The organism is Streptomyces sp. NPDC057438 (assembly GCF_042802995.1).
Taxonomy (GTDB): domain Bacteria; phylum Actinomycetota; class Actinomycetes; order Streptomycetales; family Streptomycetaceae; genus Streptomyces.
In genome coordinates, this window is sequence record NZ_JBHVDD010000002.1 from 1 (window position 1) to 115,037 (window position 115,037).

101 protein-coding genes, 1 tRNA gene, 1 pseudogene and 1 riboswitch (1 of these 104 running past the window's edge) are annotated in these 115,037 nt (G+C 71.2%); of the genes and pseudogenes, 52 read left to right on the plus strand and 51 right to left on the minus strand.

What is annotated here, in order from left to right; genetic code table 11:
• Window positions 1–89: 89 nt before the first annotated feature.
• The 16 genes from ACFU5F_RS01735 to ACFU5F_RS01810 all read right to left on the minus strand — a co-directional run bounded on the left by ACFU5F_RS01735 (window position 90) and on the right by ACFU5F_RS01810 (window position 20,083).
• On the minus strand, window positions 90–1,382 hold the full coding sequence (locus tag ACFU5F_RS01735; RefSeq protein WP_383880451.1) for an MraY family glycosyltransferase: 1,293 nt from the start codon (window positions 1,380–1,382) through the stop codon (window positions 90–92).
• Between the two features lie 129 nt (window positions 1,383–1,511).
• Window positions 1,512–2,750, minus strand: coding sequence for a serine hydroxymethyltransferase (gene glyA, locus ACFU5F_RS01740; RefSeq protein WP_383881014.1), 1,239 nt, complete (start codon window positions 2,748–2,750; stop codon window positions 1,512–1,514).
• A 132-nt stretch (window positions 2,751–2,882) separates the two neighbouring features.
• Complete coding sequence (locus ACFU5F_RS01745) at window positions 2,883–3,554, minus strand: protein-tyrosine-phosphatase (RefSeq protein ID WP_383880453.1); 672 nt, start codon at window positions 3,552–3,554, stop codon at window positions 2,883–2,885.
• Complete coding sequence (locus tag ACFU5F_RS01750; RefSeq protein WP_275456084.1) at window positions 3,551–4,198, minus strand: L-threonylcarbamoyladenylate synthase; 648 nt, start codon at window positions 4,196–4,198, stop codon at window positions 3,551–3,553. The genes ACFU5F_RS01745 and ACFU5F_RS01750 overlap by 4 nt, the downstream gene beginning before the upstream one ends.
• A gap of 71 nt (window positions 4,199–4,269) precedes the next feature.
• Window positions 4,270–5,115: a peptide chain release factor N(5)-glutamine methyltransferase gene (prmC, locus tag ACFU5F_RS01755; RefSeq protein WP_059083616.1), complete on the minus strand. Its 846-nt coding sequence runs from the start codon at window positions 5,113–5,115 to the stop codon at window positions 4,270–4,272.
• Between the two features lie 39 nt (window positions 5,116–5,154).
• Entirely contained in the window at window positions 5,155–6,231 is a 1,077-nt protein-coding gene (gene prfA, locus ACFU5F_RS01760) for a peptide chain release factor 1 (protein WP_383880457.1), read from the minus strand.
• A 138-nt stretch (window positions 6,232–6,369) separates the two neighbouring features.
• Entirely contained in the window at window positions 6,370–6,588 is a 219-nt protein-coding gene (gene rpmE, locus ACFU5F_RS01765) for a 50S ribosomal protein L31 (RefSeq protein WP_079311057.1), read from the minus strand.
• A gap of 176 nt (window positions 6,589–6,764) precedes the next feature.
• Window positions 6,765–7,901, minus strand: a complete 1,137-nt coding sequence (locus ACFU5F_RS01770; RefSeq protein WP_383880461.1) for an LCP family protein — start codon at window positions 7,899–7,901, stop codon at window positions 6,765–6,767.
• Window positions 7,902–8,113: 212 nt separating this feature from the next.
• Window positions 8,114–9,823: a trypsin-like serine protease gene (locus ACFU5F_RS01775; RefSeq protein WP_383881017.1), complete on the minus strand. Its 1,710-nt coding sequence runs from the start codon at window positions 9,821–9,823 to the stop codon at window positions 8,114–8,116.
• A gap of 172 nt (window positions 9,824–9,995) precedes the next feature.
• Window positions 9,996–12,026, minus strand: coding sequence for a transcription termination factor Rho (rho, locus tag ACFU5F_RS01780; protein WP_383880463.1), 2,031 nt, complete (start codon window positions 12,024–12,026; stop codon window positions 9,996–9,998).
• Between the two features lie 408 nt (window positions 12,027–12,434).
• Window positions 12,435–13,388, minus strand: coding sequence for a homoserine kinase (gene thrB, locus ACFU5F_RS01785; protein ID WP_383880466.1), 954 nt, complete (start codon window positions 13,386–13,388; stop codon window positions 12,435–12,437).
• Window positions 13,389–13,712: 324 nt separating this feature from the next.
• Window positions 13,713–14,771, minus strand: a complete 1,059-nt coding sequence (gene thrC / locus ACFU5F_RS01790) for a threonine synthase (RefSeq protein ID WP_383880469.1) — start codon at window positions 14,769–14,771, stop codon at window positions 13,713–13,715.
• A gap of 6 nt (window positions 14,772–14,777) precedes the next feature.
• Window positions 14,778–16,076, minus strand: coding sequence for a homoserine dehydrogenase (locus ACFU5F_RS01795; protein WP_383881020.1), 1,299 nt, complete (start codon window positions 16,074–16,076; stop codon window positions 14,778–14,780).
• Window positions 16,077–16,502: 426 nt separating this feature from the next.
• The gene (gene lysA / locus ACFU5F_RS01800) at window positions 16,503–17,894 is read right to left on the minus strand and encodes a diaminopimelate decarboxylase (protein ID WP_383880472.1); all 1,392 of its coding nucleotides are present in this window, start codon (window positions 17,892–17,894) and stop codon (window positions 16,503–16,505) included.
• Window positions 17,895–18,077: 183 nt separating this feature from the next.
• Window positions 18,078–19,226: an ArgS-related anticodon-binding protein NrtL gene (gene nrtL / locus ACFU5F_RS01805; RefSeq protein ID WP_383880475.1), complete on the minus strand. Its 1,149-nt coding sequence runs from the start codon at window positions 19,224–19,226 to the stop codon at window positions 18,078–18,080.
• A gap of 341 nt (window positions 19,227–19,567) precedes the next feature.
• Window positions 19,568–20,083, minus strand: a complete 516-nt coding sequence (locus tag ACFU5F_RS01810) for a response regulator (protein WP_383880478.1) — start codon at window positions 20,081–20,083, stop codon at window positions 19,568–19,570.
• A gap of 172 nt (window positions 20,084–20,255) precedes the next feature.
• On the opposite strand from ACFU5F_RS01810, the gene ACFU5F_RS01815 reads away from it, so the two are divergent.
• Window positions 20,256–20,327, plus strand: a tRNA-Arg gene (locus ACFU5F_RS01815).
• A 150-nt stretch (window positions 20,328–20,477) separates the two neighbouring features.
• On the opposite strand, the gene ACFU5F_RS01820 is transcribed toward ACFU5F_RS01815, so the two are convergent.
• From ACFU5F_RS01820 to ACFU5F_RS01830, 3 genes are all read right to left on the minus strand, one after another.
• On the minus strand, window positions 20,478–20,864 hold the full coding sequence (locus tag ACFU5F_RS01820; protein ID WP_383880481.1) for a DUF6083 domain-containing protein: 387 nt from the start codon (window positions 20,862–20,864) through the stop codon (window positions 20,478–20,480).
• 208 nt (window positions 20,865–21,072) lie between these two features.
• Complete coding sequence (locus tag ACFU5F_RS01825) at window positions 21,073–23,028, minus strand: hypothetical protein (protein WP_383880483.1); 1,956 nt, start codon at window positions 23,026–23,028, stop codon at window positions 21,073–21,075.
• A gap of 203 nt (window positions 23,029–23,231) precedes the next feature.
• Entirely contained in the window at window positions 23,232–23,687 is a 456-nt protein-coding gene (locus ACFU5F_RS01830) for a hypothetical protein (protein ID WP_383880485.1), read from the minus strand.
• A gap of 972 nt (window positions 23,688–24,659) precedes the next feature.
• Between ACFU5F_RS01830 and ACFU5F_RS01835 the strand changes: the two genes are divergently transcribed.
• On the plus strand, window positions 24,660–25,871 hold the full coding sequence (locus ACFU5F_RS01835) for a YbhN family protein (protein WP_383880487.1): 1,212 nt from the start codon (window positions 24,660–24,662) through the stop codon (window positions 25,869–25,871).
• A 201-nt stretch (window positions 25,872–26,072) separates the two neighbouring features.
• Here ACFU5F_RS01835 and ACFU5F_RS01840 read toward each other — a convergent pair whose 3' ends face one another.
• Window positions 26,073–27,179: a Ku protein gene (locus ACFU5F_RS01840; protein WP_383880490.1), complete on the minus strand. Its 1,107-nt coding sequence runs from the start codon at window positions 27,177–27,179 to the stop codon at window positions 26,073–26,075.
• Window positions 27,180–27,498: 319 nt separating this feature from the next.
• On the opposite strand from ACFU5F_RS01840, the gene ACFU5F_RS01845 reads away from it, so the two are divergent.
• Entirely contained in the window at window positions 27,499–29,907 is a 2,409-nt protein-coding gene (locus tag ACFU5F_RS01845; protein WP_383880493.1) for an ATP-binding cassette domain-containing protein, read from the plus strand.
• Window positions 29,908–30,170: 263 nt separating this feature from the next.
• Window positions 30,171–31,052, plus strand: coding sequence for a non-homologous end-joining DNA ligase (gene ligD, locus ACFU5F_RS01850; protein WP_383880496.1), 882 nt, complete (start codon window positions 30,171–30,173; stop codon window positions 31,050–31,052).
• Between the two features lie 4 nt (window positions 31,053–31,056).
• Here the strand turns inward: ligD and ACFU5F_RS01855 are convergent, their stop codons facing one another.
• Complete coding sequence (locus tag ACFU5F_RS01855) at window positions 31,057–31,860, minus strand: nuclease-related domain-containing protein (protein ID WP_383880499.1); 804 nt, start codon at window positions 31,858–31,860, stop codon at window positions 31,057–31,059.
• Between the two features lie 103 nt (window positions 31,861–31,963).
• Between ACFU5F_RS01855 and ACFU5F_RS01860 the strand changes: the two genes are divergently transcribed.
• From ACFU5F_RS01860 to ACFU5F_RS01890, 7 genes are all read left to right on the plus strand, one after another.
• Window positions 31,964–32,476, plus strand: a complete 513-nt coding sequence (locus tag ACFU5F_RS01860; RefSeq protein ID WP_383880502.1) for a dual specificity protein phosphatase family protein — start codon at window positions 31,964–31,966, stop codon at window positions 32,474–32,476.
• 174 nt (window positions 32,477–32,650) lie between these two features.
• Window positions 32,651–33,406 carry a hypothetical protein gene (locus tag ACFU5F_RS01865; protein ID WP_383880505.1) on the plus strand — a complete coding sequence of 252 codons (756 nt, stop codon included), beginning with the start codon at window positions 32,651–32,653 and terminating at the stop codon, window positions 33,404–33,406.
• A complete protein-coding gene (locus ACFU5F_RS01870; RefSeq protein WP_383880508.1) occupies window positions 33,403–34,683 on the plus strand; it encodes an ATP-binding protein in 1,281 nt (426 codons plus the stop codon). Before ACFU5F_RS01865 ends, ACFU5F_RS01870 begins: the two co-directional genes overlap by 4 nt.
• A 245-nt stretch (window positions 34,684–34,928) precedes the next feature.
• Entirely contained in the window at window positions 34,929–35,285 is a 357-nt protein-coding gene (locus tag ACFU5F_RS01875) for an SH3 domain-containing protein (protein ID WP_383880511.1), read from the plus strand.
• Window positions 35,286–35,328: 43 nt separating this feature from the next.
• Window positions 35,329–36,744, plus strand: coding sequence for an FtsW/RodA/SpoVE family cell cycle protein (locus ACFU5F_RS01880; protein WP_383880514.1), 1,416 nt, complete (start codon window positions 35,329–35,331; stop codon window positions 36,742–36,744).
• Window positions 36,741–38,204 (plus strand): penicillin-binding transpeptidase domain-containing protein, encoded by a 1,464-nt coding sequence (locus ACFU5F_RS01885; protein WP_383880517.1) that lies wholly within the window; start codon window positions 36,741–36,743, stop codon window positions 38,202–38,204. The genes ACFU5F_RS01880 and ACFU5F_RS01885 overlap by 4 nt, the downstream gene beginning before the upstream one ends.
• A 78-nt stretch (window positions 38,205–38,282) precedes the next feature.
• The gene (locus tag ACFU5F_RS01890; RefSeq protein WP_383880519.1) at window positions 38,283–38,771 is read left to right on the plus strand and encodes a DUF3291 domain-containing protein; all 489 of its coding nucleotides are present in this window, start codon (window positions 38,283–38,285) and stop codon (window positions 38,769–38,771) included.
• Between the two features lie 28 nt (window positions 38,772–38,799).
• Here the strand turns inward: ACFU5F_RS01890 and ACFU5F_RS01895 are convergent, their stop codons facing one another.
• Window positions 38,800–39,426, minus strand: a complete 627-nt coding sequence (locus tag ACFU5F_RS01895; RefSeq protein ID WP_383880521.1) for a hypothetical protein — start codon at window positions 39,424–39,426, stop codon at window positions 38,800–38,802.
• Between the two features lie 39 nt (window positions 39,427–39,465).
• On the opposite strand from ACFU5F_RS01895, the gene ACFU5F_RS01900 reads away from it, so the two are divergent.
• From ACFU5F_RS01900 to ACFU5F_RS01920, 5 genes are all read left to right on the plus strand, one after another.
• Window positions 39,466–39,753 (plus strand): hypothetical protein, encoded by a 288-nt coding sequence (locus tag ACFU5F_RS01900; protein ID WP_383880524.1) that lies wholly within the window; start codon window positions 39,466–39,468, stop codon window positions 39,751–39,753.
• A gap of 60 nt (window positions 39,754–39,813) precedes the next feature.
• On the plus strand, window positions 39,814–40,770 hold the full coding sequence (locus tag ACFU5F_RS01905) for a diiron oxygenase (RefSeq protein WP_383880527.1): 957 nt from the start codon (window positions 39,814–39,816) through the stop codon (window positions 40,768–40,770).
• A gap of 358 nt (window positions 40,771–41,128) precedes the next feature.
• Window positions 41,129–41,854, plus strand: coding sequence for a TetR/AcrR family transcriptional regulator (locus ACFU5F_RS01910; protein WP_383880529.1), 726 nt, complete (start codon window positions 41,129–41,131; stop codon window positions 41,852–41,854).
• A 10-nt stretch (window positions 41,855–41,864) separates the two neighbouring features.
• On the plus strand, window positions 41,865–42,179 hold the full coding sequence (locus ACFU5F_RS01915; protein ID WP_383880532.1) for a hypothetical protein: 315 nt from the start codon (window positions 41,865–41,867) through the stop codon (window positions 42,177–42,179).
• A 102-nt stretch (window positions 42,180–42,281) separates the two neighbouring features.
• Entirely contained in the window at window positions 42,282–42,953 is a 672-nt protein-coding gene (locus ACFU5F_RS01920; protein ID WP_383880535.1) for a hypothetical protein, read from the plus strand.
• Window positions 42,954–43,138: 185 nt separating this feature from the next.
• On the opposite strand, the gene ACFU5F_RS01925 is transcribed toward ACFU5F_RS01920, so the two are convergent.
• The 5 genes from ACFU5F_RS01925 to ACFU5F_RS01945 all read right to left on the minus strand — a co-directional run bounded on the left by ACFU5F_RS01925 (window position 43,139) and on the right by ACFU5F_RS01945 (window position 49,166).
• Window positions 43,139–44,374 (minus strand): styrene monooxygenase/indole monooxygenase family protein, encoded by a 1,236-nt coding sequence (locus ACFU5F_RS01925; protein ID WP_383880538.1) that lies wholly within the window; start codon window positions 44,372–44,374, stop codon window positions 43,139–43,141.
• A 56-nt stretch (window positions 44,375–44,430) separates the two neighbouring features.
• Entirely contained in the window at window positions 44,431–45,006 is a 576-nt protein-coding gene (locus ACFU5F_RS01930) for an ATP/GTP-binding protein (protein WP_383881023.1), read from the minus strand.
• 253 nt (window positions 45,007–45,259) lie between these two features.
• The gene (locus tag ACFU5F_RS01935) at window positions 45,260–45,802 is read right to left on the minus strand and encodes a DUF742 domain-containing protein (protein ID WP_383880540.1); all 543 of its coding nucleotides are present in this window, start codon (window positions 45,800–45,802) and stop codon (window positions 45,260–45,262) included.
• Window positions 45,799–46,302 carry a roadblock/LC7 domain-containing protein gene (locus ACFU5F_RS01940; RefSeq protein WP_383880543.1) on the minus strand — a complete coding sequence of 168 codons (504 nt, stop codon included), beginning with the start codon at window positions 46,300–46,302 and terminating at the stop codon, window positions 45,799–45,801. Before ACFU5F_RS01940 ends, ACFU5F_RS01935 begins: the two co-directional genes overlap by 4 nt.
• Window positions 46,299–49,166, minus strand: coding sequence for a nitrate- and nitrite sensing domain-containing protein (locus ACFU5F_RS01945; protein WP_383880546.1), 2,868 nt, complete (start codon window positions 49,164–49,166; stop codon window positions 46,299–46,301). The genes ACFU5F_RS01940 and ACFU5F_RS01945 overlap by 4 nt, the downstream gene beginning before the upstream one ends.
• A 376-nt stretch (window positions 49,167–49,542) precedes the next feature.
• On the opposite strand from ACFU5F_RS01945, the gene ACFU5F_RS01950 reads away from it, so the two are divergent.
• Window positions 49,543–50,328 (plus strand): protein phosphatase 2C domain-containing protein, encoded by a 786-nt coding sequence (locus tag ACFU5F_RS01950; RefSeq protein ID WP_383880548.1) that lies wholly within the window; start codon window positions 49,543–49,545, stop codon window positions 50,326–50,328.
• A 55-nt stretch (window positions 50,329–50,383) separates the two neighbouring features.
• On the opposite strand, the gene ACFU5F_RS01955 is transcribed toward ACFU5F_RS01950, so the two are convergent.
• From ACFU5F_RS01955 to ACFU5F_RS01965, 3 genes are all read right to left on the minus strand, one after another.
• Entirely contained in the window at window positions 50,384–50,878 is a 495-nt protein-coding gene (locus tag ACFU5F_RS01955; protein ID WP_383880551.1) for a MarR family winged helix-turn-helix transcriptional regulator, read from the minus strand.
• 283 nt (window positions 50,879–51,161) lie between these two features.
• Window positions 51,162–53,564, minus strand: a complete 2,403-nt coding sequence (gene lon, locus ACFU5F_RS01960; RefSeq protein ID WP_383880553.1) for an endopeptidase La — start codon at window positions 53,562–53,564, stop codon at window positions 51,162–51,164.
• Window positions 53,565–54,265: 701 nt separating this feature from the next.
• On the minus strand, window positions 54,266–55,225 hold the full coding sequence (locus ACFU5F_RS01965; protein WP_383880556.1) for a rhomboid-like protein: 960 nt from the start codon (window positions 55,223–55,225) through the stop codon (window positions 54,266–54,268).
• Window positions 55,226–55,403: 178 nt separating this feature from the next.
• Between ACFU5F_RS01965 and ACFU5F_RS01970 the strand changes: the two genes are divergently transcribed.
• From ACFU5F_RS01970 to ACFU5F_RS01990, 5 genes are all read left to right on the plus strand, one after another.
• Window positions 55,404–56,078 carry a spermidine synthase gene (locus ACFU5F_RS01970; protein ID WP_383880559.1) on the plus strand — a complete coding sequence of 225 codons (675 nt, stop codon included), beginning with the start codon at window positions 55,404–55,406 and terminating at the stop codon, window positions 56,076–56,078.
• A gap of 131 nt (window positions 56,079–56,209) precedes the next feature.
• Complete coding sequence (locus tag ACFU5F_RS01975; protein ID WP_013000759.1) at window positions 56,210–56,947, plus strand: response regulator transcription factor; 738 nt, start codon at window positions 56,210–56,212, stop codon at window positions 56,945–56,947.
• A gap of 66 nt (window positions 56,948–57,013) precedes the next feature.
• Window positions 57,014–58,114, plus strand: a complete 1,101-nt coding sequence (locus tag ACFU5F_RS01980) for a cell wall metabolism sensor histidine kinase WalK (RefSeq protein WP_013000760.1) — start codon at window positions 57,014–57,016, stop codon at window positions 58,112–58,114.
• A gap of 434 nt (window positions 58,115–58,548) precedes the next feature.
• A complete protein-coding gene (locus ACFU5F_RS01985) occupies window positions 58,549–62,337 on the plus strand; it encodes a multifunctional oxoglutarate decarboxylase/oxoglutarate dehydrogenase thiamine pyrophosphate-binding subunit/dihydrolipoyllysine-residue succinyltransferase subunit (RefSeq protein WP_383880563.1) in 3,789 nt (1,262 codons plus the stop codon).
• 85 nt (window positions 62,338–62,422) lie between these two features.
• A complete protein-coding gene (locus ACFU5F_RS01990; protein ID WP_003961784.1) occupies window positions 62,423–62,605 on the plus strand; it encodes a DUF6104 family protein in 183 nt (60 codons plus the stop codon).
• 32 nt (window positions 62,606–62,637) lie between these two features.
• On the opposite strand, the gene ACFU5F_RS01995 is transcribed toward ACFU5F_RS01990, so the two are convergent.
• On the minus strand, window positions 62,638–63,489 hold the full coding sequence (locus ACFU5F_RS01995) for a hypothetical protein (protein ID WP_383880566.1): 852 nt from the start codon (window positions 63,487–63,489) through the stop codon (window positions 62,638–62,640).
• A gap of 246 nt (window positions 63,490–63,735) precedes the next feature.
• Between ACFU5F_RS01995 and ACFU5F_RS02000 the strand changes: the two are divergent.
• Window positions 63,736–64,554: pseudogene (locus ACFU5F_RS02000) on the plus strand (DUF4097 domain-containing protein); the annotation flags it as partial.
• Window positions 64,555–64,900: 346 nt separating this feature from the next.
• Window positions 64,901–65,959 carry a helix-turn-helix transcriptional regulator gene (locus ACFU5F_RS02005; protein WP_383880569.1) on the plus strand — a complete coding sequence of 353 codons (1,059 nt, stop codon included), beginning with the start codon at window positions 64,901–64,903 and terminating at the stop codon, window positions 65,957–65,959.
• Between the two features lie 31 nt (window positions 65,960–65,990).
• On the opposite strand, the gene ACFU5F_RS02010 is transcribed toward ACFU5F_RS02005, so the two are convergent.
• From ACFU5F_RS02010 to ACFU5F_RS02025, 4 genes are all read right to left on the minus strand, one after another.
• On the minus strand, window positions 65,991–66,572 hold the full coding sequence (locus tag ACFU5F_RS02010) for a Clp protease N-terminal domain-containing protein (RefSeq protein ID WP_383880571.1): 582 nt from the start codon (window positions 66,570–66,572) through the stop codon (window positions 65,991–65,993).
• Window positions 66,572–66,781 (minus strand): helix-turn-helix domain-containing protein, encoded by a 210-nt coding sequence (locus ACFU5F_RS02015; RefSeq protein ID WP_383880574.1) that lies wholly within the window; start codon window positions 66,779–66,781, stop codon window positions 66,572–66,574. Before ACFU5F_RS02015 ends, ACFU5F_RS02010 begins: the two co-directional genes overlap by 1 nt.
• A gap of 180 nt (window positions 66,782–66,961) precedes the next feature.
• Window positions 66,962–67,927 carry a zinc-binding dehydrogenase gene (locus ACFU5F_RS02020; protein WP_383880576.1) on the minus strand — a complete coding sequence of 322 codons (966 nt, stop codon included), beginning with the start codon at window positions 67,925–67,927 and terminating at the stop codon, window positions 66,962–66,964.
• Window positions 67,928–68,261: 334 nt separating this feature from the next.
• Entirely contained in the window at window positions 68,262–69,503 is a 1,242-nt protein-coding gene (locus ACFU5F_RS02025) for an NADP-dependent malic enzyme (RefSeq protein WP_383880578.1), read from the minus strand.
• 610 nt (window positions 69,504–70,113) lie between these two features.
• Here ACFU5F_RS02025 and ACFU5F_RS02030 point away from each other — a divergent pair.
• From ACFU5F_RS02030 to ACFU5F_RS02040, 3 genes are read left to right on the plus strand one after another with little or no spacing between them, the layout of a single operon-like run.
• On the plus strand, window positions 70,114–71,079 hold the full coding sequence (locus tag ACFU5F_RS02030; protein ID WP_383880580.1) for an ABC transporter substrate-binding protein: 966 nt from the start codon (window positions 70,114–70,116) through the stop codon (window positions 71,077–71,079).
• Window positions 71,080–71,115: 36 nt separating this feature from the next.
• The gene (locus ACFU5F_RS02035) at window positions 71,116–72,057 is read left to right on the plus strand and encodes an amino acid ABC transporter permease (protein ID WP_383880583.1); all 942 of its coding nucleotides are present in this window, start codon (window positions 71,116–71,118) and stop codon (window positions 72,055–72,057) included.
• A complete protein-coding gene (locus ACFU5F_RS02040) occupies window positions 72,054–72,815 on the plus strand; it encodes an amino acid ABC transporter ATP-binding protein (RefSeq protein ID WP_383880586.1) in 762 nt (253 codons plus the stop codon). The genes ACFU5F_RS02035 and ACFU5F_RS02040 overlap by 4 nt, the downstream gene beginning before the upstream one ends.
• Window positions 72,816–72,938: 123 nt before the next feature.
• On the opposite strand, the gene ACFU5F_RS02045 is transcribed toward ACFU5F_RS02040, so the two are convergent.
• Entirely contained in the window at window positions 72,939–73,697 is a 759-nt protein-coding gene (locus ACFU5F_RS02045) for a class I SAM-dependent methyltransferase (RefSeq protein WP_383880589.1), read from the minus strand.
• Between the two features lie 115 nt (window positions 73,698–73,812).
• Here ACFU5F_RS02045 and ACFU5F_RS02050 point away from each other — a divergent pair, with 115 nt between their 5' ends.
• The gene (locus tag ACFU5F_RS02050; protein WP_013000773.1) at window positions 73,813–74,442 is read left to right on the plus strand and encodes an ABATE domain-containing protein; all 630 of its coding nucleotides are present in this window, start codon (window positions 73,813–73,815) and stop codon (window positions 74,440–74,442) included.
• On the opposite strand, the gene sodX is transcribed toward ACFU5F_RS02050, so the two are convergent.
• A complete protein-coding gene (sodX, locus tag ACFU5F_RS02055) occupies window positions 74,346–74,780 on the minus strand; it encodes a nickel-type superoxide dismutase maturation protease (RefSeq protein WP_383881026.1) in 435 nt (144 codons plus the stop codon). The genes ACFU5F_RS02050 and sodX overlap by 97 nt on opposite strands.
• A gap of 145 nt (window positions 74,781–74,925) precedes the next feature.
• Between sodX and sodN the strand changes: the two genes are divergently transcribed.
• A complete protein-coding gene (gene sodN, locus ACFU5F_RS02060) occupies window positions 74,926–75,321 on the plus strand; it encodes a superoxide dismutase, Ni (RefSeq protein ID WP_005480378.1) in 396 nt (131 codons plus the stop codon).
• A 124-nt stretch (window positions 75,322–75,445) separates the two neighbouring features.
• On the opposite strand, the gene ACFU5F_RS02065 is transcribed toward sodN, so the two are convergent.
• On the minus strand, window positions 75,446–76,807 hold the full coding sequence (locus ACFU5F_RS02065) for a mucin-1 (protein WP_383880594.1): 1,362 nt from the start codon (window positions 76,805–76,807) through the stop codon (window positions 75,446–75,448).
• 237 nt (window positions 76,808–77,044) lie between these two features.
• Between ACFU5F_RS02065 and ACFU5F_RS02070 the strand changes: the two genes are divergently transcribed.
• The 7 genes from ACFU5F_RS02070 (at window position 77,045) to ACFU5F_RS02100 (ending at window position 83,570) form a co-directional block, all read left to right on the plus strand.
• Window positions 77,045–78,064: a LacI family DNA-binding transcriptional regulator gene (locus tag ACFU5F_RS02070; RefSeq protein ID WP_383880597.1), complete on the plus strand. Its 1,020-nt coding sequence runs from the start codon at window positions 77,045–77,047 to the stop codon at window positions 78,062–78,064.
• 251 nt (window positions 78,065–78,315) lie between these two features.
• Entirely contained in the window at window positions 78,316–79,671 is a 1,356-nt protein-coding gene (locus tag ACFU5F_RS02075) for an ABC transporter substrate-binding protein (protein ID WP_383880600.1), read from the plus strand.
• 153 nt (window positions 79,672–79,824) lie between these two features.
• Complete coding sequence (locus ACFU5F_RS02080) at window positions 79,825–80,811, plus strand: carbohydrate ABC transporter permease (RefSeq protein WP_383880603.1); 987 nt, start codon at window positions 79,825–79,827, stop codon at window positions 80,809–80,811.
• 2 nt (window positions 80,812–80,813) lie between these two features.
• A complete protein-coding gene (locus tag ACFU5F_RS02085; protein ID WP_383880606.1) occupies window positions 80,814–81,710 on the plus strand; it encodes a carbohydrate ABC transporter permease in 897 nt (298 codons plus the stop codon).
• A gap of 55 nt (window positions 81,711–81,765) precedes the next feature.
• On the plus strand, window positions 81,766–82,191 hold the full coding sequence (locus ACFU5F_RS02090) for a helix-turn-helix transcriptional regulator (RefSeq protein ID WP_383880609.1): 426 nt from the start codon (window positions 81,766–81,768) through the stop codon (window positions 82,189–82,191).
• A gap of 9 nt (window positions 82,192–82,200) precedes the next feature.
• Window positions 82,201–82,665: a VOC family protein gene (locus tag ACFU5F_RS02095; protein WP_383880611.1), complete on the plus strand. Its 465-nt coding sequence runs from the start codon at window positions 82,201–82,203 to the stop codon at window positions 82,663–82,665.
• A 116-nt stretch (window positions 82,666–82,781) separates the two neighbouring features.
• Window positions 82,782–83,570 (plus strand): VOC family protein, encoded by a 789-nt coding sequence (locus ACFU5F_RS02100; protein ID WP_383880614.1) that lies wholly within the window; start codon window positions 82,782–82,784, stop codon window positions 83,568–83,570.
• Between the two features lie 34 nt (window positions 83,571–83,604).
• Here ACFU5F_RS02100 and ACFU5F_RS02105 read toward each other — a convergent pair whose 3' ends face one another.
• The 3 genes from ACFU5F_RS02105 to ACFU5F_RS02115 form a co-directional block, all read right to left on the minus strand.
• Window positions 83,605–84,018: a YciI family protein gene (locus ACFU5F_RS02105; protein WP_383880616.1), complete on the minus strand. Its 414-nt coding sequence runs from the start codon at window positions 84,016–84,018 to the stop codon at window positions 83,605–83,607.
• 93 nt (window positions 84,019–84,111) lie between these two features.
• Entirely contained in the window at window positions 84,112–84,456 is a 345-nt protein-coding gene (locus ACFU5F_RS02110) for a hypothetical protein (protein WP_383880619.1), read from the minus strand.
• 101 nt (window positions 84,457–84,557) lie between these two features.
• Window positions 84,558–85,142 (minus strand): dihydrofolate reductase family protein, encoded by a 585-nt coding sequence (locus ACFU5F_RS02115; RefSeq protein ID WP_383880621.1) that lies wholly within the window; start codon window positions 85,140–85,142, stop codon window positions 84,558–84,560.
• A 113-nt stretch (window positions 85,143–85,255) separates the two neighbouring features.
• Here ACFU5F_RS02115 and ACFU5F_RS02120 point away from each other — a divergent pair, with 113 nt between their 5' ends.
• On the plus strand, window positions 85,256–85,846 hold the full coding sequence (locus ACFU5F_RS02120; RefSeq protein ID WP_383880623.1) for a TetR/AcrR family transcriptional regulator: 591 nt from the start codon (window positions 85,256–85,258) through the stop codon (window positions 85,844–85,846).
• A 263-nt stretch (window positions 85,847–86,109) separates the two neighbouring features.
• On the opposite strand, the gene ACFU5F_RS02125 is transcribed toward ACFU5F_RS02120, so the two are convergent.
• Entirely contained in the window at window positions 86,110–87,420 is a 1,311-nt protein-coding gene (locus tag ACFU5F_RS02125) for a family 2 encapsulin nanocompartment cargo protein polyprenyl transferase (protein ID WP_383880625.1), read from the minus strand.
• A gap of 111 nt (window positions 87,421–87,531) precedes the next feature.
• Window positions 87,532–88,938, minus strand: a complete 1,407-nt coding sequence (locus tag ACFU5F_RS02130) for a family 2B encapsulin nanocompartment shell protein (RefSeq protein WP_383880627.1) — start codon at window positions 88,936–88,938, stop codon at window positions 87,532–87,534.
• A 296-nt stretch (window positions 88,939–89,234) separates the two neighbouring features.
• Here ACFU5F_RS02130 and ACFU5F_RS02135 point away from each other — a divergent pair, with 296 nt between their 5' ends.
• Window positions 89,235–89,825: an N-acetylmuramoyl-L-alanine amidase gene (locus ACFU5F_RS02135; RefSeq protein WP_383880630.1), complete on the plus strand. Its 591-nt coding sequence runs from the start codon at window positions 89,235–89,237 to the stop codon at window positions 89,823–89,825.
• Between the two features lie 75 nt (window positions 89,826–89,900).
• Entirely contained in the window at window positions 89,901–90,827 is a 927-nt protein-coding gene (locus tag ACFU5F_RS02140) for a 1-aminocyclopropane-1-carboxylate deaminase/D-cysteine desulfhydrase (protein WP_383880632.1), read from the plus strand.
• A 33-nt stretch (window positions 90,828–90,860) separates the two neighbouring features.
• On the opposite strand, the gene ACFU5F_RS02145 is transcribed toward ACFU5F_RS02140, so the two are convergent.
• Window positions 90,861–92,459 carry a Na+/H+ antiporter gene (locus tag ACFU5F_RS02145; RefSeq protein WP_383880635.1) on the minus strand — a complete coding sequence of 533 codons (1,599 nt, stop codon included), beginning with the start codon at window positions 92,457–92,459 and terminating at the stop codon, window positions 90,861–90,863.
• Between the two features lie 59 nt (window positions 92,460–92,518).
• On the opposite strand from ACFU5F_RS02145, the gene ACFU5F_RS02150 reads away from it, so the two are divergent.
• From ACFU5F_RS02150 to ACFU5F_RS02160, 3 genes are all read left to right on the plus strand, one after another.
• On the plus strand, window positions 92,519–92,779 hold the full coding sequence (locus ACFU5F_RS02150; RefSeq protein WP_013000789.1) for a UBP-type zinc finger domain-containing protein: 261 nt from the start codon (window positions 92,519–92,521) through the stop codon (window positions 92,777–92,779).
• A gap of 337 nt (window positions 92,780–93,116) precedes the next feature.
• Window positions 93,117–93,530 (plus strand): hypothetical protein, encoded by a 414-nt coding sequence (locus tag ACFU5F_RS02155; protein WP_005480408.1) that lies wholly within the window; start codon window positions 93,117–93,119, stop codon window positions 93,528–93,530.
• Window positions 93,527–94,693: a SigB/SigF/SigG family RNA polymerase sigma factor gene (locus tag ACFU5F_RS02160; RefSeq protein ID WP_383880637.1), complete on the plus strand. Its 1,167-nt coding sequence runs from the start codon at window positions 93,527–93,529 to the stop codon at window positions 94,691–94,693. Before ACFU5F_RS02155 ends, ACFU5F_RS02160 begins: the two co-directional genes overlap by 4 nt.
• 27 nt (window positions 94,694–94,720) lie before the next feature.
• On the opposite strand, the gene ACFU5F_RS02165 is transcribed toward ACFU5F_RS02160, so the two are convergent.
• Window positions 94,721–95,173 carry a hypothetical protein gene (locus tag ACFU5F_RS02165; RefSeq protein ID WP_383880640.1) on the minus strand — a complete coding sequence of 151 codons (453 nt, stop codon included), beginning with the start codon at window positions 95,171–95,173 and terminating at the stop codon, window positions 94,721–94,723.
• 121 nt (window positions 95,174–95,294) lie between these two features.
• Between ACFU5F_RS02165 and ACFU5F_RS02170 the strand changes: the two genes are divergently transcribed.
• The gene (locus ACFU5F_RS02170) at window positions 95,295–96,266 is read left to right on the plus strand and encodes a diacylglycerol/lipid kinase family protein (RefSeq protein WP_383880643.1); all 972 of its coding nucleotides are present in this window, start codon (window positions 95,295–95,297) and stop codon (window positions 96,264–96,266) included.
• 318 nt (window positions 96,267–96,584) lie between these two features.
• Window positions 96,585–96,842 (plus strand): WhiB family transcriptional regulator, encoded by a 258-nt coding sequence (locus tag ACFU5F_RS02175; protein ID WP_003992873.1) that lies wholly within the window; start codon window positions 96,585–96,587, stop codon window positions 96,840–96,842.
• Between the two features lie 202 nt (window positions 96,843–97,044).
• Here ACFU5F_RS02175 and ACFU5F_RS02180 read toward each other — a convergent pair whose 3' ends face one another.
• The gene (locus ACFU5F_RS02180; RefSeq protein ID WP_319362851.1) at window positions 97,045–98,511 is read right to left on the minus strand and encodes a PAS domain-containing sensor histidine kinase; all 1,467 of its coding nucleotides are present in this window, start codon (window positions 98,509–98,511) and stop codon (window positions 97,045–97,047) included.
• A gap of 622 nt (window positions 98,512–99,133) precedes the next feature.
• Between ACFU5F_RS02180 and nagB the strand changes: the two genes are divergently transcribed.
• On the plus strand, window positions 99,134–99,919 hold the full coding sequence (nagB, locus tag ACFU5F_RS02185; protein WP_383881030.1) for a glucosamine-6-phosphate deaminase: 786 nt from the start codon (window positions 99,134–99,136) through the stop codon (window positions 99,917–99,919).
• A gap of 418 nt (window positions 99,920–100,337) precedes the next feature.
• Here the strand turns inward: nagB and ACFU5F_RS02190 are convergent, their stop codons facing one another.
• The 4 genes from ACFU5F_RS02190 to ACFU5F_RS02205 all read right to left on the minus strand — a co-directional run bounded on the left by ACFU5F_RS02190 (window position 100,338) and on the right by ACFU5F_RS02205 (window position 105,256).
• Window positions 100,338–101,888, minus strand: coding sequence for a glycoside hydrolase family 3 protein (locus ACFU5F_RS02190; RefSeq protein ID WP_383880646.1), 1,551 nt, complete (start codon window positions 101,886–101,888; stop codon window positions 100,338–100,340).
• Between the two features lie 9 nt (window positions 101,889–101,897).
• Complete coding sequence (locus ACFU5F_RS02195) at window positions 101,898–102,740, minus strand: carbohydrate ABC transporter permease (RefSeq protein ID WP_383880648.1); 843 nt, start codon at window positions 102,738–102,740, stop codon at window positions 101,898–101,900.
• Window positions 102,737–103,729, minus strand: coding sequence for a carbohydrate ABC transporter permease (locus tag ACFU5F_RS02200; RefSeq protein WP_383880651.1), 993 nt, complete (start codon window positions 103,727–103,729; stop codon window positions 102,737–102,739). Before ACFU5F_RS02200 ends, ACFU5F_RS02195 begins: the two co-directional genes overlap by 4 nt.
• A gap of 246 nt (window positions 103,730–103,975) precedes the next feature.
• Window positions 103,976–105,256 carry an extracellular solute-binding protein gene (locus tag ACFU5F_RS02205; RefSeq protein ID WP_383880654.1) on the minus strand — a complete coding sequence of 427 codons (1,281 nt, stop codon included), beginning with the start codon at window positions 105,254–105,256 and terminating at the stop codon, window positions 103,976–103,978.
• A 369-nt stretch (window positions 105,257–105,625) separates the two neighbouring features.
• Between ACFU5F_RS02205 and ACFU5F_RS02210 the strand changes: the two genes are divergently transcribed.
• The 6 genes from ACFU5F_RS02210 to ACFU5F_RS02235 all read left to right on the plus strand — a co-directional run bounded on the left by ACFU5F_RS02210 (window position 105,626) and on the right by ACFU5F_RS02235 (window position 113,828).
• Entirely contained in the window at window positions 105,626–106,390 is a 765-nt protein-coding gene (locus tag ACFU5F_RS02210) for a GntR family transcriptional regulator (protein ID WP_275456181.1), read from the plus strand.
• A 383-nt stretch (window positions 106,391–106,773) separates the two neighbouring features.
• Window positions 106,774–107,043 (plus strand): DUF3311 domain-containing protein, encoded by a 270-nt coding sequence (locus ACFU5F_RS02215; RefSeq protein WP_383880658.1) that lies wholly within the window; start codon window positions 106,774–106,776, stop codon window positions 107,041–107,043.
• Window positions 107,040–108,668, plus strand: coding sequence for a monocarboxylate uptake permease MctP (mctP, locus tag ACFU5F_RS02220; RefSeq protein ID WP_383880661.1), 1,629 nt, complete (start codon window positions 107,040–107,042; stop codon window positions 108,666–108,668). Before ACFU5F_RS02215 ends, mctP begins: the two co-directional genes overlap by 4 nt.
• 275 nt (window positions 108,669–108,943) lie before the next feature.
• Window positions 108,944–109,933 (plus strand): nucleoside hydrolase, encoded by a 990-nt coding sequence (locus ACFU5F_RS02225; RefSeq protein ID WP_383880664.1) that lies wholly within the window; start codon window positions 108,944–108,946, stop codon window positions 109,931–109,933.
• A gap of 237 nt (window positions 109,934–110,170) precedes the next feature.
• Window positions 110,171–110,260: riboswitch (cobalamin riboswitch) on the plus strand.
• A 143-nt stretch (window positions 110,261–110,403) separates the two neighbouring features.
• Window positions 110,404–112,818, plus strand: a complete 2,415-nt coding sequence (locus ACFU5F_RS02230) for a ribonucleoside-diphosphate reductase subunit alpha (protein WP_383880667.1) — start codon at window positions 110,404–110,406, stop codon at window positions 112,816–112,818.
• Window positions 112,818–113,828, plus strand: a complete 1,011-nt coding sequence (locus ACFU5F_RS02235) for a ribonucleotide-diphosphate reductase subunit beta (RefSeq protein WP_383880670.1) — start codon at window positions 112,818–112,820, stop codon at window positions 113,826–113,828. The genes ACFU5F_RS02230 and ACFU5F_RS02235 overlap by 1 nt, the downstream gene beginning before the upstream one ends.
• A 95-nt stretch (window positions 113,829–113,923) precedes the next feature.
• Here the strand turns inward: ACFU5F_RS02235 and ACFU5F_RS02240 are convergent, their stop codons facing one another.
• Window positions 113,924–114,094, minus strand: coding sequence for a hypothetical protein (locus ACFU5F_RS02240; protein ID WP_162934568.1), 171 nt, complete (start codon window positions 114,092–114,094; stop codon window positions 113,924–113,926).
• A gap of 93 nt (window positions 114,095–114,187) precedes the next feature.
• Here ACFU5F_RS02240 and ACFU5F_RS02245 point away from each other — a divergent pair, with 93 nt between their 5' ends.
• On the plus strand, window positions 114,188–115,037 hold the 5' portion of the coding sequence (locus ACFU5F_RS02245) for a GlxA family transcriptional regulator (RefSeq protein WP_383880673.1). It continues 113 nt past the right edge of the window; only the first 850 of its 963 coding nucleotides appear in the window; it begins with the start codon at window positions 114,188–114,190; its stop codon lies beyond the right edge, outside the window.

Consider the following 115,037-nt stretch of genomic DNA (forward strand, 5'->3'; position numbering starts at 1 on the left):
GGCCGTGTGCGGGGCCCGCACACGGCCTCCGGCCGCTTCTCGAAGATCCCCGCTGCACCGCGACGGCGGTCGCGGCGGCCGGCCGCGTCTCAGCGGCGCGCACCCGCCGGGCTGGGTTCCGCTTCGTGCTCGTGGGTCCGGCCGCCGATCGCCGTCGCGCCGTTGAGGGACGGGGTCCAGTCCGCGGCCGGCTCCGGGGCGGTGGCCGGGACGACCGTGCGGCGGCGGTAGCGCGGCGGCACGATGCGTTGCGCCCAGCGCGGGGCGCGCGGGGTGAAGCGGGGCAGCAGCAGGAGGAAGAGACCCACTCCGCTGAGCATCGCGATGGCGAGGACGATCCACATGGACGCCGCGTTCACGGTGTACGCGAGGGTGCCGAAGGCGATGACCGCCGACCAGAAGTACATGATCAGCACGGCCCTGCTGTGCGAGTGCCCGACCTCCAGGAGCCGGTGGTGCAGATGCCCCCGGTCGGCGGCGAACGGCGACTGGCCGCGCCAGGTGCGGCGCACGATCGCGAGGATCAGGTCGGCCGCCGGGATCGCGATGATGGTCAGCGGCATCAGCAGCGGGATGTAGACCGGCACCATCGAGTAGACCGTGCTGCGCTCCGAGCCGTACAGGTTCATCACGTCCGGGTCCACCTGGCCGGTGACCGAGATCGCGCCGGCCGCCAGGACCAGGCCGATCATCATCGACCCCGAGTCGCCCATGAAGATCCGGGCGGGATGCATGTTGTGCGGCAGGAAGCCCAGGCACATGCCCATCAGGACCGCCGCGAAGAGGGTGGCGGGGGCCGCGGCCTCGATGCCGTAGCTGTACCAGAGGCGGTAGGCGTACATGAAGAACGCGGCGGAGGCGATGCAGACCATGCCGGCCGCGAGACCGTCGAGGCCGTCGACGAAGTTGACCGCGTTGATGGTGATGACGACCAGGGCGACCGTGAGCAGCGTGCCCTGCCACGGGGTCAGCGCGACGATGCCGACACCCGGGACCGGCAGCCAGAGGATCGTCAGGCCCTGCATGACCATCACGCCCGCGGCGATCATCTGGCCGCCGAGCTTGATCAGGGCGTCGATCTCGAACTTGTCGTCCAGGACGCCGATGAGCCAGATCAGCGCGGCCCCGGAGAGCAGCGCGCGCGGCTCGTTGGACTCGGCGAAGACCTCGCTGAGGTTGGTCAGATGGTCGGCGACCAGCAGACCGGCGCAGAGCCCGAAGAACATCGCGATACCGCCGAGGCGCGGTGTCGGCTCCCGGTGGACATCGCGCGCACGGATCTCCGGCATGGCTCCGGCCACGATCGCGAACTTCCGTACCGGCCCTGTCAGCAGGTACGTCACCGCGGCCGTGATGCAGAGCGTCAGGAGGTATTCACGCACGGGCTTCCCCACAGGTCTCGCTGGCCATCACAGCCCCACACCCTAGCGAGGCGCGCATAAGGTTGAGGACATCCGGGTAGCGACGATGGTTGCACGTGATGCTGTGCCTGGTGGTGCGTCTACCCCACCTCAGCGCGGATACGGCGGAAATCTTCCGGCCAGGTCCCGTACTTCTTCACGCGTCCGCTTGCCGTCGCCGCCCTCCCGCAGGGCCCCCGCGAACAGCACGGCGAGCCGGGCCATCTCCGTCTCGCCCATGCCCTGGGTGGTCAGCGCTGCCGTACCGAGCCGCAGGCCACGGGCGTCGCCGTGGGGCAGGGCGCAGCAGTCGAGGACCATCCCGGCGGCCGCGAGCCGGCCGCGGGCGGTGCGTCCGTCGACGCCGAGCGGCGCGGGATCGACGGTGAGCAGATGGGTGTCGGTACCGCCGGTGACGACCCCGAGCCCCTCCTCGGCCAGCCCCCGGGCCAGGACGCGGGCGTTGGCGACCACCTGATGGGCGTACGCGGTGAACGCCGGTGTCGCCGCCTCGCCGAACGCGACGGCCTTCGCGGCGATGGTGTGCATCTGCGCGCCGCCCTGTGTGAAGGGGAACACCGCCCGGTCCACGCGTTCGGCCAGTTCCTCCCCGCACAGCAGCATCCCGCCGCGCGGCCCGCGCAGCACCTTGTGCGTGGTGGCGCACACGATGTCGGCGTACGGCACCGGGCTGGGCGCCGCTCCCCCGGCGACCAGCCCGATCGGGTGGGCCGCGTCGGCGATGAGATAGGCGCCCACCTCGTCGGCGACCTCGCGGAAGAACGCGTAGTCGATGTGCCGGGGGTACGAGATCGACCCGCACACGACGGCCTTGGGGCGGTGCGTGCGCGCGAGGGTCCGCACCTGCTCGTGGTCGATGAGGCCGGAGTCGGCCTCGACCCCGTACCCGACGAAGTCGAACCAGCGGCCGGAGAAGTTCGCCGGCGACCCGTGGGTGAGGTGACCGCCGAAGTGCAGGCCCATCGCGAGCACGGTGTCACCGGGGCGCAGGAGGGCGGCGTACGCGGCGAGCACGGCCGAAGAACCCGAGTGGGACTGGACGTTGGCGTGCTCGGCCCCGAACAGCGACCTCGCCCGTTCCACGGCCAGTCGCTCGGCGACGTCGACCATCTCGCAGCCGCCGTGGTGCCGGGCCCCCGGATAGCCCTCCGCGTACTTGTTCGCGAGCGGCGACCCGAGGGCGGCCAGCACGGCCGGCGAGGTGAAGTTCTCCGCGGCGACGAGCTGCAGCGTCGTCGCCTGCCGATCCAGCTCACCGAGCAGGATGTCGGCCAGTGCGGGGTCCTGCCGCCGCAGGACATCGGCCTCTAGGACAGGGGTGACCGACATGATGGACTCCGGGGCGTCGACGGTGACGTAGCACCAATGTAGGCCCGGGACGCCCGGCATGCCCGATGTCGTGCCCGCGAACGGCCGCGGCAGCCGAGAGCGCCGGGGGCCGCGGCCCGGGCCCGGCGGCGGCTACGCCCTGGCCGGCACCCCCGTCAGCGCGGTCACCACGGGGTCCAGTGCCTGGTGTATCTCGTCGCCGACCGACCGGAAGAACGGGAGAGGGGCGCCGTACGGGTCGTAGACCTCGTCGGCCTCGGCCGTGGGGGCCAGAAGCCACCCGCGTAGAGCGGCGGCGGCGCGGACCAGCGCGCGTGCGCGGACGACCATGCCCTCCTCCAGGGAGGGCAGGGTGGCGGGGTCGATGGCGCGGACCAGGCGGGTGAACTCCTTCAGGGTGAAGGTGCGCAGCCCTGCCGAGTGACCCATGGAGATGACCTGGGCCCGGTGGTCCCGGGTGGCCGTCAGCACGAGGTCGGCGCGGATGACGTGCTCGTCGAGCAGCTCACGCCCGGTGAAGCCGGAGGCGTCCGCGCCGAAGTCCGCGAGGACCGCCTCCGCGTTCGCCTCCATGGGCGCCCCCTCGTGCCCCCAGGTCCCCGCGCTCTCGACGACCAGACCGCCCCACAGCGGGTCCCCGAGACGGTCCGCCAGGGCATGGCGGGTCAGCCGCTCGGTGATCGGCGAGCGGCACACGTTGCCTGTGCTGACGTGGAGGATGCGGAAGGTGTCCCGAGGCAGCCCCGTGAAGGTCCGCGTCTCTTCCCCGTCCCATATGCCACGCCCCGCGTCAGGGGCCGTCAATTCGCCACCTCGAGGTCGGGTACGACCTTGCGCAGCTCCTCCGCCGACAGGGCGCCCGCACGCAGCAGGACCGGTACCTTGCCCGTCACGTCGACGATGGAGGACGGCTCGTTGCCGGGGGTCGGGCCGCCGTCGAGGTAGACGGAGACGGAGTCGCCCAGCATCGCCTCGGCGGCGTCGCAGTTCTCCGGCGCCGGGTGCCCGGTCAGGTTCGCCGAGGAGACCGCCATGGGGCCGACCTCGGTCAGCAGCTCGATGGCGACCGGGTGCAGCGGCATGCGGACGGCGACGGTCCCGCGGGTGTCGCCGAGGTCCCACTGCAGCGACGGCTGGTGCTTGGCGACGAGGGTCAGCGCGCCCGGCCAGAAGGCGTCGACCAGCTCCCAGGCCATCTCGGAGAAGTCCGTGACGAGGCCGTGCAGGGTGTTCGGGGAGCCGATGAGCACGGGCGTGGGCATGCTGCGGCCCCGGCCCTTGGCCTCCAGGAGGTCGGCCACGGCCTCGGAGGTGAAGGCGTCCGCGCCGATGCCGTACACGGTGTCCGTCGGCAGCACCACGAGCTCGCCCCGGCGGACGGCGGACGCGGCCTCGCGCAGACCGGTGGCGCGGTCGGTCGCGTCGTTGGTGTCGTATCGCCGTGCCATCTAGCGGGCCTCCTCGTACACGTACTGCTGCTGGGGGGATTTCGTCGGGCGCGTGCGCGTGCTCGTGCTCATCAGGGCAGCGCCTTGCGGGCGGTCGCGAACCGCGGCCGGTTGTTGAGGTCCGGGTGGTCGGCCGCGTCGGCCCAGCCCCGCTCCTCGGTGAAGATCCAGGGCACCTGGCCGCCCTGCGTGTCGGCGTGCTCGATGACGACGACACCTCCGGGGCGCAGGAGCCGGTGCGCGGTGCGCTCCAGGCCGCGGATGAGTTCGAGGCCGTCCTCGCCCGAGAACAGGGCGAGTTCGGGATCGTAGTCGCGGGCCTCGGGCGCCACGTACTCCCACTCCGTGAGCGGGATGTACGGGGGGTTGGAGACGACCAGGTCGACCTGGCCGTCGAGGTCGCGGAAGGCGTCCAGGGCGTTGCCCTGGCGCAGGTCGACGCGGGAGCCCGCCATGTTCTTGCGGGTCCAGGTCAGGGCGTCCTCGGACAGCTCCACGGCGTGCACCCGCGAGCGCGGGACCTCCTGGGCGAGGGCGAGCGCGATGGCGCCGGAGCCGGTGCACAGGTCGACGATGAGCGGCTCGACGACGTCCATCGCGCGCACGGCGTCTATGGCCCAGCCGACCACCGACTCGGTCTCCGGCCGGGGCACGAACACCCCTGGCCCGACCTGCAGTTCGAGGTAGCGGAAGTAGGCGCGCCCGGTGATGTGCTGGAGCGGCTCACGCTGCTCGCGCCGGGCGATGACCTCCCAGTACCGGGCGTCGAAGTCGGAGTCCTTGACGGTGTGCAGCTCGCCCCGCTTCACGCCGTGCACGAACGCGGCGAGCTCCTCCGCGTCGTTGCGCGGCGAGGGCACGCCGGCGTCGGCCAGGCGCTGGGTGGCCTGGGCCACTTCCGCGAGCAGCAGGTTCACGCAAGTCCTCCGTCGTACTTCTTCGTGCTCGTGCGTGCCTTACGCGGCTGCCAGCTTCGCGGCCGAGTCCGCGTCGACGCAGGCCTGGATCACCGCGTCGAGTTCGCCGTCCAGGACCTGGTCCAGGTTGTACGACTTGAATCCGACCCGGTGGTCCGAGATGCGGTTCTCCGGGAAGTTGTACGTGCGGATCTTCTCGGAGCGGTCGACGGTGCGGACCTGGCTGCGGCGGGCGTCGGCGGCTTCCTTCTCCGCCTCCTCCTGTGCCGCGGCGAGCAGCCTGGAGCGCAGGATACGCATCGCCTGCTCCTTGTTCTGCAGCTGGCTCTTCTCGTTCTGGCAGGAGGCGACGACTCCGGTGGGGATGTGCGTGATGCGCACGGCGGAGTCGGTGGTGTTGACGGACTGCCCGCCGGGCCCGGAGGAGCGGTAGACGTCGATCCGCAGGTCGTTCGCGTTGATCTCGACGTCGACCTCCTCGGCCTCGGGGGTGACGAGCACGCCGGCCGCCGAGGTGTGGATACGGCCCTGCGACTCGGTCGCGGGCACCCGCTGCACGCGGTGCACCCCGCCCTCGTACTTCAGCCGGGCCCAGACGCCCTGGCCGGGCTCGGTGGCGCCCTGGCCGCCCTTGGTCTTCACGGCGACCTGGACGTCCTTGTAGCCGCCCAGCTCGGACTCGGTGGAGTCGATGATCTCGGTCTTCCAGCCGACGCGCTCGGCGTACCGCAGGTACATGCGCAGGAGGTCACCGGCGAAGAGGGCGGACTCGTCGCCGCCCGCGCCTGCCTTGATCTCCAGGATGACGTCCTTGTCGTCGCTGGGGTCGCGCGGGACGAGGAGCAGCCGCAGCTTCTCCGTCAGTTCCTCGCGCTGCTTCTCCAGCTCCTTGACCTCGGCGATGAAGTCCGGGTCGTCCGCGGCGAACTCGCGGGCCGTGTCGATGTCGTCGCCGGTCTGCTTCCAGGTGCGGTACGTGCCGACGATCGGGGTCAGCTCCGCGTAGCGCTTGTTCAGCTTGCGCGCGTTGGCCTGGTCCGCGTGGACCGACGGGTCGGCGAGCTTCTTCTCCAGGTCGGCGTGTTCCCCGACCAGTTCCTCGACCGCCTCGAACATCTCTCCGGCTCCCTGTACGAACGTTGTGAGTGGGCCGGTCCCGGGGGCGTCGCCCCCGGGCCGTGCCTGTGCGCTGCACCGCAAAGCGCCGGTCCCGATGCCCCCGGAGGGGCACCGCGGACCGGCGCTGGGGGCTCGCTACTTCTTAGCGGCAGCCTTGCCGAAGCGGGCCTCGAAGCGGGCCACGCGGCCACCGGTGTCGAGGATCTTCTGCTTGCCCGTGTAGAACGGGTGGCACTCGGAGCAGACCTCGGCACGGATGGTGCCGCTCTCGATCGTGCTACGGGTGGTGAACGACGCGCCACAGGTGCAGCTGACCTGCGTCTCGACGTACTCGGGGTGGATGTCGCGCTTCAAGGTGTCTCCTAGGTTCGGGAGGGCGCCGGGTCGCAGCCGCGGGATGCGGGAGCGTGAACCGGAGCCGACGTACCAGTCTGCCAGCACTGGTGCCATCTCCCCAAACCAGGGGGTGGGCTCAGGTATTCCCCGCCGCCGCCTTCCCGCTGTGCGGCCGCCCCGGTTCCCCGCGCCGCTCAGGTGCCGGCGCTCACGACGCCCTCGGCGCTTCCCGTGGCCGTGCCCTTCGTCGCCGACCTCGGGATCGGCCTGTCGGCCCTCAGCGCCGCCCAGACCTGCTTCGACTTCGCCTCGTCCACCAGCACGCGGTTGAGGTCCGCTGGGTCGTACTGGACCGGCATGGTCACCATGGTCATGTTCTTGGCGCCGATGCCCTTGAGGCCGCTCGCGAAGGACGCGAGGTCGTTGACGGTCTTCAGGTCGGAGTCGGTGGTGATGGCGTCGGTGGCGGAGACGGCGAGGTCGTAGGCCTTCTTGGGGTTGCTCAGGACGCCGACGTCCTTGACCTGCTCGATGAGGGCCTTGATGAACGCCTGCTGCAGCTGGATGCGCCCGAGGTCCGACCCGTCGCCGACGCCGTGCCGGGTGCGGACGAGCCCCAGCGCCTGCTTGCCGGTGAGCGTGTGCTCCCCCGCCTTCAGGTTCAGGTGGCTGTCCGGGTCCTTGATGTCCTTGGTCGTGGTGATGTCGACCCCGCCGAGGACGTTGATCAGCTTCTCGAAGCCCTGGAAGTCGACCTCGATGTAGTGGTCCATGCGGATGCCGGTCATGGACTCGACCGTCTTCACCGCGCACGCCGCGCCCCCCGTGGAGTACGCGGAGTTGAACATCGCGTCCGAGGCCGCCGGATGCGTCGTGCCCTTGGCGTCGGTGCACTCCGGCCGCTCGACGAGGGTGTCCCGGGGTATGGAGACCACGCTGGCCCGCTTGTGGCCCTCGTAGACGTGCACGACCATCGCGGTGTCGGAGCGGGCGCTGCCGTCGTCGACACCGCCGCCGAGCTTCTTGTTGCTGCCCGAGCGGGTGTCGGAGCCGAGGACGAGGATGTCCTGCGAGCCGTTGTCGGCGTCGAGGGGCCGGTCGGTGCCGAGGGCCTGGTTGATGTCGACGCTCTTGATGTTGCTGTTGAGCCTGAAGTACAGGTACCCGATGCCCGTGCCGCCCAGCACGAGCACCCCCGCGGCCGTCCACAGGACGGCGACCGCCGCTCTGCTGTGCCCGCCGCGTGTCCTGCGGCGGCGGCCCCTGCTCGCCCGGTGGCGCGGGCCGGTGGTGCCCGGGTTGCCGGTCTGCGGCGTGTTCTCGGCGGACATCTGCTCCTCGGTTCTCTTTCCGGTCGGTTACCCCCTGCGCTCAGGCCCAGGCCTGTCGGGACGGATGTGGCCATACCGCTCCATGGTCACCCCGTTCGGTCAGACGGAGTAATCCGGGAAAGGGTTGCACAACGAACGGTGCCCATCGCGTAAAGCGCGATGGGCACCGTGTGTGACGAGTGAGCCCGGCGGGGCCGGGCTCACCTGGTGTTTCAGCCGAGCAGGTCGTACTGGGCGTAGCTGCTGCCGACCGAGCCTCGTGTGCCGAAGATCTCGCTCGTGGCCTTGCCGGTGCCCTTGTAGAGGTACATCGTGCCGGCCGGCGTACGGGCCAGGAGGTCCGCCCTGCCGTCGCCGCTCACGTCACCGGGGGTGATGAGCGTGTTGTAGGAGCTCCAGTCCGAGCGGACCTTGATCTTGGTGGCGAAGGCGCCCGTGCCGGACTTGCCGGTGCCCTTGTAGAGGTAGATGTTCGAGCCGGTCTTGGTGCGCGCGATCAGGTCGGCCTTGCCGTCACCGGTGAAGTCGCCGTGACCGAGCACCGCGTTGTACGTGTTCCAGCCCGTGCTGACCTTGACGCGGGTACCGAAGGAACCGGTGCCCTTGCCGGGGTAGATCCACAGGGAGCCCGCGGAGTCGACCGAGAGCAGGTCGGGCAGGGCGTCACCGGTGACGTCACCGGGGGTGATGATCCGGGTGCGGGTCTTCCAGTTGTCGAAGATCTGCGTGGTCGTCCAGGTCTTGGACGAGGGCACGTACCGCCGCCAGAAGACGTCACCGTCGGAGGAGCGGCGCAGGACGAAGTCCTGGTAGCCGTCCCGGTTCAGGTCGGTCTGCTGGACGAGGTTGTAGCCGGTCCAGCTGCCGTTGGCGCTCAGGGACTTGCGGTCGCCCAGCTTGGAGCCCGTGGAGGCGCGGACGTAGCCCGTGCCGGTCTCCTTGTTCCGCAGGAAGACGTCGGCCTTGCCGTCACGGGTGATGGCGGCGTCGTCGACGCGCGGGTAGGTCGCGCCGACGTACTTGCTGACCTTGGCGAAGACCGGGTAGGCGCCCTTTTCGACGCAGTCGACGACGCCCCACGAGACGACGCCGACAACCTTGTTGTTCACGACGAGCGGGCCACCGGAGTCACCGTTGCAGGTGGCGGTGGTCGTGGCGTCGGTGCCGCCGGCAGGCTTGCCCGCGCAGACCATGTGGCCCTTGATGAAGTAGCTGCCCCACGTGTTCCCGCAGGTGGTGTCGCTGACGATCGGCAGCGTGGCCGTCTTCAGCGTCTGCGAGATGTCGTCGGTCTTGGAGCTGGTGCGGCCCCAGCCGTAGGCCTTGGCCGAGGTGCCCGCCTTGTACGACGCGGTGTCGTCCGACGTCGTCATCTTGATCGGCTTGGCCTTGACCGGCGCCGACAGCGTCAGGACGGCGACGTCGTTGTCGATCGCGACCTCGTCCCACGAGGAGTGGTTCCACTGGCGCGACAGCGTGCTCTGGGTGCCGCCGTGGTAGTCGACGTGGTCGAGGGTGCCGTCCTCGTTGTAGACGGCCGTGGGCAGCTGGTCGGTGCCGGTGATGATCTCGCCGTACTCGACCCAGTTGTAGTAGTCCTTGTCGACGCAGTGCGCGGCGGTGAGGATCTTCGTCGGCGAGACGACCGTGCCGCCGCAGAAGAAGCCGAGGTCCTGGGTCGGGTCGTAGTACCAGAGCTGCGCCATCCACGGCGCCGAGCCGATCGTGGTGGTCGAGCCGCCGATGATCTGGGCGGACTGCTCCAGGCCGCCGTCGGAGCTCGCGCTCGACGACGGCTGCCGCTCCGGAAGGTTCGCGTTCGCGGAGTCGTCCGCGGCCATGGCCTTGGCGATCCGCACGTCCAGTGCGTCGGGCGTCGTGCCGGTGTCGGCGGAGACACCGCTCGCCGACGTCAGCAGCAACGCCCCCGCTATCGCGGCGGCAATGGCTCCGGACAAGGGTCTAGCCACTCGATTCCCCCCTGGGAGTGCAACGGTTGTTCAGAGCATGAAGACAGTGATCGTACACGTGTCCCACATAAAAAACCGGGGCCACCCTCACATGGAGGATGGCCCCGGCGTTGCGCCTCGCCGACTAGTCGCCGTTACCGGGCATCGGCGTCGTCTTCTGGATCTGCAGCAGGAACTCGCCGTTCGACTTCGTCTGCTTCATCTTGTCGAGGAGCAGCTCGATCGCCTGCTGGGAGTCGAGCGCGTGCAACACCCGGCGCAGCTTCCAGGTGATGGCGAGCTCGTCGCTGCCGAGCAGGATCTCTTCCTTACGGGTACCGGACGCGTCCACGTCCACCGCCGGGAAGATGCGCTTGTCGGCGAGCTTCCGGTCGAGCTTCAACTCGGCGTTGCCCGTGCCCTTGAACTCCTCGAAGATCACCTCGTCCATGCGGGACCCGGTGTCCACCAGCGCGGTGGCGAGGATGGTCAGCGAACCGCCGTCCTCGATGTTGCGCGCCGCACCGAAGAAGCGCTTCGGCGGGTACAGGGCGGTCGAGTCGACACCACCGGACAGGATGCGGCCGGAGGCGGGCGCGGCGAGGTTGTACGCACGGCCCAGACGCGTGATCGAGTCGAGCAGCACGACGACGTCGTGGCCCAGCTCGACGAGCCGCTTGGCGCGCTCGATGGCGAGCTCGGCGACCGTGGTGTGGTCCTCGGCGGGGCGGTCGAAGGTCGAGGAGATGACCTCGCCCTTCACCGACCGCTGCATGTCGGTGACCTCTTCCGGACGCTCGTCGACGAGGACGACCATCAGGTGGCACTCGGGGTTGTTGTGCGTGATCGCGTTGGCGATCGCCTGCATGATCATGGTCTTGCCGGTCTTCGGCGGGGCCACGATCAGACCGCGCTGGCCCTTACCGATGGGCGCGACGAGGTCGATGATGCGGGTGGTGAGCACCCCCGGGTCGGTCTCCAGACGGAGCCGGTCCTGCGGGTAGAGCGGCGTCAGCTTGTTGAACTCCGGGCGGCCACGGCCGTGTTCGGGCGCCATGCCGTTGGTGGAGTCCAGCCGGACCAGCGCGTTGAACTTCTCGCGGCGCTCGCCGTCCTTGGGCTGGCGGACCGCGCCGGTGACGTGGTCACCCTTGCGCAGGCCGTTCTTGCGGACCTGGGCGAGCGACACGTACACGTCGTTCGGTCCCGGCAGGTAGCCCGACGTACGGATGAAGGCGTAGTTGTCGAGGATGTCCAGGATGCCCGCGACGGGGATCAGGACGTCGTCGTCGGCGAGCTGCGGCTCGGGAGTGCCGATCTCGTCACGGCCGCGACGGCCACGACGGTCCCGGTAGCGGCCGCGACGGCCACGGCGTCCGCCGTCGAAGTCGTCGTCGTCCTGCGGGCCGTTGTCACGCTGACGGTCCTGGCGGCCGCCGCCCTGCTGCTGGCCCTGCTGCTGGCCGCGGTCACGCTGCTGCTGACCGCCGCCCTGCTGCTCGTCGCCCTTGCCCCGACGGCCGCGTTCGCCACGCTCGGTGCGGTCCGTGCGGTCGGTGCGCTCACCGCGGTCACGGCCGCGGTCACGGCGGCCCTGACGGCCCTCGCCCTGGTCACCGGCGTCGGCCTTGGCCTCGGCCTGGGCCGGCGTCTCGGCCTTGGGCTCGCTCTTGGCCTCGGCGGTGACCGTCTCGGGGCTGCCCGCGTCGGCGGTGGCACGGCGCCGACGGCGCTCGGTGGGCGCCTCGTCGCCACCGGCCGGCTGGCCGGGGATCTCGATCTGCTGCTGGGCCACGGCCTTCTCGGCCTTCTCGGCGGGCGCCTCGGCCTTCTTGGCGGGCGCCTTCTCGGCCGGGGCCGCGTCGTCGCCCGTGCGCGCCTTGGAGGTGGCACGGCGCTTCGGCTTGGTCTCGGTGGCCGCCTCGGCCTTGGCCGGGGCGCCCCCTCCCGCCTGCGCGTCCTTGATGACCTCGATCAGCTGGCTCTTGCGCATCCGCGCGGTGCCCCTGATGCCGAGGCCGGATGCGACCTGCTGCAGCTCGGCCAGCACCATGCCCTCTAGGCCGGTGCCGCGGCGCCGCCGGGAGCCGGCACCGCTGGCAGGCGCGGCGTCCGTGGCGGGCGCGGCAGCGGTGTCCTCGACACGTGCGCCCATCAGATCGGTGGTGTCGCTCACGAAGGGTCCTTCCCTGGAGCGGACGTCGGCCTTCTGGCTCGGCGACCGTTTGTGCTGTCCGGCTTCGGCCCTGTTCGGGTGGACCGTGCCGGGGCGGTGGTCCGCCAAAGGCGGCGGAGGAGATTTCTGATGATTCGGCGCTTTCCGGGCCGTGGCACTGAGTGTCTGTGTCACGCGGCTCGGCAATGCGCCGGTTCCGGAGCCTGCTCGGCAGACCGCTCAGTGCCTGCGTACGGCGTGGAGCTTGACGTACGAAGCACAGTGCGGCTTGGGAGACTCTCGGAAGAAAGGTTGTCCCTGACGGGGACGATAAGCACCTCGCCATGGCTGGGGCAGGTGCAGACTTGAGGTTAACACTACCGGATCCAACAAACATTCCCCCTCTCGAAATCCCGCAACCGGACTCCGCTATTCCTCGGCGCTGGCGGCGCCGGGTCCGGTGACGGTGGTGGTGAGCGGCAGGACGCACGCCCCTCGGGCGTCGAGGTCCAGCCGGTTGGCGGCCCAGCCCGCTCCCGCGAGATCGGCCACCTTGTCGGCGCTCGCGTCGTCGGCCAGGGCCAGGACGGTGGGTCCGGCGCCGGAGATGACCGCGGGGATGCCGTCGGCCCGCAGCCGCTCGACCAGGGCCGTGCTCTCCGGCATGGCGGGCGCCCGGTACTCCTGGTGCAGCCGGTCCTCGGTGGCGGGCAGCAGCAGCTCGGGGCGCCTGGTCAGGGCTTCCACGAGGAGGGCCGCCCGGCCCGCGTTGGTCGCTGCATCGACGTGCGGGACGGTGCGCGGGAGCAGTCCGCGCGCCGTCTCCGTCAGCACGGGCTTCCCGGGCACGAAAACCACCGGAACGATGGAATCCGCCGGCTCCATCCTGATCGCCCGCGCGGCGCCGCCCTCCATCCAGGAGAGCGTGAAGCCGCCGAGGAGGCAGGCCGCCACGTTGTCGGGGTGGCCCTCGATCTCCGTGGCCAGTTCGAGCAGCGCGGCGTCGTCCAGCCGGTTGTCGCCGCCTATGGTCACGGCGCGGGCGGCCACGATGCCGGCGCAGATGGCGGCGGAGGAGGAGCCGAGGCCGCGGCCGTGCGGGATGCGGTTGGCGCACACGATCTCCAGGCCCCGGGGCTGTCCGCCCAGCAGGTCGAAGGCGGTGCGCAGGGAACGCACGAGCAGGTGCCGCTCGTCGCGCGGGAGCGTCTCGCTGCCCTCCCCCGCGATGTCGACGTGCAGGCCGGAGTCGGCCACCCGGACGACCACGTCGTCGTAGAGCCCCAGCGACAGGCCGAGGGCGTCGAAGCCCGGGCCGAGGTTGGCGCTGGTGGCGGGGACGCGCACCCGTACGGCGGCGGCGCGGAACGCTGGACCGGCCATCGCTCGATGACTCTCCTTGAACTGCGGGATTGACGATTGTCGAATGACATTCGATGCGTACGTGAGGACCCTGCGGCCGTTCAGGACGGCACGGCGCCGCACCCCAGAGGGGCATATGCGGCGGGCGGGTTCACTACAGCCTATCGAAGGAAGGTTCTGTGGCGACATAGGGCGCACAAGAGGCGCACGATGCGTGTCGTAAGCCCCCTGTGCACCCCCTGTCGGGTCCTGTCAGGGTTATCCCCCCGGAAATCGCCGTCTACGCGCGACTCCCAGGTCTTTCGAAAGGCTGGGCGAGAGGATACGCGAGCGGTCGGCGCGCGGTTACGCGAGACCGAGACGCTCGGCCGCCGTCGCCGCGTCGACCGGGACGGTGACGGGCTGCGGGGCGCCCGCGACGGCCCAGTCGGGGTCCTTGAGGCCGTTGCCGGTGACCGTGCAGACGATGGTCTGGCCCGGGTCGACCCTGCCGTTCTCCGCGGCCTTCAGCAGACCGGCCACCGAGGCGGCGGAGGCGGGCTCCACGAAGACACCCTCCTGCGCGGCCAACAGCCGGTAGGCGCGCAGGATCTCACGGTCCGTCACCTCGTCGATGAGGCCGCCCGACTCGTCCCGCGCGGCCAGTGCGTAGTTCCAGGACGCGGGGTTGCCGATACGGATCGCCGTGGCGATCGTCGACGGGTCCTTGACGACCTCGCCGCGCACGATGGGCGCGGAACCGGAGGCCTGGAATCCCCACATGCGCGGGGTCCTGGACGCGATCCCGTCGGCGGCGTACTCCGTATAGCCCTTCCAGTACGCCGTGATGTTGCCCGCGTTGCCCACCGGCAGGACGTGGACGTCGGGGGCGTCGCCGAGCATGTCCACGATCTCGAACGCGGCGGTCTTCTGGCCCTCGATGCGTACCGGGTTCACCGAATTGACCAGCGCCACCGGGTAGTTGTCGCTCAGTTCACGCGCCAGGGTGAGGCAGTCGTCGAAGTTGCCGTCGACCTGGAGGATCTTCGCGCCGTGCACCAGGGCCTGGCCCATCTTGCCCAGCGCGATCTTCCCGCGCGGGACGAGGACGGCGGAGACCATGCCCGCGCGGACCGCGTAGGCGGCCGCCGAGGCGGAGGTGTTGCCCGTGGAGGCACAGATGATCGCCTTCGCGCCATCCTCCTTCGCGCGCGTGATGGCCATGGTCATGCCGCGGTCCTTGAAGGACCCGGTCGGGTTGGCACCCTCGACCTTGAGGTGGACCTCGCAGCCCGTGCGCTCGGAGAGCACCTGCGCGGGTACGAGGGGCGTGCCGCCCTCACGGAGCGTCACGACCGGCGTGCTGTCGGAGACGGGCAGCCGGTCCCGGTACTCCTCGATGATTCCGCGCCACTGGTGGGTCATTGCTGGTTACTCTCCTTCAACCCGCATGATGCTGGCGACACCCCGCACGGTGTCGAGGTTGCGCAGCGCCTCGACGGTCCCGCTGAGGGAGGCGTCGGAAGCGCGATGGGTGACGACGACGAGAGAGGCCTCGCCGCCGCCGTCTTGCCGTCCTTGCTGCCGCACCGTATCGATGGACACGCCGTGCTCCGAGAACACGGTCGCCACCTGGGCGAGAACGCCCGGTTTGTCGGCGACGTCAAGGCTGATGTGGTAGCGGGTGGTCACGTCGCCCATCGGCGAGACCCGCAGGGCGGCGTACGCGGACTCACCGGGTCCGGTGGCGCCCGCGAGCCGGTTGCGGCACACGGCCACGAGGTCGCCGAGCACGGCGGAGGCGGTGGGGGCACCGCCCGCGCCCGGCCCGTAGAACATCAGCTGACCGGCGGCGTCCGACTCCACGAACACCGCGTTGTAGGCGCCCCGCACGGACGCGAGGGGGTGGGTCAGCGGGATCATCGCCGGGTGCACGCGCGCCGTGACGGAGCCACCGTCCGCGGCCCGCTCGCAGATGGCGAGCAGTTTGATGGTGCAGCCCATGTTCTTGGCGGAGGCGAAGTCGGCCGAGGTCACCTCGGTCATGCCCTCGCGGTACACGTCGTCGAGCCGCACGCGCGAGTGGAAGGCGATGCCGGCGAGGATCGCGGCCTTGGCGGCGGCGTCGAACCCTTCGACGTCCGCGGTCGGGTCGGCTTCCGCGTATCCGAGGGCGGTGGCCTCGTCGAGGGCCTCCTGATACCCGGCGCCCGTGGAATCCATCTTGTCGAGGATGAAATTGGTGGTGCCGTTGACGATGCCCATCACCCGGTTGATCTTGTCGCCGGCGAGGGACTCGCGCAGCGGCCGGATCAGCGGGATGGCGCCGGCGACGGCGGCCTCGTAGTAGAGGTCCTTGCCGGCCTCACCGGCCGCGGCGTGCAGCGCGGCACCGTCCTGGGCGAGGAGCGCCTTGTTGGCGGAGACGACCGAGGCACCGTGCTCGAACGCGGTGGTGATGAGGGTGCGGGCGGGCTCGATCCCGCCGATGACCTCGACGACGACGTCGATGTCCCCCCGCTTGACCAGGGCGGTCGCGTCGGTCGTGACGAGCGCCGGGTCGATGCCCGCGCGCACCCGCGAGGGGCGTCGGACCGCCACACCCGCGAGTTCGACCGGGGCGCCGATGCGGGCGGCGAGATCGTCGGCGTGCGTCGTCATGATGCGCGCCACCTCTGAGCCGACGACCCCACAGCCCAGCAGCGCCACCTTCAGCGGACGCGTACGCATCATCCGACCTCGTTTCCTCACATACCGACATACCGAATACGGTGGAACCAGTCTCACTCACCGGACGGGAGTTTCTATCCTTCGTCCGGATCGTGAGACATCTATTTCATTTTCACCGGGCCGGAAGACGGAGATCTTTCGGCCCGGGTTTGACGATGTTCTTTTGTGGTGCGGTGCAGTGCGGTGCGGGTGCATGGCGCTTGGCGCGTGATGCGGGGTGCGACGTGGCGCGGCGCGGGCGGTGCGGGCGGTGCGGCGCGGACATGCGGTGCCTGGGTGGGTACGTGGGTGCGGGTATCGCCCGCTCCGCACGCCGAGCGGACTGATCACTCGAATCGGCGCACGGAGCGTACGAACCGCGTATGGATCATCCGAACCGCGCGCGGATCATCCGAACCGCACGTGGTTCACCCGGCCGCGCGTAAATCATCCGACATCGAGCCGGAGCAGGTCCTCCTCCGTCTCCCGGCGGACGATGACGCGGGCCTGTCCATCATTGACGGCGACGACCGGCGGGCGCAGCACGTGGTTGTAATTGCTCGCCATCGAACGGCAGTACGCACCGGTCGCGGGAACGGCGATCAGGTCACCCGGTGCCAGGTCCGCCGGCAGGAACGCGTCCCGCACCACGATGTCACCACTCTCGCAGTGCTTGCCGACCACACGCGCGAGCATCGGCTCGGCCTCGGAGGTCCGGGACACCAGGGCGACGCTGTACTCGGCGTCGTACAGCGCGGTCCGGATGTTGTCGGACATGCCGCCGTCCACGGAGACGTACGTGCGCAGCCCGTCCAGCGGCTTGATGGTGCCGACCTCGTACAGCGTGAACGCGGTGGGCCCGACGATGGCGCGCCCCGGCTCGACGGAGATCCGGGGGGTGCGGAGCCTGGCGGCGTCGCACTCCCGGTTGACGATCTCGGTCAGGGCCTTGGCGATCTCGTGGGGCTCGCGGGGGTCGTCTGCGCTGGTGTAGGCGATGCCGAGCCCGCCGCCGAGGTCGATCTCGGGCAGTTCGACGCCGTGCTCGTCGCGGATGTCCTTGAGCAGTCCGACGACGCGGTGGGCGGCGACCTCGAACCCGGACGTGTCGAAGATCTGGGACCCGATGTGCGAGTGGATCCCGATGAGCTCGAGCCCGTCCAGCTTCAGTGCCCGCCGCACGGCCTCCGCGGCCTGCCCGCCGGCGAGCGGGATCCCGAACTTCTGGTCCTCGTGGGCGGTGGCGATGAACTCGTGCGTGTGCGCCTCGACGCCGACGGTGACGCGGATCTGCACCCGCTGCCGCCGGCCGAGCGACTGGGCGATGTGGGCGACCCGCACGATCTCCTGGAAGGAGTCGAGCACGATACGGCCGACGCCGGCCTCGATCGCGCGGTGGATCTCGTCGGTGGACTTGTTGTTGCCGTGGAAGGCGATGCGGTCGGCGGGCATCCCGGCGGAGAGGGCGGTCGCCAGCTCGCCACCCGAGCAGACGTCGAGATTGAGCCCCTCCTCGTGCAGCCAGCGCACGACGGCCCGGGACAGGAACGCCTTCCCCGCGTAGAACACGTCGGCGTCCTGCCCGAAGGCCGTACGCCAGGCGCGCGCCCGCGCCCGGAAGTCGGCCTCGTCGACGAAGTACGCCGGCGTACCGAACTCCTCCGCGAGCGCCTTCACATCGATCCCGCCGACGCTGACGACTCCGTCGTCGGCGCGGGTGACGGTCTGCGCCCACACCTTCGGGTCCAGCGAGTTCAGATCGGCGGGCGGGGCGGCGTAGTGCCCCTCGGGAAGCACGTCGGCGTGACGGGGACCGGCGGGGTGTGCGGAACGGCTCATGTCTGTACGGCTTTCTGTGAACTCTTGGCTGCGGGGCGGGGGCTGCCTGCCGGGGGCTTGACCTGGGCTGGGTCCGGGGCTGGGCTGGGGGTCCGGGCTGGGTTTGGACTGGGCTGGGACCTCGGCCCGGGACCTCGGCCTAGGCTCGGCTCGGCTTGATGGCTTGGGGCTCCGCGTGCTCGCTCAGAGGTAGTCGGGTGCGTCGATGCCGAGCAGGGACAGGCCGCCGGCCAGCACCGTCCCGGTGGCTTCGGCAAGCGCCAGCCGGGCCCGGTGGGCGGCCGAGGGTTTCTCGTCGCCGCGCGGCAGCACCGTGGGCTGGAAGGCGAGCAGGCCGTCGGCGAGGACGACCAGGTGCCGGGCCAGACGATCGGGAGCGCGGAGGGTCGCCGCTCGGGTGAGCGTGGAGGGATAGGTGGTGAGGGCGGTGATGAGGGGTGTGGACGGGTCGGGGGCGGCCTCGGTGGCAGGCGTGCAGAGGTCGGCCGCGGCGCAGGGGGTGCCCAGGGGGCCCGGGGTGGCCGTGAAACCGAGGGCCGCGGCGTTGCGGGTGAGCGCGCGGGCTCGCGCGTGCGCGTAACGCACCCGGAAGAGGGGGTTTCCGGCCCGCTGAGCCAGGAGGTCCGCGGTGATCCTGGGGCGGTCGTGGGCGGCCGGGTGCAGGAGGGCCCAGCGGAGGGCGTCGGGGCCGAGGGGAGTGGGGTCCTCGGGAGCGGGGACGGGGCGGAGGTCGATGGGACTGCCGGGGGTGTCGGGACTGCCCGGGCTACCGGCTCTCCCGTTGCCGCCCTTACCGGCGGAGATGTCGTGGGACCGGATGTGATCGACCTCGACGCGGCCGCCCTGGCTGGCGACGATCCGCACGAGCGCGTCGGCGATGACCTCCGCACGAATGTCGTACGGGATCCGCAGCCGGACGACCTGCCCGGCGAGGGTGTCGCTGTGGCCGTACGGGAGGGAGGAGCCCCCCTGACCTCCGCCCTCTGCGGCCTCCGTACCCTCCACGTCCTCCGTCCCCAGGATTCGACGTACGAGCGTGATGGCGGCGGCCCGGTCGAGGTGGATGTTGAGGAACCCGGGCCCGGTGATCTCGACAGCGGCGACGCCCTCGGTGCGCCTGAGATGGGGCCGCAGTATCTCGGCGACCTGCAACGGCGGCCGCCCGGCGGGCCGGGCCAGCTGCAGCGCGATGTTCGTCGCGTAGTCCCCGCTCCCGCCGGGCCCCGGCGGAGTCACCACGGCTCGTGCGGGCACGGCAACGCTCAGCTCCCCGTCGTCCACAGCACGGCGCACCGCGCGCAGCACGGTACGGGAGAGCTCGACGGGGGTCACGGGGACAAGCGTAGGGGAGGAGGGGGGTGGGTATGCGAGCCGGTTTGGCCTGCGGTCCGGGATGTGGACAGGGCGGGGCGCACGCTGCTGGGGTTCGGGGTGGGGACTGCGACGGGGGTGCGCCTTCGGAGGGCCGGGGGCCGAGGAGCCGGGGGCGGCCTGGGGCTCGGGAGTGTTGCGCTGCCGGTGGTGCCGGGTTTCTGGGCTGCCGGGGGTCCCAGGTCCGCCCGGATGCACTCAGCCCAAGTTCAGATCCAGAAGATCCAGATCCAGATGTAGGTCAAGGTGCAGATGTAGGTCGAGGTGCAGATGTAGGTCGAGGTGCAGATGCGGTTCAGGGGTTAGGTTCCGGTTCGGCCGGCGCGCTCCGGACACTCGGTGTGCTCGGTCCCGCCGACCGGGGCACCGGCGGGGGCAGGACCATCACCGCCGATCCCGAACGACACGCCCGCGCCGTCACCGTCACCATCACCGGCGCCACTCCCGCGCTCCATCAACTGCCGCACGAGGGACACGAGTTCGGCAGGCTCGAAGGGCTTGGCAAGGAAGGCGTCGACGCCGACGTCGAGCCCGGCCTCGACCTCGTACTGGGAACAGGCACTGACGATGGCGAGCGGAAGGCGCCGCGTTCGGGCGTCACCGCGCAGCCGGGCGGCGGTACGGAGGCCGTCGAGCCGGGGCATGACCACGTCGAGGGTGATGAGATCGGGCCGCACCTGATGAACGACGTCCAGGCACTCGGCACCATCGGCCGCGGTCACCACCTCGAAGCCCTCCAGCTCGAGGTTGACCCTGATCAGCTGCCGGATGACCTTGTTGTCGTCCACAACAAGCACCCGGCCGGACGCGCCTGGCACAACTCGAGAGTAGGTCCGCCCGCACCGCCGCGTCCGGGTTTTCCCCACTTCCACCCCGTGCGGGCGACCTCCCCCAGCTCAACCCCACCCTCCCCCACCAGAAACCGTTCATGATCTCCCTCGGAGAGCTGGTAGGGTTCTACCCGTCGCCGCCGAACAAGGCGCCCGACACGCCCCCGTAGCTCAGGGGATAGAGCAACGGCCTCCGGAGCCGTGTGCGCAGGTTCGAATCCTGCCGGGGGCACCTTGTATGAGGTGCCCAAAGACCCCGTCACCAGCGGAAACGCTGAGGTCGGGGTCTTCGCGTATGTGCGGCCCTATGGGGCTATCCGGGGCTGTTGGGAGGGAGCCTGCGGCATCTTCCCTGGTCAGCGTCAGGGTTTTCGTGCGTTCGTCAGCCGGCGTCCGGCCACTCCTCAGGGGGTAGGCGTGGTGGCTCCGGGGTGCTCTGTCGTTGTGCTTGTCTTTCGTTCTCTTCTCGCAGGCTGGTCAGCCATGGCCATAGGTCCGGTCGAGCCTGCTGTGGGCAGGCGAGGCGGTGTTCTATGCGGCAGCGCTGGAACTGGTCCGGCGGACATACTCCGTAGACCGTCACCCTCCCGTCGGACAGCTCGAGCCACCGGTGGTCCGCCGGCACCGTATGGGCCAGTGGGCGCATGTCGGGCTCCAACAGCACCCATTCCTGCTCAAGCGTCGCCACCCGGTCCTGCGGGAGCCCGCAGTTGGAGCACCTGTTCTGGCCCCGGCCTATGCGGTGCGGCTTCTCATCCAAAACCCCCATGATGTGAGGGTCGCCAGGGAGTCGGTCCAGGCGTAGAGCGCGAATCGGACGGGACGCCTGGGGTGGCAGTAGGCCGGTGGGACGAGATGCGACGCGGCAGGTGCAGCCGGCATCTAGCGGCCGACGGGGCACGGCCGGGAAAGGGCTGAGCCCTCGGCTTGTGCCGGCCGGGGCTCACCATCTACGTGCGCGGAGCCGACCGCCGGCCTTACCCGTGTTCGTGGGGCGGGATGCCGGCGGCGGGTGGGGCGGAGATGTGGTCCAGGTTCAGGGGGTGGCTCGTGCTGTCGGTGTTCAGTCTGGCCTGTAGGTCGGTTTGTCTTGCCGCCAGTTGTTCGAGGACCAGGAGGGGGCGGGTGAGGGGGAGGCCTGCCTCGACTTCTTTCTGGCTCCAGTGGCCCAGGAACTCCAGGACCGCGTCGATCAGGCCGAGGGCGGACTGGGCCGTGAGTTCGTCCGCGGGCTTGGCGAAGACACCCTGGTGGAATGCCGCGTTGCGCATGGCGTAGAGCCAGGTGAGCTGGGTGTGGAGGGTGTTCTGCTGATCGTGCAGCCACGTCGCGAATTCGGCGGGGTGCGCGAGACGTCTCTGCCAGGTGGCTACTTGCTCCGCGGCCAGACCGTCCGTCAGGGCGACGAGGGTCGCGAGTGCTCTGTTCGCGGACTGGATGTCCGCGGGGGCGCCTTCGGGCGGTGCGAGTACGTGGAACCACTGATTCAGGCGAATTGCTCCGTTCGTGCCGCTTCCCGGTCCGTCTCCTCCGCTCTTGAGGGTCGCCTTCATCAGCGCGTGCAGCAGTGTGTCGGTCTCTCGGGTCAGGTTGTCGTGCGCCGTCCGCGCTTCGTCCGCCTGCGCGAGCAGGGCCGAGTGGCGTGCGGACATCTCCTCGTGGGCCCGGCGGGCGGAGGCGGCCGGTTTGTCCTTCACCTTGTCCATGCTTCGCGTGAGGCGGGCCAGTGTGCGCTCGTGTTCTCGGTGTTGCCAGGCGGCGTGCCTGACCATCGCCTGTGCGGAGAGCAGCACCACCTGCCACAGCCCCAGGAGTTGCTGCCGTGCGGCATGCAGCGCGCATGCCTTCGCGAGGACGTCGAGCGTGCCGGACTTCATCCCCACCGACTCGACCGCGCTCCACACCAGGCCCGCGGTCGTCATCGGAGCGTCGACCTGCTGCGCCAGGTGGGCCGCGCGCAGGGCGGGGCCCAGCGAGGCGGGCCAATGGGTGGTCAGCGGCTGCGCCGCCTTGGTGGTCTTCGATCTCGCGTCGTCGTGGACCACGTGCGCGCTCGTGTCGGTGGCGAACAGGAGGGGGTGGAGGGACAGGCGGCTCAGACGCTGGCCCGCCGCGTACTGGTCCAGCACCTCGCTCAGCTTCCGCCGTCCTCGACGCAGGGCGGTGTGCGTGTCGGCCGCGTGGACGGGGAGTGTCACCAGGACCGCGGGGCCGTCCAGGCCCGCCGCGATACGGCTGAGGAAACGGCGCCGTGCGTCCTTCGTCTGCGTCCGCGTTGCGTGCGGTGGTTCGGTGTCACGGGGCACCGGTTGCTGCCTCGCGCCGGGGAGCAGGAGATCCAGATTTCTGAGCTCTCGGGTGCCGGTGACCACGAGGCCCACCCTGAAGCGCCGCTCGGTCGGCCAGAGGACCGCCGCTACCTGCTGTGCGGTCGGCGCGTGTGGGGACGTTCTTTTCAGGAGAGCGACGAGGTCGGTCCGCAGGTCGAGTCCGTCGCGTCCTTGCAGGGCGACCGCGACGGCTATCTCGTTGCGGATGGTGACTGCCGCTCCCGGAGAGATCGGGGATTCCCAGAGGGGGACCAGCCAGTCCCGGATGGATCTCGACACCGGTGTGATGAGCCGTCCCAGCCGGGCCGCGTAGTTCCGTTTCACTTGGTCCGGGGTGGAATCGGTGAGCGTCGCCTCCAGGGAGTGCACCAGGCGCCGTGCGGCGCGCAGGTGCTTCGCGTTGTCGGGGGCGGTGGCGAAGACCAGGCTGGCGGTGTCCATGTTGACCCGCGCAGGGACCGTCAGCCGTTTCAGCAGGCGGTTGAGTGGTTGTCTCTCGGCCGAGACGTTGCCTTCGAGAGCATGGTGCACACGGATGAGGGTCAGCAGGGAGCTGTTGACGGCCGACACATGCTCGGTCGGGTAGGCGCGCGGATCCAGCATCCGCAGGAGACCTTCGAGAAAAGCTCGTTGCTGACGCGTCAGTGGCGCTGCACTGAAGGCTTCCACGGCATGCGCATCCCATACCTTGTAGTGCATCTCCGCAGACTACGTCGCCGCCTCCTCGCCGGGCAGGACAACTGGCATTACGGGGACGGGACTTGCCCGGCGCGGTCGTTCGGTGGGTGGGTGGGTGGGTGGGTGCGTCAGGGGGTGGGGCGGCGGTTGGGTGGGGTGAAGAGGTAGAGGTCGAGGATGGGGGGCATCGGCGCGATGCCCGGACCACCGGAGCGGACCCAGGTGACGATGTCCTCGGTGGCCTCGGGGTCGTTGACCAGGCCCAGCCAGACGGGGCGGGCGCCGGCGGCGCGGCCGGCCGCGGAGGGCTGGACCACGACGACGTTGGCCTGGTCGCAGGCGTCCAGGCAGGTGGAGACGCGAGTGGGGACCGAGGCTCGGAGGCGGGCGGTCTGGGCCTCGTGATCCACGCCGGGGAGTTTGGGGGTGCCGCAGCAGCAGTCCCGGCAGACCGTCACTCGGGAGGGCGCGGAGGGGCGTACGGGCGGGCTGGTGACGGCGCGGCGGGGCACGCGGGTGGGGGTGGGAGTGGACGTCGCGCCCGGGGGCGTCCCCTCCGAGGTCACCACGGATTCGGTCCCCATCCAGGTCACCTCGTTTTCGGTCGGTTTCCAGGTCACCACGGTGTCGGGGCGGTGCGTGTGGGGGGTTTCATGCGCTGGCCTCTGAGTCGGTGACCTGGTCCTGTCCGTGGGGAGTTTACGGGTGGCAGACCCCCTCGACCTCGCCGTCATCAGGGGCTTCGCCCCGAGGGAACAGATCGGGGCCGGGACGATGCGGGGGGGTGCGGCGGAGGTGGGGTGAGGTGCCGCTGCCGTCGTGGACCGTACGCCGACGACGCCGAGGCTCGCGCCGCGGCCCGCAAGGGCACGGTGATCGGGAGTGGACGCGTGGACGCCCGGGGCCCGGGCGTCCACGACCACGGCGGCAGCGCCGTCGCCTGCGGCGAGGGTGCGCTCCAGCCGGGCCGGGTCCTGCGTCGGCCGGCCGCCCGTCCCCCGCCCGGCACCGGTTCCCTCCTCCAGGACGAGGCCGGGGGTGGGGGCGGGGGCGTAGAGGTTGGGCAGCCGGTTGGGCTCACGGCCCCGCCGCGCTCCGCCTCCCGACGCGCTCCCGGGGGCATCCGTGCGGCGCTGTCACCGCAGACCCGGGGTGGCTCGCCGCACTCCGTCTCCCGACGCGCTCCCGGCGGCGTCCGTGCGACGCTGCCACCGCAGACCCCGGGTGGCTCACATCACCACAGTGGCGGAGGGTGCGGGCCGATGGGGGCGTGCGGTGCGGGCGAGGTGTGATCTTGGTGGAAGCCGGGCGCGGGGGCCGTCGGGAAGTGACTTGTGTCTCACCTGGGGCGGAGGGGGTCGGGCGGGCGCCGACGGCAGAGTCGCTGTTCGGAAGCGGTGTCGTCGTTCTGGCGGTGGCAGGAGTTCGGGTGGTGCATACCGGGGAGTCATTTGGGGTGGGAACGGTCCTGGGGTTCCCTTCGTTCTTGACTTGCCCTGCCTCCGTCGGAGCGGTCCCCCGCCGTACCGACGCGACGCGGAAGGACGACGTGCCCTTTGTTCCCGCTCCCGCTCGACGCGCCGCCCCCCTCGCGGCCCACCCCGTCCCCGGTCACCGACCCCCTCCCCCTGATACCCAGCCCGGCCCGGCCCTCGGACGCCACCCACGTCCACGGCCTGCCCCCGGCCCCAGGCCCCGACGCCGCACCCGAGGCGCTCTCGGAGCCTGACCGTGCCGCCCGTCCCGAGGCGCTGCCGGAACCTGACTGCGCCGCCCGGCCGGGGGCCTTTGCGCCCGCCCGGCTGCGGGCGCTGCTGCCCTCCCCTTCGGCCGCCAACGCCCGGCGGCTGCGGTTCGCGCTGACACTGTTGCCGCTCGTGCTGCTCGGGGTCTGGGCGGCGGTGGACTGGCGGACGGTCCATCAAGGAGCCGTACGACTTGCCTCGGCCAACCCCTGGTGGCTGCTGGCCGGCGCGTTCTTCACGGCCCTGTGCTCGGTCGCCTCCGCCTGCGTACGGCAGGGCGCGGTGCCGGAGCGGCTTCCGCCGGGGCAGCTGCTGGCGACGCAGTTCGCCGCCGGTGCCGCCGGGCACGCCCTGCCGGGGAACATCGGTGCCCACGCGGTCGTCCTGCGCTTCCTGCGGGGCCGGGGTATCCCCCTCGCCCGTGCGACCTCCTCGCTCGCCCTCTACTCGGCGGTCAAGCCGGTGGCCAAGACGCTGGTGATCATCGTCTTCGTCGTGGCGTTCCCGGGCACGCTCCGCCTGACCGAACTCCTGCCCAAGGGCGAGACCCTCGCCCTGGTCGGCGCGATCACCGGGGTCAGCCTCGCCGCCGTGGTCACGCTGGTCACGACCGTACGGCCGTTGCGGCGCCCTCTCATCGGAGGGCTGCGTTCCGCGCTCACCGACACACGGCTCGTGCACAGCCGTCCCGTCCGCGCCGTCTCCCTGTGGGGCGGGGCCGCCGCCTTCCCTCTGTGCCAGGGCGCCGTGGTCGCCTCGGTCGGCACCTCGCTCGGGTTGCCCGTCTCCTGGACGCAGATGATCTTCGCGTACCTCGTCGCCAGCACCGCCGCCGGTGCGGTGCCCGCGCCGGGGGGTCTCGGCCCCATGGACGCGGCGCTGGTCTTCGCCCTCGTCGCCTTCGGCGCACCGGCGAGCCTCGCCACCACCACGGTCATCGGCTACCGCGTCCTCACCGTCTGGCTCCCCCTCCTGCCGGGCACGCTCGTGCTCTCGGCACTGGTACGCGCGAAGGTGCTCTGAGCCGGGGCGGCGGGAGCGTCGGGGTCCTCCGGGCGGGACGGGGCTGAGGGACCCCGCTGTCGGCCGCGCGGAGTGCGTACGGACGTGCGTGCGTGGCTGCGGGCGGGCATGGGAACCTGCATGCGTGCGCGCGTGGGGACCTGCGTGCGCGCGTGGGGACAGGCCTGCGTGCAACCGGCTCGGGAGCGGTGCTCGTGCCGGTCAGGCCGAGCGTTTGCGGGCGGTCGTCTTCTTCGCCGGGGTCTTCTTCGCGGTGCTCTTCGCCGCCGTGGCCTTGGCCGAGGTCGACTTCGCGGCCGGGGGCTTCGCCGCCGTCGTCCTGGCCGCGGCTGTCGACTTGGACGCCGTCGTCTTCCTGGCCGTGGACTTCTTCGCGGCCGTCTTCTTCGCCGGTTCCGCGGACCTGGTCGTGGACTTCTTCGGGGCGGCGGCCGTCCCGCGGGTCGTCGCGGTGGACTTCTTGCCCGGGGGCTGCTTCGGGGTGGGGCGGGACGAGAGGTGGGTGATGTCGGCGACGTCCTCGCCGCGCGACTCCCTGGCCTCGCGCACGCTCTTCTCCAGGGCGGCCATGAGGTCGAGGACCTTGCCGCCCGGGGCGGGGGCGGGAGCGCTGGGCGCTTCCTCTCCGGCGGCCTTCGCGGCGATGAGTTCCTCGACGGCCTCGCGGTAGTCGTCGTGCAGGGACGCGAAGTCGACCTCGCCGAGGGTGTCCATGAGGGCGTCCGCGAGGTCGAGCTCCTTGTCGCGGACGGTGACGCTCGCGTCGGGGGCGACCCCCTCCGTCGTACGGATCTCGTCGGGCCAGAGCAGCCCGTGCATGGCGAGGACGTCGTCCACGACCCGCAGCATGCCCAGCCGCTCGCGCCCGCGCAGCGCGAACTTGCAGATGGCGACCTTTCCGCTGCGCTTGAGCGCCTCGCGGAGGAGGGTGTACGGCTTGGCGGCGGGGACACCGTTCGCCGCGAGGTAGTACGCGGCGTCCACCTGCAGCGGGTCGACGCTCTCGGCCGGTACGAAGCCCTCGATCTCGATGGTCTTGGCCGTCGGGATGGGCAGGGACGCGAGGTCCTCGTCCGTGATCGGGATCATCGTGCCGTCCGCGTCCTCGTACGCCTTGCCGATCTCCCCCTGCGTCACCTCGCGGTCCTCCAGCTCGCAGACCTTGCGGTATCGGATGCGGCCGCCGTCCTCCAGGTGGACCTGGCGGAAGGAGACGGAGTGGCTCTCGGTCGCGTTCACCAGCTTGATCGGGATGCTGACCAGGCCGAAGGAGATCGCGCCGTTCCAGATGGATCGCACGGGCAGCACGCACCTTTCGGGTCCCTGCTTCCGGTTTGTCCACACCGTAACGCGGACCGATGAGGGCCGCCCGGCGGGCCGGTCAGGATTCGAGAAGCGGGCAGCGGCATGGCGCGCCTAGCGTGAAACGGGCGACGTCTCGCGGCGTCTGTCGACCTCGTGCCGCTTCTGGCCGGCCCGACGAGATCGAACACCCGTTTCGTCCCGGCCCCAGGGAAATGTATCCGGAATGCACACCACCGCACGTACTCTTCCCAGCGGATCGGACCCGGTCGGGCGACGCCGGCGGGACCGCGGGACGCGGCTCCGCACGACAGATGGAGGAACGATGACCAAGGCCACGAGGGCGGGGACGCAGGAGCGGTCTCCCGGGCCGCACGCCGCCGACAGCCATGATCTGATCCGTGTGCACGGGGCGCGGGAGAACAATCTCAAGAACGTCAGCATCGAGATCCCCAAGCGCCGGCTGACGGTGTTCACGGGCGTCTCGGGCTCGGGGAAGAGTTCGCTGGTGTTCGACACGATCGCCGCCGAGTCGCAGCGGCTGATCAACGAGACGTACAGCGCGTTCCTCCAAGGTTTCATGGCGAACCTGGCGCGGCCCGAGGTGGACGTGCTCGACGGGCTGACCACCGCGATCACGGTCGACCAGCAGCGGATGGGGTCCGACCCGCGTTCCACCGTCGGCACCGCCACCGACGCCAACGCGATGCTGCGCATCCTCTTCAGCCGGCTGGGCAAGCCGCACATCGGCCCGCCCGGCGCGTTCTCCTTCAACGTCGCCTCGGTCTCGGCGAGCGGCGGGTTCACGGTCGACCGCGGTGCCGACAAGACCAAGACCGAGAAGGTCAGTTTCAGCCGCACCGGCGGCATGTGCACGCACTGCGAGGGCCGGGGCAAGGTCTCCGACATCGATCTCGCCCAGTTGTTCGACGACTCCAAGTCGCTCTCCGAGGACCCGTTCACCATTCCGACCTACACCGGCGACGGCTGGGTGGTGCGGGTCATCGCCGAGTCGGGCTTCTTCGACAAGGAGAAGCCGATCCGCGAGTACACCAAGAAGGAGCGGCACGACTTCCTGTACCGCGAGCCGACCAAGGTGAAGATCAACGGCGTCAATCTCACCTACGAGGGGCTGATCCCGAAGCTGCAGAAGAGTTTCCTCGCCAAGGACCGCGAGTCGATGCAGCCGCACATCCGGGCCTTCGTGGACCGGGCGGTCACCTTCACCGAGTGCCCCGACTGCGACGGCACCCGGCTCAGCGAGCTGGCCCGCTCCTCGCGGATCGGCAAGGTCAACATCGCCGACGCCTGCGCGATGGAGATCCGCGACCTGGCGGAATGGGCCCGCGGGATCGAGGACGCGTCGGTGGCGCCGCTGCTCGCCAAGCTCCACTACACCCTCGACTCGTTCGTGGAGATCGGTCTCGGCTACCTCTCGCTCGACCGGGCCTCGGGCACACTCTCCGGCGGCGAGGCGCAGCGGACCAAGATGATCCGCCACCTCGGCTCCTCGCTCACCGATGTCACGTATGTCTTCGACGAGCCGACCATCGGGCTGCACCCGCACGACATCGAGCGGATGAACAACCTGCTGCTGCGGCTGCGCGACAAGGGCAACACCGTGCTCGTCGTGGAGCACAAGCCGGAGACGATCGCGATCGCCGACCACGTCGTGGACCTCGGTCCCGGCGCCGGTACGGCGGGGGGCACCGTCTGCTTCGAGGGGACGCTGGAGGGGCTGCGGGCGAGTGACACCGTCACCGGCCGTCATCTCGGTGACCGGGCGGCCCTGAAGGAGTCGGTGCGCCAGCCCACCGGGGCGCTGGAGATCCGGGGGGCGCGGGCGAACAACCTCCAGGACGTCGACGTGGACATCCCGCTCGGCGTGCTCACCGTCGTCACCGGGGTGGCCGGCTCCGGCAAGAGCTCGCTCGTGCACGGGTCGATGGCCCGGCAGGCGGGGGCCGAGGGCGTGGTGGCGATCGACCAGACGGCGATCCGTGGGTCCCGGCGCAGCAATCCGGCGACGTACACCGGGCTGGCGGATCCGATCCGCAAGGCCTTCGCCAAGGCCAACGGGGTGAAGCCGGCGCTGTTCAGCGCCAACTCCGAGGGCGCCTGCCCCACCTGCAACGGTGCCGGCGTCATCTACACCGATCTGGCGATCATGCAGAGCGTCGCCACCCCGTGCGAGGAGTGCGAGGGGAAGCGGTTCGAGGCGTCGGTGCTGGAGTACCGCTTCGGCGGGCGGGACATCAGCGAGGTGCTGGCGATGTCGGTCGCCGAGGCGGAGGAGTTCTTCGGCTCCGGTGAGGCGCGCACCCCGGCGGCCCACCGGATCATCGAGCGGATGGCGGACGTGGGGCTCGGCTACCTCACCCTCGGCCAGCCGCTCACCACGCTCTCCGGCGGTGAGCGGCAGCGGCTGAAGCTGGCCACCCACATGGGTGACAAGGGCGGGATCTACGTCCTCGACGAACCGACCACGGGTCTTCACCTCGCCGATGTGGAGCAGCTGCTCGGGCTGCTCGACCGGCTCGTCGACGCGGGCAAGTCGGTGATCGTCATCGAGCACCACCAGGCGGTCATGGCGCACGCCGACTGGATCGTCGACCTCGGCCCCGGCGCCGGCCACGACGGCGGCCGCGTGGTCTTCGAGGGCACCCCGGCCGAGCTCGTCGCGGCCCGCTCGACCGTCACCGGCGAACACCTGGCGGCGTACGTGGGGGCGTGACCCCCGCGCCCGCGCGGGCGGCGACGGGACGCGTACGCGGGTGTCCGCCCACGTACGCCCATACGTCGTACGCCCGTGGCCCTGCGCCGGGAGCGCCGCGTCTCGCCGCTCCCGGCGCACGGGGCCACCGCACACGGTCCGATGCCCGTGACCGGCGTCCAATGCCCGCACCGGACGCCGGTCACCAGCCACCCACCCCCGGGCGATTCGCCGTGTTCACACCCTTCAGCCCGCTTCGTCGCGAACCGTGGAATTCTGTTTCCATGACACCGATCACCGAGGTGGAGGGCCGCCGGGTCGCCCTCTCCAATCTGGAGAAGGTTCTCCACCCGGCGACGGGCTTCACCAAGGGTGAGCTGCTGCACTACTACGCCACGGCCGCGGACGCCCTGCTGCCGCATCTGCGTGACCGCCCGGTCTCCTTCCTCCGTTACCCGGACGGGCCGGGCGGACAGGTGTTCTTCACCAAGAACGTGCCGCCGGGCACGCCCGACTGGGTCACCACCGCCGAGGTGCGGCGGATGGAGGGTCCGGCCCGGATGGTGCTGGTGCAGGACCTGGCGAGCCTGATGTGGGCGTCGAACCAGGTCGCGGAGTTCCACACGCCGCAGTGGACCGTCGGCTCCGGCGACGAGGCCGACCGGCTGGTCTTCGACCTGGACCCGGGGGAACCCGCGACGATCGTCGAGTGCTGCGAGGTCGCCCGCTGGCTGCGGGAGCGGCTCGCGTCGGACGGGATCGAGGCGTACGCCAAGACGTCCGGGTCGAAGGGGCTGCATCTGCTGGCGGCGGTGCGCGGGGCGACCTCGGAGCGGGTGTCGGAGTACGCCAGGGAGCTCGCCGTCGAGGCCGAGAAGGCGCTGCCCCGCCTGGTCGTGCACCGGATGAACCGCAGCCTGCGCCCCGGCAAGGTGTTCGTGGACTGGAGCCAGAACGCCGGCCGCAAGACCACGGCCGCGCCCTACACGCTGCGCGCCCGCGCCGAGCCGACCGTCTCCGCGCCGGTGACGTGGACCGAGGTGGAGGAGTGCGCCTCCCCCGCGCGCCTGGTGTTCCGCGCCCCGGACATCGCCCCCCGCCTCCGGGCCCACGGCGACCTGCTGGCGCCGCTGCTCGACCCGGAGGCCGCACACCCGCTGCCGTGACGGTCTACACGCGGGTCCATGTCCGCCGGTCCCGTGCCGTCGCGTGCAGGCCCTCCACGTCCGCCGGCTTGAGCCGCCCGCCCGTGCGGGCGAGTCGGGCGAGGTCCGTGGCGCGCAGGACGCGGACCTCGCGTGGCGGCGTCGTGATGTCGAGGCCGGCCGGCTCGGTGAGTGCGAGGACGGGACGGACCTCGGCGGTGAGGGCGTAGGAGGCGCGGTCGGCTTCGGCGCGGAGCGCGCGCAGCAGCGCGCGGGGCTCGTGACGGCCGACGGCGACCATCGGGTCGGTGACGACGACGCGCTGCCCGCGCGCGTGCAGGGACCGTACGCAGAACAGTCCTCCGGGGCCGATCAGCAGGTGGTGGATGCGGTCGCCGCCGGGCAGTGGCACGGAGTGCAGGGTGTGCCAGCCGGCGCCCTCCAGCCGGTCCAGCGCGTCGCCGACCGCCTGCTCGGCGGCCAGGGCGCGGCGGCGGGGGTCGGGGCGCAGCCGGCGCGGGGTTCCGGGAGCACGGTCGAGGGCGATCAGGAGCGCCTCGCCGGGGCGGTTGGGGGCCAGGTCGTCGTCCGGGTGGAGGCTCAGCCGGGCCAGTTCGGCGGGGGTGGGCGGGGGCGGCGGGCCCACGGCGACCGGGCCGGTGACGAAGGGGCCCAGTACGGCCAGTACGTCCTCCCTCAGCTCCTCGCTGAGGAGGTTCACCCGGCCCGCCTCACGGTCGTACCAGGCGACGTTCCTCCCGTCGGTCCGGCACACGTACAAGCGTTCCTGTCCGTGCCGCCAGGTCGGTATGACGCGCAGTCGGCTCATGCACCATCACCCCACGACCATGGGAACAGGCGGGTGCTCCATCGGCAAGAACCCGGTTACCTTTGGGGTGACGACCTGTCGTCAGGGGCTTGGGGAGGCGCCGTTGCGGACGCGCAGGAAGCAACCGGGTGTGCCGGCTCCGGGCGAACCGTGGAGCGAGATCGTGCCGGGGCTGTGGATGGGCGGGCACGAGTTCGCGGGGCGGACCGGCACCGGGGACATCGAGTTCGCGGTCGTACGCGACGAGTTCGATCTGGTGCTGACCCTGCTGCGGCTGCCTGGGTACGGGCCGGACGACGGTGTCGAGCACCATGTGTGGCCGATCCCGGACGGACCGCTGGACGGTACGCAGCTGGCGGGTGTGATGCGGCTGGCGCAGGCGGCGTGCGACGCGCTGGAGGACGGCAAGCGGGTTCTCGTGCGCTGCTACAGCGGGTACAACCGGTCCGGTCTGGTCGTGGCGCACGCCCTGATCCGTGACGGGCACTCCGCCGAGGAGGCGATCCGGCTGATCCGCACCCGCCGTTCGCCGTGGGCGCTGCACAACGAGTTGTTCGTGGAGTATCTGCACACGGGGCTGGCGACGGTCCGGCTGCTGGAGGAGCTGGCCGAGTAGCGAACGGGCACGGCCCTCCCGAGCCGACCGCCGGGCGCAGCGCTCCAGCCCCGAGCCGGTCGGCGCGGCACTCCCGACCCGCTCGCAGGACACCGCACTCCCGGCCCGGGCGCGGACGCGGTACTTCCGCACGAATAGGGTGTACTGGACCGTATCGACGCCCCCAGGAGTCCCGTGGTGCCCAGCGTGCCCAGCCGTCCCGCGCGTGTGGCCGTCCTCGCGTCGGCCGCCGCCCTGCTGCTGGGGGCCTGTGGTGACTCCGGGGGCCTGGTGAGCGCGGGGGCGACGCCCACCGCGAGCGGGCCGACCCGGCTGTGGCCCGGGGAGCCGCCCGCCTCCTCCCCCGCCTACGACTACGGCGAGGCCGAGACGGAGGTCGTCAAGGGCGTCGACATCCCCGGCAGGGACATCCGCGCGGTGGACCCGGTGGCGGTCGTACGCGCGGAGATCGCCGCGCATCCGGAGATGTACTCCGGGTCCGACGCTGCCTACGCCGGCACCACCGCCCGCATGGCGGACTGCGACGCGCACGGGGACCGTGCCGAGTGCCCCGTCCTGCGGGCCTACTACCGGGACCTCACCGGCGACGGGCACGACGACCTGGTGCTCGGTTTCCGGCTGCTGCCCGGCAACCAGACGGCGGTGCGGATGTACACGCTCCGGGCGGACCGGCTGGTGCAGGTGCTGGCCGGCGACGACGCGGTGCTCGCGGTCGAGCTGGCCGGACGTACCGTGATCATCCGTTCCCCCGCGGCGATCGTCGGCTACGAGTACCGCACCCAGTGGACCTGGGACGAGGAGCAGCAGGCGATGCTGCTCACCCGTGACGAGATCCTGCGCGTGGGCGGACCGGGCCGCCCGTCCCCCACCGCCACGGCGACGCAACCGGCCGCCTCCGCCCGCCCCTCGTCGTCCGGCGGCCCTCGATGAGCGGGGCGAGAACCGCGCGGAAACGGTTCGCCCTGCGCCGCTGGGCCTCCTCGCTCACCTGGAAGGCCCTGGCGTTCATCACCGTGATGTGCTGCGGGCTGGCGGCGCTGCTCGGCGCCCTCGTGCATGTCTCCGTCACCGACAGGACCGTCAGCGACGCCCGCTCACGGGCGCTCGCCCGCCTCGACGAGGCGGCACGGGCGTACGAGGCCGGGAACCGGCTGCCGCCCGACTCCGCCCTCGACCCGCGGGGCCTGCCGGGGCCGCTGCGCGAGCTGGCGGTGAGCGGGCGGCGCGGCACGATGGTCGGGGTGGCCGGCGGGCATCCCTCGATGTGGGCGGCCGCCCCCGCCGACGGGCGGACCCTGGCCGTGCGGATCGACTACGCGCAGAGCGCGGCCACGATCGAGAACCTCGACCGGGCCATCCTGGGCTCCTCGGCGCTGGCGATCGGGGTGACGCTGGCCGTGGGCGCGCTCGGCGTCACCGGGGTCACCCGGCGGCTGCGCGCGACCTCGCAGGTGGCCCGGCGGATCAGCGCGGGCGACCTCGACGCGCGGGTCGGCGACCCCCGCACGACGGATCCGTCGCGTCACCGGGACGAGGTGGCCGCCGTGGCGGCGGCGCTGGACACCATGGCGTCCACGCTGCAGCGGAAGCTGGTCGGCGAGCAGCGGTTCACGGCGGATGTCGCCCACGAGCTGCGGACGCCGCTGACCGGGCTGCACGCGGCGGCCGAGCTGCTGCCGCCGGGGCGGCCGACGGAGCTGGTGCGGGACCGGGTCGGCGCGCTGCGGACGCTGACCGAGGATCTGCTGGAGATCTCACGGCTGGACGCGGGCGGCGAGCAACTGGACTTGGACGCGATCCGGCTCGGGGGGCTGGCCGAGCGGGTGGCCGCGCACGCGAGCGGTGACACCGTGGTCCGGGTCGTCGAGGACGCGTGCGTGGAGACGGACCGGCGGCGGCTGGAGCGGGTGCTGGGCAACCTCGTGGCCAACGCGCACAAGCACGGGCGGCCTCCGGTGGTGGTGACCGTGGAGGCTGCGGCCGAGGGCGCCGTGGTGAGCGTGCGGGATCACGGGGACGGGTTCCCGGAGTACCTCGTGACGGAGGGGCCGCAGCGGTTTCGGACCGAGGGCTCCAGCAAGGGGCACGGTCTGGGGCTGACGATCGCGGTGGGGCAGGCGGAGGTGCTGGGGGCGCGGCTGGAGTTCGGGAACGCGGTGGACGGTGGTGCGTCCGCCGTTCTGCGACTGCCGGCCGGCGGGGGCTGACCCCGCAGTTCCCCGCTCTCCCGCAACGGCGGGGGCTGACCCAGCAGTTCCCCACTCTCCCGGAACGGCGGGGCCGCGCCACCGCCCGTTCAGGGCCTGCCGGGCCGCTGCGCGCATCGAAGTCGGCCCCGCTCCCCCGTGAGCGGCGTTTCCCTGATGGCCCATCGCGAAAGGCGCCCCGCCCACGCTCCTCCTAACGTGGCGATTAGTCATACTCGCCCCCTTTTCTCCTGGAGGAGCATCAGATGTCCCTGAGGAATCTGCTCATGCGGTTCGGTATAGCGGCTGCCGGTGGCGCTCTCGTGGCGTTCGCGGCCACGACTCCCGCCGCCGGTGCCGGACAGGAGGACCCCCGCGAGAGCAAGCAGATCGTCAAGGGCGAGGTCGTCGCCCGCACCGGCCTGATCCTGCGCAGCGCGCCGACGCGCGGCGGCGCGGTCGTCCGGGTCGCACCCTACGGCGAGATCGTCAAGATCTACTGCCGGGCCGACGGCCAGAGCGTCAGCGGCACCCGACAGTGGTACCTGCTCGTCGACGGCACATGGGCCTGGGGATCGGCCCGCTACATCGACGCGTTCAAAACGCCACGCACGTGCACCTGAGCGACAAGACACGCAAGGCAGCCCATTTGGGTAAGTTCCGGGCATGACCACCAAGGCCGGAACGACCCTGGCGGCGGGTCCCTCGGACCCCTCCCCGCCCGCCGTACGCCTGCTCCGGCGCCGAGGCGTCGAGTTCACCCTCACCGTCGTGGCCGTCCTGCTCTCCGTGTCCGGCTACTGCGCCGTCGGTCTGGCGAAGAACGGCACCGTCCCGCCCGGCGCCACCGACTACGGCGCCGGGCTCGGCGTGCTCGCGCTGCTGACCCATCTGGTGGTGCGACTGCGGGCGCCGTACGCCGATCCGCTGCTGCTGCCGATCGCGGTACTCCTCAACGGCCTGGGCCTGGTGCTGATCCACCGGCTCGACCTGGAGACCCCGGCCGACCAGGCGGCGCCCGCGCAGCTGAACTGGTCGACGCTCGGGATGGCGCTGTTCATCATGGTCGTGGTCCTGCTGCGCGACCACCGGGTACTGGCGCGGTACGCGTACGTCTCGGTGGTGGCCGCGCTCGTCCTGCTGGCGCTGCCGATCCTGTTCCCGCCGGTCAACGGGGCCCGGATCTGGGTGCGGATCGCCGGGTTCTCCCTCCAGCCGGGCGAGTTCGCGAAGGTGCTGCTCGCGCTGTTCTTCGCCGGCTATCTCGCGGCGAACCGCAACGCGCTGGCGTACGCCGGGCGTCAGATCTGGCGGTTCAAGCGCCTCCAGCTGCCCACCGGGCGGGTCCTCGGCCCGATCGTCACCATCTGGCTGCTGAGCGTCGGCGTGCTGGTCCTGGAACGGGACCTGGGCACCTCACTGCTGTTCTTCGGCCTGTTCGTGATCATGCTGTACGTGGCCACGGGCCGCACCGGCTGGATCGCCGTGGGGCTGCTGCTGGCGTGCGTCGGCGCGGTGGCCGTCGGCTGGCTCGAACCGCACGTCCACAGCCGGGTCGAGGACTGGCTGAACCCCTTCGCGTCCATCGAGGCGGGCCAGGGTCCGGGCCAACTGGCCCAGTCCCTCTTCTCGTTCGCCGCCGGCGGGCTGCTCGGCACCGGCCTCGGCCTCGGTCACTCCGTCCTGATCGGCTTCGCCGCCAAGTCCGACTTCATCCTGGCCACGGCGGGCGAGGAGCTGGGCCTCGCCGGTCTCGCCGCGATCTTCCTGCTCTACGCCCTGCTGGTGGAGCGCGGCTTCCGCACCGGCCTCGCCCTGCGCGACCCGTTCGGGCGTCTCCTGGCCACCGGTCTCGCCTCGATCATCGCGCTGCAGGTCTTCGTGATCGCGGGTGGTGTCACCGGCCTGATCCCCCTCACCGGCATGCCGATGCCCTTCCTCGCCCAGGGCGGCTCCTCCGTCGTCACCAACTGGATCATCGTGGCCCTGCTGATCCGCATGAGCGACTCGGCCAGGAGGCAGGCCGACACCGGGCCCGTCCCCCCGAGCACGAGCACCGGCCCGGAGGTCCGGAGCGCATGACCACCTACATCCGCCGCGCCGCCGCCCTCTGCGCCCTGCTGCTGGTCGCGCTCCTCGTCAACGCCACCCGCGTCCAGGTCTTCCAGTCCCGGGCCTACGACGACAGCCCCGCCAACCGCCGCCCGGTGATCGCCCGGTGGAGCCAGCCGCGCGGGGACATCGTGGTCGAGGGGCGCCCGGTCACCGGCTCGAAGGACACGGGCGAGCAGCTCCGCTTCGAACGGACGTACAGGGACGGCCCGTTGTACGCGCCGGTCACGGGCTTCGCCTCGCAGGTGTACGGCACGACCTTCCTGGAGGACGCGGAGGACTCCCTCCTCGACGGCAGCGACCCGCTGCTCTCCTTCCTCCCCCTGTGGAACGACATCACCCGCGACCAGAACGCCGGCGGCGAGGTCGTCACCACCCTGCGGGACGCGGCGCAGCGGGCGGCGTATCTCGGGCTCGGCGCACGCCGGGGCGCGGTCGCCGCGCTCGAACCGGCCACCGGGCGCGTCCTGGCCCTGGTCTCGCGCCCCTCGTACGACCCCGGAGTGCTCTCCGGCAACGGCCCCGGGGTGACCGCGGCGTGGACACGGCTCAACGGGGACGCGAGCAGACCGATGCTCAACCGGGCGGTACGGCAGACCTATCCGCCCGGTTCGACGTTCAAGGTGGTGACGGCCGCCGCCGCGCTGGACACCGGGGTGGTCACGGACGTCGACGCCCGCACCCGCTCCCCCGCCCCGTACACCCTGCCGGGCACCACGACGTCCCTCTCCAACGAGGTCGAGGGCTGCGAGAACGCCTCCCTGCGCTACGCCTTCGAGTGGTCCTGCAACACGGTCTTCGCGAAGCTGGGCGTGGACGTCGGCCTCGGCTCCATGACGGACACGGCACGCGCCTTCGGTTTCGACAACGCGGGGCTGCGCATCCCGTTCCGGGTCGCGCCCAGCAACTTCGACACCGAGATGGACCGGGCCCAGCTCGCCCTGTCCTCCATCGGGCAGTACGACACCCGGGCCACTCCTCTGCAGATGGCTCTCGTCACGGCGGCCGTCGCCAACGGGGGCTCGGTACCGTCGCCGTACCTCGTCGAGCGCACCACCACGGCGGACGGGCGCACGGTCGCCGGCCCGGGCCCGCGCACGCTCCGGCGCGCCATGGACCCGGGCACCGCACGGCAGTTGCGCGACCTCATGCGGGGCGTCGTCGAGGACGGCACCGGCGCCAACGCGGCCCTGCCCCACGCCACCGTCGGCGGCAAGACCGGCACCGCCCAGCACGGCATCGGCAACTCCGGCACCCCCTTCGCCTGGTTCATCGGCTGGGCCCAGTCCGACGACGCGCTCGAACCCGAGGTGGCCGTGGCGGTGGTGGTGGAGGACGCGGAGGCCGTGCGGGGGGAGATCAGCGGGGGCGGGGACGCGGCACCGATCGCGCGGGAGGTGATGCGGGCGGTGCTCGGGGGCTCCGGCTGACGGCAGCGCCCCCTCCGCGGGGCCACCAGCCGAGATAAAGGGTGTGATGGCCGGACCGCTCCGGCCTATCGTGCGCCCATGACGACCGCCCCGTACGAACTCGCCCAGGTCAACATCGCCCGCCTCAAGGCCCCTCTGGACTCACCGCTGTTGAAAGACTTCGTGGACGGGCTCGATCCCGTGAACGCGGTCGCCGACTCCTCCGCCGGCTTCGTCTGGCGTCTGCAGAGCGACTCCGGCAACGCCACGGACGTGCCCGTCCTCGGCGACGAGTGGCTGATCATCAACATGTCGGTGTGGCGGGACACCGACACCCTGACCGCCTTCATGTACCAGGGGCAGCACCGGGAGCTGCTGTCCCGCAGGCGGGAGTTCTTCGAGCAGGTGGCCGAGGCGATGGCCACCCTGTGGTGGGTACCGGCCGGTCACCGCCCCACCGTGGCCGAGGCGGAGGAACGGCTCCTCCACCAGCGCGCCCACGGCCCCACGCCGTACGCCTTCACCCTGCGCACCTCGTTCCCGGCCGGTCCGGCGGCGCCGCTCCTGCCGGACGCCGCCGTCGGCTGATCCGCCGCCCTCAGCCGATCTGCTCCCGTCAGCCGATCGGCTGCCGGATCTCGGAGCGGACCTTGAGGGTCCGCTCCGCGAAGGCCTCGACGTCCACCTTCGAAGGGTCCTGTCCGACGCTCGCCGCGCCGAGTTCCGCGACGGAGGCCCCGGTGTTGCCGTCGGCCCAGGCGCACATCGGGTACGTGATCTCGCTGCCGGACTGCTTCTGGGTGACCACCTGGCAGCTGATGGTGAGGCCGGAGTCGCCCGGGGTGAAGTCCTCGGGCTGCACGACGACCGTGATCGAGTCGACCTCGGCCGCGCCCTTCAGCATGTTGTCGCGGGCGGCGTCGGTGTTCTTGAACCGGCCGTACATGCCCGAGACGATCAGGGCGCCCTGGGCCCCGTCCGCCGCGGTGTACTGCCCGACGGCGGCCTTGACGTCCCGGGCGTCCCAGGCGCCCTCCGCCTCCTCGGCCACCTGCTGCCCCGAGGAGTCGGAGAGGTCCTGGGCCAGCTTGTACTCGTCGTCCAGCACGGTCTTGGGCAGCGCCAGCTTGTACTCGGCCTCGGGGAACCCGCTCGTGCTCTGCGTACCGACGACCCACAGCCCCACCGCGACGACCACCATGAGCGCGACGACCCCGCCGACGATCCCGAGGACCAGACCCACGCGGCTCTTTTGCGGCGGCGGGGGCTGCCATCCCCCGGGGTGCGGCGGACCGGGCTGCTGCGGCGGGTACGGCTGGCCGTACGGCTGCTGACCGTACGGCTGCTGAGGCTGCGACTGCGGGTGCGACTGCGGCGGGTACGGCTGGCCGTACGGGCCGGGCTGCTGGGGCTGCTGACCGTACGGCTGGGGCTGCGGCTGGTGTTGCGGTGGAGGCATGGACACGCCAGCACGCTACTGCACGTGCCGTCCCGGCGGGGACCCGGCCGTTCGGTCCGCCGGTCGTCGACAAGTGGCGCGCAAAGGATTGACGGCCTTGCTGACAAGTAGTCTCATAAGCGATGACCGCCGGTAACGGTACGGACTTCCCTACGAGGAGCTGCGACAGCCATGACCACGGTGCCCTCGCTGAACACGACCAGCCCGGTGTCGGAGGCGGAGGTGCTGCGCGACGCGCTCGGACTCCTCAAGGACCGGGAACAGGTGGCCGAGCGGCTGCTCGTGTCCTCCGCGAAGCACTCCTTCGACCCGGACAAGGAACTGGACTGGGACGCCCCCTTCGAGGAGGGGAAGTGGTTCTGGCCGCCTGAGCTGGTGTCCCTGTACGGGACGCCGATGTGGCGGAGGATGTCGGAGGAGCAGCGGATCGCCCTGTCCCAGCACGAGGCGGCGGCGCTGGCCTCCCTCGGTATCTGGTTCGAGATCATCCTCATGCAGCTGCTCGTCCGGCACATCTACGACAAGGCCGCGACGAGCGCGCACGTCCGCTACGCGCTGACGGAGATCGAGGACGAGTGCCGGCACTCGAAGATGTTCGCCCGGCTGATCAGCAAGGGGGACACCCCGTACTACCCGGTGAGCCGGCTGCACCACAACCTGGGGCGCCTGTTCAAGACGATCTCGACGACCCCCGGGTCCTTCACCTCCACCCTCCTCGGTGAGGAGATCCTCGACTGGATGCAGCGGCTGACCTTCCCGGACGAGCGCGTCCAGCCGCTCGTCCGGGGCGTCACCCGGATCCATGTCGTCGAGGAGGCCCGGCACGTGCGCTATGCCCGCGAGGAGCTGCGGCGCCAGATGGTGACCGCTCCGCGGCTGTCCCGGAGCTTCACGCGGGTCACCTCCGGGGAGTTCGCCCGCGTCTTCGCGGTGGCGTTCATCAACCCCGAGGTCTACACGAACGTCGGCCTCGACCGGCGGGCGGCGCTCGCGCAGGTGCGGGCGAGTGCGCATCGGCGGGACGTCATGCAGACCGGGGCGAAGCGGTTGACCGACTTCCTGGACGACATCGGGGTTCTGCGGGGGGTGGGGCGGCGGATGTGGCGGTCCTCGGGGTTGCTGGCGTAGCCGTTTCCGGAGCGGGTGCGGTACGTGTGGCCGGCCGGAGGGTGCGGTACGTGTGGGCGGCCGGGGGGTGCGTTGTCGGGTGCGGGTGCGTGGGGGCTGGTCGCGCAGTTCCCCGCGCCCCTGAAAGCCCAGGCCCTGCCAGCCTGAATACGGCCCCGCGGGCCTGATAGCACGGGCCTGCGGGCCTGAAACACGGGCCCGCAGAGCTGAAAAGCAGGGGGCGTAGCCCCTGCTTTTCAGGGGCGCGGGGAACTGCGCGAGAAGCCCCACCCACCCGCACCCGCCGACGAGACGGGCACCCCCGCCCCCTGACGCGAACCGCACGGCCCACCCCGCACCCCCGACTACCCTGCGAGGTATGACGTCCGAGGCCCCCACCCGCGCGTACCGTCGGCTCAGCGTGGAAGAGCGGCGCAGCCAGCTGCTGGACGCCGCGCTGGAGCTGTTCGCGCACCACGCGCCGGAGGACGTCTCCCTCGACGACGTGGCGGAGGCGGCCGGCGTCTCGCGCCCCCTCGTCTACCGCTACTTCCCCGGCGGCAAGCAGCAGCTCTACGAGGCGGCCCTGCGCTCGGCCGCCGAGGAGCTGGAGCACTGCTTCGACGAGCCCGCCGAGGGCCCCCTCACCAGCCGCCTGGCCCGCGCCCTCGACCGCTATCTGACCTTCGTGGACGAGCACGCCACCGGTTTCAGCGCTCTCCTCCAGGGCGGCAGTGTCGTGGAGACCTCCCGGGCCACGGCCATCGTGGACGGGGTCCGGCGCGCCGCCGCCGACCACATCCTGCGCCATCTGGAGGTGGCCGAACCGGGCCTGCGGCTGCGGATGACCGTCAGGATGTGGATCACCTCCGTGGAGGCCGCCTCCCTCATCTGGCTCGACGAGGGCAAACAGCCGGACGTCGGCGAGCTCCGTGACTGGCTCGTCGAGCAGTTCGTCGCCTGCCTCACCGCGACCGCCGGCCGCGACCCCCAGACCGCCGCCGCCGTACGGCACGCCCTGACGGTCGAGACCTCCGCGGGCGCCGTCGGCTCGCTGGCCCGCCGCATCCTCCCCGTCGTCGGCGACGCGAGCCACCTGCTGTGACACTGGTCCGGTGAAAAGCCAAGACACCCCCTTCGTGGGCGGCCCCCTCGACGGGCGCGTCCTGCCCGTGCTGCTCGGCATCACCGGGCACCCCCCGAAGACGTACCGGGTCCCGGTCCCGGGCACGGCCGGCGGCCCGCCGACCGTGCTCGTGTACCGCCGGGTCGACGCCGGCCGGGGCGGCTTCATGCACCAGCTGTGGAAGTACGAGTACGCCCCCGACGCCGATCCCTCCCGCCGCCCGAGGTGGCCCTGGTCCCGGCCGGGCTCCCCGGCGCGTTCGTCCGCCACGCCGCCCGTGCGCCCGGACCCCACCGACGAGTGACACCCGGGCGGCGAACGGTCCACCCGGCGCGCGCCCTGCCGCGGCTCCTCCCATCCTGCCGGTGCGAGGTGGACGGCCCACCCGTGCACGGGAGGTGATGTCATGTCAGGAAGGCTGCTGCGCCTGGTCGGTACGGCGACGGTGACGGCGTTCACGGCCGGCGCCCTCCTCACCGGCGCCCCCGCTCCGGTCGCGGCGGCGCCGGAACCGCCCGGCGAGCGCCCGGTCGCCGATCTCCTCACCGATCTGCGGCGCCTGTACCGGGAGACCGAGAAGGCCGCCGAGGAGTACACCGCCACCGACCGCGAGCTGACGAGGCAGCGGGCGGTGGTGGCGGGCCTCGACCGGCGGCTCGCGAGGGCCCGCCTGGCCCTGCACGACAGCCGGGGCGCGGCCGGCCGGCTGGCCCGGCAGCAGTACCAGAACAGCAGCACCGCGCTCTCCCCGTACCTACGGCTGCTGATGACCGGCGACCCGCAACGGGCCCTGGAGCAGGGTCATGTGATCGGGCAGGTCGCCCGGGAGCGCGCCGAGACCGTCGAGCGGCTGACCGGCGGCGAACAGGACACCGCTGCCCTCGCCCGCAGGGCCCGCGTGGCCCTCGACCGTCAGCTCACCCTCGCCGAACGGCACACCAGGGAACGCGACACCGCGTCCGACCGCCTGGACGAGATCGAGGAACTCCTCGCCTCCCTCACCCCGGCCCAGCTGGCCGGTCTCAGGAAGGCGGAGACGGCGCCCGGCCCCGACGCACCGAAGCTCCCGTCCCTCTAGGGCCCTTCTGACGGATCTCCGTGGGAGAAGGAGCGGCGTTCGGTGCGTGCTCTCGGCGTGCCGGGCGGAAGACCTCGTACTGGACGTACGTGGGCTTTCCCCCGGTGCGGCGAGAGGGCGTGCCGGGCGTGGCGACGCCGCGAAGATCGGTCAGAAGGGCCCTAGGCCGGGCGCGCGGGGAACCGCTACCCCCCGGAGACCTCGGAGAGATACGCCCGGGTCTTCTCCGCGTCGTAGAAGTACCCCTCGAAATCCGCCGGATCGTCGAACCCGTTGGCAAAACGATCCGCCACCACCGGCAGCCCCTCGGCCGCGCCCACCAGCTCCAGCACGTGCTCGGCCGGCGGAGCCAGCATCGTGTTGGTCCACTTGGTGACGGGCCCCGCGAGCTGCCAGAAGCGCTCGAACGTCCGCCGCATCCACGCCTCGTCGAACTCCCCGTCCCCGTGGTCGAGGATCGCCGCGAGATAGACGGCCGCGCACTTGGTCGCCGAGTTCGCGCCCTGCCCGGTCAGCGGGTCGTTGGCCACGACGACGTCCCCGGCGCCCAGCACCGGGACACCGCCGGGGAGCCGTGCCACCGGGTGCCGGACGACGGGGGTGTAACGGCCGGTCAGCGCCGCTCCCGCGTCGGTCACCTCGGCCCCGGCGGCGCGCGCGTACTCCCAGGGGACGTACCGCTTCATGAGGTCGAGGGTCAGGGCGAGCTGCTCCTCGGGGCCGCCGACGCCGTCGAAGACGTCGAGCGGGCCGCCGGGCAGGCCCAGCCAGAACAGGGCGTCGGCCCGGCCGGAGGTGGTGAGGACCGGTTGGACGATGAGTTCGCCGAGGCCGGGCACCAGGTTGCAGCGGGCCGCGTCGAACTGCGGGTGCTCGGGGCGGGGGCCCAGGCCGTGCACGTACACGGCGGCGAGCGCGCGCTGCGGCTCGGTGTGGGGCGAGCGGGCGGCGTCACGGGCGAACAGCCGCACCAGTTCGCCCTTGCCCGCGGTGACGAGCACGAGGTCGTAGACGCGGGAGAACCAGTCGAGGTCGGAGACGGCGGCGCCGTGGACGACCAGCTGGCCGCCGCGCCGGGCGAACGTCTCCAGCCAGCCGGCCATCTTGACCCGCTGGTCGACGGCCTGCGCGTACCCGCGCAGCCGGCCGACCCAGTCGACGGCGCGCTCGCCGTCCGCGTCGGCGACGGAGACGCCGACGCCCTCGATCCTCGGGGCCTGGGACTCCCAGAAGTTCAGGTCGAGGTCGCGCTCGTGGCGCAGTGCCGAGTCGAACATGCACTGGGTGGACATGATCCGGCCGGCGCGTATCTCGTCGGGGGTCCGATTGGACATCAGGGTGACCTCGTACCCGTGCGACTGGAGTCCGAGGGCCAGGTGCAGCCCGGACTGGCCTGCTCCGACGACGAGAATCTTCCGCATCCGGACAGGTCTCCTGGTTCGTCCGTGGCGTCCCGTGTGCCTCCCCGCGGGAGGGACTACTCGGGGCTGAGGGATATCGCGTGCCCGCACAGCGCCAGCAGCGTCTCCATCGCGGAGGCCCGCTTGCGTGCGTCCATGATCATGACAGGTACGTGCGCGGGTACGGTCAACGCCTCCCGGACGTCCTCGGGTTCGTAGCGCACACTGCCGTCGAAGACGTTGACCGCGACGACGTACGGCAGTCCGCTGCTCTCGAAGTAGTCGAGCGCGGGGAAGCAGTCGCCGAGGCGGCGGGTGTCGGCGAGGACGACGGCGCCGATCGCGCCGCGCACCATGTCGTCCCACATGAACCAGAACCGCTCCTGGCCGGGCGTGCCGAACAGGTAGAGGACGAGGTCGTCGTCGAGGGTGATGCGGCCGTAGTCCATGGCCACGGTGGTGGTGAGCTTGTCCGGTGTGGCGGAGAGGTCGTCCGTGCCGGCGCTGGCCTCGGTCATCAGCGCCTCGGTGCGCAGCGGGGTGATCTCGGAGACCGCGCCGACGAAGGTGGTCTTACCGACGCCGAAGCCGCCCGCCACCACGATCTTCGTGGCGATGGGGGCCCGGCTGAGGTCGGACTGCCAGGGTTTCAGTTCCTCCTCGGGCTCCGCCCCGGGCCCGGTCGCCGCGGTGTCGGCGAGGCGGTCGAGACCGCGGGACGCGGCGCGGGCGTAGCCCCCGGGCGGGGGCGCGTCCACGTCGACGCCGGGTGCGCCGAGCCGGGCGCGCACGGCGGCGGGGTCGACGCGAGGAGCGTCGGCGTCGACCTCGACGCGGGGGGCGTCGTCGTCGACGCCCGGGGTGACGCCGGCCGGGGCGTCGGGAGTGACGCCGGCCGAGGCGGCGTCAGAGACGGCGGAGTCCACTCAGCACCCTTTCCAGCAGAGCGCGGTCCGGCTGTCCCGGGCCGTGACCTGTTCCGTACACACGGATCTTTCCCTGGTCCGCGAGATCGCTGAGGAGGACGCGGACCACACCGAGCGGCATCTTCAGCAGCGCGGAGATCTCCGCCACCGTCCGCATACGGCGGCAGAGTTCGACGATGGCCCGCATCTCGGGCATCACCTTGGAGGGGGGCGAACCGCCCCCGCCGCCCGGCAGGTGGGCGGGTCCGCCGGCCAACTCCCGTCGCTCCGCCGGAGCTTCGAGAACGGCGACGAACGTCTCCACGAGCAGGACGTGGCCGAAGCGGGTACGGCCGCCGGTGAGCGAGTAGGGGCGTACGCGGGCGGGTTTGCGGTCGCCGCCCCGCACGGGGAGCTTCACGGACTGCTTCCTCGCGCCCTTCGGCGGACCCGGCCGCCTCGGCTTGCCGGGGTCGTGGGCACGCGCCCTGTTCTTCCGCTGGCCCGGCCCGTGTCCCGGTCCCTGGCTCTGGCCGGCGCTCACCGAGGGCTCCCGGCCGCCTCGGCCTCCAGGGACTTGCGGAGTTCACTGCGGAGTTCCGGGGTGAGGACGTGGCCGGCGCGGCCCACGAAGAGCGCCATGTGGTACGCCACCACGCTCATGTCGCAGTCGGGGGCGCCGTGCACGCCGAGCAGCGAGCCGTCGCTGATCGACATCACGAAGAGGCTGCCGGCGTCCATCGCGACCATCGTCTGCTTGACCCCGCCGGACTCCATCAGCTTGGCGGCACCGATGGTGAGGCTGCCGATGCCGGAGACGATGGTGGCCAGGTCGGCGGCGGAGCCCCGGGGGCCTTGGGTCCGCTCCGGCGGCATCTGGCGGGCCTCGGCGTTTCTGCCGGGGTCGGAGGAGAGCAACAGCAGGCCGTCGGAGGAGACCACCGCGACCGACAGCAGTCCCGGCACCTCCTCGACGAGGTTGGTCAGGAGCCAGTGCAGGTTGCGGGCTTCACTGCTCAGTCCGAAGGTCATGGGCGCGGTCAACTGCTTTCCTCCTCGGAAGTGCCCCCCGTGGTGTCAACTGCCTCTGTCCGGTACTCACGTGCCGCGGGCATCCGCGTCTCACCCGACTGCTCGGCGATCTCCGCCTCGACGTCGCGGCGCCCCTCCTTGGCTCCCTGGTGGAACCCGCCGAGCCGACGGCGCAGCTCGTCGGCGTTCACACCCCCCGCGCGCGGCGGGGGTGCCGTGGGCGTGGGCGCGGTGATCCTGGGCGTGCGCTTGGGCAGACCCTTGTCGGTGAGGCGCGGGGGCTCCTCGTTCCCCGGTCCCTCCATCCCGGCCCGGGACACCTCCGCCGTGCGCGCCGTGCTTCCTTCGTCGGCGGCGCGTTCGTGGGTGTCGGGTTCGATCGTGTACGGATCGTCGGCGTCGGTGCCGTCGGCGGCGATGTGGTCGTCGCTCTCCTCGTCGGCGCCCTTCCCCGGGGCCACCGGAGCGAAGAGCTCCATCGTCGTCTCGGACACGGACTCGGCCCCGGTCAGGGGGCCGGCCCCGGGTTCGTCGTCTTCCGGTACGACGTTCCCGGTGGTCTCGGCGGCTTCGGCGGCCGTCCCCACGGCCTCCCTCGCCAGCAGGGCCCGCTCGGCCGCCTCGATCAGCGGGTCACCGTCACCCTCGGGCTGGCGTACGGCGACGGAACGGCCGGGCAGGACGTTCGCGTTGGCCTCGGCGTCGGCACCCGGCAGGGAGAGCGAGGGGGTGAGCGAGGCCGGGGTTCCCACGGGCACGGCGGGCGTGGGGGCCAGCAGGGCCTTGGGCAGGACGACGACCGCGACGGTGCCGCCCGAGCCGTGCGGCTGGAGCCGTACGGGGGTGCCGAGCCGGTGGGCGAGGCGGGCGACGACGTACAGGCCGAGACCGAGGCCCTGGCCGTCCTCCTGCTCGTAGGGCGCGTCGGGGTCGAAGTCGCCGAGGCGGGAGTTGAGCCGGGCGAGCCGGTCGGGGGCGACGCCGATGCCGCCGTCCTGGACGGAGAGGGTGACCTCGCCGTCCTCCGTGGGCCGGCCCGAGATCTCGACGGTCATCTCCGGCGGCGAGAACGACGTGCCGTTCTCCAGGAGTTCGGCGAGGAGGTGACTGAGGTCGTCGGCGGCGAACCCGGCGACGTGCGCGCCCGGCGGCAGTGCGGCGATGCGGACGCGGTCGTAGCGCTCGATCTCGCTGACCGCGGCGCGGACGACGTCGACGAGCGGGACGGGGCCGGCGTGGTGTTGGACGTGCTCGTGACCGGCGAGGACGAGGAGGTTCTCGCTGTGGCGGCGCATGACGGTCGCGAAGTGGTCGAGCTTGAACAGCGTGGCGAGCCGGTCGGGGTCCTGCTCGCGCTCCTCCAGCGACTCGATGACGGCGAGCTGCCGTTCGACGAGACCGAGGGAGCGCAGCGCGAGGTTGACGAAGGTCGCGTGCACGCTGTGCTGGACCTTCGTCAGGTGGGCCGTGGCGTCGGCGAGTTCGGCGCGCAGCCGGTCACGGTCGTCGGCCATCGTCTGGCGCTGGCCGATGAGGTGCTTGCGGTCGCCCTCCAGGGGCGCGAGCCGCTCGTGCAGGGCGAGGGTGTGCGCGTGGAGCGCGTTGACGGAGCGTACGACCTGGGCGAACTCGTCGTTGCGTCCCGTGAACTTGACGGGTTCCTCGTTCGCCGGGTCCTTGGCGACCCGGGCGGAGCCGATGCGCAGCACCGCGAGCGGGCGGGTGAGGGAGCGGGCCATGCCGGTGGCCACGCCGACGGCGAGGAGCATCAGGGCGCCGAGGACGGCGACGCGGATCTCCAGCGCGGTGACGTCCTCGTCGCGCAGCTGCGCGAGGTCCTTGGTGCGCCGGTCGTACAGGGAGGACTCGGCGCCGCGCATCAGGTCCACCCGGGCGGAGAGCGCCGCGTCGACCTTCTTGGCGCTGGTGCGGGCCTCGCCGCCGGAGAGCGTGGGCTGGTCGGTGAGGTCGGCCAGGTACGTGTCGGCGGCGGCGGCCTCGGGGCCGGTGACGGTGGAGTCGTACGAGGAGCGGCCGGCGGCGGGCGCGGTCTCGCGGAACTGGGCGAGGGCCGCGTCGGAGCGGACGCGGGCCTGCTGGGCGGCGGCGGTGAGGGCGTCGCGCTGCTTCTCGTCGGCGACGGAAACACCGGTCGTGGTGGTGGGCAGCCCGGTGGTGGGGTCGATGACCGTCTCGGTGGTCTTCGGGACGCTGAGCGCGGCGACGAGCAGTCCACGGGCGGCGGCGGCCTGCTGGACGGCGGTGTCGAGTTCGGCGAGCGCATGGGCGCCGCCGCCGGCGCGGGGCGGCAGCCTCTCGGCCAGTTCCTCGGCGAGGGCGTGGAGTTCGGTCACGACCGCGGTGTACGCCGTGTGCGCCTCGAGCGCGCTGCTCCTGCCGGTGAGCGCCGCCTGGCGCACGCCGGCGATGGACTCGGCGCTCTCGACCGTCTCCCGCAGCGCTGCGGAGCCGCCGGTGTCGGCGCGGAGCTCCGCGACCTGGGTGTCGACGCGGTCGCTGCGCTGCTTGCTGGGCTCGGCCGACGCGGGCCGCCCGGCGGCGATGAACGCGGTGACCTCGTCGCGTTCGTCGGCCAGCGCGTGCGCGAGGGTGAGCGTCTCCTGGGTCTGCCCGGCGAGGGTGACCAGACTCTGGGTCTCGTGCAGTTGCTCCGACGCGGCGAGGACGGACGGTGCCCCGGCACCCGCTATGGCGGCGGCCACGACGGCCACGGCGACGATGAGCCGGTTGCGTACGTGAGCCTTCCGCCCGGTGCCGACGGCCGGGGCCTGCGCCGTCCCCTGCTGGTTCGGGGAGGCCGCGGAGGCCTTCGAGGCTGCCTGCTTGTCTGCGCGCCGAGGCCGCGTCTTCTGCACCGGTGCTCGCATTCCTGACTCGTGTACCCATTGGCCCGGGTGACGATCCGTCAACTCGTCAAATTCGGCCGTCCCCCCGGTACGGCTCCCGACCCTCCCAGTGCCGGTGGGCAGCGGTCCCGCATCATCGGTCCCGCCACCCGAAGGAGTGAACATCCCCGGGGAGTTGGCGGGCAAGTTCTCCGGCTCGCGGCGGTGTCCCGCACGTGGGGCCGGTTGGACGTCGGCGACGCGCTTTGACAGTATTCGCCGCCGCGCTTCACCGCTCACGATCATTCCATGCCAAACCCGGCGGCCCCTCGGGAGGGTCCGGTTCGCGCGGCGACCGTGGCCGGCCGTTCACGAATCCCGTGGCGGGCTCGGGCAGACTGGCCGAATGCGCACCGAACTGGTCTCGGAGCCCGGCGACCCCCTCCGCCCCAACGAGGACTTCGCGTCGGTGGCCCTGCCCGCGGGGGGCCGGGGCGGCGCCCTCGTCGTCCTCGACGGCGTGACTCCACCGCCCGACGGCTACGGCTGTCGACATTCGGTCGCATGGTTCACTTCCCGCCTCGGCGGCACCCTGACCGAACTGTCTGTTTCGGAGCGGGATGCGCCCTTGCCCGACGTGCTCTCACAGGCCATCTCCCGTACCGCCCGGACCCACGCCCAAACCTGTGACCTTTCTCACCCACGCACCCCACAGGCCACCGTGGCCCTCGCCCGCTGGTCGCCGACGGCCGTGGAGTACCTGGTGCTGTCGGACTCGGCCCTGCTGCTCGAACGGCCGGACGGCACGGTGACGGCCGTCCTGGACGACCGGCTGTCCCTGCTGCCCCCGGCCTCCCGGGCCACGGCCGCGATCGTCGACTCGACCGTGCGCAACCGGGAGGGCGGCTTCTGGACGGCGGCCGCCGATCCCACCGTGGCGGCGCGGGCGGTGACGGGCACCGTCCCCCGCGCGGAGGTGCGTTCGCTCCTCGCCCTGACGGACGGCGCGAGCCGCTGGGTGGAGACGTTCCGCGAGGGCGACTGGACGGCCTGCCTCACCCTGGTCCGCAAGGTGGGGGCACACGGTCTGGTGCGGCGGGTGCGGGAGCTCGAATCCACCGACGTGGACCGCGAGTTCCTGGGCCGCGGCAAACGCCACGACGACGCGAGCGTGGTGTTCGTGCGGGAGTGATCGCGGGCGGGGCCGCGGGCGGGGTGTCGCGCGAGCGAGGGTCCGGCCGGGCCGCTCAGCCCTCCACCCCCCGGTTCAACTGGTGCAGCAACCGCGCCAGTTGGGCCACCTCATCCCGGTCCCAGCCCGCGAGCTGCCGTACGTACGCGACCCGGCGGGCATCCCGGACGGCCCGGAACCGGGCCCGGCCCTCCTCCGTGAGGTGGACGAGCCAGGCGCGGCCGTCGGCGGGGTCGGGTTCGCGGGCGATCAGACCGAGGTGTTCCAGTGCGCGCAGTTGACGGGACATGGTGGCCTTGCCGACGCCGATGTAGGCGGCGAGTTCGGTGGCGCGCAGGCGGCCGGCCTCGTCGAGGCGGGCGAGGAGGCCGTAGGCGGCGGACTCCAGGTCGGGGTGGACGGCACGCGCCATCTCCCCGGACTTGGCGCGGGCGCGCCGCAGCAGGACCGTCAACTCCCGCTCCAGCGCCAGGAACGCCTGGTCCATACCGCCCGTCGGCACACCGGCCCCGACACCGCCGCCGTCGCCGTTCCCGCCCTCGTCGTGCACGTAGCGCTCCTGCTGTCCGCTTCCGGGTACCTGCGGGTCAGTATTTCGCAGGGAGGAGGTGGAGACCGTCCCGGGCGCCCGCGGGTCCGGTGGGCTTCTCGCGCAGTTCCCCGCGCTTGTGAAGGACCAGGGCCCCTGCAGGCCTGGAAGCCCAGACCTCCGCGGCCTGAAGGCGACCGGGGCGGGGCTGAAAAGCACGGGGCGCAGCCCCTGCTTCTCAGGAGGCGCGGGGAACTGCGCGACCAGCCCCCACGCACCCGCACCCGACAACGCACCCCACCCGTCAAGCCGCCAGGGGCACCTCCACCCCGGCCGGGGCGAGCGCCAGCTCCAGCACCTGCCGGACGTCCGTGACCGCGTGGACGTCGAGCTTGTCGAGGACCTCGGCCGGGACGTCGTCGAGGTCCGCCTCGTTCCGCTTCGGAATGACGACGGTGGTGACACCGGCCCGGTGCGCGGCGAGCAGCTTCTGCTTCACCCCGCCGATGGGCAGCACCCGCCCGGTCAGCGACACCTCGCCCGTCATCGCCACGTCCGTGCGGACCAGCCGCCCGGACAGCAGCGAGGCGAGGGCCGTCGTCATGGTGACGCCGGCGCTCGGACCGTCCTTGGGCACCGCGCCCGCCGGGAAGTGGATGTGCACGCCCCGGTCCTTCAGGTCGGCGACGGGCAGCTCCAGTTCCGCGCCGTGCGAGCGCAGGAAGGAGAGCGCGATCTGCGCCGACTCCTTCATCACGTCACCCAGCTGGCCGGTCAGCGTCAGTCCGGCCGCGCCCGTCTCCGGGTCGGCGAGGGACGCCTCGACGTAGAGCACGTCGCCGCCCGCGCCGGTGACCGCGAGCCCGGTCGCGACACCCGGCACCGCCGTACGCCGCTCGGCCGGGTCCTGGGCCGACTCGGGCACGTGGTGCGGGCGCCCGATGAGCCCGCGCAGATCGCCGTCGGTGACGGTGAACGGCAGCTCCCGCTGCCCCAGTTCGTGCTGGGCCGCGACCTTGCGCAGCAGCCGCGCCACGGACCGCTCCAGGTTGCGGACGCCCGCCTCACGCGTGTACTCGCCGGCCAGCCTGCGCAGCGCGCCCTCGTCGAGGACGACCTCGTCGGAGCCGAGGCCGGCCCGCTCCAGCTGACGGGGCAGCAGGTGGTCCCGGGCGATGACGACCTTCTCGTCCTCCGTGTACCCGTCCAGCCGGACCAGCTCCATGCGGTCGAGCAGCGCCTCGGGGATCGACTCCAGCACGTTGGCCGTGGCCAGGAAGACGACGTCGCTCAGGTCCAGCTCGACCTCCAGGTAGTGGTCCCGGAAGGTGTGGTTCTGGGCGGGGTCGAGGACTTCGAGCAGGGCCGCGGCCGGATCGCCCCGGAAGTCGGAGCCCACCTTGTCGATCTCGTCGAGCAGGACGACGGGGTTCATGGACCCGGCCTCCTTGATGGCGCGCACGATCCGCCCGGGCAACGCCCCGACGTACGTACGCCGGTGTCCGCGGATCTCCGCCTCGTCCCGTACGCCGCCGAGGGCGACCCGGACGAACTTGCGCCCCATCGCGTGGGCCACGGACTCGCCGAGGCTGGTCTTGCCGACGCCGGGTGGCCCGACGAGCGCGAGCACGGCACCGCCGCGCCGCCCGCCGACGACCCCCAGCCCCCGGTCCGCGCGCCGCTTGCGCACGGCGAGGTACTCGGTGATGCGCTCCTTCACGTCCTGCAGACCGGCGTGCTCGGCGTCGAGCACCCGCTGGGCGCCCCGGATGTCGTACGCGTCCTCGGTCCGCTCGTTCCAGGGGAGTTCGAGCACGGTGTCGAGCCAGGTCCGGATCCACCCGCCCTCGGGGGACTGGTCGCTGGAGCGCTCCAGCTTGTCGACCTCCTTGAGCGCGGCCTCCCGTACGGTCTCCGGCAGGTCGGCGGCCTCGACGCGGGCGCGGTAGTCGTCGGACTCCTCGCCGTCCTGCTCGCCGTTGAGTTCACGCAGCTCCTTGCGCACGGCTTCGAGCTGGCGCCGCAGCAGGAACTCACGCTGCTGCTTCTCGACGCCTTCCTGGACGTCCTTGGCGATGGTCTCGGCGACGTCCTGCTCGGCGAGGTGGTCCCGCAGCTGCTGGGTGGCGAGCTTCAGCCGGGCGACGGGGTCGCCGGTCTCCAGGAGCTGGATCTTCTGCTCGACGGTGAGGAAGGGCGAGTAACCGGAGTTGTCGGCGAGCGCGGAGACGTCGTCGATGGCCTGCACCCGGTCCACGACCTGCCAGGCGCCGCGCTTGCGGAGCCAGCTGGTGGCGAGGGCCTTGTACTCCTTGGCGAGTTCGGCGACCTGGCCGGGCAGCGGCTCCGGCACGCTCTCGTCGATGCTCGTCCCCTCGACCCACAGGGCGGCGCCGGGTCCGGTGGTCCCGGCCCCGATCCGCACCCGGCGCACCGCGCGGATGAGCGCGCCGGGGTCACCGTCGGCCAGCCGTCCGACCTGCTCGACGGTCCCGAGCACACCCGTGCCCGCGTACGCCCCGTCGATCCGCGGCACCAGCAGCACCTTCGGCTTCCCGGGCTCGGCCCGCGCCGCCGCCTGCGCGGCCTCCACCGCGGCCCGTACGTCCGTGTCATTGAGGTCCAGCGGCACCACCATTCCCGGCAGCACGACCTCCCCGTCGAGCGGCAACACGGGCAGGGTGAGCGGTGCGGACGTCGAAGCCATGATCTCTCCCTCGGCAGTCAAGTTGAGCTATGCCGACTCAATGCACATGAGCCGAGGAATGTTCCCCGTGGGGCGGCACGTTCGCTGTGGGCGATCAACCGGGGGAAAAGGCAGTGCCAGGGCGGCGTACGGAGTCGTGGGGGCCTGGGGAGAGGTGGGGGTGACGCGGCCCGGTGCGAGGGAGCTGACCGAAGAGGGCACGCGGGGCCGGGGCTTGACAGACACCCAGCCGCCCCGGAACGTCGGGCGCCCTCAACCGTTCTGGGGCGACGACGCTCGCACTGCCCCGGGCGACAAACCTCCCACTGCCCCCGGGGCGACGGATCTCGACTCCTGCCCTGGCCGAAGGGGCTCGCGCGGGCCTGGAGCACGGGTGCCCGTGACAGCCACCGGGAGAGGCGGGCGTTCGACCCGGGCGGCATGCAACCGGCGTACCGATCCTCGCTCCGCCCCGGATCCGCGGGCCGCTCACCTGGGCCCGGCGTGACAGACACCCGCGTCATCCTGGGGCGGGGCAGGCCCGGGGCCCGAGTCGGCGGACGCCCGCCCCGGCGGTGGGACGGATCGGGGCCTCGCGCCACGCCGGGCAGACGGGCGCTCGCGTGCAGCCGGGCCGGCTGAGGTCAGGCGGGCGAGTGCAGTGCCTGCCGTGTCGAGGGCGTGGAGCGGGGGCGCGGGCTGCCGGACTGTGTCCGGCCCCGCTAGTCACCAGCCGTCGTGGCGGTCCGTGCCCGCCTCGTGCCGGTCTCCGGGAGCCCGCGGCTGCCCTGGTCCGGCCGTCGCCGGCGGCGTACGAGCGGCCAGGTCGCCACCCCGATCGTCAGGGACAGCAGGTGCCCCCAGTTCGTCATCGGGTCCGTGTAGGCGATCAGGTCGTCCACCAGCATTGCGGCGAACAGCAGCAGGATCGGCCACCGCAGCCACGGCGTCAGCAGCCCCGCCAACGCGCCCGCACTCGCCGCCACCCCGAAGCTGATGCCGTAGTCGAGGCGGTGGAGGGAGCTGCCGGGAAGGTGGCCCGCCAGGACGGCGAACCCCACCGGGACCTCCGTGGCCAGCGTGGCGAGGACATGGCCCAGCAGAAAGACCCCGGCCGTGCGCCACCCGCCGATCCGCCGCTCCAGCGCGGTCAGCACCAGCAGGAAGGCGAGGGCGTACGGCGAGGCGATCCCGCCCGCCACCCACAGAGCGCTCGCGGACAGCACGAGCGCCGGGGCCAGGACCAGGTGTGCCACGTCCGTGCTGGAACTCTGGTGGAGCGCGTGCACCACGGCGGGATCGGCGTACTCGGCCACGACCGAGGTGACCACCAGGACGCAGGCGTAGAAGAAGGTGAAGGGCGTGCCGACGGGAGTGGGGAGCAGACGCCAGGGACGCGGAAGCCGGGAGCGTGCGCCCGGGGCGGTCACGGGTCCCGCGCGCCCCGCGCGCTCCCGTTCCCCGTCCGGCACCCGCGCCGACACCGTCCCCGGCTGCCTCGGGATGCCGTCGAGGACAGCCCCGGCCCCCAGGGTCTCCACGGGCTCGACAGGATCGACGGACCGCACCGACTCCACAGTCCGCACCGGCTCGGCGGGCCCCATGGACTCCACGGACTCCCCCGACTCTCCGAACTCCACGGGCTTCACGGGCTTCACGGGCTTCACGGCCTCGGCATCCAAGGTGAGGCGCCCCTTCCGTTTCACCCCCACCCTCGACGCTCCGATACACCCCTGTCTGTGACCTCCGCCACCCTCGCCCCGATTCACAGCGACTCGACAGCGACGACACCCCCGGTGGCGCGTCACCCGCCGCCGTAATGCGTCGGCCCCCGCGCCACGTACGGGTAAGGATGGACGCATGCCCATCACCGACGAACCCGAAGTCATCGACCGGCGCGAGGGCCCTCACGGGGAGGTCGTACTGCGCAGGCACGGGGAGTTGCTGCAGATCATCGCCAACGGCTGTTTCCTGATGGACACCTCGGACGGCCGCTCGGAACGGCTCCTCGTCGACGCCGCCCTCGACGCGCTGGGCGACCGTTCCCGGCCGAGTGTGCTGATCGGCGGCCTGGGCGTCGGCTTCTCGCTCGCACACGCCGCCGCCGACCCGCGCTGGGGAACGATCACGGTCGTCGAGCGCGAACCCTCCGTGATCGAGTGGCACCGCGCGGGCCCGCTCGCCGAGGTGTCGGCCGAGGCGCTCACGGACCCTCGTACGGAGATCGTGGAAGCCGATCTCGTCGCGTACGTCAATGAGACATCCGACACGTTCGACGCACTCTGTCTGGACATCGACAACGGGCCCGACTGGACCGTCTCCGAGTCCAACGAAAACCTGTATTCACCTGCTGGATTGGCAAGTTGCGCAAGGGTGTTGAGGCCGGGCGGGGTGCTTGCCGTATGGTCGGCGCAGCCTTCGCCGGAATTCGAGGAAACCTTGCGGAATGCCGGGTTCCAACAGGTGCGTACCGAAGAGATCGAGGTTGCCCGGGGAGTTCCGGACGTGGTGCACCTCGCGGTCCGACCTGGATAGCCGTGGTGCGGTGACTGCCCGTACCCTGCTTGCCTGACGCCGATCATTCAAGCGTCAATCGCAGTCATGCGCAGCCATGCGTAGTCAAGGGATCACCCCACGGATTCCGGAAAGCAACACAGGGGCGGGCGATGGAGCAGACACACACCACCCACAGCGGCACCACAGCGACCCCGGGCGCACAGCGCCGGGTGCTCGTGGTCGAGGACGACCCGACGATCGTCGACGCCATCGCGGCCCGCCTGCGCGCCGAGGGTTTCGTCGTGCAGACCGCGACCGACGGGCCCGCGGCGGTGGACACCGCGGAGGCATGGCAGCCCGACCTGCTGATCCTCGACATCATGCTGCCCGGCTTCGACGGCCTGGAGGTGTGCAGGCGCGTCCAGGCCCAGCGGCCCGTCCCCGTGCTGATGCTCACCGCCCGTGACGACGAGACGGACATGCTGGTCGGGCTCGGCGTCGGCGCCGACGACTACATGACCAAGCCCTTCTCCATGCGGGAACTGGCCGCCCGCGTGCACGTCCTGCTGCGCCGGGTGGAGCGGGCCGCGCTGGCCGCCACCACCCCGCGCTCGGGCATCCTGCGCCTCGGCGAGCTGGAGATCGACCACGCGCAGCGCCGCGTCCGGGTGCGCAGCGAGGACGTGCACCTCACCCCCACCGAGTTCGACCTGCTCGTATGCCTCGCGAACACCCCGCGTGCCGTACTCTCGCGCGAACAGTTGCTCGCCGAGGTGTGGGACTGGGCGGACGCGTCCGGGACGCGGACCGTGGACAGCCACATCAAGGCGCTGCGACGGAAGATCGGCGCGGAGCGGATCCGCACGGTGCACGGCGTGGGGTACGCCCTGGAGACCCCGACTCCCTGATCCCGTGCCGGCGCACCGCGTGCGCGGGCATACCCAGGCACACAGGGACAGAGGGCTGGTGGCGTCATGAGCGGAGTCGGTGACCCGGGGTCACGCAAGGGCGCGGGACCGCTGAGCGGTCTGCGTCCCTTCTCGATCAAGACGAAGCTCGGCGCGCTCGTCGTCATCTCGGTCCTGATCACGACCGGCCTGTCGATGATCGCCGTGCACACCAAGACGGAGCTGCGCTTCATCACGGTGTTCTCGATGATCGCCACACTCCTGATCACGCAGTTCGTCGCGCATTCGCTCACCGCCCCCCTGGACGAGATGAACGCGGTCGCCCGGTCCATCTCCCGTGGCGACTACACCCGCCGGGTCAGCGAGAACCGCCGGGACGAGCTGGGCGACCTCGCCCACACGATCAATCTCATGGCCGACGAGCTGGAGGCGCAGGACCGTCAGCGCAAGGAACTCGTCGCGAACGTCTCCCACGAGCTGCGCACGCCCATCGCGGGCCTCCGGGCGGTCCTGGAGAACATCGTCGACGGGGTCACCCAGGCCGACCCCGAGACGATGCGGACGGCCCTGAAGCAGACCGAGCGCCTGGGGCGTCTGGTGGAGACCCTGCTCGACCTCTCGCGCCTGGACAACGGTGTGGTCCCGCTGCGCCGCCGCCGCTTCGAGGTCTGGCCGTACCTCTCGGGTGTCCTCAAAGAGGCCCAGATGGTCTCCTCGGCCCGCGGGGGGATCACCTCCGGCTCCGGCAACCACACCCGCACGGACGTCCATCTGCACCTGGACGTCCATCCGCCGGAGCTCACCGCGAACGCCGACCCGGAACGCATCCACCAGGTCGTGGCCAACCTCATCGACAACGCGGTGAAGCACAGCCCGGCGCACGGCCGCGTGACGGTGAAGGCCCGCCGCGGCCCCACCACCGACTCCCTGGATCTCGAAGTCCTCGACGAGGGCCCCGGTATCCCCGAATCCGAGTGGCACCGCGTCTTCGAGCGCTTCAACCGCGGCGCCGTCAGTTCCCCGCACGGCCCCGGCAGCGACGGCGGCACCGGGCTGGGTCTCGCCATCGCCCGCTGGGCGGTGGACCTCCACGGCGGCCGTATCGGAGTGGCCGAGTCCCCGAAGGGCTGCCGCATCCGGGTGCTCCTACCGGGAGGAAACGGATGAGAAGGGCAGGCACGACGGTGGGCGGGAAATCCACTGATACCCACATCACGCATGGCTGAATCCCCCCGCCATTGCCGAATATCGCTCATCCTCCCGGTGCTTACATCTCTCCCAAGTTGACGTAAAGTTCGAAGCGGAGCGACAAGATCCACGGCGGTTCCGCACAGCCGGACACGTGTGATCAGGTGCGTTCAGGCAGAGGGCCGCGTGCACATACCCGCAGGCCCCGCCCAACGCATGCCCGGTGTGCCCCCTCCAGCCCCATTCCGGACCGGAACCACGCTTGTTTCCCGCCATTTCTACCCCCGAAACACGCTCTCCGATGTGACTTACGCGACGAAGAGCGGACTCGGCCTGACCTTCGCGGCCACGGGGGCGTAGCCTTGATTCCCGCTGTCCATCACCTTGTGAAGCGGAAGAGGGCGGTTGCCGCCGTGTCGCCACAGTCCCCCAGTAACTCGAGCATCTCGACCGACGCAGACCAAGCGGGTAAGAACCCCGCCGCGGCCTTCGGTCCGAACGAGTGGCTCGTCGACGAGATCTATCAGCAGTACCTCCAGGACCCGAACTCGGTAGACCGAGCCTGGTGGGACTTCTTCGCCGATTACAAGCCGGGCGCAGCTGCCGCCTCGGCTCCGGCGAGCACTGCGGCCGCGGGGGCCGCAGCGACGACCACGCCCGCGGCACCCGCCGCGCCGGCCCAGGCCGCCCCCGCGGCTCCGGCCGCGCCCGTCCCAGCGGCCCCGAAGCCCGCTGCCGCCGTTCCGGCACCTGCCGCCGCGAAGCCCGCGGCTGCCGCGCCCGCACCGGCCAAGCCGGCCGCCGCGGCCCCCGCGAAGCAGGCCGCGCCCGCCGAGGGCCCGGAGCTGATCACGCTGCGCGGCCCCGCCGCCGCGGTCGCGAAGAACATGAACGCCTCCCTGGAGCTGCCCACGGCCACGTCCGTGCGCGCGGTCCCGGTGAAGCTGCTGTTCGACAACCGCATCGTCATCAACAACCACCTCAAGCGCGCCCGGGGCGGGAAGATCTCCTTCACGCACCTGATCGGCTACGCGATGGTGCAGGCCATCAAGACGATGCCGTCGATGAACTGGCACTACGCGGAGAAGGACGGGAAGCCCACCCTCGTCAAGCCGCCGCACGTCAACTTCGGCCTCGCCATCGACCTGGTGAAGCCCAACGGCGACCGCCAGCTGGTCGTCGCGGGCATCAAGAAGGCCGAGACGCTGAACTTCTTCGAGTTCTGGCAGGCCTACGAGGACATCGTCCGCCGCGCCCGTGACGGCAAGCTGACGATGGACGACTTCACCGGTGTCACGGTCTCCCTGACCAACCCCGGCGGCCTCGGCACCGTCCACTCCGTGCCCCGTCTGATGCCCGGTCAGTCGGTCATCATGGGCGTCGGATCCATGGACTACCCGGCCGAGTTCCAGGGCACGTCGCAGGACACCCTGAACAAGCTGGGCATCTCGAAGGTCATGACGCTGACCTCGACGTACGACCACCGGGTCATCCAGGGCGCCGCCTCCGGCGAGTTCCTGCGGATCGTCGCCAACTACCTGCTCGGCGAGGGCGGGTTCTACGACGACATCTTCGAGGCCCTGCGCATCCCCTACGAGCCGGTCCGCTGGCTCAAGGACATCGACGCCAGCCACGACGACGACGTCACCAAGGCCGCCCGGGTCTTCGAGCTGATCCACTCCTACCGGGTCCGCGGCCACGTCATGGCCGACACCGACCCGCTGGAGTACCGCCAGCGCAAGCACCCCGACCTCGACATCACCGAGCACGGGCTCACCCTGTGGGACCTGGAGCGCGAGTTCGCGGTCGGCGGCTTCTCGGGCAAGTCCCTGATGAAGCTCCGCGACATCCTCGGCGTGCTGCGCGACTCGTACTGCCGTACGACCGGCGTCGAGTTCATGCACATCCAGGACCCGAAGCAGCGCCGCTGGATCCAGGACCGCATCGAGCGCCCGCACACCAAGCCGGAGCGCGAGGAGCAGCTGCGCATCCTGCGCCGGCTGAACGCGGCGGAGGCCTTCGAGACCTTCCTGCAGACGAAGTACGTCGGCCAGAAGCGCTTCAGCCTGGAGGGCGGCGAGTCCGTCATCCCGCTGCTCGACGCGGTCATCGACTCGGCGGCGGAGTCCCGGCTCGACGAGGTCGTCATCGGCATGGCCCACCGCGGCCGCCTGAACGTCCTGGCGAACATCGTCGGCAAGTCGTACGCGCAGATCTTCCGCGAGTTCGAGGGCAACCTCGACCCGAAGTCGATGCACGGCTCCGGCGACGTGAAGTACCACCTGGGCGCCGAGGGCACCTTCACGGGCCTGGACGGCGAGCAGATCAAGGTCAGCCTGGTCGCGAACCCCTCGCACCTGGAGGCCGTGGACCCGGTCCTGGAGGGCGTCGCCCGCGCCAAGCAGGACATCATCAACAAGGGCGGCACGGACTTCACCGTCCTGCCGGTGGCCCTCCACGGCGACGCGGCCTTCGCGGGCCAGGGCGTGGTGGCCGAGACCCTGAACATGTCGCAGCTGCGCGGTTACCGCACCGGCGGCACGGTCCACATCGTCATCAACAACCAGGTCGGCTTCACGGCGGCTCCCGAGTCGTCGCGTTCCTCGATGTACGCCACCGACGTGGCCCGCATGATCGAGGCCCCGATCTTCCACGTGAACGGCGACGACCCCGAGGCCGTCGTCCGCGTCGCCCGCCTGGCCTTCGAGTTCCGTCAGGCGTTCAACAAGGACGTGGTGATCGACCTCATCTGCTACCGCCGCCGCGGTCACAACGAGTCGGACAACCCGGCCTTCACCCAGCCGCTGATGTACGACCTGATCGACAAGAAGCGCTCGGTGCGCAAGCTGTACACCGAGTCCCTCATCGGTCGCGGCGACATCACCCTGGAAGAGGCCGAGCAGGCGCTGCAGGACTACCAGGGCCAGCTGGAGAAGGTCTTCACGGAGGTCCGCGAGGCCACCTCGCAGCCGGTCTCCGGCGAGGTCCAGGACCCGCAGGACGGCTTCCCGGTCGCGGTGAACACCGCGATCACGGCGGAGACCGTCAAGCGCATCGCCGCGTCCCAGGTCAACGTGCCGGACCACATCACCGCCCACCCGCGGCTGCTGCCGCAGCTGCAGCGCCGGGCGGCCATGGTCGAGGACGGCACGATCGACTGGGGCATGGGCGAGACCCTCGCGGTGGGCTCCCTCCTCCTGGAGGGCACCCCGGTCCGCCTGGCGGGCCAGGACTCGCAGCGCGGCACCTTCGGCCAGCGTCACGCGGTGATCATCGACCGTGAGACGGGCGAGGAGTTCACGCCGCTGATGTACCTCTCCGAGGACCAGGCGCGGCTGAACGTCTACAACTCCCTGCTCTCCGAGTACGCGGCGATGGGCTTCGAGTACGGCTACTCGCTCGCCCGGCCCGAGTCCCTGGTGATGTGGGAGGCCCAGTTCGGCGACTTCGTCAACGGCGCCCAGACGGTCGTGGACGAGTTCATCTCGTCGGCGGAGCAGAAGTGGGGCCAGACGTCCGGCGTCACCCTGCTGCTCCCGCACGGCTACGAGGGCCAGGGCCCGGACCACTCGTCCGCCCGCCCGGAGCGCTTCCTCCAGATGTGCGCGCAGAACAACATGACGGTCGCCATGCCGACCTCCCCGTCGAACTACTTCCACCTCCTGCGGTGGCAGGTGCACAACCCGCACCACAAGCCGCTGGTCGTCTTCACCCCGAAGTCGATGCTGCGTCTGAAGGCCGCCGCGTCGAAGGCGGAGGAGTTCACGAGCGGCGAGTTCCGCCCGGTCATCGGCGACGGCTCGGTCGACCCGAACGCGGTCAAGAAGGTCGTCTTCTGCGCCGGCAAGGTCTACTACGACCTGGAGGCCGAGCGTCAGAAGCGCGGTGTCACGGACACGGCGATCATCCGCATCGAGCGCCTCTACCCGCTGCCGGGTGCCGAGATCCAGGCGGAGGTCAACAAGTACCCGAACGCCGAGAAGTACCTGTGGACCCAGGAGGAGCCCGCGAACCAGGGCGCCTGGCCGTTCATCGCCCTCAACCTGATCGACCACCTCGACCTCGCGGTCGGCGCGGACGTCCCCCACGGCGAGCGGCTGCGGCGCATCTCGCGCCCGCACGGCTCGTCGCCGGCGGTGGGTTCGGCGAAGCGGCACCAGGCCGAGCAGGAGCAGTTGGTGCGTGAGGTGTTCGAGGCCTGAGACCCTCGAAGTCCGTACGCCACCGGGCCGCACCCCCTCTTTCGGGGGTGCGGCCCGGCCGTTTCCGCGCACTTATCCTTGACCCATGTACTTCACGGACCGTGGCATCGAGGAACTGGAGAAGCGGCGCGGCGAGGAGGAGGTCACCTTCGAGTGGCTGGCCGAGCAGCTGCGGACGTTCGTCGATCTGAACCCGGACTTCGAGGTCCCGGTGGAGCGGCTGGCGACCTGGCTGGCGCGGCTTGACGACGAGGACGAGGACGAGTAGTCGTCTCCCCTGGGCCGCCGCCGCGCAGGTGATCAGTCGCGCGGGTGGGCCAGGTCGTACAGCAGGCCCAGGGTGCCGTGCGCGATCAGGAGACTGCCGGCGGTCAGCCAGCCGGGGCTCCGGCGGTGCAGGCCCCACGCCGTGAGCGGTAGCCCCGCCAGGAGCTGGGCGGCGGCCAGGGCGCGGGCCCTGGGGGTGCCGGCCCAGGGCAGCCAGGGGCCGAGGTGCCCCCGTTCGAGGGCGTCGAGTTCCGAACGGACCGCTCCGCGCCACCCCGTCCACTCGATGCGCTGGACGCCGGGCTGGACGCGGGCGACCTCGCGGAGCCGGTCGGCGGGTTCGCCCGGTACGAGGCCGGCGGGGAGCGTCACGCCCGCGCGGGCGAGGACGGCGAGGAGACCCAGCAGCCGGGAGCGGGCGTCCGCCACCGGATCGGGGCGCGTGAGGCCGTCCAGGGACTGTGCGTCGAGGACCGGGTCCAGGCCCAGGCGGGCGGCGAACGTACGCATCGCCTCGTCCTCGCCGACCGGGGTCCCGTTCGCGAGCCATTCGTAGCCGACGGTGCGGCGGAAGCCCGCGGCAAAGGTGTAGCCGCTGCGGTCCGCGTCCCACCACAGCGCGAGCACGGGCCACGGGACGCCGACGGCCAGGGCGCTCGCCCAGCCGGCGAGGACGCGGTCGACGGGTTCTCCACCGTGCAACCAGGGCTTGCCCTCCGGCACGAGCGCGGTCCACCCGGGCCCGGCCGGGATCAGCAGCATGCGCTCACGGAGCAGTTGGGCGACGGGGGCGACGGCATCGGGATCCGCCCGGCAGAGCAGAAGCGCGCCGGGAGCGGGGGTGGGCCGGGGGGCTCGGGGCCCCGGGGAGCGTTCCGTCGACATGCACCCCACGCTAGGGCGTTTTGTCCTGTATTCACCTGCGGGGTCACCAGAACGGGTGTATTGACTTTCCATGACCGCGATATATCGTGAATAGCGGGAACACGATAGTGCGTGTGTGGTGGTCGCGTTCGCGGTCAGGTTCGTCTCGGGCTCGTCCCGCGTCCGTCGTCGTCTGCGCCCTCGCCATCGCCCTCGTATTCGTCTTCGTCGTCTCTTCCTGTCGGGTCTGCCGAGGAGGTCAGCACCATGTCCGAGTGGTCCGTCGCCGAGCCGCGGAGGCTCACGTTCGACGAACCGGTGACGGCACTGCATGTGCGCGTCGTCAACGGAACGGTCAACGTGGTGGGCACCGACGAGAGTTCCGCCCGTCTGGAGGTGTCCGCCGTCGAGGGCCCGCCCCTGACGGTGACACAGAAGGACGGAACCCTGACCGTGGCCTACGACGACCTGCCCTGGAAGGGCTTCCTGAAGTGGCTGGACCGCAAGGGCTGGCGCCGCGACGTCCTGGTGTCGCTCGCCGTCCCGGCCGCCACCCGTGTCGAGGTGGGCGTGGTCGGCGCCACGGCGGTCGTGTCCGGGCTGGACGGGCGTACGGAGGTGAAGGGCGTCTCGGGTGACACCACCCTGGTCGGCCTGGCGGGCCCGGTGCGCGCAACGACCGTCTCGGGAAACGTGGAGGCGCAAGCCCTGACGGGCGATCTCCGGCTCAGCTCCGTCTCCGGCGACCTGACCGTCATCGAGGGGTCCTGCCCCAGCGTGAAGGCCGACTCCGTGAGCGGCTCCATCATCCTCGACCTCGATCCCACGGGCGGCCCCACGGACGTCGGCCTGACCAGTGTCTCCGGCGAGATCGCCATCCGTCTCCCCCACCCGGCCGACGCCGAGGTCGAGGCCAACACCGCCAGCGGCACCATCTCCAACGCCTTCGAGGACCTGCGCGTCAGCGGCCCCTGGGGCGCCCACAAGGTCACCGGCCGCCTGGGCGCGGGCAACGGCAGGCTCAGGGCCACCACCGTCTCCGGCTCCATAGCCCTCCTCCGCAGGCCGCCGGCGGAGGACGAGCCGTGGGAGCCGGAGACCTCGCGGCCGGAGACACCGGACGGGACCGCGAGCGCCTCGGGACCCTCCGCCGAGCCGGACGGGGCGGCAGACTCGGCACCCGGTGGCACGGGGCCCGCCGACGGTCCGGCCCCGACCCGGTCGACGGACTCGGTGCCGGGCGGCACGGAACCCCCCGCACCCACCGGCCGGACCGACGACCACGGCGGCCCCCCGCCCACCGATCGGCCGGAGGGCATGAGCGACCATGCGTCGGACGGCGCCCCCGTCTCGACGGAGCCCCCGCCCGGTCACGCGCCCGCCCCGGCCGACGGCGTGACCGACCGCACGACCGACAAGAAGGTGTTCTGACATGCCTCCCGTCTTCGCCCACGGACGCCTGCGGCTGTACCTGCTGAAGCTGCTGGACGAGGCGCCGCGCCACGGCTACGAGGTGATCCGGCTGTTGGAGGAGCGCTTCCAGGGCCTGTACGCCCCCTCGGCCGGCACCGTCTACCCCCGCCTGGCCAAGCTGGAGGCCGAGGGACTGGTCACCCACACCACCGAGGGCGGCCGAAAGGTGTACGCGATCACCGACGCGGGCCGCGCCGAACTGGCCGACCGCAGCGGTGAGCTGGCCGATCTGGAGCTGGAGATCCGCGAGTCGGTGGCGGAGCTGGCCGCCGAGATCCGGGCCGACGTCCGGGGCGCAGCGGGCGACGTGCGCCGCGAGATGCGGGCGGCCGCGTCCGAGGCCCGCAAGGGAGGCAGGACGGGTGACGGGGAGCAGGAGACGTCCGGGGAGTTCGGGGGGTACGCCGACAACGCGTCCTGGCGTGCCGCCAAGGAGGAGATGCGCCGCGTCAAGCAGGAGTGGAAGGAACAGGCCCGCCGCGCGAAGGACGAGAGCCGGCGCGCCCGCGAGGAGGCCCAGCGGGCCCGCCGCCAGGCCAAGGAGGCGCAGGAGCATGCCCGTACCCAAGCCCAGGAAGAGCTGCAGCGCATCGCCAAACGGGTCCAGGACCACGTCCAGGACCACTTCACCCGGGGCGACTGGCCGACGGGTGTACGGGAGGGGCTGACCGAACTGGCCAAGGAGTTCGGCGAGTTCGGGAAGGACTTCGGAAAGGAGTTCGGCAAGGACTTCGGCTTCGGGCGCTCGGGCACGACGGGCGGCGCCGGCGCCGGGGAGCCCGAGTACTCGGCGACTCCCGAGGAGTTCCCCGCCGACTACGAGCCCGCCTGGGTGCACGAGGCGCCCACGGGTGAACCGGCCCGTGACCTCGACCGTCTCCTGGACCGCTTCCGCGACGACATCCGCGACGCGGCCCGCGACCACGGGGTGACCGAGGACCAGCTCCGCGACGCCCGCCGCCACCTGTCCACAGCGGCGGCCCACATCGGTGTGGTGCTGCGGGCACCCAAGGGGTGAGCCGGGGAAGCCCTCGACCCACCCGGGGCGCTCATCCCGCCTCGGCCTCCCCGGCTCCGTAGAGCACCCGCTCCAAGGCTTCGTACGTCACCCCGTGGTCCGCGAGGACCTCGGCGGGGACGCCGGGGCGGGTGGTGAGGGCGAGGAGGAGGTGCTCGTCGCCGATGTGCCGGTCGCGGTGGGCGTGGGCGGCACGGAGGGACTGGGTGAGGACGTCCTTGGCCTCGCGGGTGAAGGGGCGATGGCCGGAGAGACGCCCCCGGCCGCGCCGGGCGCCCTTCGTGTCCGACTCCAGCGCCCCCACCCCGTGGGTCTCCTCGACGCGGGCGACGATCTCGGTGAGGTCGATGCCGATGCCGGAGAGGGCGTCCATGTCGGCGCGGGAGAGCCCGCCCCGACGGCGGGCCTCGGCGAGGTCCCGCTCGACCGATTCCCGGCGGTCGGTCCCGGCGAGTCCCAGCGCGGCCAGGGCGAACGAGGCGCGGGACGCCTCGCGGTCCAGCAGGGAGAGGAGGAGGTGCTCCTCGGTCACCTCTCCCGCACGGGTGCGTTCGGCGTGGTCCACCGCTCCCAGAACCACGGCACGGGCGTCTTTCGTGAACCGTTCGAACATCAATGCCTCCCGTACTTCTTGTGCACGGCCTGCCTGCTCACTCCGAGTTCCGCGGCGATCTCCTGCCACGACCAGCCCTGCCGGCGCGCACTGCGCACCTGCACCGACTCCAGTTGCTCCAGCAGCCTCCGCAGCGCGGCGACGGCCCGCAGCCCGACCCGGGGGTCGCGGTCGCCCGCGCGCTCGGCGAGATCCGTTGCTTCGGTCATGATGTCAACTTACGTTGACACGCTCCCTCATGTCAACTCAGGTTGACATGAGGACGGCCGGCCCGGAACCCGGGCCGGCCGTCGTCGTGTCGTCAGTGTCCGTCGTGCGTGTCCGTCGTGCGTGTCCGTCGTGCGTGTCCGTCGTGCGTGTCCGTCGTGCGTGTCCGTCAGCGGTGTCGGTCAGGCACCGGTCAGCACGATCTTGCCGAACTGGTCGCCCGCCGCCAGGCGTTCGAAGCCCTCGCGGGCGCGGTCCAGGGGCAGCACCTCGTCGATGACGGGACGGATGCCGGTCGCGGCGCAGAAGGAGAGGAGGTCCTCCAGTTCGTCCTTGGTGCCCATGGTGGAGCCGACGACCTTGAGTTCGAGGAAGAAGATGCGGGTCAGTTCGGCGTGGGAGGGCCGGTCGCCGCTGGTGGCGCCCGAGATGACGAGGCTGCCGCCGGGGCGCAGCGACTTCACCGAGTGGGACCAGGTGGCAGCGCCGACGGTCTCGATGACCGCGTCGACACGCTGCGGGAGCCGTGCCCCCGACTCCAGCGCCTCCACCGCGCCCAGTTCCAGGGCCCGCTTGCGCTTGGCCTCGTCCCGGCTGGTGGCGAAGACACGCAGTCCGGCCGCCTTGCCGAGCACGATCGCGGCCGTGGCGACACCCCCGCCGGCGCCCTGCACGAGGACCGAGTCGCCGGGGCGGACGCCCGCGTTGGTGAACAGCATGCGGTAGGCCGTCAGCCAGGCGGTGGGCAGACAGGCGGCCTCCTCGAAGGAGAGTTCCGCGGGCTTGGGGAGGACGTTCCAGGTGGGGACGGAGACGAGTTCGGCGAAGGTGCCCTGGTAGCGCTCGGTGAGGATCGAGCGGGGCTCCCCAGGGCCGACACCGTGTCCGGTCTGGCCGATCACCGAGTGCAGGACGACCTCGTTGCCGTCCTCGTCGACGCCGGCGGCGTCGCAGCCGAGGATCATGGGCAGCTTGTCCTCCGCGAGGCCGACGCCGCGCAGGGACCACAGGTCGTGGTGGTTCAGCGAGGCGGCCTTCACCCTGACGGTCGTCCAGCCGGGCCTGGTTTCCGGGGCGGGGCGCTCGCCCAACTCCAGTCCGTCGAGCGGTCGGTCACGGTCGATACGGGCGGCATAGGCAGCGAACATGCGCCTGACCATAGGGGGACGCCGGAAGCGAGGGAACCACGGACCACTGTGACACGCGTCCCGTCGCCCGGACTTCCGCGTTTCGGACGCGGGCCGTCGGGATGCGCTGTCGGGTGCGGGTGCATGGGGCTTCTCGCGCGGTTCCCCGCGCCCCTGGGCCCCTGGGCCCCTGGAAAGCAGTGGGCGCAGCCCTTGCTTTTCAGGGGCGCGGGTAGCCGTGCGACCAGCCCCCACCGGACGGACGTCCGGGGGACGAAGGGGCGCAGCCCCTCAAAGAATGGGACGGATAGGGGCGGCGGGGGCGAGGAACCCCCGCACCGCCCCGGCACTCGGCTCAGCGCCGAGCAACCCCCTCCGCCCGAGCCGCCGCGGCGACCGCCGCGGTCACCGCCGGAGCGACCCGCTCGTCGAACGGCGACGGGATGACGTAATCGGCGGCCAGGTCGTCCCCGACGACCGACGCCAGCGCCTCGGCCGCCGCGATCTTCATGCCCTCGGTGATCCGCGACGCCCGCACCTGAAGGGCCCCGGCGAAGATGCCCGGGAAGGCGAGGACGTTGTTGATCTGGTTCGGGTAGTCGGAGCGCCCGGTGGCGACGACCGCCGCGTACTTGTGGGCGACGTCCGGGTGCACCTCGGGGTTGGGGTTGGCCATGGCGAAGACGAACGCGTTCTCCGCCATCGAGGCCACCGCCGCCTCCGGGACCGTACCGCCGGAGACGCCGATGAAGACGTCCGCGCCCGCGAGGGCGTCCTCCAGGGACCCGGAGAGCCCGGCCCGGTTGGTGAGTTCGGCGAGCTCCCGCTTGACCGGCGTGAGGTCCTCGCGGTCGGCGGAGACGACGCCCTTGCGGTCGGCGACCGCGACGTCGCCGAGACCGGCCTCCAGCAGCATCTTGGCGATGGCGACACCGGCCGCGCCCGCACCCGAGATGACGGCCCGCAGATCGCCCAGTCCGCGCCCGGTCAGCTTCGCCGCGTTGCGCAGCGCCGCCAGCGTCACGACCGCCGTGCCGTGCTGGTCGTCGTGGAAGACGGGGATGTCGAGGGCCTCCTGGAGCCGCTTCTCGATCTCGAAGCAGCGGGGCGCGGAGATGTCCTCCAGGTTCACCCCGCCGAAGGAGGGCGCGAGGCGGACCACCGTCTCGATGATCTCGTCGACGTCCGTGCAGGCGAGCGCGATCGGCACCGCGTCGACGCCGCCGAACTGCTTGAACAGGATCGCCTTGCCCTCCATCACGGGGAGGGAGGCCTCGGGGCCGATGTCGCCGAGGCCGAGGACCGCCGTACCGTCCGTCACGACGGCGACGACGGACGACTTCCAGGTGTAGTCGTTGACCAGGTCGGGCTGCTCGGCGATGGCGGTGCACACCCGCGCGACGCCGGGCGTGTAGGCGAGGGACAGGTCGTCCTTGTCCCTGATCGGCACGGTGGCCTGCACGGCCATCTTGCCGCCGCGGTGCAGGGCGAAGGCGGGGTCGAAGGAGTCGAGGGAATTGAGAGGCTCCCCCCCGCCCTCCTGACCCGTACTGCCGTCGCCGCTGTCGGTGCGAGGATTGACAATCTCCGCTGCCACTTGTGTTACCCCTTAGGTCTTCATGGTTTGAGGGTGTTCCGCTTCCGGTTCGGGAGCGGGCGGGCACCGCGTAAGTCCCAGGTCACCGGTACGTACGGCGACGCATGAGGGCTCAGACGCGACGGGCGCGCCGCACACGCGCCCTGGGCCCCGGATGAGGGGTGTAAGGAACCTTCTTACCGGACGGACGGCGCCGACGACGAGTCCACACGTCTTGATACCTCGAAGGTCACAACTCGAAGGTCATTTAAAGACGATCATGGATCGTTCGATTCATCGACCGAAAACAGGGCAAGTCGGTACACGTCATGACAAGTCCTGTACAGCCATGTGTGCGGGGTTCACGGCCGACCGCATCCTGAGATGCACCGAAGATCTTCCGGCCGGAAGGGGGGATTCCCGCACAGGATCCGGTGTGATCACGCGGTCCGCAGCGGTTCGTGGGTCAATCGGGGGTCACCCGTTATCCGATTTTGACATGGCCGGTCATCTGATTGCACATGCCCGAATGGCAAGATGCCGTAATCACACGAGGTCGCCACACTCGAAGACGCGTGTTAATCGTCGACCTGTCGGCAACTCCACACCACCCCCGCCGGAGGAACCCACCATGACCGCAAGCACCACCTGTCGTACGACCGGCCTGCGTTCCCGTACAGCCGCCGTCGGAGCGATCGCGGTCGCGGGCGCCCTGCTGCTCACCGGCTGCGGTGACCAGACCAAGAGCAAGGACAGCGGTTCGGAGACCGCCTCGACCAGCACGGCCCCGCTGGCCGACAAGCTGCCCGCGGCCGTCCGGGACAAGGGCGTGATCAACGTCGGTTCGGACATCGCGTACGCCCCGGTGGAGTACAAGGACGAGTCCGGCAAGGTCGTCGGCATCGACCTCGACATCGCCGCGGCGATGGGCAAGCAGCTCGGCGTGGACTTCAAGTTCCAGAACGCCACCTTCGACACCCTCATCGGTGGCCTGGCGGCCAAGCGGTACGACGTCGCGATGTCGGCCATGACCGACACCAAGGACCGCCAGGAGGGCATCGACGCCGACACGGGCAAGAAGGTCGGCGCCGGCGTCGACTTCGTCGACTACTTCACCGCGGGTGTCTCGCTGTACACCAACAAGGGCGACGACCAGGGCATCAAGACCTGGGACGACCTGTGCGGCAAGACGATCGCCGTCCAGCGCAACACGTTCTCGCACGACCTCGCCAAGGACCAGGCGAAGAAGTGCAAGGACGACAAGAAGAAGGCCCTCAAGATCGAGGACTTCGCCACCAACCCGGAGGCCGAGACCCGGATGCGTTCGAAGGGCGCGAACGTCGTCTCCGCCGACTACCCGGTCGCCGCGTACTCGGTGAAGACCTCGGGCGGCGGCAAGTACTTCGAGATCGTCGGCGACCAGGTCGAGGCCGGCCCGTACGGCATCGCCGTCGCCAAGGACAACACCGAGCTGCGCGACGCGCTGCAGGCCGCCGTCCAGGCGATCATCGACAACGGCGAGTACGAGAAGATCATCAAGAAGTGGGGCGTCGAGGACGGCGCGATCACCGAGGCCAAGGTCAACGGCGGCTCCTGATTCTCGGCTCGGTTCTGAAAGGCAAAGGCTCCACCCGTGACTGTTGACGTCAGCAAGACGGACGGTCCCTCGGACACTCCCCCCGCCGGACCGGAGGCCCTCAAGGCCGTTCCGGTCCGGCACCCGGGACGCTATGTGTCCGCGGCCATCGCGCTCGCCCTCCTCGGCTCGATCATCTACGCGTTCGCGCAGGCGAAGAAGATCAACTGGGGGGCCGTCCCCGACTACTTCTTCGACGACCGCATCATCGAGGGTGTACTGAACACCCTCCTGCTCACCGTGCTGTCCATGGTGATCGGCATCGTCGGCGGCATCCTGCTCGCCGTGATGCGGCTGTCGAAGAACCCTGTGACCTCGTCGGTCGCGTGGTTCTACATCTGGTTCTTCCGCGGTACGCCGGTCCTGGTCCAGCTCTTCGTCTGGTTCAACCTGGGTCTGGTCTTCGAGTACATCAACCTCGGCCCGATCTACAAGGACTACTGGTCCTCCTTCATGACGCCGCTGCTGACGGCGCTGCTCGGCCTCGGTCTCAACGAGGCCGCGTACATGGCGGAGATCTGCCGCGCCGGCCTGCTCTCGGTCGACGAGGGCCAGACCGAGGCGTCGCACGCGCTCGGCATGAGCCAGTCCAAGACGCTGCGCCGGATCGTGATCCCGCAGGCGATGCGCGTGATCGTGCCGCCCACGGGCAACGAGGTCATCAACATGCTGAAGACCACGTCGCTCGTCTCGACGGTCCAGTACGTGGATCTGCTGAAGGCGGCCCAGGACATCGGCCAGGGCTCGGGCTCCACGGTGGAGATGCTGTTCCTCGCCGCCGCCTGGTACCTGATCCTGACCAGCATCTTCAGCGTCGGCCAGTACTACCTGGAGCGGCACTACGCGAAGGGCTCCTCGCGGTCCCTCCCGCCGACACCGATGCAGCGTTTCAAGGCGGCCGTACTGCCCGTGCGCCGTCCGAAGGGAGTCCCGGCATGACCGCCATGGTGAAGGCCGAGGGCATCCACAAGTCGTTCGGCCCCGTCGAGGTCCTCAAGGGCATCGACCTGGAGGTGCAGACGGGCGAGGTGTTCTGCCTCATCGGCCCGTCCGGCTCCGGCAAGTCGACCTTCCTGCGGTGCATCAACCACCTGGAGAAGATCAACGCCGGCCGGCTGTACGTCGACGGCGAGCTGGTCGGCTACCGCCAGAAGGGCGACAAGCTGTACGAGCTCAAGGACAGCGAGGTCGCGCTCAAGCGCCGTGACATCGGCATGGTCTTCCAGCGCTTCAACCTGTTCCCGCACATGACGGCCGCCGAGAACGTCATGGAGGCGCCGGTCCAGGTCAAGGGCGTCAGCCGGGCGCAGGCCCGCGAGCGCGCCCGTGAGCTGCTGGAGCGCGTCGGGCTCGGCGACAAGGCGGGCAACTACCCGTCCCAGCTCTCCGGCGGCCAGCAGCAGCGCGTGGCCATCGCCCGGGCGCTGGCCATGGAGCCGAAGCTGATGCTCTTCGACGAGCCGACCTCGGCGCTGGACCCGGAGCTGGTCGGCGACGTCCTCGACGTCATGCGCGACCTGGCCGAGTCCGGCATGACGATGGTCGTCGTCACCCATGAGATGGGTTTCGCCCGTGAGGTCGGCGACAGCCTGGTCTTCATGGACGGCGGTGTGGTGGTCGAGTCCGGCAACCCCCGTGACGTGCTGACGAACCCGCAGGAGGAGCGCACCCAGTCGTTCCTGTCCAAGGTGCTGTAGAGCAGCGGCGCGACAGGAGTGAGGGGCGGTACGGAATTCAGTTCCGTACCGCCCCTCGTTCGTGCGCCCGTTCGTGCGCCCGTTCGTGCGCCCGTCCGTGCGCCCGTCCGTGCGCGCGGCGGGCTACTTCACCGCCAGCACCAGCGAGTCGGAGGGCGAGCACCACACCGCGCGGGCCTCGGCGAAGCCCCGGGCGCGCAGGGTGCGGGCGTGCCAGTCGACGCTCTGGACGTCACCGTCGGCGTGCTCCCCGTAGATCTCGAAGCGGCGGGCCGTCGGCGCGGCGAGCACGGGGTCCTGGGCGGCGAGCTGCCACCATGCGGCCCAGTCGACGGCGCCGCGCGCCTTGGCCTGTTCCATACCGGCGTGCCGGTGCGCGCGCTCCGCCGCGTTGATCCGGGGCGTCGACTCGTCGATCATGTGGTCCGCGTTCATGAAGACACCGCCGTCGCGGACGAGTTCCGCGAGCTGACCGTAGAGGGCGGCGAGGGGTTCGCTGTGCAGCCAGTGCAGGGCCGTGGCCGTCAGGACGGCGTCGTACGCGTCGTACGGCAGCCGGTCCGTCCAGTCGGGGTCGGTGAGGTCGGCGGTGACGAAGGTGACCCGCGGGTCGCCCGCGAACGTGCCCTCGGCGATGGTCAGGAGCGCGGGGTCGAGGTCCACCCCCGTACTGACGGCCTTCGGGAACCGCGCGAACAGTCTGGACGTGATGGAACCCGTACCGCAGGCGAGGTCCAGGACACGGGGCTCGGGTCCGGCGAAGGCCTCGACCATGTCCAGCATCACCCGGAACCGCTCCTCACGGTCCGGCAGGTACCACTCCTGCTGCCGGTCCCAGCTCTCCTGCCAGGCATGCCAGTCGGTTCCGGCCGTGGTGGTCATGAGGCCCCTTCCTCCGCGTACCGCGTCTTCCGCCTACTGCGTAATACCCTGTAAGTACGAGCAGCCATTACCTGACCCGTACCACGACAATAGAGCGCCCTCGTAAGGACTACAAGTGGAATTGGCCCATTACTCGGACTATGCCGTACGCCTCGTCAACACCGAGGAGCCGGACCGGGGCAAGGACACGCTCACCTCGGTCGAGGCCGTCCGCGATCTCTTCGGGCCCAGCCGGCAGGCCGCCCGGCGGGCCACGGACGCCGACGTGACCCGGTTCCGGTCGGTGCGGGCCCGGCTGCGTTCGGTCTTCGAGGCGGCGAACGGCGGCGACGAGACACTCGCCGTGGACCTGCTGAACTCACTGTTGCTGGAGTTCCCGGTGAGCCCGCAGATCTCCGGACACGACTTCCGTGACGACGACGGCCGCCCGCTGTGGCACATGCACCTGGCGGACCACCCCTCGAACGCGACGGCGGGCTACGCGGCGATCGCGGCGATGGGCCTGGCCTTCCACCTCACCGAGTACGGCGTGGACCGGCTCGGCCTGTGCGAGGCGGCGCCCTGCCGCAACGCCTACCTCGACACCTCCACCAACCGCTCCCGGCGCTACTGCTCGGACCGCTGCGCGACCCGCGCCAACGTGGCGGCCTACCGGGCCCGCAAACGCCTGGAGGCCGACCGGTCGCCGAGCACCGGACGCGCGGCCGAGAGCGCCCAGCGGGCGAGCGCGAACGGCGAGCGCTGACCGTCCGGCCGGGGCCGGTAGCGGAAGCGCACCCTGCCGAGGACGAGTTCGTCGGGCACGACCCCGTAGTCGGTGCTGTCCCCACCGGCGTACGCGTTGTCCCCGAGCACCCACCAGCCGCCGTCGCGCCGCTCGGCGACCCGCTTCACCACGAGCAGGTCCTGCTGGAAGGGGTGCCGCAGCACCAGGACGTCACCGACCCGCAGCCGCGCCCCGTAGTGGACGAGCAGCTGGTCCCCGTGGCGCAGGGTCGGAACCATCGACGGTCCTGTGACCTCGGCCACCCCGAAGGGCAGGAGGGCCCTGCCCCGCTCGCTCTCCCGCGACAGCTCCGGCATCTCCGGCACCTCCCCGGTTCGTTCCTCCACCAGTCCCAGTCTGACCCCGGACTTTTGCCCTAAGCCCATGGGGGCACTCGCGAAAACCACTCTCGCAGGGAGTAATGTCCCACCTGAGAAGACGATCACGAGGAAGGAATGCTCCATGCTTTCCCGCCTGTTTGCCCCCAAGGTCAAGGTCAGCGCCCACTGCGACCTGCCCTGTGGTGTGTACGACCCGGCCCAGGCCCGCATCGAGGCGGAGTCGGTGAAGGCCGTGCAGGACAAGATGGCCGCCAACGACGACCCTCACTTCCAGGCTCGCGCGACCGTCATCAAGGAGCAGCGCGCCGAGCTCGCCAAGCACCACGTCTCGGTGCTGTGGAGCGACTACTTCAAGCCCCCGCACTTCGAGAAGTACCCGGAGCTGCACCAGCTGGTCAACGACGCCCTGAAGGCCCTCTCGGCCGCCAAGGCGTCCACCGACCCGGCGACGGGCCAGAAGGCGCTGGACTACATCGCCCAGATCGACAAGATCTTCTGGGAGACCAAGAAGGCCTGACCCGGCCTCTCTCGACCGCACCCGGTCCGTATGCCGCCGTCCCGCACGGCGGTGTCACGGGCCGGGTGCGGTCGTGTGTCCGGGGGTGCCGGGGTCCCGTCCGCGTCAGGGCTGGCGCCCGCGGTCAACTCCGGTCGGGGCCGGGCCAGATCGCCGAGGCGTCGTCGCGCTCGGGAGCCGGGAGGCGCAGGGGGCGGACGGGGACGGCACTCGTGCGGTCCCCGGTGACCGCTGTCCAGGGGGCCGGGTTTCCCGTGTAGGAGAGCGTGGTCAGGACGAACACCCCGTCGGCGTAGACCTCGACGTACTCGCCGACGGTCAGGATGCGCAGGGTGGCGGCCGGTTCGGGCAGGACGGTCTCGGCGAGGGGGGTGCCGGCGGCGCCGGTGATCCGGAGGTTCTTGCCGTCGCAGCCGACGGTGAGGGCGGGACGCCCGGTGCGGCCGGAGCCGGAGGCGTCGGTGCGCAGGGTGACTTCGACGGGGTGGCCGAAGACCTCGACATCGCCCACGGCGTGCGGGACGGGGGCCTCCGTCTCCTCGCCCAGCCAGCTGTCCAGGCCGTGCCACCACATCAGCCGGGGGGCCGAACCCTCCTTGGTCACCAGGGACTTGGGCTGCGCGAGCATGCCCCGGCAGTGGTCGCCGGTGTCGGTCAGGCCGACGCGGCGGGGGGTGGTGTGCAGGACGACCCGGGAGCCGTCGGGGGCGGGGATGACGCGCGGGGCGTACGCCCCTGTCGGCCCGAGTACGCCCCGGCGGGTCCACGGGCCGCGCAGGCGCGGGGCCGTCCACGCCTCGAAGCCCCGGGTCGCACCGATGGAACCGAGGAGCAGCCAGCTGCCGTCGTCGAGGCGCTCCAGGACCGGGCATTCGAGTTCGTCGACGTCGCCGGGGGAGATCAGGGGCGGGTGGACCGTCCAGTGCTCCAGGTCGGCCGAGGTGGCGAGGGCCACGCAGCCGCTGACCTCCACGGGGAGGGAGGCGTCGCTCGCGCAGATCACCATCGCCCAGCCGTCGCCCTCGTCGTCGCGCACGACGAACGGGTCCCGCCAGCCCATGCGGTCGGCGGTGCGGTACCAGCGGGGGTCCGCCTCGACGACGGGTGACGTGCCGTGGCGCCGCCAGCCCGTGCCGTCCGTGCGGTCGGAGTACGCGAGGCCCACGGACTGCAGCGGCCAGCCCTCCGGCGTCAGTCCGCTCACGCCCGTGTAGAGCATCGCCATGCCGGCGCCGTGGCGGACGGGGTGCATCGTCCAGACCGCCCGCTGGTCGAAGCGGCCGGGCAGACCGTTGCCGAACGCGGTGCCCTCGGGCCGCCAGCCGACCAGGTCGGCCGAGGTGGCCCGCCCGTAGGAGGTCTCCATCCGCAGATGGTCGAAGTCGGCGGTCCAGGGCCCCTGGAGGTGCAGCACGGAGTAGGTGCCGTCGTCGTCGCGGAGCAGGGCGAAGTCGTTCACGCAGAGGCCGGGCGGGGCGTATCGCATGCGCAGCAGTCCTGTCGCTCACAGCGCCCAAACGTGTGCGCTGACCATGGTTCCGGAAGATATCGCTTGAGAATCAGCGCAAGTAAAACTGAACGCAAACGCTTGCGCAACAGCGGAGCCGGGTTTACGGTCTCGTCACCCCACAGCTCGTCCCCAGCCCACTCCGACCGACGTGAAACCGGCACCGCAGCCACGCGAGACGTCGCGCTCACGCCCTACCGACGGGAGAAGACCGCCGTGACGGTCAGCATCACCGATGTCGCCACCGCCGCCGGGGTCTCGGCGTCCACCGTGTCCCGAGCACTGCGCGGGCGGCCGGGCGTCTCGGACGAGGTGCGCCGGCAGATCGCGGACGTCGCCGCGCGGCTCGGCTACACGGCGTCCCGTTCGGCCTCCAGCCTGGCCAGCGGGCGCACCTACACGATCGGCGTCGTCGCCCCGTACATCGGCCGCTGGTTCTTCGGCACCGTGCTGGACGCCGCCGAGCAGGTGTTCAGCGCGGCCGGTTACGACGTCCTGCTCTACAACCTGGGCTCGTCCGAGGCACGCAAGCGCTTCTTCACCAAGCTGCCGGTGCGCAAGCGGGTCGACGCGGTGCTCTCACTGCTCATCCCGGACGAGGACGAGTCGGCGGCCCTGCGCTCGCTCGGGGTGCCGCTGGCCTCCACGGTCGGGGGCCCGAGGCCCGGTTTCTCCGTGGTCGGCATCGACGACCGGGCGGGCGCCGAGAGCGCCGTACGGCATCTGGTGAACCTCGGGCACCGGCGGATCGGCATGATCTCCGGGACCAGCGGTCCGCTGCACTGGACCACGCCCCTCGACCGCCGTGCCGCCTATCTGCACGTCCTCGCCGAGGCCGGGATCGAGCACGACCCCGCGCTGGTCGCGGACGGCGACTACACCGTCGACGGCGGTGAGCGGGCGATGACCGAGCTGCTGGCCTCGTCCCGGCCGCCGACCGCCGTGTTCGCCCAGTCCGACGAGATGGCGATGGGGGCGCTGCGCGCGCTCAGGCGGCATCGGCTGCGGGTGCCGGAGGACGTGTCCGTGGTCGGTTTCGACGACCACGAACTCGCCGACGTGGTCGGCCTGACCACCGTCGCCCAGCCTGTCGCCGGTCAGGGCGCGGAGGCGGCCCGGCTGCTGCTGCGGCAGCTGGACGAACCGGAGACCGAGCAGCCCGGCCATGTGCAGATGCCCATCCGGCTGGTCCTGCGCGAGACGACGGCGCCGCCGCGCCCGCGCGGGCCGCAGTGACCTCCCCGTCCGAGCGCTCCGGCGCCACGCCCCCACCTCCCCGTCCGAGCACGCCGACTCCCGCACCTCCACCTCCCCGTCCGAGCCCGTCGGCGCCCACACCCTCACTTCCCCGTCCCGGCGCGCCGGCGCAGAACGCCCCCACCTCCCGGTCCGGGCACGCCGGCGCCCCACCACCCGAGAGCCCCGCACCCCGCACCTCACAGCGCCACCCGCTCCTCGCACCCTCATCCCGCACGGAGGCACACACCATGAGCCCGATCCCCAGCTCGACAGCCAAGAGGTTCCGTCGCACGGCCCGTGCCGGCCTGGCCCTGACCCTCCCCCTGGCGGCCCTGGCCGCCTGCGGCGGGGGCGGTGGCGGCGACACGTCCGCCGAGGCCGGCAGCGGTGAGGGAACGATCAGCGTCTGGGCCCACCAGGGACAGAAGAGCGAGGCGGAGGCGCTGCAGAACGCGGTGAAGTCGTTCAACTCCTCGCAGGACAAGGTGAAGGTCGAGCTGAAGCTGATACCGGAGACCGACTACACCAAGACGATCACCGCGACGGAGGCCGACAAGCTGCCGGACGTCCTGGAGTTCGACGGTCCGACGATGGCCAACTTCGTGTACACCAGGAAGCTCGCCCCCATCGACGGTCACGTCTCCGCCAAGACCCTCGACAACGCCACCGACGCGAGCAAGGCGCAGGGCGAGATCGACGGCAAGCACTACGGCCTGGGCATGTTCGACTCCGGGCTCGGCATGTACGGCAGCAAGAAGCTGCTGGACGCGGCCGGCGTGGAGTACCCGAAGGGGCTGGACGACGCCTGGACGGCGGACGAGTTCGAGGCGGCGCTGAAGGCGCTGAAGGCGAAGGACTCCGACGGCAAGGTCCTGGACCTCCAGGAGGGCAACGGGTACGCCACCGAGTGGGGCACCTACGGCTTCGCCCCGATCGTCTGGTCGGCCGGCGGCGCCCTGCTCAAGGACGGCAAGGCGGAGGGCTCCCTCGACAGCCCGGCCGTGGTCTCGGCCATGAAGACCTTCCAGTCCTGGAAGGGCACCGTCGACCCCAACACCGACGGCAACGCCTTCGCCAAGGGCCGGGTCGCCCTCAGCTGGGTCGGGCACTGGATGTACCCCGCCTACGGCAAGGCGCTCGGCGACGACCTGGTCGTGCTGCCGCTGCCCGACTTCGGTGACGGCCCGAAGACCGGCCAGGGCTCGTGGGCCTGGGGCGTCGGCGCGAACTCCAAGAACGCCAAGGCCGCCGGCTCCTTCCTGGACTTCCTCCTCGACGACACCAACGTCGGCGCGATGACGAAGGCCAACGGGGCCCCGCCCGCCACCAAGTCGGCGCTCGCCGCCAGCGAGCTGTACAAGCCGGGCGGACCGCTCCAGCTCTTCGCCGACCAGCTCGCCAAGCCCTGCGGCGACATCGACATCAGCACGTCCTGTGTCGCCGTGACCCGTCCGGTGACCGCCGGATACCCGGTGGTGACCGCGAAGTTCAGTGAGGCCCTCAACTCGATCTACGGGGGCGCCGACCCGAAGGACGCCCTGTCGAAGGCCGCCCGCGCCATCGACCGCGACTTCTCGGACAACGCCGGTTACGCGATCCCGTAGGCGCGATCGTGGCCGCGGGCGCGGGAGCGACGCGCCCGCTCGGCCCCACGCACCCCGTCAGACCCCAAGGACCCATCGGGTTCAGCCGAACCCATCGGCCGGGGCGGGCGCCCACCCGTTGGCCGCCCGCCCCGCCGGGAAGAGGACCCTCCCGTGAAAACCGTGGAACCCGTGCCCCCGGCGGCCCCGGGCCGGAAGCAGGACTCCCCCGCCGGAGAACCGGCCCGGCGGCCGCCCCGCCGGAACCGCGAACGGCTGCACGGACTGCTCATGTCCGCCCCCGCCGTCGCCGGACTGATCGCCTTCGTCGGCATCCCCTTCTGCTATGCCGTGGTGCTCTCCTTCTACAACGTGCGCCTCGGCTCCCCGCTGGAACCCACCTTCTTCGGCGTCGAGCAGTACCGACGGCTGTTCACCGACCCCGACCTGTCCGGCCCGTTCCTGCGGGCGCTGCTCAACAACCTGACCTTCGCCGTGGTCGTCGTCCCCCTCCAGACGGGCCTCGCCCTGGGCCTGGCGATCCTGCTGAACCGCAAGCTCAAGGCGATCGGCCTGTTCCGGTCGCTGTTCTTCATGCCGGTCGTCTTCCCGATGGCACTCGTGGCGGTGATCTGGCGGCTGATCCTGGCCCGCAGCGACCAGGGCATGCTCAACTCGGTGCTGGACACGGTCAGTTTCGGAAACTGGGGCGCGTTCGACTGGCTCGGCGACGGGCTGACGGCGATGGCCTCGATCATCGTCCTCTCCGTCTGGCAGGGCGTGGGCTTCCAGATGGTGATCCTGCTCGCCGGCCTCCAGCAGATCCCGGACGAGCGCTACGAGGCCGCCCGGCTCGACCGGGCCTCCACCTGGCAGCAGTTCCGGCACATCACCCTGCCCGGCATCCGCGGCACCCTCGTCTTCGTCGCGATGCTCACCTCGGTGCTGTCGTTCCGGGTCTTCGACCAGGTGTACGTGCTGGTCAAGGGAGGCGGCCTCGACGAGGACGCGGCACGCACGGTGATGTACCAGGCCGTCACCACGGCCTTCGACCAGAACAACGTCGGCCAGGCGTCCGCGATCACCGTCGTCTTCTTCCTGATCGTCGTCGCCCTGACCCTGATCCAGCGCCGTGTCGTCCGGCCCGACAACGAGGACTGAGCATGAGTACGACCACGAGTACGCGCATGCGTCCGCGGACGAGCACGCGCGCGGGGGCCGGCCCGTCCCGCACCCGGCTGCGCCTGTTCCTCGACTACACCGTCCTCTCCGTGCTGGCCTTCGTCTTCGCGCTGCCGGTCCTCTACCTCCTCCTCGGCAGCCTCAAGCCGTCCGACGAGGTCCTGGACGGCCTGTCCGGCTTCCTCCCCACCCATCTGTCCTTCGACAACTACGCCGCCGTCCTGGACAGCCTGAACTCCGACAGCACCGGTTACTTCTGGCAGTTCATGGGCGTCTCGCTGCTGCTGGCGTTCGTGGTGGTGACCGGCGGCCTCTTCGTCAACTCGATGGCGGCGTACGGGCTCTCGCGGCTGCGCTGGCGGGGCCGGGAGGCCGTCTTCACCCTCGTCCTGCTGCTGATGCTGGTGCCGTTCGAGTCGGTGGCCGTGCCGCTGTTCTACCTGTTCAACGACCAGCGGAACACGCTTTTCATCCAGGCGCTCCCCTTCGTCGCGAACGCCTTCTCGGTCTACCAGTTCCACACGTTCTTCCGCTCGATCCCGCCGAGCATCGAGGAGGCGGCCCGGCTGGACGGCGCGGGCCCCTGGCGCACCTTCTTCGCGATCATCGTCCCGATGTCGAAGCCGGCGTTCGCGTCGGTCGCGATCCTGACCTTCCTCACCCAGTGGGGTTCGTTCCTGTGGCCCGTGCTGATGGTCTCCGACCCGTCGGTGCGCCCGCTGCCCCTGGAGATGAGCGTCTTCCAGGGCCAGCAGCCCCCGGACTGGGGTCAGATCCTCGCCTTCGGTGTCCTCCTCGTCCTCCCGGTGCTGATCGTCTTCGCCTTCTTCCAGCGGTGGTTCGTCCAGGGGGTGGCCAACTCGGCCGTGAAGGGGTGACGCCGGCACCCGCCGGGGGTCCCCCGTTGTCAGTGGTCGGTGCGATGCTGTCGTCATGAACCGGGACGATCTGGTGCGGCTGCGGCGGGCGCGGGACCGCATGGACCGTGAGTACGCCGAGCCGCTGGACATGACCGCGCTCGCCCGGACCGCGCTGATGTCTCCCGGACACTTCCAGCGCAGCTTCCGCGCGGCCTTCGGCGAGACCCCGTACGGCTATCTCATGACCCGGCGCATCGAGCGCGCCAAGGCGTTGCTGCGGCGCGGCGACCTGACGGTGACCGAGGTGTGCGTCGCCGTGGGGTGTACGTCGCTGGGCTCCTTCAGCTCACGCTTCACCGAGCTGGTCGGCGAGACGCCGAGCGCGTACCGGGCGCGCCCGCACGAGGAGGGCGCGGCGATCCCCGCGTGCGTGGCGAAACGCCTGACCCGCCCGGCCCGGCACCGCATACGCACGGCGGAGCCGGGTGAGGCGTTCTAGCTTGGGGGCATGGCCATGAAAGATCCGAACGTCTCGCACGCCGCCCACGGACTCCCCGTGCCGGAGGTGAGGCTCGCCCAGTGCTTCCTCGCCGTCGACGACCACGACAAGGCGCTCGCCTTCTACCGTGACGTGCTGGGCATGGAGGTCCGCGGTGACGTGGGCTTCGAGGGCATGCGCTGGGTCACCGTGGGGTCCCCCCTCCAGCCGGACGTCGAGATCGTCCTGGAACCCCCGGCCGCCGACCCCGACATCTCGCCCGCCGACCGCGAGACCATCGCCACGCTCCTCGCCAAGGGTGTCCTGCGCGGCGTCAACTTCACCACCACCGACTGCGACGCCCTCTACGCCCGCGTCGAGGCCGCCGGCGCCGACGTCCTCCAGGAACCCATGGACCAGCCCTACGGCGTCCGCGACTGCGCCTTCCGCGACCCGGCGGGGAACATGCTGCGTTTCATGCAGCGCCGGGGGTAGGGACGGCTCGCCCGGCGGCCGGAGCGGCGGAAACCTCGTTGCGCGCGACCGGGCGGCGGGGGACCGTACGACTCGTTCAGCCGTAGGGGCCGGACCGTACGAGAGGGAGTGGTGCTGTGGGCGGAGCGGACGGCAGCGGCGGGGGCGGGGCGGACGCGGCGCCGGGGGCGATCCGGTGGACGTACGCCTTCGTGGACCGCCCGGCGGCCGGGTTCGAGCGGGCGTGTGCCTTCTGGACGGCGGTCACGAGGACCGGGTTGTCCGAGCCCCGGGGCGACCGGGGTGAGTTCGTGACCCTGCTGCCGGGGACCGGCGACGCGTGCGTGAAGGCGCAGGGTGTCGTCGCCGGGGACGGAGGCGCTCACCTGGATCTGGCCGTGGAGGATGTCGCCGCCCTCGTCGACAGGGCGGTCCGGCTCGGCGCCGAGGTGGTCGCCCCGGACGACGGCTGGGCTGTGCTGCGCTCCCCGGCCGGGCACCTCTTCTGCGCGGTGCCGTGGCACGGGGAGTCGGTGCGGCCGCCGGTGGTGGACGGGAGCCGGCTGGACCAGGTGTGCCTGGACGTGGCGCCGGCCGCGTTCGAGGACGAGGTCGCGTTCTGGACGGCGCTGTCGGGGTGGAACTCCCACCCGGGTTCCCGCCCGGAGTTCCATGTCGTGCGCCCACCGGCCGGCCTGCCCCTCCGCCTCCTCCTCCAGCGCCTCGACGCTCCCCGCCCCGCGTCCGCCCACCTCGACCTCGCCTGCGCCGACATCGGCACCACCCGGGCCCGCCACGAGGCCCTCGGCGCCACCGTCGTGGCGGAACACCCGCACTGGACGGTGATGCGCGACCCGGCGGGCGGCACGTACTGCCTGACGGGCCGGTCCCCGGACACGGGCGGACTGCCCCCGGCCGCGCGGTGACACCGCTGCCGGCGAGGGAGCGGGAACGGACGGCTCAGATGTCTTCCGCGCCGTCCAGCACCGGCCGGATGACCACCGGATGGTCCGTGAGCCCCTCGGGGCCGGGGCAGCGGGCGACCTGGGCCGCGATCTCGGTGACCCGGTCCAGGCTCGCGCAGTCCAGCAGCCAGTAACCGGCGAGCAGTACCTCGGTCTCCGGGTACGGACCGTCCGTGATCACCGGCTCGCCGTCGGCGCCGGCCGTCACGCAACGGGTCCGCGCCGGCTCCGCCAGCCCCCGCCCGTCGATCATCTCCCCGGTCCGGGCGAGGTCTTCGTTGATCGCTCCCATGTGGGCGTACATCGCCCGCAGCTGCTCCCCCGTCCAGGCCGGGGAAGCCTCGGACGCCTTGCCGCGCATGCCCTCGTAGTCCGCCTGCGTGCCCAGGACCATCATCAGGTACTTCATGCGTCGGCTCCTTCGTCCGCCCGGGCCGTGGCAGGCCGCGGGGCGTGTGCGCCGGCGGCCATGCGGCCGGACGCGGGGTGACGGCCGGACCCGTCAGGCCTTCTCCTCGGTACGCACCCCGGCGGTCTCACCCGCCTCGCCCGCGCGCGCGTCGTGACCCCCGTGCACGTCATGACCGCCGTGCGTGCCATGACCGCCGTGCGTGCCATGGCTTCCGTGCGGGCCGTGACTCCCCTGCGTGCGCCGGGCCACCGCCCGGGGCTTCTCGGCGGCTGCCTCCTCGGCCTCGACGGCCGCGTCGACGTACGCCGCACACTCGTCATTCCTGCACGGACCCGGACCCCATACCGGTACCCACGCGCCCAGCGTCTTGTGCCGCCGTACGACCGTGGCCACAGGCTGTCCGCAGACCGGGCAGACGTGCTCGTCGATGCCCATGCCCTCAGGGTATGACCGACGGGAGCGGCTCGCTCCCCGCGTGCACGGACAACCGGTGCACGGCCCCGCGGGCGGTGGTGCGGGCGTACGACGCCCGCGCGTCAGCGCTTCCTGCTGTACGTGCGCACGACCACCCCGTTGTCGAAGCCGCGCACCTCGTCGAGCGTGAACTCCGAGATGGCGAAGCCGGAGCCGAACATCGGCATGCCGCTGCCCTGCACCACCGGGTACGTCTTGATCATCAGCTCGTCGATCTCGTCGATCAGCGCTCCCGCGACGGCCGAGCCGCCGCAGAGGTAGATGCCGAGTTCGCCGTCCTCCGCCTTGAGCTCACGGACCTTGCCGACCAGGTCGTCCGAGATGATCTCGACGTTCGGGTCGGGCGACTCCTTGAGCGTGCGCGAGGCCACGTACTCCCGCAGGTGGGAGAAGGGGCTGGTGATGCCCTCTTTCAGCGCCACCTCATAGCTGGCGCGGCCCTGGACGATCGTGTCGTACTTCTTGTTGGGCAGGCCGTCCGTGCCGATGAGCCGGCGTACAGGGGTCGGGTTGATGTCCGGGTGCTCCGCGGTGAGGTACTCGGCGAAGTCGCCCACCACGAAGCGGTACATGTAGGACGCGTCACCGTCCGGATCCCCGATGAATCCGTCGATCGAACAGGCGATGGCGTAGGTGAGCTTGCGCACAACGGTCTCTTTTCCCTCGTCCGACAGGTGAGTCGCCGCCCGAGCGGCTGACCACTTCAGTTATAGTACTTCAGGCGTAGTGGTTGCAACCCATGGAGAACGAAGGAGCTCGGATGGTCAGGAACCCGGAGCGCAGGGCCGCTCTGCTGGACGCGGGGGTGGAGGTGCTGGCGCGGGAGGGAGCGCGCGGGCTCACGTTCCGGGCGGTGGACTCGGAGGCCCGGGTGCCGGTGGGCACGGCGTCGAACTACTTCGCCGACCGCGACGCCCTGCTCCACCAGATCGACGCCCGGCTGAAGGAACGTCTGGCGCCCGACCCGGCCGTCGTCGAGGACCTGCTCGCCTCACCGAAGGACCGGACCCTGGTCACGGCCTTCATGCGCGACCTGCTGGCCCGCGTCACCGGGGACCGCACGGGCTACCTCGCCCACCTCGAACTGCGTCTCGAAGCCACCCGCCGCCCGGCCCTGCACGCCTCGTACTCCGAGTCGGTGCGCGCAGAGCTGGAGTTCGGGATGCGCTTCCACCGCGAGGCCGGTCTACCCGGCGGCGACGAAACGGTCATGGTCCTCTACCTGGCCATGCAGGGGCTTCTCCTCGAACACCTCACCCTGCCGGACGTCCTCGACGACGCCCTCCCCGGCGTCACCGCCCCCGACGGCCTGATGGAACGCCTCGTGGAGACGATCGTCCCGGACCACTGACCGCCGTCCCCGGGCATCGACTCCGGACACCGGATCCGGCCGCGCGGAACTGACGGAAACGGTTACAGCAACAGGAGCGGGCGGGTTCGGCGGCGGCACGAAGAACCGGCGGGCCCCGCACACCGTGGGGATGTGCGGGACCCGCCGGTCGTCCGAAGGCGCCGGTGCCGCGCCGGGTCAGGTCAGCACGGCGGCGACACCTCCGGAGCATCGACCGGTGCTCCCGGTGCCAGCCGGTCCTCGGCCGGCCTCTCGCCGACGCCTCAGCGGCTGCGGCGCGTCACGAACTCGGCCAGTGCGAGGAGCCCACCGGCCGACTCCGGGTCCGGGACCGCCCGGGACAGTTCCTGCATGGCCCGGGCCATCCGGTCGGCGGCCTGGATCTGTGCCCAGTCACGGCCGCCGGCCCGTTCCACCACGAGCGCCGTGCGCTCCAGATCCCCCTCCGCGTACGGCAGTCCGTACAGCTCGGCGAGTTCGGCGGCCTCCGGGGTGCCGGAGGCGAGCGCGGCGACGACCGGGAGGGACTTCTTGCGGACCATGAGATCCGCCCCGGCCGGCTTGCCGGTACGGCTCGGGTCCCCCCAGATGCCGATGACGTCGTCGATGAGCTGGAAGGCCAGCCCGGCCTCCCGCCCGAACGCGTCGAGCGCCTCGACGTCCTCCTCGGTGGCACCCGCGTACAGCGCTCCGATCGCGCAGGCACAGCCGATCAGCGCGCCCGTCTTCGCCTCGGCCATGCGGAGCACCTCGTCGAGGGTGACCTCCTCGGGAGGACGCCCCTCCAGCTCGGTGTCCGTGTGCTGGCCCGCGCAGAGTTCGACGACACAGTTCGCGAGCCGTACGGCGGCCGCGGCCGACGCAGGATGCGGGTCCTCGGCGAGCAGTCGCTGGGCGAGTGCCTGCATCGCGTCCCCGGCGAGGATCGCGTCGGGAACACCGAACACGGTCCACGCGGTGGCCCGGTGCCGACGCGTGGTGTCCCGATCCATCACGTCGTCGTGCAGCAGGGTGAAGTTGTGCACCAGCTCCACCGCGGCGGCGGCCCGCACGGCGACGGACTCGCGCCCGCCGAGCGCGTTCACCGCGGCCAGCGCCAGGGCCGGGCGTATCGCCTTGCCCGCGTTCCCGGCGCTCGGCGTACCGTCCGCACCCTCCCAGCCGAAGTGGTAGCGCGCGACCCGGCGCATCGAACCGGGCAAGGAGGCCACGGCCCGGCGCAGTTCCGGGTCGACGGACGCCCGGGCCCGCTCCAGGATCCCCGCCGCCTCCCGGCCGCCGGACGGACTCACCCCGTCCGCCCGGCCCGCCTCGTCCTGCCCCCCGCCCGGAGGCACGGTCTGCGCCGGCTCCCCGCACGTCTCCGGCTCCAGAACTCCCCTCCGCTTCCGGCCCGGTTCTCCCGCGGGCCTCAGGAGCGCCGCCACGGCCAGGGCCCCGATCACATCAGCCCCGGCCACCGGATCCGGGGTGCTCCCGAGGGGCCCGGGCCGTTCCGGGACCTCGCCGCCCGGGGGCCGGTTGCCCGGCATCCCGGCGGGGCCACGCCTCGTCCCCGTCGTGAACTCACCCATGGGGTCGCCCCGCAGGGCCGGCGCTCGGGGGCGGTACCGCCCCCGAGGGGCCCGTGCTCCCCGAGCGCACCCGCCCCGACGGGCGGGTGCACGGCATCCGGCCGGCCAGGGTCATCGCCAGCGGCCGATCTCGACGTTCTCCAGAACGCCGAGCGCGTCGGGGACGAGGACCGCGGCCGAGTAGTAGGCCGTCACGAGGTACTTGATGATCGCCTGTTCGTTGATGCCCATGAAGCGCACGGACAGGCTGGGCTCGATCTCGTCCGGGATGCTCGCCGCCCGCAGACCGATGACGCCCTGGTCGTCCTCGCCGGTACGCATGGCGATGATCGACGTGGTCCGGGCCTCGGTCACCGGGATCTTGTTGCAGGGGTAGATCGGCACACCGCGCCAGGTGGGAATGCGGTTCCCGGCGATGTCGACGGTCTCCGGGACCAGTCCGCGCTTGTTCAGCTCGCGCCCGAACGCGGAGATCGCGCGCGGGTGGGCGAGCAGGAGCTTGGTGCCCCGGCGGCGGCTGAGCAGTTCGTCCAGGTCGTCCGGGCTGGGCACGCCGTCGTGCGGCTGGAGCCGCTGGTCGTACTCGCAGTTGTGCAGGAGGCCGAACTCGCGGTTGTTGACGAGCTCGTGCTCCTGGCGCTCCTTCAGCGCCTCGACCGTCAGCCGGATCTGCTGCTCGGTCTGGTTCATCGGCTGGTTGTAGAGGTCGGCCACGCGCGTGTGGATGCGCAGGACGGTCTGGGCGACGCTGAGTTCGTACTCGCGCGGCGCGGCCTCGTAGTCGACGAAGGTGTGCGGGATGTCCGGCTCGCCGCTGTGGCCGGCGGCGAGGTCGATCTCCTTCTCGCCGTACTTGTTGGTGCGCTGCGACGGGATCGCGCGCAGTTCCCGGAGGTGCTCGCTCAGGGTCTCGGCCCGTTCGGCGAGCTGCTCGACGGCGCGCCGCGGCAGGACGAGCACCGTGCACGCGGTGACCGCGCGGGCCGTGTACTCCCAGATCGCCTCGGGGTCGACCAGGGCCTGCTCGCCGAAGTACGAGCCATCGGCCAGCACACCGAGGACCGCGTCGTCGCCGTAGGGTCCCGTGCCGATCTTCTCGACCTTGCCGTGGGCGAGGAGGAACACCTCCTCCGCCTGGCTGCCGAACTCGGCCAGGACGTCACCGGGCGCGAACTCCCGCTGTTCGCAGCGCTGGGCCAGCTCGCCCAGCACGTCGATGTCCTCGTAGGTCCGCAGGGCCGGCAGCTCGCCCAGCTCCGCGGGGATGACGGCGACCCGGTCGCCGGTCTTCACGAAAGTGACGCGGCCGTCGCCGACCGCGTAGGTGAGCCGCCTGTTCACCCGGTACGTGCCACCCTGCACGTTCACCCAGGGAAGGGTGCGCAGCAGCCAGCGCGAGCTGATCTCCTGCATCTGGGGCGTGGACTTCGTGGTGGTGGCCAGGTTCCGGGCAGCGGCCGTGCCGAGACTCTGCTGCGGCTTGTCCTGCTGCGTGCGGACCTCTTCGCCTACCGACATACGGATTTCCCCTCCGGGTGTGCACTGATCTCGCGGTCACCGATCTCGCGGACCAGCCTCGCATCACGGAGCGTGTTGGTGCTATTACCCGAACGAGCGGGAATGGATCTTAGGAGACTGGGCACATCCGTCCCCTTTGTCGACCCGCTCGCGCACCAGTCCGAGCTCCGGGCGAATCTGACCGGATCCACCCGCACGCCCCGCCGACGACTCGCCCGCGCCGCGTGTCGCGGGTAAAAGCCTGCGTACGAGGCGGCCACGACCAGCGGCCGTCGCACGGCACGAAGGAGTCGGCCATGGCCCCACCCATGTCCGCGGGCAGGTTTCTCACCGTCCTCAAGAACGAGGGCGCCCGGGTCGTCGAGGTCGGCGACTGGGAGCATCACAACCGCAATCACGTGGGCCCCTGGGGGCCCGTCCACGGCGTGATGATCCACCACACCGTCACCTCCGGCAGCGAGCGCACCGTGCGCATCTGCCGCAACGGCTACTCGGGCCTGCCCGGCCCGCTGTGCCACGGCGTCATCACCAAGGACGGCCGTGTCCATCTCGTCGGTTACGGCCGCGCCAACCACGCCGGTCTCGGCGACGACGACGTGCTGCGGGCCGTGATCGCCGAGGAGTCGCTCCCGCCGGACAACGAGTCCAACACCGACGGCAACCGCCACTTCTACGGCTTCGAGTGCGAGAACCTGGGCGACGGCCAGGACCCCTGGCCTGCGGCCCAGCTCGAGGCCATCGAGCGGGTGTCCGCCGCGATCTGCCGCCACCACGGCTGGAACCAGCGGTCCGTCATCGGCCACCTCGAATGGCAGCCCGGCAAGGTCGACCCGCGGGGCTTCACCATGGCCGCCATGAGAAAACGGGTCCGGGACCGCCTGGCGTAACCCGCACCGCCCGGCGCGACCGCGCGCACACGGGGGATCGGACCACCCACCGGTCACGTGTCCGACAATGGACACGTGACCGGCCAGCCCTCCGCCCCCGACCCCGCCGCCGCCCTGAAGCCCCGGCTGCCCTCCCCCCTCCAGGAGGTCACGGACGAGCGCCTCGCCCGTCACGGCGTCCGGCTGCTCCTCAAGCGGGACGACCTGATCCACCCCCGGCTCGTCGGCAACAAGTGGCGCAAGCTGGCCCCCAGTCTGCGCGCCGCGGCGGGCCGGCCGCTGCTCACCTTCGGAGGCGCCTACTCGAACCACCTGCGTGCCACCGCCGCCGCGGGACACCTCCTGGGCCTGTCCACCATCGGCGTGGTCCGCGGCCAGGAACTGGCCGACCGCCCGCTCAACCCGTCCCTGGCCCGCTGTGCGGCGGACGGCATGCGACTGCACTTCGTCGACAGATCGACGTATCGCCACAAGTCCGACCCGGCCACGCTGGCCGCCGTCCTGCGCGCCGCCGGCGCCGGGAACGCGTACGTCGTCCCCGAGGGCGGCAGCAACAGCCTCGCGGTGCGCGGCTGCCGCGACCTCGGGGCGGAACTGCGCGGCCGGGCCGAGGTCGTGGCGATCGCCTGCGGCACCGGCGGCACCCTCGCGGGTCTGGCCGCCGGCCTGGCCCCCGACCAGCGCGCTCTCGGGATTCCGGTTCTTAAGGGGGGCTTTCTCGACGACGAGATACGACGGCTGCAGGAGCGGGCCTTCGGCGGCCCGCGCGGGGACTGGTGCCTGGACGACCGGTTCCACTTCGGCGGCTACGCGCGCACCTCGCCCGAACTGGAAGCCTTCGCCCTCGACTTCGAGGCCCGCCACTCCCTGGCCGTGGAGCGCCTCTATGTCTCCAAGTTGCTCTACGGACTTGTCGCCATGGTGGCCGAGGGCGCCTTCGCGCCCGGGACGAGGGTCGCCGCCGTGATCACCGGACGCCCCTTCGAGGAACACGCATCCTAGGGCGGTCGGGACGACCGGGTGCCCGGGGCCGCCTCAGGACGACGCCTCCCGGTAGACCGCCGCCTCCTCCAGGTCCAGCCTGCGCAGCAGGGTGCGGAGCATCTCGTCGTCGATGTACCGCCCGTCCCGCAGCTTCACGAAGACCTCGCGTTCGGCGCCGATCATCTCGCGCGAGAGGCGGCTGTAGGTGTCGTCGACGCTCTCCCCGGTCACCGGGTTCACCGCGCCGAGCCGTTCCCAGACGGCGTTGCGGCGTCGTTCCAGGACCGTGTGGAGGCGGTCGACGAGCGGCGGCGGCAGTTCGTTGCTCTCGTTCGCGAGGAGTTCGTCGAGGCGGGCCTCGGCGGCGCGGGACGCCTGGGCCTGGGCGTTGGCCTCGGCCAGCGTCTCGACCTGCTGGTCGCGTCCCGGAAGTTTCAGCACGCGGATGAGCGGCGGGAGGGTCAGCCCCTGGATGACCAGCGTGCCGATGACCGTCGTGAAGGTCAGGAACAGGATCAGGTTCCGTTCGGGGAACGGGTCGCCGCCGTTCACCGTGAGCGGGATCGAGAAGGCGATGGCCAGCGAGACGACGCCCCGCATACCGGCCCAGGCGATGACGAAGGGCCCCTTCCAGGTGGGGTTGTCCTCCCGTTCCCGGATGCGCGGCGACAGCATGCGCGGCAGGAAGGTGGCCGGATACACCCACACGAAGCGGGACGCGACGACGACGAGGAAGACGGCCACGGCGTACCAGGAGGCCCGGACGCCCTCGTACTCGCCCAGCCCTTCGAGGACGACCGGGAGCTGCAGGCCGATGAGGGCGAACACGGCGGACTCCAGCAGGAAGGCGACCATCTTCCAGACGGCCTCCTCCTGGAGGCGGGTGGCGAAGTCGACCTGCCAGTTGCGGTAGCCGAGGTACAGGCCGACGACGACCACGGCGAGCACCCCGGAGGCGTGCACCCACTCGGCGAGCCCGTAGGCCACGAACGGGATCAGCAGGGAGAGGGTGTTCTGGAGCAGCGCCTCCTTCAGGCGCGTGCGCAGCCAGTGGATCGGCACCATCAGCAGCAGGCCCACCAGGACGCCGCCGACGGCCGCCACCAGGAAGTCGACCGTCCCGCCCGACCAGCTCGCGCCCTCGCCGATGGTGGCCGCGAGGGCCACCCGGTAGGCGGTGATCGCGGTCGCGTCGTTCACCAGGGACTCGCCCTGCAGGATCGTGGTGATCCGCGAGGGCAGGCCCACCCGCCGGGCGACCGCCGTCGCCGCGACCGCGTCCGGCGGCGCGATCACCGCACCGAGCACCAGCGCCGCGGTCAGCGGCATCCCGGGCACGATCAGGTAGGCCGCCCAGCCGACCGTGAGGGTCGCGAAGAGCACGTAGCCGACCGACAACAGTGCCACGGGCCGCAGTTGGGCCCGCAGGTCGAGGTACGAGCTGTCGCCGGCGGCCGTGTACAGCAGCGGGGGAAGGATCAGCGGCAGGACGATCTCGGGGTCGAGTTCGTAGTGCGGCACTCCGGGCAGGTACGACACCGCGAGCCCCGCCGCGACCAGCAGCAGCGGGGCGGGCACCGGCGTACGCCGGGCGGCCCCGGCGACCGTCGCGCTCCCGGCGACCAGCAGCAGCAAGGGCAAGAAGTGCATCGCTTCTGCCGCCTTCGTTTCCGCGCGGCGTTCCGCGCACCCGTCGTAACCTGGCAATCATGAAACAGTGCACGCACACGGACGCGCTGCCGCACCCCGAGCCCGATCCCCTGAGCGACACCTGCCCGGAGTGCCTGGCCGCCGGGAGTCATCCGGTGCAGTTGCGGATGTGTCTGGAGTGCGGGCACGTGGGCTGCTGCGACTCCTCCCCGATGAGGCACGCCACCGCGCACCACAAGGAGAGCGGCCATCCCATCATGCGTACGTTCGAGGCGGGCGAGACCTGGCGGTGGTGCTTCGTCGACCATGTACTCGTATGACGGAACCCGTACCGGTATGACCATCGCGGCGGAGATGTCGCACGACGGAACCATGTCACCCCGTGACACGTCGACGTACTCGTGTGACACGGTTCGGCAGTCCGGCGCCTGGGTACGTCAATCCGGCGCGCGCTCTTCCTATTTGAGGCCCGCAGACCTCTAGCCACCGAGCGTATTCATAGGCTTACTATGAGTGACAGCATGGGGTGGGGTCCCCAGGACCCCGAGGACACGGCGCTCGGTAGCGCGATAGCGTCACCGCTGAACCACGTAGCGCGTTACCCCCGGGGGGCGACCCTCGGCCCCCGTAAAAGCTTGTACCACCTTGGAGGTGAGGGTGTCCCAGATCGCAGGCGAGCCCGGGATCCAGGACTTCGTGGAAGTCCGGCTGCCGGCCGCGGGTGCCTACCTGTCGGTGCTGCGTACGGCGACGGCCGGCCTCGCGGCCCGTTTGGACTTCACCCTCGACGAGATCGAGGATTTGCGCATCGCGGTCGACGAGGCCTGCGCGATCCTGCTTCAGCAGGCCGTGCCCGGCTCGGTGCTCAGCTGTGTCTTCCGTCTGGTCGACGATTCACTGGAGGTCACGGTCTCGGCCCCCACCACGGACGGCCACGCCCCCGCGCGCGACACCTTCGCCTGGACCGTTCTGTCGGCCCTGGCGGGCAAGGTCTCCTCCGCGGTGGCCGACGACAAAACCGTTTCGATCAGCCTCTACAAACAGCGCGGCGCGGGACCCGGGCCGGCGTGAGGAACGGGGACGGGCCGGTGCGGGACGAAGAACGCGGCACACGGGAACTTCCCGCGGAGGACGACGGCGGCCGAAGCGGGCCGACGCATCTGGCGGACGGCGTCGACGGCATCCCCGAGCAGGCCAGACCGCATCCGGAGGACGAGTCCTCGGTGGCGGCCGGCGCGTCTCGGTGGACGGGACCGGCCGACGGCGAGGAGCGCGAGGCGCCCTCCGACGGGCAGCGGGATCCGCAGGGTGCCCAGCGGATCACCACGTCCTCGCGAGGGCGGACTGGGGCCTCCCCCGCTCGATCACGGTCGGGAGCTGGGGGAACGGTGACGGCGGGCGGGACTATGAGCGAGCACGAGCGACACGACGAGGCGGCCGCGCGGAACGCGCAGACCGTGCGCAGTACCCAGCACGACCCGACGGACCGCAGCGGGGCGCGAGCCCTGTTCATCGAGCTGCGCGCCCTGCCGGACGGCAGTGTCGAGTACGCGGAGCTGCGCAACCGGCTCGTCCGGATGCATCTGCCGCTCGTGGAGCACCTCGCGCGCCGCTTCCGCAATCGCGGGGAGCCGCTGGACGACCTGACGCAGGTCGCCACCATCGGTCTGATCAAGTCGGTGGACCGCTTCGACCCGGACCGCGGCGTGGAGTTCTCCACGTACGCGACCCCGACGGTCGTCGGCGAGATCAAGCGGCACTTCCGTGACAAGGGCTGGGCGGTGCGGGTGCCGCGGCGGCTGCAGGAACTGCGCCTCGCGCTGACCACGGCCACGGCCGAGCTGTCCCAGCAGCACGGGCGCTCGCCGACGGTGCACGAGCTGGCCGAGAAACTGGCCATCTCGGAGGAGGAGGTCCTGGAGGGTCTGGAGTCGGCCAACGCGTACTCCACGCTGTCCCTGGACGTCCCCGACACCGACGACGAGTCCCCGGCCGTCGCGGACACCCTCGGCGCCGAGGACGAGGCACTGGAGGGCGTCGAGTACCGGGAGTCCCTCAAGCCGCTCCTGGAGGACCTCCCGCCCCGCGAGAAGCGGATCCTGCTGCTGCGGTTCTTCGGCAACATGACCCAGTCGCAGATCGCCCAGGAGGTCGGCATCTCGCAGATGCACGTCTCACGGCTGCTGGCGAGGACGTTGGCGCAGCTTCGGGAGAAGCTGCTCGTGGAGGAGTAGCCGGCCGCTTCCGCGTCCCGTCGGGAGTTACCGCTTCGCCCCCTCCGCCCGGCCCGGCCCCTGGATCCCCAGGGCCTGGGTCGTAGCGGGATTGATCAGCAGGACCAGCGCCGCGACGGCGACCACGGCCAGGACGATGCCGGCCGGGATCGCCACACTGTCGGCGCGCAGCAGGTTGTAGGCCACCGGAAGCGCCATGATCTGGGTGATCACGGCGGGCCCCCGGCTCCAGCTCCGGCGCAGCAGCAGCCCGCGCGCGGCGATCAGCGGCAGCAGGGCCAGAGCGACGAGGGTGATCCCTCCGGTGACGCCGGTGGCCAGGTCGTCGGAGTCGCCGCTGAGGCCCAGGACGAACATCGCCCCGCCGCCCGCCAGCAGGGCGACCCCTTCCAGCACGGCCAGCGCCGCCGCGGCGGTCAGCCGCCCGGGGCGGGGCTCGGCGTCGGAGGTGTCCGGTGTGGAGGTCTGCTCAGGGCTCACCCGTGAAGGGTAGCCCTGCCCCCGTCACGCGCCCCCACGTGCTCATCGTCACTACCGGATCTCCCCCTTGATCCGCACCTCGGTATGGGCCGGGTACCACCCAGTAGGTACGCTGCAACCCATGCGTGCACTTCTCGTGGTCAATCCGGCGGCAACCACCACAAGCGCACGTACGCGCGATGTCCTGATCCACGCCCTCGCCAGCGAGATGAAGCTGGAGGCGGTCACCACCGAGTACCGGGGCCACGCACGGGACCTCGCCCGGCAGGCCGCGGAGGGCAAGGGCGACATCGAACTGGTCGTGGCGCTCGGCGGTGACGGCACGGTCAACGAGGTCGTCAACGGACTGCTCCACCACGGCCCCGATCCCGACCGCCTCCCCCGTCTCGCCGTGGTCCCCGGCGGCTCCACCAACGTCTTCGCCCGGGCGCTGGGGCTGCCCAACGACGCCGTGGAGGCGACCGGCGTCCTGCTCGACGCCCTGCGCGAGAGCCGGGAGCGCACGGTCGGCCTGGGCCAGGCCTCGGGCACCCCGGGCACGGAGGACGAGGCGGTGCCGTCCCGCTGGTTCACCTTCTGCGCCGGCTTCGGATTCGACGCGGGCGTGATCGGCCGGGTCGAGCAACAACGGGAACGCGGACGGAAATCCACACACGCCCTTTACCTGCGTCAGGCATTTCGGCAGTTCCTGGAAGAGCCGCATCGCAGACTCGGCACGATCTCCGTGGAGCGGGCGGGCCAGGAACCGATTTCCGATCTTGTGCTGTCCATAGTCTGCAACACGTCCCCGTGGACGTTTCTGGGTAATCGCCCGGTGTACGCGTCGCCTAAGGCCTCGTTCGATAAAGGCCTCGACGTGCTCGGTCTGAGCCGCATGTCGACGCCCGCGCTCGCCCGATATGGCACACAGTTGCTCACTTCGTCCCCCGAGCGCGGACCCCGTGGCAAGCACGCCACCACCCTGCACGATCTGACCGACTTCACCTTGCATTCGAAGGCCCCCCTCCCCCTCCAGATGGACGGCGACCACCTCGGACTGCGAACGAGCGTGACGTTCACAGGCGTACGCCGTGCACTGCGTGTGATTGTGTGAGCGGAACGGGCAAAAGTCCTTCCACTCGAACGTTTAGGCCAGGGTCCACCCCATGGAAGTACGGCTGTGACACAGTCGACACCGAGGAATCAAAAAAAACTTTCCGGAAGGGGTTGTATCCGCCGCTGAGGTTTGCGAGTCTCTACGTGGCGCTCGGGACAGCCCGCAACACCGGCTCAAGCAAGCGCCAGAACCCCTCCTCAATCCACAGGACCACACCAGTCCGTCTGGTGATCGGCCCTTCACTTGTTGAGGGATTCGTGAAAGCGTTCACATTCACAAGCAACGTGCAAGTAATACCAAGGAGAGGTAGCAGCCATGGACTGGCGTCACAACGCCGTTTGCCGCGAGGAAGACCCCGAGCTCTTCTTCCCCATCGGCAACACCGGTCCTGCGCTGCTGCAGATCGAGGAAGCCAAGGCTGTCTGCCGTCGCTGCCCGGTTATCGAGCAGTGTCTGCAGTGGGCGCTTGAGTCCGGCCAGGACTCCGGCGTCTGGGGTGGTCTCAGCGAGGACGAGCGCCGCGCCATGAAGCGCCGCGCCGCCCGCAACCGGGCCCGTCAGGCATCCGCCTGACATCCCACCCAGCAAATAGCCTGAGCTTGGCGGCGCGCACAGCGAGTGCGCTTCTCCCGCCCCCGAGCCGCAGCGCGCAGTGCCCCCGGTGCGCTTAACCAGCCACGAGCCCGAGCCCCGGACCACACGATGGTCCGGGGCTCGGTGCTGTTTCCGGTACGACGTCCGTGGTACCCGAACCGCGACGGCCGCCGTACGCCGGCTACTTCTGGGCCCGCACCGGGATGTCGAGGATCACCTGGGTGCCCTGTTCCGGGGCGGGGACCATGTCGAACGTGCCGCCCAACTCGCCCTCGACCAGCGTCCGTACGATCTGCAGGCCCAGGTTGCCCGAGCGGTGCGGGTCGAAGCCCTCGGGGAGACCGACGCCGTCGTCCTGAACGGTGACGAGGAGACGGGTCTCCTTGCTGGTGCCGCCGCGCACGGCCGAGACCTCGACGGTGCCGGTGTCGCCCTCACGGAAACCGTGTTCGAGGGCGTTCTGCAGGATCTCGGTGAGGACCATCGAGAGCGGGGTCGCCACCTCCGCGTCCAGGATGCCGAAGCGTCCGGTGCGCCGGCCGACGACCTTGCCCGGAGAGATCTCGGCGACCATGGCGAGCACCCGGTCGGCGATCTCGTCGAACTCCACCCGCTCGTCCAGGTTCTGGGACAGCGTCTCATGCACGATCGCGATCGATCCGACCCGTCGCACCGCCTCTTCGAGGGCCTCGCGGCCCCGCTCCGACTCGATGCGCCGGGCCTGGAGGCGCAGCAGAGCGGCCACCGTCTGGAGATTGTTCTTCACCCGGTGGTGGATCTCCCGGATGGTCGCGTCCTTGGTGATCAACTCGCGCTCGCGCCGCCGCAGTTCCGTCACGTCCCGCAGCAGCACCAGCGAACCGATGCGCGGGCCTTTGGGCTTGAGCGGGATCGCCCGGAACTGGATCACACCGTCACTGGACTCGATCTCGAACTCGCGCGGCGCCCACCCGCTCGCCACCTTGGCCAGCGCCTCGTCCACCGGGCCCCGGGAGGGGGCCAGTTCGGCCGTGGTGCGCCCGAGATGGCAGCCGACGAGGTCGGCGGCGAGGCCCAGGCGGTGGTACGCGGAGAGGGCGTTGGGCGAGGCGTACTGGACGATGCCGTCGGCATCGAGCCTGATCAGGCCGTCGCCGACGCGCGGTGAGGCGTCCATGTCGACCTGCTGGTCGGGGAACGGGAACGCGCCCGCGGCGATCATCTGGGCCAGGTCGGAGGCGCTCTGGAGATAGGTCAGCTCCAGCCGGCTGGGGGTCCGCACGGTCAGTAGGTTGGTGTTGCGCGCGATGACGCCGAGCACCCGCCCCTCCCTGCGCACGGGGATCGACTCGACCCGTACGGGCACCTCCTCGCGCCACTCGGGGTCGCCCTCGCGGACGATGCGGCCCTCGTCGTGGGCGGCGTCCAGCAGGGGGCGGCGGCCCCGGGGGACCAGGTGGCCGACCATGTCGTCCTGGTAGGAGGTGGGGCCGGTGTTGGGGCGCATCTGGGCCACGGAGACATAGCGGGTGCCGTCGCGCGTGGGCACCCAGAGGACCAGGTCGGCGAAGGAGAGGTCGGACAGCAGCTGCCACTCCGACACCAGCAGATGCAACCACTCCAGGTCGGAGTCGCTGAGAGCGGTGTGCTGGCGGACGAGTTCGTTCATGGAGGGCACGTGTGCGAGCGTACCTGGGGCGGCGAACATGACCGGAAACAGTGGTGGGTGTGGCCGGTACGCGCTCCGGAACCGGCTGTCACCGCGCCCGGAAACACCCGCGGGCCGCGGCGCCTGAGAGGGACCCTCAACCCTCCCGGCACCGCAGCCCGGAGCAACATCGGCCGTGGGGTGTGCGGTCCCGGTCGGCCGAAGGCGAGGATCCGGAGCAGTCAGGGCAGAGAGCGCCGGGTCCTCGGTCCGCCTTCCTGTGCGGGGAAGACGGAGGCTTGTTCTTCGTTCGTGTGCGATCGCCGACGGCCGGGGGCCGCTGATCGATCACACGCCCTACCACGCATTGTTGACTAGACCACTGCGTGTGTCCATGCGTTGGCGGATGTTTGTTGTTGTTCCCTTGTCCGCCCGTCCGCCGACGCGCCACACGCAGAGTAGCCCGCTTCGGCCCGGCGGCGGGCGGGAACCCGGGAGGGCCGGGGTGACCCGCGCCTCCCCGCTCGCCCCTGTGGGAGCGGGGGCCGCCCCTGCTAGATTGGTCTACACCACATGAGAGGTGCCCGACCCCGCTCCGGGCCGGGAGTTCCTGAGTCCTTCTTTCCAGATCGGCAGGCCCAGCGTGGAAGTTGTCATCGTTCCGGATGCCAAGGCGGGTGGCGAACTCATAGCCGAGGCGATGGCGCAGCTGCTCCGGCGGAAGCCCGAGGCGCTGCTCGGGGTGGCCACGGGTTCGACTCCGCTGCCCATCTACACCGCGCTCACGCGCAAGGTGCGCTCCGGTGCCGTGGACGCCTCACGCGCGCGGGTCGCCCAGCTCGACGAATACGTCGGGCTGCCGGCCGAGCACCCCGAGTCGTACCGCTCGGTGCTGCGACGGGAGGTGCTGGAGCCGCTGGGACTGGGCCTGGAGGCGTTCATGGGGCCCGACGGGACCGCCGAGGACGTGGTGGGGGCCTGCGAGGCGTACGACAGGGCGCTGGCCGAGGCCGGGGGTGTGGATCTTCAACTGCTCGGTATCGGGACGGACGGGCACATCGGGTTCAACGAGCCGTGCTCGTCGCTCGCCTCCCGGACGCGGATCAAGACGCTCACCGAGCAGACCCGGATCGACAACGCGCGGTTCTTCGACGGCGACATCGAGCAGGTGCCGCACCATGTCATCACCCAGGGCATCGGCACGATCCTGGAGGCGCGGCACCTGGTGCTGCTCGCCACGGGCGAGGGCAAGGCCGACGCCGTCGCGGCGACCGTGGAGGGGCCGGTGGCGGCGGTCTGCCCGGCCTCGGCGCTGCAGCTCCATCGCCACGCGACCGTCGTGGTGGACGAGGGCGCCGCGTCGAAGCTGAAGCTGGCGGACTACTTCCGGTACACGTTCGGCAACAAGCCCGACTGGCAGGGGATCTAGGGCCCTTCTGACGGATCTCCGTGGGAGAAGGAGCGGCGTTCGGTGCGTGCTCTCGGCGTGCCGGACGGAAGACCTCGTACTGGACGTACGTGGGCTTTCGCCCGGTGCGGGGAGAGGGCGTGCCGGGCGTCGCGACGCCGCGGAGATCCGTCAGAAGGGCCCTAGGGCGACGAGGGTACGGGTGGGCGCCACGGCCGGTGATCGGGGGCCGTGGCGCCTTTGCGTGTGGGGAGCTTCTTTCGGGGCGCCGGGCGAGGGGAGACCGCCCGGGGTGCGGGGGCGGGCCGATGCCGTACCGGCGGCTGCGCGGGGCCCGTGGCCGGGCGCCCGCACCTCACCGTCCCCGCGCTTGGGCGCGCTCCGGCCCCCAGCGGGCGGCGGCCTCCGGCGCGCTCCCGCCCAGGGCGGACGTCGGCCGTCAGCGGACGCCCGCGATGACCTCCGCCGCCGCCCTTCCGCAGACCCTCGCCGCGCCGTGGGTCGCGATGTGGAGGGCGCCTCGGGGCGGGGCCTGGGGGATGCCCATCTCCACGACGATCGTGTCCGGGCGGGTGCCAAGGAGCAGGTCGAGTGCCGCGGTCATCCACGGGTGGCGGTGTTCGTCGCGCACGACGGCGACCACACGGCGGGTGCCCGCGACCGACAGGGCCGAGGCGCCGGCGCTGTCGCCGGCGAAGGTGCCCGTCTCGGTGCCGGGGAGGAGGCGGGCCAGTTCCGCGCCGACACCCCAGGGGGTCTCGTCGCCCACGGCGATGTTCGCCACCGGGGCGAAGGCCGCGACGTAGAGGGGCTGGGTGGGTGGCTCGTAGGACTGCGCGCGGGTGATCGTCAGGGCGCGGCGAGCGGCCACGAGACCGATGCCCGCGTCGGCGCCCTCGGTCCCGCCGGGGGCCTCGCGCTGGATGCCGCCGCCGTCCGCTCCCCCGGCCGCCGACCGGGTCCAGGTCGCCAGTGCCCGGACCCGCCGCGCCGCGTCCGCCAGACGGTCCTCCGCGAGGTCGCCGTCGCGGACGGCCGTGACGAGGGCGTCGCGCAGGCGGAGAACGGTCTCCTCGTCGGCGAGGCCACCGCCGACGCAGATGGCGTCGGCGCCCGCGGCCAGGGCGAGGACGCTGCCGCGTTCGATGCCGTGGGTGGCCGCGATGGCCCGCATCTCCATGCCGTCGGTGACGATGAGGCCGTCGTAGCCGAGGTCGCCGCGCAGGAGGTCGGTGAGGATGCCGCGGGAGAGCGTCGCCGGGAGGTCGGGGTCCAGCGCCGGGACCAGGATGTGGGCGCTCATCACCGCGCGCGAACCGGCGACGATGGCGGCACGGAAGGGGGCCAGGTCCCGGGAGTCGAGGAGCGCGCGGTCCGCGTCGATGCGGGGCAGGAAGTGGTGGGAGTCGACGGCGGTGTCGCCGTGGCCGGGGAAGTGCTTGGTGCAGGCGGCGACGCCCGCGTCCTGGAGCCCGGTGACGTAGGCGGCCGTGTGGCGGGCGACCAGGTCGGGGTCGGCGCCGAAGGAGCGGACCCCGATGACCGGGTTGGACGGGTTGGCGTTCACGTCGGCCGAGGGGGCCCAGTTGAGGTTGACGCCGCACTCGGCCAGTCGGCGCCCCAGGGCGAAGGCGACGTCCCGGGTCAGGGCCACGTCGTCGACCGCGCCCAGGGCGTGGTTGCCCGGGAAGGAGGAGCCGGTGCGCACCTCCAGGCGGGTGACGTCACCGCCCTCCTCGTCGATCGCGACCAGGACGTCCGCGCGCTCGGCACGCAACTGAGCGGTGAGCGCGGCCAGCTGTCCGGGCGAGGCGATGTTGCGGCCGAAGAGGCCGACGGAGGCGAGACCCTCGCCGAGGCGCCGCAGCAGCCAGTCGGGAGCGGTGGTGCCCGTGAAGCCGGGCTGCAGAACCGTCAGCGCGTCCCGCGCGAGGCCGTCCTGTCCGGAGTGCGAGCCGGGCGAGCCGGTGGCGAATGTCGTCGGTGACATCAGGGTGGGTTATCCCTTCACGGCGCCCGCGGTGAGGCCCGCGGCCATCTTGCGCTGGACGAGGAGGAAGAGGACCACGATCGGCACGGCCATCAGGGTGGAGCCGGCCATCATCGGGGCGTATTCGGTGCCGTGCTTGGTGGTGAAGTTGCCGAGCCAGACGGTCGCGGTCTGGTTCTGCTGGCTCATCAGCATCAGGGCGTAGAGGTACTCGTTCCACGCCTGGATGAAGCCGTAGACCGAGGTCGCCACCATGCCCGGCGCGAGCAGCGGGAACACCACGCGGAGGAAGGCGGTGGTGCGGGAACAGCCGTCGACCATGGCCGCCTCCTCCAGTTCGCGCGGGATGTTGACGATGAAGCCGCGCAGGGTCCAGACGGTGAACGGGAGGATGAAGGTCAGGTAGGTCAGGACCAGGCCGCTGAGGCGGTCGTACTGGCCGAGGTCGTTGAGGAGCAGGAAGACCGGGATGATCATCGCGACGAGCGGGACCATCTGCACGGCCAGGATGCCGACGATGACCACTTTCCGGCCGCGGAAGGCGAAACGTGAGATGGCGAGGGCGGCCAGCATGCCGACGACGATGCCGATCACGACGACCGTGAGGGAGACGACGAGGCTGCGGCCGACCGGACCCCAGAAGTCCGCGATGTCCAGCGCCCGGCCGAAGTTGGCGAAGGTGACCGACGTCGGCAGCAGACCGGGGTCGGGGTCGATCGCGTCCTTGGCGGGCTTGAACGCCGTGTTGAGCATCCAGTAGACGGGGAAGCCCGCGGTGACGAAGACGAACAGGCCGAGGAGGTTCCAGCCGAGCTTGGACCTCCGGGGACCGGAGACAGTGGCAGTACTCATTCGACCTCTCCGATCTTCAGCATCTGACGCATGTACACACCGATCACGCCGAGCAGCAGCAGCACGGTCAGCAGGGCGATCGCCGAGCCCTGCGCGTAGTCGTTGACCACGAACGCCTTGTCGTACGAGTAGGTGGTGAGCAGCTGGAACTCGGCTTCCGGATGGCCGTTGCGCATGACGAAGACCTGGGGGAAGACGCCCATGTCCCAGATGACGGAGAGGGTCGTGAGCATCACGATGATCGGCTTGAGGATGGGGAGCGTGACGTAGCGGAACACGCCCCACGCGCCGGCACCGTCGAGGCGGGCGGCCTCCTCCAGTTCCTTGGGGACCTGGGTGAGTCCGGCGCTGAGGGTGATGACGACGAACGGCACCGCGCCCCACACCACGAGGAGCGTGATGACGGCCAGGCCCTCGGGGCCGCTGGCGAACCAGTTGTGGCCGATCATGTCGACGCCGGGGAGCTTGCTGAGCAGCGCGTTGAGGATGCCGTAGTCCGAGTCGAACAGCCACTTGAAGACGGTGGTGGCGACGATGATCGGCATGCCCCAGCTCGCCACGAGCGCGATGTTGACGAGCGTCCTCACCCAGCCGGAGACCCGCTGGAGCAGCAGGGCGACCGCCATGCCGATGACCATCGTGAAGACGACGCAGGCGGTGGCGAAGAGGATGGTCCGGACGACGACCGTCCAGAACTCGCCGTCGCCCAGCACCTCGGCGAAGTTGTCGAGGCCGACCGACTCCGCCGGCTTGAAGCCCCAGAGCTGGGACTGGCCGAACTCCTGGAAGGACAGGGTGACGAGACGGACGAGCGGGTAGCCGAGGACGACGGCGAGGATCAGCAGACAGGGGGCGAGGAGGGCCCAGGGGACGGCGGCTGCGCCCGAGGTCCGTTTCCGGGTCGGCCGTTCCGGTGCCGCCGGCGGTGGCGGTGGCCCCGGCCGCGCGGGCGGCACCTTCGCGGGGGCTGTCGTGTCTGCGGCACTCATCGCGCACTCCTAAGCAGATGAAGGAGGGGCCGGCAGCGAACGCCCCGGAGGGGGCGCGGGTAACTGCGCGACCAGCCACGACGCACCGGTACCGAACCCGACACCTCATCGCGGCACTTTCGTCAATCGCCCACCGGCAGGCCCTGGGGCACTCACCGGCCGGACCCGGGGCGCCCATCGGTGGATCCGATGCGGCACCCCCGTCGGGCCCGGCCGTCGCGGCCGGACCCGAACGGCGGGTCACCGTCACTCGTTGTTGATGACCTTGTCGATCTCGGCGTCCGCCGCCTTCGCGGCCTCCTCGACCGACTTCTTGCCGGTGCCGATGGACTGCAGCATCGTCTGCAGGATCTGGGCCTTCTCGACCTGGCCCCAGCCGGGAGCCATCGGGACGAACCAGTTGGACTCGGCCGCGGTGGCCGGGACCGCCGTCGCCGGGTCGTCCTTCAGGGTGGCGAGGTCGGTCTTGTTGTTGGGCAGGTTGCCCTTCTCCATCAGGCCCTTCTGGCCGGAGGGGCCGGTGAAGGCGTTGATCCACTCGGCGGCGACCGTCTGCGCGTCGGACTTCACCGGGACGGCGAGGTCACTGCCGCCGAGGAAGACGGGGAGGTTCTTGCCGGACGGGCCGGGCATCACGAAGTTCTCGACGTTGCCCGCGAGCTTGCCGGTCTTGTCGTTCTCCTTGGCCGCGGCGGTCGCGCCCTCCCAGGCGGGGGCGAAGATCATGCCGGACTTGCCCTGGCCGTAGACGATGTACCGGTCGGACTCGTCCTTGGTCTTGTCGCCGTGCATGTACGAGTCGACGACGTTCTTGAACTCGGTGAGCCCCTTGACGGACTCGGGCGAGGAGAGGCTGGCCTTCCACGTGCCGCCGGACTCCACGGCTATCGAGCCGCCGGCGTCGTAGACGAAGGACATGGCCGCGTACCAGTCACGGGTGGGCTGGTACCAGGCGCTGAACTTGTCGCCCTGCTTCTTCTGCACCTTGTCGAGGGCGGCGGTGAGTTCGGCGTACGTCTTCGGCGGGGACTTCACGCCCGCGGCGGCGAAGACGCCCTTGCGCCAGTTGGCGACGCGGCCACCGGCGTAGTACGGCACGCCGTAGGTCTTGCCCTCGTAGGTGACGGAGGCCTTGAGGCCGTCCAGCCAGGCGCCCGAGTTGTCGAACTTCGCCGCGTCGAGGGGGGCGAAGGCACCCTTGACCATGTAGGCGAGCATCTCCGTGTTGCCCATCTCGACCACGTCGGGGGCCTTGTCGGTGGCGAGGACGGCGTCGAGCTTGGCGTTCTTGTCGGGCCAGCCGTAGTACTCGTGGGTGATGGTGATGCCGGGGTGCTTCTTCTCGATCGCCGCGTCGGCGGCCTTGACCAGCTCGGGCCAGTTGTTCTGCGCGTCGACCGTGAGCCAGACCGTCAGCTCCTTGGTGTCCGCCCCCGTGTCCGAACTCTTGTCCTCGCCGCCCCCGCACGCCGCGATGGAGACCATCATGCCCGCGACACAGATCGCGGTCGTCAGCTTCCTCTTCACGCCACCCTCCTCAGGGATGCCATTGCTCGGGGATGCCACAAACCCCCCTGCTCCCCTCGGTGACAGGACGTACCGCCCCTGGGGCCAGGACCTGGACCAATGGTGTAGACCAGTAGGCGGAGCTTGGCTCAGACCATTCGCCGTGTCAAGAGTGCTCGAACCCCCTCTCACCAGCCGTTATGCGACCTACATATGCAGGAACCTTTATGTAATGAGCCAGCGAAAACAGGGCTGCTTGGGTCACACTCTTCGGGTAGACCACTGCACCGCCACGGAGGGGACCAGCACGGACCCCTTCGTGGACTAGACCAGCGGAGCCCGCAGGGGTATACAGAGGGATCACGCCACGAGGAGCCGGGAAGGCGGAGCATGAGCACCGACGTCAGCAGTGCGGAGAACGAGAACGGCGCGACCGTCCGTACCGCGCGCGTGCCCAAGTACTACCGCCTGAAGAAGCACCTGCTCGACATGACCGAGACGCTTCCGCCCGGCACGCCGGTACCGCCGGAGCGCACCCTCGCCGCCGAGTTCGACACCTCGCGCACCACCGTGCGGCAGGCGCTCCAGGAACTGGTGGTCGAGGGGCGGCTGGAGCGCATCCAGGGCAAGGGCACGTTCGTGGCCAAGCCCAAGGTCTCCCAGGCGCTGCAACTCACCTCGTACACCGAGGACATGCGCGCCCAGGGGCTCGAACCCACCTCCCAGCTGCTCGACATCGGCTACATCACCGCCGACGACACGCTCGCGGGACAGCTCGACATCACCGCCGGCGGCCGGGTCCTGCGCATCGAGCGCCTGCGGATGGCCAACGGCGAGCCGATGGCGATCGAGACGACCCATCTGAGCGCCAAGCGCTTTCCGGCCCTGCGCAGGTCCCTGGTCAAGTACACCTCCCTCTACACCGCGCTGGCCGAGGTGTACGACGTCCGGCTCGCCGAGGCCGAGGAGACCATCGAGACCTCGCTGGCCACCCCGCGCGAGGCCGGCCTGCTGGGCACGGACGTGGGCCTGCCGATGCTGATGCTGTCCCGGCACTCGCTGGACCAGGAGGGGCAGCCGGTGGAGTGGGTGCGGTCGGTGTACCGGGGCGACCGGTACAAGTTCGTGGCACGGCTCAAGCGCCCGCAGGACTGATCCGCGCGCGGCGCCCGCGACAGCGGCCGCCCGGGGCCCCGGCGCCGGGCGTCACAGGCGGGGCACGCGGTGTGGCGCGACCGCCGCTCCTGTTCTACGGTCCTTGCGTCGCCGCACCGACACGGGAGGCCCCGCTGTGCGTATGCGCGGGCACGGCCCCGGCCCGGCGCTGTCGTGCGCCGCGGGAGTACGGGCGTCCCCGGACGGATCGCCAGGAAGCGGACCCCTGTCAGGAGTTGGGCGGCCGCTGAACACACAACCTCCGCATCCGATATCCGGACAGGGGGTTCCAAGCGACGGAACCCGTCCCTTAGATTTCCTGCGCGTCGAGCACGTGATCAGCGGCGATCCATGGCGTACCAGTGAGGGGACGGAACCGGGACATGTCAGAAGCGTCTGAAGTGGGACCACCGGTGGTGACACCTGTCAGAGTCGTCATCGCCCTGTGCCTGCTCGCCCCGTTCGTGGCGATGCTCTGGGTCGGCTCGTACGCGAAGACGGACCCGACGTTCATCGGTATCCCGTTCTTCTACTGGTACCAGATGGCCTGGGTGCTCCTCTCCACCGCGCTCACCGCCACCGCGTACGTCCTGTGGCAGCGTGACCAGCGGGCCCGCAGGTCCGAGTCGCGGGGCGGGGGTGTCGCGAAGTGAAGGACGGCGTGAACGGCGTGGCACTCGCCGTCTTCATCTTCTTCTTCCTGGCCGTCACGGTCATGGGCTTCCTGGCCGCGCGCTGGCGCAAGGCCGAGAACGAGCACAGCCTCGACGAGTGGGGCCTCGGCGGCCGCTCGTTCGGCACCTGGGTCACCTGGTTCCTGCTGGGCGGCGACCTCTACACGGCGTACACCTTCGTCGCCGTCCCCGCGGCGATCTACGCGGCGGGCGCGGCCGGGTTCTTCGCCGTGCCGTACACGATCCTGGTCTACCCGCTGATCTTCACGTTCCTGCCGCGCCTGTGGTCGGTCTCGCACAAGCACGGCTATGTGACGACCTCGGACTTCGTGCGCGGCCGGTTCGGCTCCAAGGGACTGTCGCTGGCGGTCGCCCTCACCGGCATCCTGGCGACGATGCCGTACATCGCCCTGCAACTGGTCGGCATCCAGGCCGTACTGGACGTGATGGGCGTGGGCGGCGGCGAGAACACGAACTGGTTCATCAAGGACCTGCCGCTGCTGATCGCGTTCGGCGTCCTGGCCGCCTACACCTACTCCTCCGGCCTCCGGGCGCCCGCGCTGATCGCGTTCGTGAAGGACACGCTGATCTATATCGTCATCGCGGTGGCGATCATCTACATCCCGATCAAGCTGGGCGGCTTCGACGACATCTTCGCCAAGGCGGGCGAGGCGTACAGCCAGACCAACCCGGCGACGGACAAGCCGCGCGGGGCCCTCGTCCCCGGTGACGCCAACCAGTGGACGTACGCGACGCTGGCCCTCGGCTCGGCGCTGGCGCTGTTCATGTACCCGCACTCGATCACGGCGACGCTGTCGTCCAGGAGCCGCGAGGTCATCCGCCGCAACACGACGATCCTGCCGCTGTACTCGCTGATGCTGGGCCTGCTCGCCCTGCTGGGCTTCATGGCGATCGCGGCCGGCGTCCAGGTGCAGAACGGCCAACTGGCGATCCCGCAGCTGTTCGAGACGATGTTCCCCGACTGGTTCGCGGGCGTGGCCTTCGCCGCCATCGGCATCGGCGCGCTGGTCCCCGCGGCGATCATGTCCATCGCGGCCGCGAACCTCTTCACCCGCAACATCTACAAGGACTTCATCAAGCCGGACGCCACTCCCGCACAGGAGACCAAGGTCTCCAAGCTGGTGTCCCTGCTGGTGAAGGTGGGTGCCCTGGCCTTCGTCCTCACCATGGACAAGACGGTGGCCATCAACTTCCAGCTGCTGGGCGGCATCTGGATCCTCCAGACCTTCCCGGCGCTCGTCGGCGGCCTGTTCACCCGCTGGTGCCACCGCTGGGCCCTCCTCGCGGGCTGGGCCGTCGGCATGCTGTACGGGACGGTCGCCGCGTACGGCGTGGCCTCCCCCACGCAGAAGCACTTCGGCGGCTCCTCCGCGGAGATCCCCGGCATCGGCGAGATCGGCTACATCGGCCTCACCGCCTTCGTCCTCAACGTGGTGGTCACGGTGGTCCTCACCTTCGCCCTGCGGGCCTTCAACGCCCCCGACGGCATCGACGAGACCAGCCCGGAGGACTACACGGCGGACGCCGGCGACGCGGGCGTCCAGGTGGAACTCCCCCCGGCGACAGCGGGAGCCGGCCACTGACGACCACGGTTCTCAGAGCGGCGGGGGTCCGCAGCACCCCCGCCGCCGCATCCGGGGCCGGGGAGCCACCCGCAGCAGCCTTTCCTTCCAGGCCCGCAGAACCAGGTCCTTCAAGCCCGCGGGGGGCTGGCTTTTCAGGGCGCGGGGAACTGCGCGAGACCCCCAGCCACCCGCACCCCACCGACGCACCGGCCCGGGGTCGAAGGGGCGGAGCCCTTGGAGGACGGGACGGGAAGGGGCGGCGGGGGCGAGAAACACCCGGCTACCCTGACCAGGTGACCGCTCGCGCACCGATCGTCCTGGACAGCGACCCCGGTATCGACGACGCCGTAGCCCTGCAGTACCTCCTGGGCACGGACCTCTGGGACCTCAAGGCCTACACCTCGGTGGGCGGCAACCTCCCCGCCGAGGCGACCTACGCCAACGCCCGGGCCCTCTCCCGAGCCCTCCGTATCGACGGCGACACCCCCGTGCACCGGGGCGCCGGCCGCCCCCTCTCCCGCCTCCCCTACCGCGAGGCCTCCGCCTTCCACGGCCGGGCGGGCCTCGGCAACGAGACCCTGCCCGACTCCACGGCCCCGCACCCGACGGAGTCCTCCGCACAGGCCCTGCTCCGCCTCTCCCGGGAGTACGAGGGCGAGCTGACCGTCTGCGCCACCGGCCCCCTCACCAACGTCGCCGTCGCCCTGCTGGAGGACCCCGGCTTCGCCCGCCGCGTCGGCAGGTTCGTGTTCATGGGCGGCGCCGCCCAGGTGCCCGGGAACATCACGCCCGTCGCCGAGTTCAACATCTGGGCCGACCCCGACGCGGCCGAGGTCGTGCTCTCCTCCGGCATCCCGTTCACCATGGTCGACCTGGACGCCTCGCACCGCTGGCTGTTCCGCCCCGCCGACCTGGCCGCCCTGGAGGCCGCGGGTCCGGGCACGGCCCTCGCCGCCCGGCTGATGCGCACGTACATGGACGCCTACAGCCGCCACGGCGGGGACGGCACCTGCCCGCTGCACGACCCCCTGGCCGTGGGGGTCTGCGGGGACGAGGCATTCGTGACGGCCGCCGAGGGTGCCGTCATCGTCGAATGCGCGAGCGAACTCACGCGGGGCCAGACCGTGTTCGTGCCGACCACCGCCCCGCGCGTCCACTACTCGGAGTCCCCCGCCCTGACCGCCCGGCTGCGCGCCACCGGCCGCGTCGCCCTGGGACCGGGCACCCGCGACTTCAGCAAGGACTTCGTGGCGACACTGCCCCGTTGGCCGGCCACGGACTGACCGGCTGGCCTCCTCCACGACAGGGCCGGATCCGGCCGGGCGACGAAAGGCCCGGATCCGACCGGGCGACCCGATCCGACGCCCTCGAGCGGAACCCTCTCCCCGACGTCCCCGACGTCACACCGGTCACCTGTGAGTTGACGCTCTGACACCCTGCGAAGCCGAATGCGACACAACATGTGGGGGTGACACCGCGCCCCGGCACTAGATGTATGCTCATGCTCGCTGTCGCCACAGGGGAATCCGGCGCGAATCCGGAACTGTCCCGCAACGGTGTACTCGCGTGCGTTCATGCCCTTTTGCGCACGCCTGTTCAGTCCGAACACCTGTCGACAGCGCGCCCGGCCGTCCGGTCCGGGTGCCTGACGTCCGGGCCTCGTGGAATGGGCCGGTGGACGCGACGCCCCGTGCGCTCGTGAGCTGCCGCCTGCCCTCCGCCGGGCCCCTTGCCGAGCGAGGGAGAGCCCCACGTGACCATCGCGCCAGCCGACCCGGTTTCAGCCGACCTGGCTTCAGCCGACCCGGCGACGGAGACCGACGGTCCCGGTTCCGCGTTGCTGCGGACCCTGACCGAGCTGACCGTCGACCTCCCCGACGCCGACCCCGGCCGGGTCGCCGCCGCCGCGCTGCGCGGACGGTCCTCGCGAGCGGCCTCCGCCGAGATGGTCGTGGAGCTGCGCGAGCTCGCCACGGAGGCGGCCGCCGGGCTGATCTCCGAGGACCCCGCCTACTCGAAGCTGGCCGCCCGTCTGCTGGCCATCGGCATCCGCGCCGAGGCCGCCTCACAGGGCGTCACGACGTTCACCGAGTCCATCGCCGTGGGCCACCGGGAGGGTCTCGTCGCCGACCGCACCGCGGAGTTCGCCCGCGTGCACGGCGAGCGTCTCGACGCCCTGGTCGACCCGGCCGGCGACGACCGCTTCGGCTACTTCGGCCTGCGCACCCTGCACAGCCGCTATCTGCTCCGGCACCCCCTCACCCGCCAGGTCGTCGAGACACCGCAGCACTTCATGCTGCGGGTGGCGAGCGGCCTGGCCGAGGACGACACCGCTCGCGCCGTGGACGAGGTCGCCGCGCTCTACCGCCTGATGAGCAGCCTCGACTACCTCCCCTCCTCCCCCACCCTCTTCAACTCCGGCACCCGCCACCCCCAGATGTCCTCCTGCTACCTCCTCGACTCCCCGCTGGACGAGCTGGACTCCATCTACGACCGCTACCACCAGGTGGCCCGCCTCTCGAAGCACGCCGGCGGCATCGGCCTGTCGTACTCCCGCATCCGCTCGCGCGGTTCGCTGATCCGGGGCACCAACGGGCACTCCAACGGCATCGTGCCGTTCCTGAAGACGCTGGACGCCTCGGTCGCCGCCGTGAACCAGGGCGGCCGGCGCAAGGGCGCGGCCGCGGTCTACCTGGAGACCTGGCACTCCGACATCGAGGAGTTCCTGGAGCTGCGCGACAACACCGGTGAGGACGCCCGTCGTACGCACAACCTGAACCTCGCGCACTGGATCCCGGACGAGTTCATGCGCCGGGTGAACGCAGACGAGCAGTGGTCGTTGTTCTCCCCGGCCGACGTGCCCGAGCTGGTCGACCTGTGGGGCGAGGAGTTCGAGGCCGCGTACCGCGCGGCGGAGGCGAACGGCCTGGCGCGGAAGACGATCGCCGCCCGTGATCTGTACGGCCGCATGATGCGCACCCTCGCCCAGACCGGCAACGGCTGGATGACCTTCAAGGACGCGGCCAACCGCACGGCCAACCAGACGGCCGAGCCGGGCCACGTCGTCCACTCCTCCAACCTCTGCACGGAGATCCTGGAGGTCACGGACGACGGCGAGACGGCGGTCTGCAACCTGGGCTCGGTCAACCTCGGCGCCTTCGTCAAGAACGGGGACATCGACTGGGAGCGGCTGGACGAGACCGTCCGGACCGCCGTCACCTTCCTCGACCGCGTCGTCGACATCAACTTCTACCCGACCGAGCAGGCGGGCCGCTCCAACGCCAAGTGGCGCCCGGTCGGCCTCGGCGCGATGGGGCTGCAGGACGTCTTCTTCCAGCTGCGCCTGCCCTTCGACTCCCCCGAGGCGAAGGCGCTGTCCACGCGGATCGCCGAGCGGATCATGCTCGCCGCCTACGAGGCGTCCACCGACCTCGCCGAGCGCAACGGCCCGCTGCCGGCCTGGGAGAAGACCCGCACGGCCCGTGGCGTGCTGCACCCCGACCACTACGGTGTCGAGCCGGCCTGGCCGGAGCGCTGGGCGGCCCTGCGCGAGCGCGTCGCGACGACGGGTATGCGCAACTCGCTGCTCCTCGCCATCGCGCCGACGGCCACCATCGCCTCGATCGCCGGTGTGTACGAGTGCATCGAGCCGCAGGTGTCCAACCTGTTCAAGCGCGAGACGCTGTCCGGTGAGTTCCTCCAGGTCAACTCGTATCTGGTGAAGGACCTCAAGGAGCTGGGCGTCTGGGACGCCCGCACCAGGGAGGCGCTGCGCGAGTCGGGCGGTTCGGTGCAGGACTTCGCGTGGATCCCGGCCGACGTCAGGGCGTTGTACCGCACGGCCTGGGAGATCCCGCAGCGCGGCCTGATCGACATGGCCGCCGCCCGCACCCCGTACCTGGACCAGTCGCAGTCGCTGAACCTGTTCCTGGAGACGCCCACCATCGGCAAGCTCTCCTCGATGTACGCGTACGCCTGGAAGTCGGGGCTGAAGACCACGTACTACCTGCGCTCGCGCCCGGCGACCCGTATCGCCCGCGCGGCCCAGGGCCAGAACCGGGCCCAGGAGCCGCAGCCCGAGAAGACCATCCCCCTGCAGCAGGCCGCCTCGGACGAGGCCCTCGCCTGCTCGCTCGAGAACCCCGAGTCCTGCGAGGCCTGTCAGTGATGCCCAGCAACCAGAACCTGCTCGACCCCGGCTTCGAGCTGACTCTCCGCCCGATGCGCTACCCGGACTTCTACGAGCGCTACCGGGACGCGATCAAGAACACCTGGACCGTCGAGGAGGTCGACCTCCACTCGGACGTCGCCGACCTCGCGAAGCTGTCCGAGGGCGAGCAGCACATGATCGGCCGGCTGGTCGCGTTCTTCGCGACGGGCGACTCGATCGTGGCGAACAACCTCGTGCTCACCCTCTACAAGCACATCAACTCCCCCGAGGCGCGGCTCTACCTGAGCCGCCAGCTCTTCGAGGAGGCCGTGCACGTCCAGTTCTATCTGACGCTGCTGGACACCTACCTGCCCGACCCGGCGGACCGGGCGGCGGCCTTCGCGGCGGTGGAGAACATCCCGTCCATCCGTGAGAAGGCGGAGTTCTGCTTCAAGTGGATGGACTCGGTGGAGAAGCTGGACCGCCTGGAGTCCAAGGCGGACCGCCGGCGCTTCCTGCTCAACCTGATCTGCTTCGCCGCGTGCATCGAGGGCCTGTTCTTCTACGGCGCCTTCGCGTACGTCTACTGGTTCCGCAGCCGGGGGCTGCTGCACGGTCTGGCGACGGGCACCAACTGGGTGTTCCGCGACGAGACCATGCACATGTCCTTCGCCTTCGAGGTGGTGGACACCGTCCGCAAGGAGGAGCCGGAACTCTTCGACGAACTGCTCCGGCAGCAGGTCACCGACATGCTGAAGGAGGCCGTCGAGGCCGAGCTGCAGTTCGGGCGTGATCTGTGCGGTGACGGCCTGCCGGGCATGAACACCGAGTCGATGCGGCAGTACCTGGAGTGTGTCGCCGACCAGCGGCTCACCCGCCTCGGCTTCGCACCGGTCTACGGCTCGGAGAACCCGTTCTCCTTCATGGAGCTGCAGGGTGTCCAGGAGCTGACCAACTTCTTCGAGCGCCGTCCGTCGGCGTACCAGGTCGCGGTGGAGGGCACCGTCGACCTGGACGAGGATTTCTAGGCCGCCGCGGCCGTGAGCGGGCCGCGTCCCCGGCCGGCACGACCCTCGTGGTCGTCGTCGCGCCGGGGACGTATCAGCGGCACCCGGGGCCGCGATCAGGCGGCGCGGGCGATGTGGTGCGACGCCCGCCGTTCCTGCGCCTGCCGGAGCTGACGGTCGACGCGCCACTCGTGCACGATGCCGACGATCGCGGGCAGTGCGACCAGGGCGAGCAGTCCGAGGACGGCCAGTGTTCCGATGAGTCCTTGCAGCTGTGTCGTTTCCATGGACACCACTTTGGCGCCGAACACTCCTGACAAACAGTGGCAGGACTGCCGCACCCCCTCGAATTACTGCCACTTGCCAGGCACACTGGCAGCATGCTGAATAACGTGGCCACCGTCCTCATGGAGGGCGTGCATCCCTTCGAACTGGGTGTCGTCTGCGAGGTCTTCGGCCTCGACCGCAGCGACGACGGCCTGCCCGTGTACGACTTCGCGGTCGCATCGGCGGAGGGACCGACCCTGCGGACCCCGGCCGGGTTCACGGTGTCCACGCCGTACGGGCTGGACCGGCTCGAAGAGGCCGACCTGGTCGTCGTACCGGCCGGCGACAGCTATGTGCACCGGAGCTACCCGCCGGAGCTGCTGGACGCGCTGCGGCGGGCCGCCGACCGGGGCGCCCGGGTGCTGAGCGTGTGTTCGGGGGTGTTCGTGCTCGGCGCGGCCGGGCTGCTGGACGGGCGGCCCTGCGCGGTGCACTGGAAGCACGCGCAGGAGCTGGCCCGGCAGTATCCGCGGGCGGTGGTCGAGCCGGACGTGCTGTACGTGGACGCGGACCCGGTGATCACCTCTGCGGGCACGGCGGCCGGCATCGACGCCTGTCTGCACATCGTCCGCAAGGAGCAGGGCCCGGAGGTGGCCAACAAGATCGCCCGGCGGATGGTGGTGCCGCCGCACCGCGACGGCGGCCAGGCGCAGTACATCGAGCGGCCGCTGCCCCGCTCCCAGTGCGACACGGTCGGTGAGGTGCTCGTCTGGATGGAGCAGCACCTCGACGAGGAGGTCACCGTCGAACAGCTCGCCGCCCGCGCGCACATGTCCCCGCGCACGTTCGCCCGCCGCTTCCAGCAGGAGACCGGGACCACGCCGTACCGCTGGATCCTGCGCCAACGGGTGCTGCTGGCCCAGCGGTTGCTGGAGGGGACGGACGAGACGGTGGACGCGATCG

Coding starts and splice junctions, on each gene's coding strand:
- glyA (WP_383881014.1), bottom strand. CDS start 2,750: ATGTCGGTCACCCCTGTCCTAGAGGCCGATGTCCTGCGGCGGCAGGAC.
- sodX (WP_383881026.1), bottom strand. CDS start 74,780: ATGCCGGAGCTGTCGCGGGAGAGCGAGCGGGGCAGGGCCCTCCTGCCC.
- ACFU5F_RS01870 (WP_383880508.1), top strand. CDS start 33,403: ATGAGCGGGGCGAGAACCGCGCGGAAACGGTTCGCCCTGCGCCGCTGG.
- ACFU5F_RS02095 (WP_383880611.1), top strand. CDS start 82,201: ATGGCCATGAAAGATCCGAACGTCTCGCACGCCGCCCACGGACTCCCC.
- sodN (WP_005480378.1), top strand. CDS start 74,926: ATGCTTTCCCGCCTGTTTGCCCCCAAGGTCAAGGTCAGCGCCCACTGC.
- ACFU5F_RS01830 (WP_383880485.1), bottom strand. CDS start 23,687: ATGGGGACCGAATCCGTGGTGACCTCGGAGGGGACGCCCCCGGGCGCG.
- ACFU5F_RS02210 (WP_275456181.1), top strand. CDS start 105,626: ATGAGCACCGACGTCAGCAGTGCGGAGAACGAGAACGGCGCGACCGTC.
- ACFU5F_RS02020 (WP_383880576.1), bottom strand. CDS start 67,927: ATGTTCGCTGCCTATGCCGCCCGTATCGACCGTGACCGACCGCTCGAC.
- ACFU5F_RS02030 (WP_383880580.1), top strand. CDS start 70,114: ATGACCGCAAGCACCACCTGTCGTACGACCGGCCTGCGTTCCCGTACA.
- ACFU5F_RS01910 (WP_383880529.1), top strand. CDS start 41,129: ATGACGTCCGAGGCCCCCACCCGCGCGTACCGTCGGCTCAGCGTGGAA.
- ACFU5F_RS01820 (WP_383880481.1), bottom strand. CDS start 20,864: ATGGGGGTTTTGGATGAGAAGCCGCACCGCATAGGCCGGGGCCAGAAC.
- lon (WP_383880553.1), bottom strand. CDS start 53,564: ATGGCTTCGACGTCCGCACCGCTCACCCTGCCCGTGTTGCCGCTCGAC.
- ACFU5F_RS02125 (WP_383880625.1), bottom strand. CDS start 87,420: ATGGGTGAGTTCACGACGGGGACGAGGCGTGGCCCCGCCGGGATGCCG.
- ACFU5F_RS02190 (WP_383880646.1), bottom strand. CDS start 101,888: ATGTCACCGACGACATTCGCCACCGGCTCGCCCGGCTCGCACTCCGGA.
- lysA (WP_383880472.1), bottom strand. CDS start 17,894: ATGAGCCGTTCCGCACACCCCGCCGGTCCCCGTCACGCCGACGTGCTT.
- ACFU5F_RS01880 (WP_383880514.1), top strand. CDS start 35,329: ATGACCACCAAGGCCGGAACGACCCTGGCGGCGGGTCCCTCGGACCCC.
- ACFU5F_RS02005 (WP_383880569.1), top strand. CDS start 64,901: ATGCCTCCCGTCTTCGCCCACGGACGCCTGCGGCTGTACCTGCTGAAG.
- ligD (WP_383880496.1), top strand. CDS start 30,171: ATGACACCGATCACCGAGGTGGAGGGCCGCCGGGTCGCCCTCTCCAAT.
- ACFU5F_RS02145 (WP_383880635.1), bottom strand. CDS start 92,459: ATGCACTTCTTGCCCTTGCTGCTGCTGGTCGCCGGGAGCGCGACGGTC.
- ACFU5F_RS02045 (WP_383880589.1), bottom strand. CDS start 73,697: ATGACCACCACGGCCGGAACCGACTGGCATGCCTGGCAGGAGAGCTGG.
- ACFU5F_RS02180 (WP_319362851.1), bottom strand. CDS start 98,511: ATGAACGAACTCGTCCGCCAGCACACCGCTCTCAGCGACTCCGACCTG.
- thrB (WP_383880466.1), bottom strand. CDS start 13,388: ATGGCCGGTCCAGCGTTCCGCGCCGCCGCCGTACGGGTGCGCGTCCCC.
- ACFU5F_RS02235 (WP_383880670.1), top strand. CDS start 112,818: ATGCCCAGCAACCAGAACCTGCTCGACCCCGGCTTCGAGCTGACTCTC.
- ACFU5F_RS02130 (WP_383880627.1), bottom strand. CDS start 88,938: ATGTCGGTAGGCGAAGAGGTCCGCACGCAGCAGGACAAGCCGCAGCAG.
- ACFU5F_RS01875 (WP_383880511.1), top strand. CDS start 34,929: ATGTCCCTGAGGAATCTGCTCATGCGGTTCGGTATAGCGGCTGCCGGT.
- ACFU5F_RS02150 (WP_013000789.1), top strand. CDS start 92,519: ATGAAACAGTGCACGCACACGGACGCGCTGCCGCACCCCGAGCCCGAT.
- ACFU5F_RS02085 (WP_383880606.1), top strand. CDS start 80,814: ATGAGTACGACCACGAGTACGCGCATGCGTCCGCGGACGAGCACGCGC.
- ACFU5F_RS02215 (WP_383880658.1), top strand. CDS start 106,774: ATGTCAGAAGCGTCTGAAGTGGGACCACCGGTGGTGACACCTGTCAGA.
- ACFU5F_RS02075 (WP_383880600.1), top strand. CDS start 78,316: ATGAGCCCGATCCCCAGCTCGACAGCCAAGAGGTTCCGTCGCACGGCC.
- ACFU5F_RS02010 (WP_383880571.1), bottom strand. CDS start 66,572: ATGTTCGAACGGTTCACGAAAGACGCCCGTGCCGTGGTTCTGGGAGCG.
- ACFU5F_RS01980 (WP_013000760.1), top strand. CDS start 57,014: ATGAGCGGAGTCGGTGACCCGGGGTCACGCAAGGGCGCGGGACCGCTG.
- ACFU5F_RS01845 (WP_383880493.1), top strand. CDS start 27,499: ATGACCAAGGCCACGAGGGCGGGGACGCAGGAGCGGTCTCCCGGGCCG.
- ACFU5F_RS01905 (WP_383880527.1), top strand. CDS start 39,814: ATGACCACGGTGCCCTCGCTGAACACGACCAGCCCGGTGTCGGAGGCG.
- ACFU5F_RS02110 (WP_383880619.1), bottom strand. CDS start 84,456: ATGGGCATCGACGAGCACGTCTGCCCGGTCTGCGGACAGCCTGTGGCC.
- ACFU5F_RS02170 (WP_383880643.1), top strand. CDS start 95,295: ATGCGTGCACTTCTCGTGGTCAATCCGGCGGCAACCACCACAAGCGCA.
- ACFU5F_RS01920 (WP_383880535.1), top strand. CDS start 42,282: ATGTCAGGAAGGCTGCTGCGCCTGGTCGGTACGGCGACGGTGACGGCG.
- ACFU5F_RS01950 (WP_383880548.1), top strand. CDS start 49,543: ATGCGCACCGAACTGGTCTCGGAGCCCGGCGACCCCCTCCGCCCCAAC.
- ACFU5F_RS01885 (WP_383880517.1), top strand. CDS start 36,741: ATGACCACCTACATCCGCCGCGCCGCCGCCCTCTGCGCCCTGCTGCTG.
- ACFU5F_RS01890 (WP_383880519.1), top strand. CDS start 38,283: ATGACGACCGCCCCGTACGAACTCGCCCAGGTCAACATCGCCCGCCTC.
- ACFU5F_RS01975 (WP_013000759.1), top strand. CDS start 56,210: ATGGAGCAGACACACACCACCCACAGCGGCACCACAGCGACCCCGGGC.
- ACFU5F_RS01770 (WP_383880461.1), bottom strand. CDS start 7,901: ATGTCCGCCGAGAACACGCCGCAGACCGGCAACCCGGGCACCACCGGC.
- ACFU5F_RS02120 (WP_383880623.1), top strand. CDS start 85,256: ATGGTCAGGAACCCGGAGCGCAGGGCCGCTCTGCTGGACGCGGGGGTG.
- ACFU5F_RS02065 (WP_383880594.1), bottom strand. CDS start 76,807: ATGCGATACGCCCCGCCCGGCCTCTGCGTGAACGACTTCGCCCTGCTC.
- ACFU5F_RS02195 (WP_383880648.1), bottom strand. CDS start 102,740: ATGAGTACTGCCACTGTCTCCGGTCCCCGGAGGTCCAAGCTCGGCTGG.
- ACFU5F_RS02105 (WP_383880616.1), bottom strand. CDS start 84,018: ATGAAGTACCTGATGATGGTCCTGGGCACGCAGGCGGACTACGAGGGC.
- ACFU5F_RS01970 (WP_383880559.1), top strand. CDS start 55,404: ATGCCCATCACCGACGAACCCGAAGTCATCGACCGGCGCGAGGGCCCT.
- ACFU5F_RS02040 (WP_383880586.1), top strand. CDS start 72,054: ATGACCGCCATGGTGAAGGCCGAGGGCATCCACAAGTCGTTCGGCCCC.
- ACFU5F_RS01750 (WP_275456084.1), bottom strand. CDS start 4,198: ATGGCACGGCGATACGACACCAACGACGCGACCGACCGCGCCACCGGT.
- ACFU5F_RS01990 (WP_003961784.1), top strand. CDS start 62,423: ATGTACTTCACGGACCGTGGCATCGAGGAACTGGAGAAGCGGCGCGGC.
- ACFU5F_RS01995 (WP_383880566.1), bottom strand. CDS start 63,489: ATGTCGACGGAACGCTCCCCGGGGCCCCGAGCCCCCCGGCCCACCCCC.
- thrC (WP_383880469.1), bottom strand. CDS start 14,771: ATGACCCACCAGTGGCGCGGAATCATCGAGGAGTACCGGGACCGGCTG.
- ACFU5F_RS02175 (WP_003992873.1), top strand. CDS start 96,585: ATGGACTGGCGTCACAACGCCGTTTGCCGCGAGGAAGACCCCGAGCTC.
- ACFU5F_RS02015 (WP_383880574.1), bottom strand. CDS start 66,781: ATGACCGAAGCAACGGATCTCGCCGAGCGCGCGGGCGACCGCGACCCC.
- ACFU5F_RS01825 (WP_383880483.1), bottom strand. CDS start 23,028: ATGCTGGATCCGCGCGCCTACCCGACCGAGCATGTGTCGGCCGTCAAC.
- prfA (WP_383880457.1), bottom strand. CDS start 6,231: ATGTTCGAGGCGGTCGAGGAACTGGTCGGGGAACACGCCGACCTGGAG.
- ACFU5F_RS02135 (WP_383880630.1), top strand. CDS start 89,235: ATGGCCCCACCCATGTCCGCGGGCAGGTTTCTCACCGTCCTCAAGAAC.
- ACFU5F_RS01925 (WP_383880538.1), bottom strand. CDS start 44,374: ATGCGGAAGATTCTCGTCGTCGGAGCAGGCCAGTCCGGGCTGCACCTG.
- ACFU5F_RS01795 (WP_383881020.1), bottom strand. CDS start 16,076: ATGCGTACGCGTCCGCTGAAGGTGGCGCTGCTGGGCTGTGGGGTCGTC.
- ACFU5F_RS02090 (WP_383880609.1), top strand. CDS start 81,766: ATGAACCGGGACGATCTGGTGCGGCTGCGGCGGGCGCGGGACCGCATG.
- ACFU5F_RS02240 (WP_162934568.1), bottom strand. CDS start 114,094: ATGGAAACGACACAGCTGCAAGGACTCATCGGAACACTGGCCGTCCTC.
- ACFU5F_RS02200 (WP_383880651.1), bottom strand. CDS start 103,729: ATGAGTGCCGCAGACACGACAGCCCCCGCGAAGGTGCCGCCCGCGCGG.
- ACFU5F_RS01855 (WP_383880499.1), bottom strand. CDS start 31,860: ATGAGCCGACTGCGCGTCATACCGACCTGGCGGCACGGACAGGAACGC.